This window comes from Vibrio sp. KUL70 (assembly GCF_059725515.1).
The window spans coordinates 115,343-230,685 of the sequence record NZ_AP045836.1 but is presented as its reverse complement, the minus strand read 5'-3'; the positions used below and the strand labels follow the sequence as shown (position 1 = coordinate 230,685).

General features: G+C 44.8%; 86 protein-coding genes and 4 pseudogenes (2 of these 90 running past the window's edge). 31 read left to right on the top strand and 59 right to left on the bottom strand.

Translation table 11 applies throughout. The annotated features are described in order from the left end of the window. The 12 genes from AC6I7V_RS20925 to AC6I7V_RS20870 all read right to left on the bottom strand — a co-directional run. Positions 1-1,348: the 5' portion of a hypothetical protein gene (locus AC6I7V_RS20925; RefSeq protein WP_498012429.1), read on the bottom strand. Its footprint begins 509 nt before the window's first position; 1,348 of the gene's 1,857 nt are visible here — the first part of the coding sequence; its start codon is at positions 1,346-1,348; its stop codon lies off the left edge, out of view. 641 nt (positions 1,349-1,989) lie between these two features. After that, the gene (locus AC6I7V_RS20920) at positions 1,990-3,156 is read right to left on the bottom strand and encodes a hypothetical protein (RefSeq protein ID WP_498012428.1); all 1,167 of its coding nucleotides are present in this window, start codon (positions 3,154-3,156) and stop codon (positions 1,990-1,992) included. 765 nt (positions 3,157-3,921) lie between these two features. Beyond that, entirely contained in the window at positions 3,922-4,158 is a 237-nt protein-coding gene (locus tag AC6I7V_RS20915) for a hypothetical protein (RefSeq protein ID WP_498012427.1), read from the bottom strand. A gap of 170 nt (positions 4,159-4,328) precedes the next feature. Continuing rightward, on the bottom strand, positions 4,329-4,544 hold the full coding sequence (locus AC6I7V_RS20910; RefSeq protein WP_498012426.1) for a hypothetical protein: 216 nt from the start codon (positions 4,542-4,544) through the stop codon (positions 4,329-4,331). A gap of 21 nt (positions 4,545-4,565) precedes the next feature. Next, complete coding sequence (locus tag AC6I7V_RS20905) at positions 4,566-5,009, bottom strand: serine dehydratase beta chain (protein ID WP_498012425.1); 444 nt, start codon at positions 5,007-5,009, stop codon at positions 4,566-4,568. Between the two features lie 16 nt (positions 5,010-5,025). After that, positions 5,026-5,892, bottom strand: a complete 867-nt coding sequence (gene purU / locus AC6I7V_RS20900) for a formyltetrahydrofolate deformylase (RefSeq protein WP_498012424.1) — start codon at positions 5,890-5,892, stop codon at positions 5,026-5,028. A 57-nt stretch (positions 5,893-5,949) separates the two neighbouring features. Beyond that, positions 5,950-6,618: a sarcosine oxidase subunit gamma gene (locus AC6I7V_RS20895; RefSeq protein WP_261884271.1), complete on the bottom strand. Its 669-nt coding sequence runs from the start codon at positions 6,616-6,618 to the stop codon at positions 5,950-5,952. Continuing rightward, entirely contained in the window at positions 6,611-9,628 is a 3,018-nt protein-coding gene (locus tag AC6I7V_RS20890; RefSeq protein ID WP_498012423.1) for a sarcosine oxidase subunit alpha, read from the bottom strand. The genes AC6I7V_RS20895 and AC6I7V_RS20890 overlap by 8 nt, the downstream gene beginning before the upstream one ends. 11 nt (positions 9,629-9,639) lie before the next feature. Beyond that, on the bottom strand, positions 9,640-9,924 hold the full coding sequence (locus AC6I7V_RS20885) for a sarcosine oxidase subunit delta (RefSeq protein ID WP_255232931.1): 285 nt from the start codon (positions 9,922-9,924) through the stop codon (positions 9,640-9,642). A gap of 14 nt (positions 9,925-9,938) precedes the next feature. Continuing rightward, positions 9,939-11,192 carry a sarcosine oxidase subunit beta family protein gene (locus AC6I7V_RS20880; protein WP_255232930.1) on the bottom strand — a complete coding sequence of 418 codons (1,254 nt, stop codon included), beginning with the start codon at positions 11,190-11,192 and terminating at the stop codon, positions 9,939-9,941. An 803-nt stretch (positions 11,193-11,995) separates the two neighbouring features. Then, complete coding sequence (locus AC6I7V_RS20875; protein WP_498012422.1) at positions 11,996-13,015, bottom strand: ester cyclase; 1,020 nt, start codon at positions 13,013-13,015, stop codon at positions 11,996-11,998. Positions 13,016-13,182: 167 nt separating this feature from the next. Continuing rightward, entirely contained in the window at positions 13,183-14,199 is a 1,017-nt protein-coding gene (locus tag AC6I7V_RS20870; RefSeq protein WP_498012421.1) for a nuclear transport factor 2 family protein, read from the bottom strand. 386 nt (positions 14,200-14,585) lie between these two features. Here AC6I7V_RS20870 and AC6I7V_RS20865 point away from each other — a divergent pair, with 386 nt between their 5' ends. From AC6I7V_RS20865 to AC6I7V_RS20835, 7 genes are all read left to right on the top strand, one after another. After that, the gene (locus AC6I7V_RS20865) at positions 14,586-15,713 is read left to right on the top strand and encodes an ABC transporter ATP-binding protein (protein ID WP_255232927.1); all 1,128 of its coding nucleotides are present in this window, start codon (positions 14,586-14,588) and stop codon (positions 15,711-15,713) included. Between the two features lie 108 nt (positions 15,714-15,821). Next, positions 15,822-17,036, top strand: coding sequence for an ABC transporter substrate-binding protein (locus AC6I7V_RS20860; protein WP_498012420.1), 1,215 nt, complete (start codon positions 15,822-15,824; stop codon positions 17,034-17,036). A 148-nt stretch (positions 17,037-17,184) separates the two neighbouring features. Continuing rightward, positions 17,185-18,210: a carbohydrate ABC transporter permease gene (locus tag AC6I7V_RS20855; RefSeq protein WP_255232925.1), complete on the top strand. Its 1,026-nt coding sequence runs from the start codon at positions 17,185-17,187 to the stop codon at positions 18,208-18,210. 24 nt (positions 18,211-18,234) lie between these two features. Further along, positions 18,235-19,467, top strand: coding sequence for a carbohydrate ABC transporter permease (locus tag AC6I7V_RS20850; RefSeq protein ID WP_498012419.1), 1,233 nt, complete (start codon positions 18,235-18,237; stop codon positions 19,465-19,467). Positions 19,468-19,485: 18 nt separating this feature from the next. Next, a complete protein-coding gene (locus AC6I7V_RS20845) occupies positions 19,486-20,460 on the top strand; it encodes a nuclear transport factor 2 family protein (RefSeq protein ID WP_498012607.1) in 975 nt (324 codons plus the stop codon). 157 nt (positions 20,461-20,617) lie between these two features. Next, on the top strand, positions 20,618-21,634 hold the full coding sequence (locus AC6I7V_RS20840; protein WP_498012418.1) for a nuclear transport factor 2 family protein: 1,017 nt from the start codon (positions 20,618-20,620) through the stop codon (positions 21,632-21,634). Between the two features lie 576 nt (positions 21,635-22,210). Next, positions 22,211-22,606, top strand: a complete 396-nt coding sequence (locus AC6I7V_RS20835) for a DUF2391 family protein (RefSeq protein WP_255232922.1) — start codon at positions 22,211-22,213, stop codon at positions 22,604-22,606. Between the two features lie 108 nt (positions 22,607-22,714). On the opposite strand, the gene fecE is transcribed toward AC6I7V_RS20835, so the two are convergent. The 6 genes from fecE to AC6I7V_RS20805 all read right to left on the bottom strand — a co-directional run bounded on the left by fecE (position 22,715) and on the right by AC6I7V_RS20805 (position 30,847). Next, complete coding sequence (fecE, locus tag AC6I7V_RS20830; protein WP_498012417.1) at positions 22,715-23,479, bottom strand: Fe(3+) dicitrate ABC transporter ATP-binding protein FecE; 765 nt, start codon at positions 23,477-23,479, stop codon at positions 22,715-22,717. A 2-nt stretch (positions 23,480-23,481) separates the two neighbouring features. Continuing rightward, on the bottom strand, positions 23,482-24,453 hold the full coding sequence (locus tag AC6I7V_RS20825; protein ID WP_498012416.1) for a FecCD family ABC transporter permease: 972 nt from the start codon (positions 24,451-24,453) through the stop codon (positions 23,482-23,484). Continuing rightward, a complete protein-coding gene (locus tag AC6I7V_RS20820) occupies positions 24,453-25,487 on the bottom strand; it encodes a FecCD family ABC transporter permease (protein WP_498012415.1) in 1,035 nt (344 codons plus the stop codon). Before AC6I7V_RS20820 ends, AC6I7V_RS20825 begins: the two co-directional genes overlap by 1 nt. Then, a complete protein-coding gene (locus AC6I7V_RS20815) occupies positions 25,484-26,422 on the bottom strand; it encodes a Fe(3+) dicitrate ABC transporter substrate-binding protein (protein WP_498012414.1) in 939 nt (312 codons plus the stop codon). The genes AC6I7V_RS20820 and AC6I7V_RS20815 overlap by 4 nt, the downstream gene beginning before the upstream one ends. 87 nt (positions 26,423-26,509) lie before the next feature. Next, a complete protein-coding gene (locus AC6I7V_RS20810; protein ID WP_498012413.1) occupies positions 26,510-28,666 on the bottom strand; it encodes a TonB-dependent receptor family protein in 2,157 nt (718 codons plus the stop codon). 144 nt (positions 28,667-28,810) lie between these two features. Further along, entirely contained in the window at positions 28,811-30,847 is a 2,037-nt protein-coding gene (locus tag AC6I7V_RS20805; RefSeq protein ID WP_498012412.1) for a TonB-dependent receptor, read from the bottom strand. A 1,037-nt stretch (positions 30,848-31,884) separates the two neighbouring features. Here AC6I7V_RS20805 and AC6I7V_RS20800 point away from each other — a divergent pair. Then, complete coding sequence (locus AC6I7V_RS20800) at positions 31,885-46,302, top strand: VCBS domain-containing protein (RefSeq protein WP_498012411.1); 14,418 nt, start codon at positions 31,885-31,887, stop codon at positions 46,300-46,302. 113 nt (positions 46,303-46,415) lie between these two features. Here the strand turns inward: AC6I7V_RS20800 and AC6I7V_RS20795 are convergent, their stop codons facing one another. From AC6I7V_RS20795 to AC6I7V_RS20705, 19 genes and pseudogenes are all read right to left on the bottom strand, one after another. Continuing rightward, the gene (locus AC6I7V_RS20795; protein WP_498012410.1) at positions 46,416-47,729 is read right to left on the bottom strand and encodes an HlyD family type I secretion periplasmic adaptor subunit; all 1,314 of its coding nucleotides are present in this window, start codon (positions 47,727-47,729) and stop codon (positions 46,416-46,418) included. Then, complete coding sequence (locus AC6I7V_RS20790) at positions 47,722-49,872, bottom strand: ABC transporter transmembrane domain-containing protein (protein ID WP_498012409.1); 2,151 nt, start codon at positions 49,870-49,872, stop codon at positions 47,722-47,724. Before AC6I7V_RS20790 ends, AC6I7V_RS20795 begins: the two co-directional genes overlap by 8 nt. Further along, positions 49,869-51,506 (bottom strand): ABC transporter transmembrane domain-containing protein, encoded by a 1,638-nt coding sequence (locus AC6I7V_RS20785; protein ID WP_498012408.1) that lies wholly within the window; start codon positions 51,504-51,506, stop codon positions 49,869-49,871. The genes AC6I7V_RS20790 and AC6I7V_RS20785 overlap by 4 nt, the downstream gene beginning before the upstream one ends. Before the next feature lie 360 nt (positions 51,507-51,866). After that, positions 51,867-52,283 (bottom strand): GNAT family N-acetyltransferase, encoded by a 417-nt coding sequence (locus AC6I7V_RS20780; protein WP_255233010.1) that lies wholly within the window; start codon positions 52,281-52,283, stop codon positions 51,867-51,869. A gap of 124 nt (positions 52,284-52,407) precedes the next feature. Beyond that, positions 52,408-53,373 (bottom strand): D-2-hydroxyacid dehydrogenase family protein, encoded by a 966-nt coding sequence (locus tag AC6I7V_RS20775; protein ID WP_498012407.1) that lies wholly within the window; start codon positions 53,371-53,373, stop codon positions 52,408-52,410. 171 nt (positions 53,374-53,544) lie between these two features. Further along, positions 53,545-54,042 (bottom strand): GNAT family N-acetyltransferase, encoded by a 498-nt coding sequence (locus AC6I7V_RS20770; RefSeq protein WP_498012406.1) that lies wholly within the window; start codon positions 54,040-54,042, stop codon positions 53,545-53,547. Positions 54,043-54,113: 71 nt separating this feature from the next. Beyond that, positions 54,114-54,482, bottom strand: a complete 369-nt coding sequence (locus tag AC6I7V_RS20765; protein ID WP_498012405.1) for a VOC family protein — start codon at positions 54,480-54,482, stop codon at positions 54,114-54,116. A gap of 81 nt (positions 54,483-54,563) precedes the next feature. Continuing rightward, positions 54,564-55,114: pseudogene (locus tag AC6I7V_RS20760) on the bottom strand (GNAT family N-acetyltransferase). After that, positions 55,107-55,670, bottom strand: a complete 564-nt coding sequence (locus AC6I7V_RS20755; protein WP_498012404.1) for a nucleotidyltransferase family protein — start codon at positions 55,668-55,670, stop codon at positions 55,107-55,109. Before AC6I7V_RS20755 ends, AC6I7V_RS20760 begins: the two are co-directional and overlap by 8 nt. Before the next feature lie 39 nt (positions 55,671-55,709). Next, positions 55,710-56,302: pseudogene (locus tag AC6I7V_RS20750) on the bottom strand (class I SAM-dependent methyltransferase). Between the two features lie 5 nt (positions 56,303-56,307). Then, positions 56,308-56,706: an ACT domain-containing protein gene (locus AC6I7V_RS20745; RefSeq protein ID WP_498012403.1), complete on the bottom strand. Its 399-nt coding sequence runs from the start codon at positions 56,704-56,706 to the stop codon at positions 56,308-56,310. 28 nt (positions 56,707-56,734) lie between these two features. Continuing rightward, positions 56,735-57,058, bottom strand: coding sequence for a divalent cation tolerance protein CutA (cutA, locus tag AC6I7V_RS20740; protein ID WP_032550672.1), 324 nt, complete (start codon positions 57,056-57,058; stop codon positions 56,735-56,737). A 64-nt stretch (positions 57,059-57,122) separates the two neighbouring features. Continuing rightward, entirely contained in the window at positions 57,123-57,638 is a 516-nt protein-coding gene (locus AC6I7V_RS20735; RefSeq protein ID WP_498012402.1) for a P-loop NTPase family protein, read from the bottom strand. A 241-nt stretch (positions 57,639-57,879) separates the two neighbouring features. Continuing rightward, positions 57,880-58,329, bottom strand: a complete 450-nt coding sequence (locus AC6I7V_RS20730; RefSeq protein WP_498012401.1) for a YHS domain-containing (seleno)protein — start codon at positions 58,327-58,329, stop codon at positions 57,880-57,882. A gap of 134 nt (positions 58,330-58,463) precedes the next feature. Then, complete coding sequence (locus AC6I7V_RS20725) at positions 58,464-58,880, bottom strand: VOC family protein (protein WP_498012400.1); 417 nt, start codon at positions 58,878-58,880, stop codon at positions 58,464-58,466. 111 nt (positions 58,881-58,991) lie between these two features. After that, positions 58,992-59,573, bottom strand: a complete 582-nt coding sequence (locus tag AC6I7V_RS20720; RefSeq protein ID WP_498012606.1) for an HD domain-containing protein — start codon at positions 59,571-59,573, stop codon at positions 58,992-58,994. A 72-nt stretch (positions 59,574-59,645) separates the two neighbouring features. After that, positions 59,646-60,149, bottom strand: a complete 504-nt coding sequence (locus AC6I7V_RS20715) for a YgjV family protein (protein WP_498012399.1) — start codon at positions 60,147-60,149, stop codon at positions 59,646-59,648. 265 nt (positions 60,150-60,414) lie between these two features. After that, positions 60,415-61,197, bottom strand: a pseudogene (locus AC6I7V_RS20710) (nucleotidyltransferase domain-containing protein). Positions 61,198-61,367: 170 nt separating this feature from the next. Then, the gene (locus tag AC6I7V_RS20705) at positions 61,368-63,191 is read right to left on the bottom strand and encodes an ABC transporter ATP-binding protein (protein WP_498012398.1); all 1,824 of its coding nucleotides are present in this window, start codon (positions 63,189-63,191) and stop codon (positions 61,368-61,370) included. 349 nt (positions 63,192-63,540) lie between these two features. Between AC6I7V_RS20705 and AC6I7V_RS20700 the strand changes: the two genes are divergently transcribed. The 8 genes from AC6I7V_RS20700 (at position 63,541) to AC6I7V_RS20665 (ending at position 73,633) form a co-directional block, all read left to right on the top strand. Next, entirely contained in the window at positions 63,541-65,637 is a 2,097-nt protein-coding gene (locus AC6I7V_RS20700) for a TonB-dependent siderophore receptor (RefSeq protein WP_498012397.1), read from the top strand. Between the two features lie 83 nt (positions 65,638-65,720). Further along, positions 65,721-66,506, top strand: a complete 786-nt coding sequence (locus tag AC6I7V_RS20695; protein WP_261884315.1) for an ABC transporter ATP-binding protein — start codon at positions 65,721-65,723, stop codon at positions 66,504-66,506. Next, positions 66,497-67,420, top strand: a complete 924-nt coding sequence (locus AC6I7V_RS20690; RefSeq protein ID WP_498012597.1) for an iron-siderophore ABC transporter substrate-binding protein — start codon at positions 66,497-66,499, stop codon at positions 67,418-67,420. The genes AC6I7V_RS20695 and AC6I7V_RS20690 overlap by 10 nt, the downstream gene beginning before the upstream one ends. Then, complete coding sequence (fhuB, locus tag AC6I7V_RS20685) at positions 67,417-69,384, top strand: Fe(3+)-hydroxamate ABC transporter permease FhuB (RefSeq protein ID WP_498012596.1); 1,968 nt, start codon at positions 67,417-67,419, stop codon at positions 69,382-69,384. Before AC6I7V_RS20690 ends, fhuB begins: the two co-directional genes overlap by 4 nt. 292 nt (positions 69,385-69,676) lie before the next feature. Further along, a complete protein-coding gene (locus AC6I7V_RS20680) occupies positions 69,677-70,705 on the top strand; it encodes a metal-dependent hydrolase (protein WP_498012595.1) in 1,029 nt (342 codons plus the stop codon). A gap of 310 nt (positions 70,706-71,015) precedes the next feature. Continuing rightward, positions 71,016-71,486 carry a Dps family protein gene (locus tag AC6I7V_RS20675; protein WP_150873190.1) on the top strand — a complete coding sequence of 157 codons (471 nt, stop codon included), beginning with the start codon at positions 71,016-71,018 and terminating at the stop codon, positions 71,484-71,486. A gap of 212 nt (positions 71,487-71,698) precedes the next feature. Next, complete coding sequence (locus tag AC6I7V_RS20670; RefSeq protein ID WP_498012594.1) at positions 71,699-72,964, top strand: flagellin N-terminal helical domain-containing protein; 1,266 nt, start codon at positions 71,699-71,701, stop codon at positions 72,962-72,964. 192 nt (positions 72,965-73,156) lie between these two features. Then, a complete protein-coding gene (locus tag AC6I7V_RS20665; RefSeq protein ID WP_261884333.1) occupies positions 73,157-73,633 on the top strand; it encodes a peroxiredoxin in 477 nt (158 codons plus the stop codon). Positions 73,634-73,861: 228 nt separating this feature from the next. On the opposite strand, the gene ahpC is transcribed toward AC6I7V_RS20665, so the two are convergent. Beyond that, the gene (ahpC, locus tag AC6I7V_RS20660) at positions 73,862-74,419 is read right to left on the bottom strand and encodes an alkyl hydroperoxide reductase subunit C (RefSeq protein WP_004413034.1); all 558 of its coding nucleotides are present in this window, start codon (positions 74,417-74,419) and stop codon (positions 73,862-73,864) included. Between the two features lie 557 nt (positions 74,420-74,976). On the opposite strand from ahpC, the gene kdgK reads away from it, so the two are divergent. Beyond that, positions 74,977-75,906: a 2-dehydro-3-deoxygluconokinase gene (gene kdgK / locus AC6I7V_RS20655; RefSeq protein WP_498012593.1), complete on the top strand. Its 930-nt coding sequence runs from the start codon at positions 74,977-74,979 to the stop codon at positions 75,904-75,906. A gap of 13 nt (positions 75,907-75,919) precedes the next feature. Beyond that, entirely contained in the window at positions 75,920-76,543 is a 624-nt protein-coding gene (locus tag AC6I7V_RS20650) for a bifunctional 4-hydroxy-2-oxoglutarate aldolase/2-dehydro-3-deoxy-phosphogluconate aldolase (protein ID WP_255232900.1), read from the top strand. Between the two features lie 311 nt (positions 76,544-76,854). On the opposite strand, the gene AC6I7V_RS20645 is transcribed toward AC6I7V_RS20650, so the two are convergent. From AC6I7V_RS20645 to kduD, 4 genes are all read right to left on the bottom strand, one after another. Then, positions 76,855-77,490 (bottom strand): RpiB/LacA/LacB family sugar-phosphate isomerase, encoded by a 636-nt coding sequence (locus AC6I7V_RS20645; RefSeq protein WP_255232899.1) that lies wholly within the window; start codon positions 77,488-77,490, stop codon positions 76,855-76,857. A gap of 63 nt (positions 77,491-77,553) precedes the next feature. Beyond that, positions 77,554-77,874 carry a cupin domain-containing protein gene (locus AC6I7V_RS20640; protein WP_255232898.1) on the bottom strand — a complete coding sequence of 107 codons (321 nt, stop codon included), beginning with the start codon at positions 77,872-77,874 and terminating at the stop codon, positions 77,554-77,556. Further along, positions 77,844-78,404: a YgjV family protein gene (locus tag AC6I7V_RS20635; protein ID WP_498012592.1), complete on the bottom strand. Its 561-nt coding sequence runs from the start codon at positions 78,402-78,404 to the stop codon at positions 77,844-77,846. The genes AC6I7V_RS20640 and AC6I7V_RS20635 overlap by 31 nt, the downstream gene beginning before the upstream one ends. 52 nt (positions 78,405-78,456) lie before the next feature. Continuing rightward, positions 78,457-79,218, bottom strand: coding sequence for a 2-dehydro-3-deoxy-D-gluconate 5-dehydrogenase KduD (kduD, locus tag AC6I7V_RS20630; protein ID WP_255232896.1), 762 nt, complete (start codon positions 79,216-79,218; stop codon positions 78,457-78,459). Between the two features lie 259 nt (positions 79,219-79,477). On the opposite strand from kduD, the gene kdgR reads away from it, so the two are divergent. From kdgR to AC6I7V_RS20615, 3 genes are all read left to right on the top strand, one after another. Beyond that, positions 79,478-80,260 carry a DNA-binding transcriptional regulator KdgR gene (gene kdgR / locus AC6I7V_RS20625; protein ID WP_255232895.1) on the top strand — a complete coding sequence of 261 codons (783 nt, stop codon included), beginning with the start codon at positions 79,478-79,480 and terminating at the stop codon, positions 80,258-80,260. Positions 80,261-80,345: 85 nt separating this feature from the next. Beyond that, positions 80,346-82,214, top strand: coding sequence for a DUF294 nucleotidyltransferase-like domain-containing protein (locus AC6I7V_RS20620; protein ID WP_255232894.1), 1,869 nt, complete (start codon positions 80,346-80,348; stop codon positions 82,212-82,214). A gap of 1 nt (position 82,215) precedes the next feature. Further along, positions 82,216-82,938: an exonuclease domain-containing protein gene (locus AC6I7V_RS20615; RefSeq protein WP_498012591.1), complete on the top strand. Its 723-nt coding sequence runs from the start codon at positions 82,216-82,218 to the stop codon at positions 82,936-82,938. A 28-nt stretch (positions 82,939-82,966) separates the two neighbouring features. Here the strand turns inward: AC6I7V_RS20615 and AC6I7V_RS20610 are convergent, their stop codons facing one another. The 5 genes from AC6I7V_RS20610 to AC6I7V_RS20590 all read right to left on the bottom strand — a co-directional run bounded on the left by AC6I7V_RS20610 (position 82,967) and on the right by AC6I7V_RS20590 (position 90,556). After that, the gene (locus tag AC6I7V_RS20610) at positions 82,967-84,538 is read right to left on the bottom strand and encodes a methyl-accepting chemotaxis protein (protein WP_498012590.1); all 1,572 of its coding nucleotides are present in this window, start codon (positions 84,536-84,538) and stop codon (positions 82,967-82,969) included. A gap of 72 nt (positions 84,539-84,610) precedes the next feature. Further along, positions 84,611-85,285, bottom strand: coding sequence for an oligogalacturonate-specific porin KdgM family protein (locus tag AC6I7V_RS20605; RefSeq protein ID WP_498012589.1), 675 nt, complete (start codon positions 85,283-85,285; stop codon positions 84,611-84,613). Positions 85,286-85,300: 15 nt separating this feature from the next. After that, positions 85,301-86,482: an alginate lyase family protein gene (locus tag AC6I7V_RS20600; RefSeq protein ID WP_498012588.1), complete on the bottom strand. Its 1,182-nt coding sequence runs from the start codon at positions 86,480-86,482 to the stop codon at positions 85,301-85,303. A gap of 204 nt (positions 86,483-86,686) precedes the next feature. Beyond that, on the bottom strand, positions 86,687-88,681 hold the full coding sequence (locus AC6I7V_RS20595) for a right-handed parallel beta-helix repeat-containing protein (RefSeq protein ID WP_498012605.1): 1,995 nt from the start codon (positions 88,679-88,681) through the stop codon (positions 86,687-86,689). Between the two features lie 108 nt (positions 88,682-88,789). Continuing rightward, positions 88,790-90,556, bottom strand: coding sequence for a sodium:solute symporter family protein (locus tag AC6I7V_RS20590; RefSeq protein ID WP_498012587.1), 1,767 nt, complete (start codon positions 90,554-90,556; stop codon positions 88,790-88,792). 514 nt (positions 90,557-91,070) lie between these two features. Between AC6I7V_RS20590 and AC6I7V_RS20585 the strand changes: the two genes are divergently transcribed. The 5 genes from AC6I7V_RS20585 to AC6I7V_RS20565 all read left to right on the top strand — a co-directional run bounded on the left by AC6I7V_RS20585 (position 91,071) and on the right by AC6I7V_RS20565 (position 98,285). After that, positions 91,071-92,837, top strand: coding sequence for a sodium:solute symporter family protein (locus AC6I7V_RS20585; protein ID WP_498012586.1), 1,767 nt, complete (start codon positions 91,071-91,073; stop codon positions 92,835-92,837). Positions 92,838-92,966: 129 nt separating this feature from the next. Next, positions 92,967-94,400 (top strand): glucuronate isomerase, encoded by a 1,434-nt coding sequence (uxaC, locus tag AC6I7V_RS20580; RefSeq protein ID WP_498012585.1) that lies wholly within the window; start codon positions 92,967-92,969, stop codon positions 94,398-94,400. Then, a complete protein-coding gene (locus AC6I7V_RS20575; RefSeq protein WP_498012584.1) occupies positions 94,397-96,433 on the top strand; it encodes a heparinase II/III domain-containing protein in 2,037 nt (678 codons plus the stop codon). The genes uxaC and AC6I7V_RS20575 overlap by 4 nt, the downstream gene beginning before the upstream one ends. Positions 96,434-96,758: 325 nt before the next feature. After that, the gene (locus AC6I7V_RS20570; RefSeq protein WP_498012604.1) at positions 96,759-97,457 is read left to right on the top strand and encodes an IclR family transcriptional regulator; all 699 of its coding nucleotides are present in this window, start codon (positions 96,759-96,761) and stop codon (positions 97,455-97,457) included. A 138-nt stretch (positions 97,458-97,595) separates the two neighbouring features. Continuing rightward, a complete protein-coding gene (locus tag AC6I7V_RS20565) occupies positions 97,596-98,285 on the top strand; it encodes an SDR family oxidoreductase (RefSeq protein WP_498012583.1) in 690 nt (229 codons plus the stop codon). A gap of 89 nt (positions 98,286-98,374) precedes the next feature. Here the strand turns inward: AC6I7V_RS20565 and AC6I7V_RS20560 are convergent, their stop codons facing one another. After that, positions 98,375-99,070, bottom strand: coding sequence for a pirin family protein (locus AC6I7V_RS20560; RefSeq protein ID WP_498012582.1), 696 nt, complete (start codon positions 99,068-99,070; stop codon positions 98,375-98,377). Between the two features lie 25 nt (positions 99,071-99,095). After that, positions 99,096-99,539 carry a DoxX family protein gene (locus AC6I7V_RS20555; protein WP_372068717.1) on the bottom strand — a complete coding sequence of 148 codons (444 nt, stop codon included), beginning with the start codon at positions 99,537-99,539 and terminating at the stop codon, positions 99,096-99,098. A gap of 299 nt (positions 99,540-99,838) precedes the next feature. Here AC6I7V_RS20555 and AC6I7V_RS20550 point away from each other — a divergent pair, with 299 nt between their 5' ends. Next, the gene (locus AC6I7V_RS20550) at positions 99,839-100,330 is read left to right on the top strand and encodes a VOC family protein (RefSeq protein ID WP_498012581.1); all 492 of its coding nucleotides are present in this window, start codon (positions 99,839-99,841) and stop codon (positions 100,328-100,330) included. Positions 100,331-100,524: 194 nt separating this feature from the next. Here AC6I7V_RS20550 and AC6I7V_RS20545 read toward each other — a convergent pair whose 3' ends face one another. The 3 genes from AC6I7V_RS20545 to AC6I7V_RS20535 form a co-directional block, all read right to left on the bottom strand. Beyond that, positions 100,525-101,574: a nickel/cobalt transporter gene (locus AC6I7V_RS20545; RefSeq protein ID WP_498012580.1), complete on the bottom strand. Its 1,050-nt coding sequence runs from the start codon at positions 101,572-101,574 to the stop codon at positions 100,525-100,527. Between the two features lie 40 nt (positions 101,575-101,614). Further along, the gene (locus AC6I7V_RS20540) at positions 101,615-102,274 is read right to left on the bottom strand and encodes a DUF1007 family protein (RefSeq protein ID WP_498012603.1); all 660 of its coding nucleotides are present in this window, start codon (positions 102,272-102,274) and stop codon (positions 101,615-101,617) included. Between the two features lie 253 nt (positions 102,275-102,527). Next, complete coding sequence (locus AC6I7V_RS20535) at positions 102,528-102,935, bottom strand: hypothetical protein (RefSeq protein WP_239842598.1); 408 nt, start codon at positions 102,933-102,935, stop codon at positions 102,528-102,530. Positions 102,936-103,259: 324 nt separating this feature from the next. On the opposite strand from AC6I7V_RS20535, the gene AC6I7V_RS20530 reads away from it, so the two are divergent. Together AC6I7V_RS20530 and katG are read left to right on the top strand one after the other, a co-directional pair. After that, positions 103,260-103,955, top strand: a complete 696-nt coding sequence (locus AC6I7V_RS20530; protein WP_032550739.1) for a VC0807 family protein — start codon at positions 103,260-103,262, stop codon at positions 103,953-103,955. A 322-nt stretch (positions 103,956-104,277) separates the two neighbouring features. Further along, positions 104,278-106,479, top strand: coding sequence for a catalase/peroxidase HPI (katG, locus tag AC6I7V_RS20525; RefSeq protein ID WP_498012579.1), 2,202 nt, complete (start codon positions 104,278-104,280; stop codon positions 106,477-106,479). 297 nt (positions 106,480-106,776) lie between these two features. Here the strand turns inward: katG and AC6I7V_RS20520 are convergent, their stop codons facing one another. From AC6I7V_RS20520 to AC6I7V_RS20495, 6 genes are all read right to left on the bottom strand, one after another. Further along, entirely contained in the window at positions 106,777-107,307 is a 531-nt protein-coding gene (locus AC6I7V_RS20520; RefSeq protein WP_255232880.1) for a chromate transporter, read from the bottom strand. A gap of 2 nt (positions 107,308-107,309) precedes the next feature. Then, the gene (locus tag AC6I7V_RS20515) at positions 107,310-107,879 is read right to left on the bottom strand and encodes a chromate transporter (RefSeq protein WP_498012578.1); all 570 of its coding nucleotides are present in this window, start codon (positions 107,877-107,879) and stop codon (positions 107,310-107,312) included. Positions 107,880-107,887: 8 nt separating this feature from the next. Continuing rightward, the gene (locus AC6I7V_RS20510; protein WP_498012577.1) at positions 107,888-109,501 is read right to left on the bottom strand and encodes a gamma-glutamyltransferase family protein; all 1,614 of its coding nucleotides are present in this window, start codon (positions 109,499-109,501) and stop codon (positions 107,888-107,890) included. After that, positions 109,494-111,161, bottom strand: coding sequence for a tripartite tricarboxylate transporter permease (locus AC6I7V_RS20505; protein WP_498012576.1), 1,668 nt, complete (start codon positions 111,159-111,161; stop codon positions 109,494-109,496). The genes AC6I7V_RS20510 and AC6I7V_RS20505 overlap by 8 nt, the downstream gene beginning before the upstream one ends. An 11-nt stretch (positions 111,162-111,172) precedes the next feature. After that, on the bottom strand, positions 111,173-111,655 hold the full coding sequence (locus AC6I7V_RS20500) for a tripartite tricarboxylate transporter TctB family protein (protein ID WP_498012575.1): 483 nt from the start codon (positions 111,653-111,655) through the stop codon (positions 111,173-111,175). A 64-nt stretch (positions 111,656-111,719) separates the two neighbouring features. Continuing rightward, positions 111,720-112,688, bottom strand: coding sequence for a Bug family tripartite tricarboxylate transporter substrate binding protein (locus tag AC6I7V_RS20495; protein ID WP_498012574.1), 969 nt, complete (start codon positions 112,686-112,688; stop codon positions 111,720-111,722). Between the two features lie 119 nt (positions 112,689-112,807). On the opposite strand from AC6I7V_RS20495, the pseudogene AC6I7V_RS20490 reads away from it, so the two are divergent. Both AC6I7V_RS20490 and AC6I7V_RS20485 read left to right on the top strand, forming a co-directional pair. Then, a pseudogene (locus AC6I7V_RS20490) lies at positions 112,808-112,948 on the top strand (GntR family transcriptional regulator); the annotation flags it as partial. Between the two features lie 27 nt (positions 112,949-112,975). Next, entirely contained in the window at positions 112,976-113,470 is a 495-nt protein-coding gene (locus AC6I7V_RS20485) for a GntR family transcriptional regulator (protein WP_498012602.1), read from the top strand. A gap of 163 nt (positions 113,471-113,633) precedes the next feature. Here the strand turns inward: AC6I7V_RS20485 and AC6I7V_RS20480 are convergent, their stop codons facing one another. Continuing rightward, positions 113,634-115,343, bottom strand: the 3' portion of a protein-coding gene (locus AC6I7V_RS20480) for a molybdopterin-dependent oxidoreductase (protein ID WP_498012573.1). The gene runs 600 nt beyond the window's last position; only the last 1,710 of its 2,310 coding nucleotides appear in the window; the start codon falls outside the window, past its right edge; its stop codon occupies positions 113,634-113,636.

Here is a 115,343-nt window from a genome sequence, read left to right as displayed (position 1 = left end):
CCTCTTGATACCAGCGGCTCCATGCGCCAAATTTACTTGGGCTAATTGATGTATTGCCAACTGTATGTATACGGTAATTGTTGGCCTCGCTGTCTATTGGTCGATTGCCGTATGGACCTGTTTCGACCGTCTCTGGTTTTATAGTGATAGTCGAACCCTGAACACCTGTTGACGTTGGCGTGCCAAGTGGTGATAGATTACCGGTGTCTAATACCTCTTGCCACGTCATATCAGTTCCGTTTTGACTATAGAACTGACTAATATCAACGGGGGCTTTTCCCTGCACAGTGGTAACAGACGATTGAATAGTACTAGAGTGATAACCACCTACACTGCCTCCAGTTAAATCTTGTCCACTACTATAGCTCTCAAAGTCATCAGAAAAGACCACTTTTTGCGAATCATTTGAGTACACCTCAAGATTGTCCACTAAAAGCTCGTAACGACTGGTTTTACTGACCGAACCTACACGCAGAGAAAAGCGATCTACAGGGCCAGAGATTACTGCGTAATCTACTGTTTCGTCAGCGATAACTTCACCACTTTGTATGATCTTAAATGTGAAGTAGTTCTCGTCCCAGCTTGTTTCGATGGACATAGGAACGCCAAATTCAAACTTACCCACCTCATCAGAAAAGCCAGGATTTCCCTCACGGTAGCGAATTCTCCCTTCTCCTCCGTCAGTAGGGTCATTATCCATAACGATGTCGCCGAAGTTTTTACCCGAAGTGAAACTACCATTAAAGAGACCCACATATGCGTAGTCGCTTTGATTATCACCAACCTTATCATCGGTGTTAAGACGCACAGTGGCATCTAACATTAATTTACCAGAGCTGACTTTATCTGACGGAACAGCAAATCGAAGCTCACCGGCGCTAGTGGTCAAAATATCTTCAATTTTGCCCACTTTGTTTTCAGTGGTATTATCAGCCTGCTTTACAGCATCGGTTACCGTTTCATCATCAGAGCGGTCTTCGCCGATTAAGTCACCTTGATTTCCAGTATTAATGGTAAGTAGATTACTCTCGACAGAATATGTCCCAGATACGACGGAAATAGCATCACCTTCGTAGTATGTAAATGAAATGGTTTTTTTATCCTCATCATGGTCATAATCAGAGTACTCGATTTGATAGTTTCCAGCTCCTGCACCATCATGATAGTACTTCAGATTTTCATCGGAGAATAGATAGATATTAGGTAGAGCTTCAGCTGTATTTGACAGTGAAGTTACACCTTGTGGTGCTAGCTCCCAAAGCACGCCTGATAGCTTATTACTGTCTCCTGGAGGTGCTGTCGGCCCTTCATTTATTTTATCGTCACTGTTACAGCCAGCCATTAGCATAGAGCTACACAGTATAGATAGTAAGATCCTGTTTTTCTTCATATGATGTTTCACCTAATGTTGGAATTAAGTCCTTTTTATATATCCGTGCACGCCTAATTTTGTGTTTTATTAAATAATCGACCTGATTTAAGTGGTTTACTTGCGTGCAAGTATTGATATACTGCTTAGGTTGCGCATCATAAACAATGTAAATAATTGGTAACTGTTACATCAAAGTTTGCATCGAAATGGAATACTATGTATTTAGTATTAGTTAACGATCTTATTTAGTAACTTTATCTATAATGACTTTATGTGTTGTTAATTGTTACCAGAATAGTTTGATTGACTTAATGTAATACAATAGAACTTTCAGTTGACGCTACATCTTTATGTATAGTTTTAACAAGATGTTTATTTTAAAGTCATTACCTAATCATGTTTAGTATTAGGTGAATATAAGATGTTTGCCATTCGAGCAGACGCCCTCACTCACTAACATCTTGTGAGGTTAGTTTCATTAAACAAACCCTTGCCACAGACGATATGACAAGGATGCACTACTTCAATACCAACTAGATACAAAAACGCCCGATACTCTATATCGGGCGCTCATATTCATAGTTCGTAGCTTAAAATATACTCAACATTGCTGACCATCACACCGCTGTTTCTTGGGCGAACGTTTCTTTTTTCTCAACCGAGAGTTTTTCCACCAGTTTAGATAGAGCTTCTACAAAGTAGTAGTCACCATATATAAGTGAGCAATTTACACCTAAGCCTTTAGGGCAGTTGAACGCCCCTCCTGTTAAGATTCCCTGCTGGGTGTCGTCACCTGATGTACAGTAGTTGTCGTACAGACTCTTGAGGATTCGATTGGCAGCATCAAAGTAATGTGCTTTCTTTGTTTCATCTTCAACAAACTCGGAGATGAGAAGCATACCGCTCGCAGCACATGCTGCGGCCGAGGTATCTCTTGGCGTATTTTCATCCCTTGGAGCTCTAAAGTCCCAGTGTGGGACTGAATCTTCTGGTAACTGATCAATAAAGAAGTCAGCGGTTCTCATGGCCGCTTCAAGATATCTTGGCTCTTTAGTATATTTATAACTTAGTGCACAACCATGAATTGCCCACGATGCGCCTCTACTCCAAGCTGAGCCCTCATTGTAGCCTTGACCGCCATAGTAGCTTTTCACATCGCCAGTCATATAGTCAAACTCAACCATATGTCTTACCGAACCATCTGGTCGAATAAACTCTTTGAGCACCGTATCAGCATGGGCCATGGCAATCAGTTTGAACCGCGGAGCATCGAGTTGATCGGCAGCCCAGTATAGAAGAGGCAAGTTCATCATGCTGTCGATAATACTCAAGCCTCTCGGGTCTGCAGCACTTACATCATTCTTGTTCCATGCAGTTAAGAAGCGCCCATTGATGTTAAATCGACTTGCTAAATGACTCGCGGCTCTAAGTGCGCGATTTTTAGAACGCTCGTTGCCAAGCAATTCATACTGTTTGATCGAAGTAAGTTGCCACATGAAGCCAACATCATGATGGATATTGACATATTCATCGAGTGGGCCATCCATAGTATTCTCACGTGCTATGGCAATGTCTTTAAATGGTTGGTAGAACTCTTTCTCATACAGTAACCACAACAGACCTGGCCAAAAGCCGACAACCCAAGCCCAAGGAGCATGGGTATCTTCATAACGCCCCTCCAATGTCATGGAAGGAAACTGTACTGAAATGTCTTCGCTGGTAAATTTGACTTTCTCAAACACACTTTTCCAAGCATCATTTGCCCACGTTTTCTCTGAATCCATTGCTATCCCTCTACTTCTTTCGGTGATAATTGCGTTAATTTTATAGGTCAAATATAGGGTAATTACCTTGGAAAAAACATGTCTGTTTTTGGTGTAATCAGGGGTGATTTTTGCGATGATCAGCGGGACTATTGCCTAGTTACAGCTCAAGCACAAACGCCAACTCGATAGTTCGTATTTTAAACCGTTCACTGAATTTCGTGCATACCAATCCACCTTTGCTTGTTAAGCACTTTGAGCATGGCTTAAACCTCACCAACTTGTTCGTTGTAAATTCGAAGCATGAATGAAGCAACTCGTAATTGTTTTACGCGATACATAATGGTCTCCCGCAATAAGCGCTTGTGGTGACCATATTTCCATATCCAACATTGTGTTCAAGCAACAGAGATTTGACACCCATCTGTCAGATTAAGTGGGTAACCTTGTTCCCGGAAAGTTGCCTCCGATCGGAAGGATTAAACGTATGGCTGTCTTAACCCTAATATTTCACCGTCGACTTTTTTGGTTGCAGAAGGGTGCTAAATTTCAACCACTACTGAACAGTGCTCTTGGTTTGCTTTAACATCCCATCGAACGCCTTTCTCGGTGCATGCTTTCATTACGTGCGTAATCCCATCTTTGCCACTTTCAGAAACCCCAAATAATCTAGACCCTAGACTATGCTTGTCGTTAATATCACTAATATCCACCTCAATGATAACAAGCGAGGTTTGCTGGCAATAGAAATATGCACAATGAAAGGTTAGAGCCTCCTGTGTGAGCTTATTCTTGTATATCAGGGAAGCGTTGTCCGGCTTTGGCATAGCCAAGCACTGTACCTTTGTGTACATAATCAGGAAGCTTAATGAGCTTCTTGATAACCTTTTCAAAAATTTGAAAGTTACCTGTAGGAACGACTACTTGCGAAGCCTCAGGACTATTTGGATCATCGCAATCACTGCGATTAATCGCCCAGTCTGTTCTTGTTCCGACTCTATTGCTGTTCAGTGACCAACTCATCTGCCTTAGCGACTGGAAAGTGGGTCAACACCTTCAACCACCAAACAGCTCGTTTAATTTACTAGAGTATAGTTGGCTGCTTCGTCCCCAGAGATATGGCGTGATGGCCTTCACATTTTAGATTGTTGTAGTTAGACATTAGGCCGTCACTTCTCAGTAATCGAAGATCGTTATCCACATAACGAGACTTTAGCTTTGCTAAGGTCGCTTTGGAGTGCTCGGATCATCAGATGAATGATCGACAACTCTTCGTTGAACACATCTTCGACTAACTTAAGGGTAATCACTTCTTTACCTGCAACCACTACTCTTGCTTGGCAAAGGTAAAGCAATGAAACAGCTACATGAGCGACGCTTTGAGTGAGCTCCCAAAACAAGTCCTTCATTGGTGTCGGTGATTGAAACTACTACAACTTCCACATTCTATTGAAAAATCGCTCCCATTCGATTTCACCAATGGCAATAATCTCCAGAGCATTAGGATGATAAGGGTGAACTTCATTGAGAAACTTCATATCATTTGGCCAATCAAAAGCAACTAACTTTTTACGCCCAAGCCATAAATTGCCGCCATTCTCGAGTTCTTTTTTTATGACGGGGATCGTTTCAGTGTCAACGCTGTCTGGAAGCTCTCCTATTAGACCAACTATAACGGCAGCGTCGGTACCATGACCAACGCCTGTTGCACTCAGCGACCCCATGAGTTTAACCACAACTCGGTTAGTCATATCCAGCAAATTTAATTCATCTAATTCGTTCGCGAAACGATTAGCGGCTACCATTGGCCCAACGGTGTGAGAACTGGAAGGCCCTACACCAACTTTAAATAGATCAAAAACACTGATGGACATCTATCACCTCTCTCCGCTAATGGCTTAAAACAATAGTACGAGACCCGGATAAAAATACCCGTTTTTCAATGTGATGCTTGACAGCATTAAACAAAGTAATACGTTCGATGTCCTGACCTTTGGCAATTAAATCCTCAGGGTAATGTGTGTGCCCCACTTCTTGAATACCTTGAGAGATGATTGGCCCTTCGTCCAAGTCATTATTGACATAGTGAGCGGTTGCTCCAACCATCTTGACCCCTTTTTCCCAAGCTTGGTGATACGGACGAGCGCCTTTAAAACCAGGCAACAATGAGTGGTGAATATTAATCGCACGGCCACTTAAACGTTCGCAGAGCCAGGGAGAAAGAATCTGCATATAGCGAGCTAACACAACGAGTTCGACATTGTAGTGATCGAGCAAGCGAACAATTTCAGCTTCCTGCTCTGGTTTCGTTTCTGGAGTGATAGGTAAATGGTGGTAAGGTATACCATGCCACTTTGCAAGCTCTTCAAGATCCGGGTGATTTGAAATGATCACTGGCACTTCAACATTCAATTGACCAGTACGATAGCGGTAAAGTAAATCGTTCAAGCAATGATCATACTTCGAGACCAAAATAGCCATGCGCATACGATGACCTGAAGCCGTAAGATTCCACTCCATTGAGAAATCTCTCGCTCTTACGCCAAACTCGGAGTCAAACGGCAGTGGATCAAAATCAGGCAGTGCTGGTGTAAACTCAATACGAATAAAGAACTGCCCTGTCGCTCTATCGTCAAACGATTGAATTTCGTTAATATAATGTCCTGCATTCGCTAAATAACGCGTTACGACGTCGACAGTGCCACTTTTACTCGGACAATGCGCAGTAAGAATCCAAGTTTGAATTGAATTATCCATAGTTTCCTCTACTGATATGAGAGCCGGTATATCCTATACCGGCTTTATGAGTTGACTTTATTTCGCAATGCGCAAGCCAAACTCTAGGCTTGCATCTTGAATCCACAACCATATGTAGTCAGCAAAACTACGTCGAACAACCAACTCAAACTTATTTACGTCAATTCGACGAATGATAGCGCCACTTTTTGCAAATACTGTTGATACAACTTTACCTACCGGGAACTCATCTAAATGAAGATCAATAGGGGTAGATTTCTTAAGAACATCGACAGCATGTAAACCAGATAGCTCTAGAATTGTTGACCCGCCACTGCCATTTACCAATGAGTAATGACCTTTGACTTGTTCCCGAAAAGCAGACTCAACGTCGAATGCCGCCAACCCTGGTACAGTAATTAACCATTCATCTGGAGATATCCAGCGTGCCGCATACTCCCCCTTTTCCGTTGAAGTTAATGGTTCAAACGGCAGTGGAAAACCAAGTATTGAAGAGACTGCTTCCACTATCTGTTTATCTTCAGGGTTACATCGTAACGTTAGGTGCCCAACGAGCTTTATCTCTTTTAGAATCACCCCTTCTCGATCTGCTGGCATACTCGCTAATTTTTCAAGCTCCACATGATGCAAAGGAGACTCACCAAAGATTTCACCGCTCGGAACCTGATTCATCAAGTCAACCAAAACCTCTTTTTTTTCTTCTCTTATCAGTGTCTTATCATGCATTCTGGCGCTCTCCTTTTGGATCCAAAAACACAGTACTACAAATTTCAGCTTCTATTACGCGACCATCCGCTTGTGGGTAATAGATCTTTTCTCCCATGCGATCAAATCCGCCTTTCACAAAGCCCATTGCGATACTCCTACTTAGGTTTTCGCTCCAGTAACTAGAAGTAACATGCCCAACCATAGGCACCGGAATCGGCGCATTTGGATCAAGTACACCTTGTGAGCCTTCAGGAATGACAACATTAGGGTCAATCGTTTTTAAGCCGACCAACTGTTTACGATTTGATTTGACACAATCTTCGCGTGCCATACCGCGTTTGCCGATAAAGCTAAATGGTTTTTTGTTTGCCACACACCATCCCATACCTAAATCATAAGGATGCACGCTTCCATCGGTATCTTGACCTGCAATAATAAAGCCTTTCTCTGCTCGTAATATATGCATCGTTTCGGTACCGTAAGGTGTGATGTCATATTTCGCGCCGTGCTCAATCAACTTTTTCCAAACGTATAGCCCATAGTTCGCCTGTACGTTAATTTCGAATGAAAGCTCGCCAGTAAATGAGATACGGAAAATACGTGCTGGTACGCCGGCTACTGTCGCTTGTTTCCAGTCCATGAACGCAAAATTTTCTTTGCTTAAGTCACAGTCCGTTAGCTCTTGAAGCAGCTTACGACTGTTCGGCCCCGAGATTGTTGCGGTTGCCCAGTGGTCAGTCACGGAAGTAAAATACACTTCCAGTTCTGGCCATTCTGTTTGATGGTATAGTTCTAACCACTCAAGTACATGAGCCGCACCACCGGTCGTCGTCGTCATTAGGAAGTGGTTTTCACCAAGACAAGACGTGACGCCATCATCAAACACCATACCATCTTCGCCACACATCAAACCGTAACGACATTTCCCGACTGGTAATTTTGCCCACGCATTACTGTAGATCCGCCCTAAAAATTCTCGAGCATCTTTACCCTGAATGTCTATCTTTCCAAGCGTCGAAGCATCAAGAATACCGACCGAATTACGAACAGCCAGACACTCACGGTTTAGAGTCTCTTGCATCGTTTCTGAGCCTCTTGGGAAGTACCACGGACGCTTCCACTGGCCAACATCTTCAAATTTTGCCCCATTTTCAAGATGCCACTGGTGCATAGCTGTATATCGTTTAGGGTCGAATAATTCTTTGCAATTGCGCCCTGCGATCGCACCAAAAGTAACAGGCGTGTAGTTAGGACGGAAAATTGTCGTTCCCGTTTCAGGAATTGACTTGTTAAGCGCTTTCGCTGCGATGGCCATTCCATTGATGTTACCTAGCTTACCTTGGTCAGTACCAAAGCCTAAAGCCGTATAACGTTTAACATGTTCTATAGACTCAAAACCCTCTCGACACGCAAGTTCAATACCCGCGGCCGTAACATCATTTTGAAAATCAACAAACTGCTTTGGTGCGCGTGAAGTTTTTTTAGGATGAGGGATGTGGAAAATGGCCATAGGTTTAGCAAACTGCACTTCATCCGTTTTTGGCAAATGCACATCGACAGCACTCAAACCTAATTCTTGAATCGCCTTGTTTCCGGCCTCAATACCTTCCTTAAGTGCGCCTTGAGTCGTGAACGTGCCATTAATGGCGCCTGCTACTAATTGTTTCTGCTTTGTGTTGCCCGGAACAAAGCCAATCACGCTTTCATCCCATACTGGGCGACTTCCCGTATGACAAGATAAGTGGACAGCCGGACTGAAGCCTCCAGAAGTGGCAATCGTATCGACTTGCAGAGTTTCGCCCGATTTATCTACTGCATTACCGCTTGCATCAAGCTTGTGAATTCGGACTCCGGTGACACGCTTATTGCCCATAGCTTCAACGACTGCTGAGCCTTTGATGATACGGATTCCTCTATCGGCAACTTGTTGAATCAAAGCACTATCTGCATTAGCACGAGTGTCAACAACTGCGCTGACTTTTCGACCTGAAGCGTGCCAATCGAGTGCCGTTTGATACCCACTGTCATTGGCCGTCATTACAACTAGGTTTTCACCTGGAACCACCGAGTAACGATTAATATAAGTGGATACTGCGCTGCAAAGCATACAGCCTGGCAGATCATTATTACCAAATACTAACGGACGCTCGTGAGCTCCCGTAGCAAGCACAACCCACTTAGCTCGCACTCGATGTAAACGTTGACGTGCAGTATTACTAGGCGCAATATCCATAAGATGATCCGTACAGCGCTCGTGTATGGTCAAGAAGTTGTGGTCGTGGTAGCCATTGACGGTTGAACGTGGCAATAACATTACGTTAGGGAAACTTTCTAGTTCTTTAACTACCTCAGCGACCCACTCTACCCCTTCACGACCATCAACCTGAGCTTTGGAGCTAAGTATGTCGCCGCCCATCTCACTTTGCTCATCCGCAAGAATCACACGAGCCCCACCACGTGCCGCGGTTAGCGCAGCCATTAAACCAGCGGGACCTGCACCTACTACAAGCACATCGCAGTGCTGATTAATATTTTCGTAGCGATCAGGATCGCTGTCCAATGGTGAACGCCCTAATCCAGCCGCGCGACGGATGAACTTTTCATAGGTTTCCCACATCGATTTTGGCTGCATGAAGGTCTTGTAATAGAAACCTGGAGGCATCACACCACTTCCGACCTTACCAACCAGCCCCATTACGTCTTTCTCTACGTTTGGCCAACCGTTTGTCGATTGACACACCAAACCGTCGTATAAATCTTGCTGTGTAGCTCGGATATTTGGTACCTGAGTCGCCTCAGTTGCTCCGAGTTGGAATATCGCGTTAGGCTCCTCTGCACCTGCGGCAATAATGCCGCGAGGACGGCTATACTTAAAGCTACGACCAATAACGTCTACTCCATTTGCCAGCAACGCAGAAGCCAAGGTGTCACCGGCATAACCCTTGTATGACTTGCCATTGAATTCAAAACTGATTGACTTTGATTGATCAACTCGGCTTTGCGATGAAATTCGATTTGTTTGTTTCACCTTAGGACTCCTTAACCTGCAACCAATGAAGGTTGCTCTCCAATCTTGTACACTTCCTTGATTTCGTACGTTTGAGTATCACGTGTCATGTTAAAAAACTTACGACAGCCCGCTGAGTGCACCCAAAGCTCATGATGAAGACCACGAGGGTTTTTACGAAAGAATAAGTATTCTCCCCACTCTTCATCAGTACAGTTATCCGGGTCTACCGGACGAGATATATGCGCCTGGCCTTTTGGTTGAAACTCTTCTTCTTCTCGAAACTCACGACAGTGAGGGCAATAAATCAAAAACATAAATTTTCTCCCTGTTAATGCGCTACGCCCGCAGCACCGTGTTCATCAATCAAAGCTCCAGAATTAAAGCGGAACATAGAAAATGGTTTTGCCAAATCATGCATTTCACCTTTAGCCAAACTTGCAGCGAAAACGTTGCCTGAACCAGGTGTTGCTTTGAAGCCACCAGTTCCCCAACCACAGTTAAAGAATAAGTTTTTCACTGGCGTTTTAGAGATGATTGGACATGCATCGGCAGTCGTATCCACTATGCCTCCCCACTGCCTGTTCATTCTGACGCGAGAAAATATTGGGAACATTTCGATGATGGCTTGTACTGTGTGCTCGATAGTAGAGTAAGAGCCACGTTGTCCGTAGCCATTGTAGCCATCAATACCCGCACCGATTACCAAGTCACCTTTATCTGACTGACTGATATAACCATGAACGTGATTCGACATAACTACCGTATCTAAGATCGGTTTGATCGGTTCCGATACTAGTGCCTGCAATGGGTGAGACTCTAATGGCAAATCGAATCCAGCCATCTTCGCTAATACACCAGAGTTACCCGCGACCACGCAGCCTACTTTGTCAGCCATGATATTACCGTAACGATTAGTCTTAACACCTACGACTGCTCCATCTTCGATTATCATATCGACAACTTCTGTTTGCTGAATGAGGTCCACACCCATGCTATCGGCGCCACGAGCGTAACCCCAAGCAACCGCATCGTGACGAGCTACACCTGCATTTTCTTGCCATGACGCGCCAAGGATCGGATATCGAGTGTTAGTAGAACAATCCAAATGGGGCACAAGCTCTTTTACTTGTTGTGTATCAAGTACTTCACCTTGAATACCGTTTAGACGGTTGGCTGCAACACGACGTTCAATGTCACGCATATCCTGTAGGGTATGTCCAAGGTTCAGACAACCGCGACGAGAAAACATTACGTTGTAATTTAGGTCTTGTGATAAGCCATCCCACAGCTTCAATGAATGTTCATACAAGAATGCTGCTTCGTCCCATAGGTAGTTAGAGCGTACGATTGTGGTGTTACGTGCTGTATTTCCCCCGCCTAAATAACCTTTTTCTATAACAGCGACGTTGGTAATACCGTGTTCTTTTGCTAGATAATATGCAGTAGCCAAACCATGGCCACCGCCACCGATAATAATTACATCATATTTCTTTTTTGGAGTAGGATTGCGCCAAACACTTTGCCAATTTTCATGATGTGAAAATGCGTGTTTAATTAGCCCAAAACCAGAATAATGCTGCATTTGTCTGTTCCTTCATTTCAGCTAAAATCAATGACCGTTTTAGAACTCTTGGTATGCAGGGAAGTCACGGCATAGTGCCTGTACTTTGCTTCCTACTTCTTCAATCGAGATCATCGTTCCCTATAGTACGTTTCGATATTTTGAGTAGCGTTGGCCATGTATTATCCTTTAAATTGGTTGCTACCATTATTATTTTGGCGTTAGGTTCTTTAATAATTATTAAACTAAGAGCCACAACGAAAAACCAAAATAAAACAACATTATTTTAACCGAATCGAAACTCTTGGCTTGCGTAATCACGACAAAGCCTTCTAATTTGCGACATCGTTTAAATGACCTCGTTAATACTATTGAGAACGTTAAAATAAAGATCATCAAAAAAGTAGTTCTGTAACTACGTTGAAACCAAAAAATAAAATAAAAACTTGATTACTACTGAACATATTTTACTAATCATGACAAATAATTAGTAATGTACTGAGAGATAAATAAGGCGCTAGATACTTTGCTCTTAAATAATAACGACTTTTAATTTCTATATGCGTTTGCTGAATTAGGTCGTACTATAGAAACAGTTAGCGGGACTGATTTAATTATTATGAAATCAGATAGAGGATGTAAGGCTCACCCTCCCTAAATGATCATCCCGTATAGGATAAAATTTGGGGTCGCTACGCTGGCTATCAAAATATCTCAGCTAATAGCTGAGCCGGGTAACCAGATTGATGACTCTATGAGACATCTACTGACAGTCGGTAGAAAGTGAACCGTACTCGAGGCTGATTACCCAACTTAGATAACGGTTATTGGGACAAATAACCGAAGCGAGATTGATTGAGTTCACGCATACGAGCGAATACGTCAACACCCAATTGATTGTAAACATCGAGAATATCAACCAGTACCCAGTTTTCTCGAATTAACGGGCCTTCACAACGCCAGAAGTCCAAACTACGCATCGTGATCTCTTTGTCACTTGGTGCAATACCAAGCCAGCCATCACCAGAAAGCGTCATACTCATACCTGGCCATGCAGTGAAGGCTACGTAGTTATTTTCCGCAAATAATACGCCATTTTCCCAGATGGTGGTTCTGTCTGGCATCGCATTTAAAAATGGGATCTGATGGTGTTTTCTAAAACCTTGAATGCCACGCGCCGTGCCAATGGTGGATGGTCCATACCAGCTACAACGTGGGTGCCAGTAGGATTCAAGTCCCATTGCTTTGGCACCACCTTCAGCATGTTTGAGTAAGCCATGAAGCATATTGTTGACGACGTGAAAGGTTTCTTGTGTCAATCCTTCATTTGGTTCACCTAGCATTACGCCATCATGAGTTGCTGGTGACGGGACATGCCACTCTCGGCCGAGGCTCGGAGAGAGTGGCCATGATTGAGATTGAATCATAAGCTCAGGAATGTCCCATAGTGCTTGAATTTCCACTACCTGTCCGCCTTCAATGCGATAAAATTCATGAAATCGCATCGATACTTGTTTACCGGTAGGGGGAATATCAAGCCAAGGCTGTTCAAATGTTCCGGTGTAATAGCCACCGGCACCAACCCACTCGTCACCGTTGGCTTCATTAGCCATCAAAATGTAAGTCCGCTTTTCAAGATCAGGAATCGCAGAAATAAGTGGAGCGAAAACTTGATGGTAGTATTCGTTTGGTCCCTGTAACGTTTCAAAAGGGAAACACATCTGCACAATGGCATCAGGCGCTAAAGTTTCGTTTAACAAACGAATAAAATGTTCTGGCTCATGATCATAAAGTGCTTCGTTAAGGGTGTGGATTAAAGCCTTATTCGATGAATACGTTGTCATTCGTTACTCCGTTATAAACTCTTACAGTTACGTGACATTAACAACCAATTATTATACCGGGGTGTTTGGCGCCCATTTCATAAACTATCGTTATTAATGCTGGATGTGATTTACAATATATTGAATCAATTGGAACTTATCTTAATTGGATTCGTAGTCAGTCTCTTTTAAATTTCTTCCACTAATTCATTCGTCGATTTGGGAAGTTTATCGAGTAAATTAACTCCACACTGTTGGCCAAACTCAATGAGGTCAATAAGCACCCAGTTTTCATGAAGTTTGTCATCTCTTCGAACGTAGAAGTCCATGATGTTCATACCTATTGCACCACCAGTAGGTTGAAAGCCTCTAAACGGTTTGCCTGTGAAGTGACCTTTCAAACTTGGCCAACCAGTAAAGGCTGCCGTTAAACCATCAGCGATACGAGCTCTGTGATAACCGCCGGTACGACCTGGGAAGCTTGCGACCGATGGCCCTTGAGCATACTTTTGAAACTCTTCAAATCCGTAACAAGACCCGACTCCCCACGGTCCATGCCATACCATGTCTTCATGCCAAAAATCAGCCATTCCCATGCTGGCAAGTTGGCTACCCTTTAGTCGATTACAGCCGCCTAGCATATCTTCGACAAGCTCAAGCGTTTTCCTTGATTCATCAGGATCTTGGTCTTCATAACACAAACCATTATCTAAAGCAGGCCCGGGTGCCACCTCACCTCTGCCTTCAAAGGGTGGTAACAACGGGAAACCGGCTTGTGCGGATAGTCCGAGAATGTCAAACAGGCAGCGTATTTCTACAATCTGCTGATCCACGACCTTATAAAACTCGCCAAAGCGAAACCGTACGGGTTGTTTAGCCGGTGGGATACCAACATAAGGCGCTTGCATTGTTCCAACGAACTCCCCTGCTGAAACCACCCAAGTCCCACCTTCAAACTCACCACCTAAAAACAGATAATCTTTGCGCTGTACTTGTGGAAATGTTCTCGCTAATGGCTGGTAAACGCTTTGAAAAACTGCTTCAACTCCGGAGAGTTGTCCAATCGGCTGTGGGCCGTAAAAGTCAACGTCGTTAGAGAAGGCTGCTTTGTTTGGCAGAAGATATTGTGATTCCGGATGAGCGAGATGTTTCCAAAGCTGCTTGATGAGCTTTTTGGCACTTTTTATTGATGGTGAAGTAGACATAGATTTCTCCGAATGGATGTTCGTCTATTGAGTAGAAAAGTTTAATGAAGAATTGATGGATACCTATCCACCGATAAGCTAAGTAATCTTTACTCACTGAACTGCAATTTGTAAACAACTTGTTTCACTGATTGTTGTTTTTATTTATCGGCCATTTCTTTAACTAAGTATCAATAAAAGTAACAAAATCAGCTTATAACCCCATAATTAAACCATGTTATAGACTTAATCTCTAAAAATTTGCTTTTTTCAAGACTGTAATTCAATGGCTATTTTTTGCTCAAAGTCTCATTATTCACAATGTGCCTATTTTTAAATTTGCATTCGTATTCATAATGTGAAAAGTTTTAATGAACTTGTTGCAAATATGTTACTTCGGAGGAAGTGTGGCTAGAATACAACTGAAATCCCTTACTAAGAAGTGGGGAAAAGTCTACGGTGTAAACGACGTCAATCTAGACATTAAAGACCAAGAGTTCGTGGTTTTTCTTGGGCCGTCAGGATGCGGTAAGACAACAACGATGCGCATGATTGCGGGCTTGGAAGACCCTTCAAGTGGGGAAATTCACATTGGAGATCGCGTGGTTAATGAACTTGATCCAAAAGACAGAGACGTCGCAATGGTATTCCAAAGCTATGGTCTGTACCCCAACCTCACCATCTACGAAAATATTCGTTTTCCACTTAAAGTTCGAAAAGTTGATGCTGCGACTCACGATGAAAGAGTTAAGCGTGCAGCAGAAATGGTGGAGTTAGGGGATCTTCTTGATCGTTATCCTAGAGAACTATCGGGTGGGCAACGACAACGTGTAGCCCTCGCACGAGCTGTTGTACGTGAACCTACCGTATTCCTGATGGACGAACCTTTATCCAACCTAGATGCCAAGCTTAGAGTATCAACACGCGCTCAATTGAAGCATCTTCAGCATGAGCTAAAAGTCACCACCATTTACGTTACCCACGATCAGATCGAAGCAATGACACTTGCTGACCGAGTAGTTGTAATGAATGGTGGAGAGATTCAACAAGTAGGTACTCCAACCGAAATTTATAACAACCCCGCCAACGTATTCGTGGCAAGTTTTATAGGCTCACCTGCTATGAACTTGGTCGAAGGCACCATTAAAGACGGTGTCTTTGAAGCAGAGAATATCCGTATCAGTGGCTTAAGCACAGAGGTGACGGGTGACGTTATCTTGGGTTATCGAGCAGAGGATGCGCAAGTTACAGAACATCAAGCACTCAACTCTGTACCGCTTTACAACAGCTACAGCGAACTTGGGTCAGCAGCTCGAAAACGCCAAGAGTTTGAGCCTCAGATTGCGGTCAGCGCACCGGTTTATAGTATGGAACTGTTGGGTGATGCCACAATGGTGACGGTTAAAACGGGAAGTGCACTGTTTGCGGCGAAAGCCGATAAGCATTTCAGAATTGATATCGACCAGCCGATTAGTTTTGAGCTCGATGTCTCGCATTGTCATCTATTCGACAAACAAACCGGTCAAAGAATCTAGTTCTAATCCAGATAAGTATCAGCTTGATGATGGACGCCTTCAACTGGATATATTGAGCTTTTACTTATCTAGATTGGCGGGACGAACAGAAAAATAAAGGATTTTATAATGTTTAAAAGAGTTTTAGCCGCGGTTGCTATTAGTTCATCTTTGCTAGCGACTTCCGCGTACGCTGACTGTGGTTTTACTAACGAGACAGAAGTTAAGTCACTCTCTGCGAGCTTTCAAGCGTGGAAAGTGATCACGAATGAGATGCAAAAATGCGGCAATGTATCTGCTGAATTAGATAATGAATTTAAGATTAAACAACCTGCAGCATTCGCAACTCAACCTTCACTTTATCATATTGCAGGGGTATCAAACGAAACGATTCAACCCCTACTCAATGAAAAAACGATTCGTCCATTAGACGATTTGGTAGCCAAATACGGACAGCATTTATCACCAAATCAATTAATTAAAGTCGATGGAAAAATCATGGCGATTGCGATGATGATTAATAGTCAGCACCTCATCTATCGCCAAGACATTTTGGATCAGCTGAAAATTCCCACTCCGACCACTTACGATGAAGTTCTAGCAGCAGCGAAAAAGATTCGTGACGCTGGGATTATGGAATACCCTTTAACAGGCACCTATAAAACAGGTTGGAACTTAGGGATGGAGTTTACCAATTTATACATGAGTTATGGTGGTCAGTTTTTTGATGAATCAAACCAACCAATGGTGAATAGTGAAGCTGGTAAGCAAACCCTGACTACTATGAAAGCGTTGACAGAATATATGGACCCGGAATATCTCATTGCCGACTCCACGCAGGTTCAAAAGAAGTTACAACAAGACAAAGCTGCCATAGCCAACCTCTGGGCATCACGCGCAAGTGCCGTCGATGATGAAGCCGAATCTTTAGTCGCGGGTAAAATTGCATTTGCCGCCGCACCATCAGCTGTCCCTGGAGGTAAACCCGCTGCTACCTTATGGTGGGATGGCATGACTATCGCCGCCAACATTAGTGATGAAGAAGCTGAAGCCGCATTTCGCACTGCCATATCGACGCTAACACCTGAGATGGCGAACACCAATAGCACAGTGGCGACATGGCTTGTTAAAGGTTACAAACCAAGTAAGTATTCAACGGGTTCAATTGCTAATGCCCAAAGTGGCACACCTGCTTATCCTGCGTCAGTACCTATGGGAATGATGCAAGCAGCCTTAGGTACAACAGTGTCTAACTACCTAGTTGGTGATACATCCCTTGAACAAACCTTGCAAGAAATTGAATCTAAATACCTGACGACCGCTAAGGAATCAGGACTACTGTAAGACTCAAACGCTACCTCGCCGTTTTTTAGAGGTAGCGATTCCATCCCCTGTTCGGTTCTAGAATGAACTTCCGTTTGCGCTTAACTAGCCGCACCGGAGCTAGTATACGCAGGTGATGTCAGGACGACGTACATTTCAGGAGAAAGTAATGCGACGCAGTACCTTTCTGGCATTTATTGCCCCTTCAATTTTTATGATGGTGTTTTTTATTGCCGCACCACTGGTGAGTGTTTTTTGGCAAAGTCTACATGTGACCAAGCCTGTTTTTGAAGAAGTGAAAATTGAAAAGTGCTCCCCAGGCTTTATGGAGCAAATCTGTACCACCGAAATCACAAGCCGACCAACATTTGATAGTGAAGGTAAACCAATTCAAGTTACCGAATTTGTTGGTCTCGATAGCTATCGAGAGATGCTACAGCCAGAACGTGTTGTGGCTGCATTAACCGGAGAAGGTGAAAGCATATCAAGTATATTTTCCATCGACTTCTACAAAGCACTACGCTTTACCCTAACTTTTACCCTCATCACCTTGCCGTTGGTACTTGGTTTAGGATTGGCATTGGCGATTGCGGTTCACAACACCGTTAAATCTTTACGTGGCCCAATTATCTTTATCTCGTTACTGCCGTTTATCATAACGCCTGTAATTGGTGCGCTATCAATCCGTTGGTTGTTTGTCAGCGATGGTATTTTGAGTGCAGGGATTAATCATTTGCTGGGTTATGAGTTTGCGATGTTTGCACAATCGTGGACCATTGAAATACTCATGATGTTTTATCGTGTATGGCATGTGGCTCCTTTTGCTTTCATCATTTTCTATGCCGGGTTGCAATCAGTCAATCAAGACACATTAGATGCTGCGATTGTTGACGGTGCTTCACGCTGGGAACGCACACGCTCCGTCATTATTCCCCACTTAATGCCGCTCATTATTTTCGTTTCGATGGTGCATTTAATGGATGCATACCGAGTGTTTGAAGAAGTGATCGGGTTTAGCAGTGAAGCTCATGTGATTTCATTGCAGTGGCTGACGTTTGACCTACTCACACCGGACAACACGGGTAACCGTTCGATCTCGCGTGCTTCAGCTTCTTCCATGCTGACTCTAGTAGGCATTGTATTGCTGCTGATTCCAGTACTACAACGTACTTGGCGCGATCACAAACGTAGTTAGTCTAGAAATTAAAGGATTTAATTCATGATTATTTCAGAAGTACCACGAGCGTTTCGTCAGCCTCTTAGCTTGAAATTGACCACGAATACACTTTTAGCAGCCTGGGTTTTAATTGCTTCCTTCCCATTGGTATGGATAGCAGTAATGTCGTTCAAACTACCAATGGATTCATTTGCCAATAATCCATTACAAGTATTGATGGGTTTCGAAACCTTGCAGAGTGTCGGTGGAATATCGACATTTCAAGTGATGCTTTGGGCAAGCTTTGCCTACCTTGTGTTCAAAGCGCCAGCCAAGTATGGTACCAAGTTAGTGGACTATTTATCGACCAGAAGTGACACACCACGTCCACAGTGGATAAGCTATTCACTTGCTTCAGCTGTGTACGTTCTAGCGATTGTAATCGGAGCATTTGTTGTGATTCCTGCTGTGAACTTTATGGCGACATTTACGCTCGGATCGATCCCTTTCATTGGTGGTCTAGTAGAACCGATCATTGGTTTTACTTGGCAACACTATCAAGCAGTATGGCTAGAAAATGGCTTTTACAATCAATTTACGAACTCAATGATTGTTACAGCGGGTGTCGTTTGTATATCGCTATCGATAGGTACACTAGCAGGCTATGCGTTGTCCCGTACCAATTCAAACTTGGCTTTCTGGCTTTTGATAATCGCCTTGATCTTACGCGCGCTGCCTCACTCAGTACTCGTTGCGGGCTACTTACCAGCATTTATCAATTCAAGCGAGATCTTAGCACCGCTATGGGAGAGCGCTTGGACAGGATGGTTCTTCGGACTGTTTAGCGACGCTGCGCCAACACTTTATGGTAAACCAATGGCGATTATTATTGTGCTTGTCGCCATCAACCAACCATTCACAATTTGGATGTTACGCTCATTTTTCCAAAATATCCCGCAAGATCTCGACGAGGCAGCAATGGTCGATGGTTGTACTCGCTTTGAAGCCTTCCGACGTGCTGTACTTCCGGTCGCCTGGCCTGGAATCATAACTGCAGGGCTATTCTCGTTCCTATTGGGGTACAACGATTTCCTTGTAACCTCGCTACTGTTGGACGCCCAGTCACAAACTATGGTGCCAGCAATCAGCCAATATTTTAATCGAGAAACCACAATGACAGACCAAGTAGAGGCGGTTGCCGCTGCGGTGTCAATTACAGCACCTCTCTTCTTGTTGGTTATCGTGTTCCAAAAACAGATTGTATCGGGCCTAACTCAAGGCGCAGTTAAAGGTTAATAATAACGGTGGAAAAATATTGAAATGAAAGGCTTTAATCCTAAATGGAAAGATTTTCCAGATTACATTATTGGTGTAACGAAAGAGATTTGGGAAGATCGTGGTGTGCATACACTAAAACACTATTATGCACCCGATATTATCGTTCGTTCACCAGCTTCAGTAGTACAAGGCAATGAGGGCGTCATTGCAGCGACAATGTCGACTTTAGCTGAATTACCCGATCGCCAACTCTTTGGAGAAGATGTCATTTGGACAGGTACTCCCGAGCAAGGCTTGCTTTCATCACACCGTTTGTTGTGTACCGCAACACATAGCCATGCGGGAGCTTATGGTGCACCTACGGGAAAATTAATTAAGTACAGAATTTTAGCGGATTGTCACGCTATTAACGATCAGATTAATGATGAATGGTTGGTGAGAGACCAAGGTGCTATAGCGCTTCAACTTGGGAAAAAGCCAATGGAGTACGCAAGCGAACTCATTGAATTGGAGGGTGGACTGGAGCGCTGTGTTCAGCCCTTTACACCTGAGATAGATGTTCAAGGACCATACCAAGGTGCCGGCAATAAAAGTGAATGGGGTGAGGCGTATCGAGATACGTTGACACGCCTCATGCACGCCGAGTTTTCGGTGATTCCAACGGTTTACGACCGAGCTTGTATCGGTGAATACGCTAGCAATCGAACCGCACTATCGCATGGCGAAATAGACCATTTCTGGTTGAGCTTGCGCTCGAGCCTACCCGACGCTGAGTTCAAGATTGAGCACGTGATGGGCAATGACGATCCGATGATGTCGCCAAGAGCAGCTATTCGTTGGTCGTTGCAAGGTACTCACAGCGGTTACGGTTTACTTGGTAAACCAACTCAGCAGCCAGTGTACATAATGGGGATCTCTCATGCCGAGTTTGGACCTTGGGGTATTCGCCGCGAGTACACCTTAATTGATGAGGTAGCGATTTCCAAACAGATTTTACTTGGGCTGGGTTAAAACGGCTCAATGTGAAAACAGCTTCAACTGGGAGAGGTAATACTCTCCCTGTCGCTGATGATTCGCACAAACGCTCACTTCCACAGAACTTTTACTCCCACAATCCATTAACTTCCACAAACTTAATACTTTCATAAACTTGAGACGAGAAAGGGATATGTCTAAATTTCAAAATGCAAAACGTATTGTTCGAGCCTACTTTGACGCTATTGAACAAGCAAGTCATGAAAACGTGGTCAATGTACTTAAGGAACATACCTCTGAAGACTATGTTTTTCGCGGCGTCTACCCATTCCGAGAGCAAGAGGGTGCGCAGGCAGCGGCAGAGGTATTTTGGTCGCCACTAATGAAATCAATAACGCGCATGCAGCGTCGCCAAGATATTTTCATTGCTGGCGAAAATGAAGTTGAGAGCGATGAAGTTTGGGTTATGAGTATGGGCCATTTTATGGGACTATTTGACGCCGAGTATTTAGGGATTCGCCCAACAGGGAAAATCATGAATATCCGCTATGCAGAATTTAGCTGCGTAGAAAATAACAAGATAACAAAAACAGGTCTGTTCATTGATTTATTGGGTGTAATGGATCAAGCCGGCTGTTATCCACTACCTCCATCTACAGGACGCCACTTTGTTTATCCGGGGCCAAGAAATCATGATGGTTTACTGTTTGAAGATGCTATACCGGAAGAAGGCGTTCAGACACTAGCGCTTGTGAACCAGATGGTAGATGACCTTTCAACACTGAATGAAAGTGGTTCTATGGGCTGCCCCCCTGAGGTTTTAGAGAAAACATGGTCTAAAGATATGCTCTGGTATGGACCTTGCGGAATTGGTGCAACTTATACAATTCCGCGTTATCAACAACAGCATCAACTGCCATTTCGACAAAACCTTAAAGATAAGACATTTAATGGGCACGTTTGTCGATTTGCCGAGGGGAAATTCGCCTGTTTCTTTGGTTGGCCTAACCTATCCAACACACCGATAGGTGGTTTTTTGGGTATGACGGGCGGCGAAACGCGAGCTCATATGCAAGTCGTGGATGTGTATTATCGAGAAGACGATAAGCTGTCAGAGAACTGGGTTCTGATCGATCTCCCATACTGGTTAAAACAGCAAGGGTTAGATGTACTCGAACGAACGGCTAGTATTATGAACCCTAGTTACTAAATAAAAGTGCTAAATAGAGAGTCAGAGCAACAAAAAGCTTGCTCTGAGCTTCACTATCACAGGCTTAAATGATTCACTAAGAACGTCGTTGTTTAAATGTATGTGCAATGACCGACCTAGAATTACGAAAGCCTGTGAAATCAGTCGCGTGAACGATGGTGAGATAAGTACGACAAGTTACTGACGTTTTCCAAATATGCTCAAGTGAAAAGCCAGGTCATCAATCGATAATAATTACCTTCACTAAAATACTCTCTTGAATAGTCAACTTAGAGTAAAGACATTTAGTTATAGTGCGTTAGTTCGCATTTATCGTCTCAGTTATTTATTCAATTTGATTATTTGTTAAGGCGTTTAGGTCATAGCCAGAGACTTATTAAGATACCTACCAAGCATAACCTATGAGTGTAACCGTTCATTCGTGGCTTTTTCTCAGTAGACTGATTGAAACATGCTTTTCCTCATTTATAACGAAAACTCATCTGTTTTAAAGAGTTACACGAGCAAGACCCAATTCCTACGGTATACTAATCATAGTAGTTTCACCAACAAACATGCCAATACATAGGAGGTTGCGTGTCAAAGAGTTTTAACCTTGAAGATGCCGGACAAATTTTTGTTGGCGCATTTGCTCTCGCTGTGCCTATCTCGTTTTCTGAGGAAGCCTGGCAGTTAGGAGAAAGTTTACCTACGACCAACCTAGCGTTACTTTCTCTCCTATCATGCCTGTTCTTATCAATTTATGCTTTTGAGAGTGTTTACCAAAGAAATATCAGCGGCAGAGTCATAGAATTTGTATTGCGTATCACGATTGCCTATATATTGACCATGATGGTCGTCGCTCTGGTACTACTGTGCATTGATAAACTTCCTGTACTTGATTCTCCTTTGGTCGCGTTAAAACGAGTCATCGTTATCACCATGCCAGCATCAATGGGCGCCATTATTGTTGATGGTTTTGATAAGGAATAAATGTGGTTTCAATGACCAACTTCCCAACCCAGAGCTTCGAGAGACAACGCAAACAAATCATCTGGTTTGGGAATGCCAGTCTTATAACAATGAAAAGTCGAACAACAGCTAGAGCGCCACGCACATTGGGGTATTTGAAATCGGATCGCGGAAAACTTTCGCATTCAAATCAAAAACATCGTCAAGCAACGCCTCCGTTATCACATGATCAGGTGCCCCTTCAGCCACAACACGGCCCTGCTTTAAGACCACTAAATGATCGCAGTAACGACACGCTTGATTCAGGTCGTGGAGCACGACAACCACCGTTTTACCTTTGTCATTCATTTTTTGCATTAAACTCATTAGCTCGACTTGATGGGACATATCTAAATATGTAGTAGGCTCATCAAGCATTACGATGTCCGTATCTTGTGCAATCACCATTGCGATCCATGCTCTCTGCCTTTGACCTCCGGACAATGATTCAACCGGCTGGTCAGCATACTCAAGTACACCTGTATCACGCATTGCTTGTTCGACAATGATTTGATCGTCTTTACCTAACTTTCCCCAATGTGAAACATAAGGTGAACGGCCATACTCCACCAATTTTCTAACGGTAATACCTTCTGGACTAACTAGAATTTGTGGCAAAAGTGACAAAGAACGCGCGAGCACTTTATCGCCATAACTTGATAGCGGTTTACCTTCAAACAGCACCTGCCCTGACATTGGTTTATTAATTCTTACCAAAGTTTTTAACAAGGTTGACTTACCACATCCATTGGGACCTATTAGCGCGGTAATCTTCCCTTTAGGGATTGAAACCGTGAGGTTTGGGATGATCGTTTTTTTGCCGTATGCAACCGAAAGATTTTGCGTTTTTAGCATGGTTACCAACCTCGATAACGATGAAGAAGAAAAATGAAATAAGGTGCACCAATCACTGACGTAAGCACGCCAGCTGGCAGCTCTATTGGAGGGTTCAAGCCCCTAGCTAACGCATCTGCAACAGTCACTAAAATGGCCCCAAGTAAAGCCGATGCCGGAATTAACAATTTATGATTATGCCCAAACAATAAGCGGGCTAAGTGCGGAGCCAATAATCCAACGAAACTGATCGTTCCTGCCACTGAAACGCTGACGCTCGCAAGTAAGACAGCAGCCAACAATGCAAGAATCTGAATCTGTTTCGGCTTAATGCCCAATGTAGTCGCACTTTCCTCACCCATCCCTAACACATCCAAACGCCAAGCAAGCCAAAGTGCCAATGGCAGTAGTAAAACCAACGCTCCCCAAATAAATGGGACTTGCTGCCAATTCCTCCCCCAAAGACTCCCTGTTAACCACACCATAGCGGTGTTGATCTCAATAGGGTTCGTGACGAGTAAGAAGTCAATACAACTTGCTAGAAACGCGCTCACTGCAATACCGATCAGTGCCAGTTTGGCCGGTGTTGGTTTAGACCACCACGCCAAAAAAGCAATCAATCCAGCTGCAACCACACCGCCGAACATCGCAAATATCGGAAGTAAACTCACTGATGCATTAGGTAACCACACCAAACTCGCGGTAGCGGCCAGGCCAGCTCCAGCGCTAATTCCCATCAGATCAGGAGACGCTAGGGGATTGCGTATTACCCCTTGTACTAACACGCCTGAAAGACCTAACCCTGCCCCCACACTGACCGCGAGTAACATACGTGGTAACCGATACTGCTGTATAACAAAATCATCACTAGAAAAAGCGATTAGGTTCTGTATCACTTGAATACTAGAGACTGATGCTGCCCCAACAAACAAACCAGAAAAGGCTATCAATATGAGTAACCCAAGCAACAACCATACTTTCGCGTTATGATGCATTAAGACTTCCTCGTCGCAATGAGAATAAAACAAGGCGTCCCGATCAAAGCGGTAATGACACCAACGGGCGTTTCAGTCGGAAAAGCAATCGCTCTTGATAAGGCATCTGACCAAGATACCAACGCAGCCCCCGCCATTGCGGAAACAGGTATCAACACATAGTAGTTGTACCCAAGCATAGGTCTGACTAGATGAGGAACTAGCAACCCGACAAAACCAATCGGTCCAGCAATAGCAACACTTGCACCAGCCAACAAAACGATGGTCACACTACAAATAAATCTAGTAAGACGGATATTGCTGCCCAGACCAACCGCTACTTCTTCACCAAGCGCAAGTAGATTGAGATTACGCGCCAGACTCATCGCTAACCCTAATCCGATCATTGCAGGCGGCCACAGCACTTGCCATTGATCATCGTCCACGGTAGATAACGAGCCGGTAAGCCAATGCAACACGCTATAAGCCATGTCGTCAGCAAGAATCAGAGCGGCTCGAGTCAACCCGATTAACAAGGCTGTAATGGCAATCCCCGCCAAAACCAAACGCAATGGATGGGAACGAGCAGAAAAAAAGCCGCCGAGAATCATCACAGCACCACCACTTAACGAAGCTCCGATAACGGCATTGAGAATTGGATTCAGCTCACTGATAATAGGCACACCTATCGCCGCTAAAGCCATAAAACAGGCCGCACCAGAATTAATCCCAAGAATAGAAGGAGATGCGAGAGGGTTTCGTGTTAACCCCTGCATCAGTAAGCCTGCGACGGCTAAACTCGCTCCAATTAATAACCCAGCGTAAGCTCTTGGTGCTCTTAGAGTCGCGAAGATTTGATGAGTCATGTTGCTCGTATCAAACGAAAACCAGTAACCTATTAAATCAGTCAAAGTTAGGGAAAAGTTAGACCATCCGAGCATTGAGGCCGCATAGCCAGATAGCATCAAACACAACACTAACAACGTAAATACAGCGGCTCGCCACGGCAACATTGGCAAATTGCGCTCACTTCTTGAGAACAACATTGCTCTCATGATCTATCCAGAATCTGTTCTAGATTTTTTGCCATCTGCTCAGCCGCTAACATGCCACGATTTAACGACCAAAGGGCTGGCGACACTTCAACAACTTGCTTGTCTTTTACTGAAGTAAGTAGGTCAAACAAAGGATTTTTCTGCCAATCATTGACTACATTAGGGTGTGAATAAGCCCCTAAAAGTAACCAGTCAGGGTTGGTCTTCAACAACAATTCAAAGCTAGTTGGCAAATATGCCTTTTCAGTGGACTCCTCAATTGGACTCGCAATACCTAATGTCGTCAGCACGCCTCCAGCATAAGACGCAGGGCTATGCAGCCACATTCCTTTATCTGACACGACAGCAAATTGTATGGTTTGCTTTAGAGAGAATCGGCTCTTGAAATCAAGCATAGATTGTTGATGCTGTTGAATTCTTTGCTCCATAACTGATTGCTTATCAAGAGCAACACCAATCTTGACCGCTGACTCTAAGTTTTCGTGATAAGTTTCACCTCGGCTTTTTAGTAGTAATGTCGGCGCAATTCGCTGTAGATCTTGATAAACAGTACGGTGACGTTCAGCATCTGCGATAATCAAATCAGGCTTTAGAATAGCGATAGCTTCTAAACTAGGTTGAGATCGCATACCAACAGACTGCCAAGGATCCACTAGCTCTCGTACCGCAGGAATCACACGTGTCGCGTCATTGTCATCAGCGACACCAACAGGGGAAACGCCTACCGCCGCTAATGCATCTACAAATGAGAACTCTAGTACAACGATTCGCTGTGGTGTAGCACTAATTTCGAACTGACCTTGTTCATCTTGAATCACCCTTGTTATTGCAAAGCTAGAGAATGAGATTAAGCACGCCAACAAAGCGAAACCTACCCATAAACTATTGATTGCGCATCGTGCGTTCGTCGAAACTGATTGAGAGTCATTTCTCATATTAAATTATCCTCTAACGCTAAAACTGTGAAAGCCGCCAAGGGTATTGGCGACTTTTATTTGTATTGAATTTCAATAAATTATCGATTAGAACTGGTAATTCAGATCCAAAGTGTAAGAGCGACCTGGGGCTGGGTAACGACCCACCGGACTCGTATCAATACCGCGGAAGTAATAATCCTCATCAAACAAATTATTGACCGCAAAGTTGACGCGCAGTTTGCTGTCCTCGTCCTTATATAAATCGGAGCCAAGATTCAAGTTCCATACCATGTAAGCTGGTACTTTTCCTCTTATACCAAGGGGATCTTCAGTACTGGTGTTAGCATTGTCAGAATATGATTCACTGAAGTAGTAACCAGACAAAGTCGTATCTAAGTTGCTAAATGCGTAAGTTGCATCCCAGCTAAATTGATGTTTAGAAGTATAAGGAAGTTGATTCCCCTTGTTGTCACCCTCCTCTTCAATCGTCGCATCTAAATAGTTATATCCTGCACCTAAGCTCAGAGCCTGAAGTGAACTTGGAGTGTAACGACCTGAAATCTCAACACCTTGGTGAAGCGTTTTTCCTATGTTTTCAAAAGTTCGAGTTGGGACTTGATACTGCAACTGATCTTCAAAATCGATTCGATAAAACGCGATATTGAAGCTTGTCGTATCCAAATTATAACGAGCACCTAGCTCATAATTCCATGCAAGCTCACTACCCTCTTCACCTTTACCGCGAACGTAAGCAATTTGCGGTGCTCGTAATGATTTCTGTGCATTGGTGTAACCCACCCATTGCTCTGACAGATGATAAGCCACCGTCAGTCCCGGCAACCACTCAGTCACTTTATTGTCTGTGTTCTGATCGGTACCCAGATCTTTAAATGCCATATCTATCGATTCATAGCGGATACCAGGTGTGACCTTTAAGGCATCATTAAACAAACCAACTTCGTTACTGACATACCCAGCGAATGCGTCTGTATCTAAGTGCCAATCACGTTTCGTTGCCGTCGCGCCACCAGTAATTGGTGTCTGCGTAAGTTTGTAATCAATGTCTTCATTGACATAGCGTGCGCCAACTATCCAATTTTGCGTTACCGTATTGCCATCAAAGTACATCGCTAGTTTAGGCTCAACACCAAAAACCTTGAATGCACGAGGTGATGTACGAATGTCAGTCGAAGGCTGAGTAGGATCAGACCATTGCTCCCCCAGAGTGCGAATGTAACCCCACTGGAATAAGCGTTCAGAACGATGCCCAAAGGTCAGTATTTCTAACTCTGCGCTATCAGCAATATTCAAATCATGTAAGTACTTTAGGCTCCAACGCGTCGACTCACCTTGGTATTCATCATACGGTCGCTTGGATTGGGTGCGGTCATCTTCATAATCATCAGGCGCTAAAGCACCAGGCATTTGGGTATCAGCGTCATAACGCTGCACGAAAGCTTGCAACTCTTGAGTATCGCTGAGTAACCACTGCAGTTTCGCTTGGAAGTTCTTAACGTCCGTGTCGGAATGTTCGCGGAAACTTTCGCCTTTTAAAAAGTTACCCTCTACTTGAAGCGCAAGAGTATCAGTAAGCCAACCGCCCGTACGCAGGTAAAAATCATTTAAAGGAGTATCCCCATCTTCGAAAACGGTCAAGCGATTGCTAACTTCCGTTTGCCATTTATGGGGTATAGGTTTGGTGACTAAGTTGATCACACCGCCTACGTTGTTTGGTCCATATTGAACAGCCGCACCGCCGCGCACAATATCGATACGATCAAGCATTGAAAGTGTCGCTGGGAAAATCGATTGTCCTGTATGACCATAAGGCGCAAGTGTGAGTGGTACGCCATCCATCAGAAATTGCGCATGACCACTGCGGCTCGCCTTTAAGCCACGCACTGAAATATTAGGTAGTACACCAGTGCCCGTTTCGTCCTGAACTTTAATTCCAGGAACACTTTGAAATGCCGAATCAATCGAAAGTGCCCCGGTTTTCTTAATTTGTTGTTGCGTAAGTACGGTACGAGCGCCTGGGTACTCTTTAACATCTTCTAAGTCAGAATTGCCGATGATACTGCCCATTACAACGACCCTTTCCATCGTCGTGGTTTGATCCTCAGTGGCGGCAAACGCGTTAGTCGCCGTTATAGAAGCAACGGCAACAGCCAGAATACTCAAATGCAATTTATGATGCGCTTGAGGTAGCGCACTCTGTTCTAATTTTTTATGTGGGTTACCATCCAAATTCTGGTAAAGCATGGAGATCTCCTAAGTACATAGGTTAGGGCCAAAGCTATATATTTCTTGAGCTTCTGCTCTGACCCTTGGGCTAAAACGACCTAAACTAAGGTCAACTATTCGCTAATTCGCGAAAATCAAAATAGCTATATAACGAGCTGGCTTTTAGAACTGGTAACCGTAGCTCAGCATGAATTCAGCTGGTGCACCATAACCGATCTGATTAGTCCCAGATGTACCGTTGGTTGCTCCCAAAATGTATTTCTCGTCAAAGACGTTGTAAGCGTTCGCCTGAACTTTATGACGGCCCGTAGTATATGCGGCCATTAGATCGACTGTGGTGTAGTCACCTAATGCGACGGCTTCGTTGTTACCTGCATAACGGTCGCCAACGTATTTAACACCGCCACCTAAGCGCCAGTTATCGTCTAGCTGGTAGGTACTCCAAAGTGAGAATAAATGGTCCGATACGTCATTGGGCTTTTTACCTGTATCTTTGTCTTCCGCATCAAGATAGCTATAACCAACCGATACATCCCACTGAGCTGTAATTTGGCCACGTGCTTCAAGTTCAATACCTTGGTGACGCGCTTCAATCTTATTAATCACATCGCCATTGGTGTCAGTTTGAGGTTGTTCTTGATCAATCTGGAAGATCGCGGCATTTAGCATCAACGCATCATCTAGCAAGTAAGCTTTCGCGCCGACTTCTTTAAGGTCTGTATGGAAAAATTCCGCTAACTTTGGATTGATGTAGATACCAGAATAAGGTAGCTGCCAAGAACGAGCTAAGCTCGCATACACAGACATATCGTCAGTCAGACGGTAGACCAAACCACCACGGTAGCTCACTTTGTTATCATCAAGGTTCTCTTTGGCAGAGCCCGCTTTTTGTTGCTCTAACTCCATAGCGTCGTAACGCACATTGCCTATTACCGAAAGGTCACCAAAGGTATAAACGTCTTGAATGTAAACCCCTGTAGTTGTAGTTGTATTGTCTCGGAAAGGCTTGAAGCCAGGATCGGGCGTAGGGCCCACTACAGGGTTGTAAATGTCTTGAGATGGAAGCGTTTTGTCACTGGCTAGGACAAGGTCAATATTAATCTGGTTGAAATCCGCGCCTATCATCATCTGATTAGAATCGGTTTCCCAAACGAGTTCCGATTGCAATGTAGTTGTGGTACGTGGGTCGTAGCCAAAATTATTCACGGTTTGAGAGACTTGATCGCCTGTCACCGTTCCTTGACGAGTACCCTTTTGTTCCAGCTCAATATGGTTGTATGCTGCACGGTTTGTCCATACCCAGTCACTGTTTAGACGCCATTCATAATTCACCGCAACTCGAAGACTATCTGACTTTTGATAATCATTGGTGCCGCCATAAAAAGTGCTTTCAGAAACGTCGACTGGTTTACCATTTTTGGATGGAACACCACGATAAGGAACTAACTCTTGATGAGCATATTCGACATCGAGATCAATAGTGTGCCCGTCAGACGGCATCAATCGAACGGTAGGTGCAATAAAGAAATCATTTGAATCAACATGATCGACATAAGAATCGGCTTGACGGTACTCTACGTTGATACGGCCATTTACCTTGTCAGAAATTGCCATAGAGCTATCGAGCTGGCCTACAAATTGGCTATTGCTACCAACATTACCTTTAACACTGGTGAAGTTATCACCATTGGCTCGTTTAGTGACTAAATTGATAATGCCTCCAGCAGAACCTCGACCATAAAGCGCACCGGCTGGACCTTTGACAACTTCAACACGCTCAATATTCGCTAGACTTCGATAAGACTGTAATGTGCCATCATCACGCATTCCATCACGATACGTATCATTAAGTGCATCAAAGCCTCGGATAACAAATTGGTCGCGACTCCCTTCACCAAGAGTGTTGTTTACGCCCGCGACACCATCAAGCGCATCGACCAAACGTACCGCGCCTCGGTCCTCCATTTCAGTCTTGGTAACCACTGATACGGCTTGTGGTACATCTAGCCATTCGACATCGGTTTTAGTGCCAGACTGAGGCATATGCTCGGCATACCCTTCGTATTGGTGTCCGATAACTTGAACGGTTTCGTCCACTTTAGCTTGTTCCGCTGCCATAACATTTGTCATACCAGCAGCCACAGTGAGTGCACCTCCAATCGCGATAGCAAGAGGAGATAGGCTCAATCTCTTATCCATTTTCTAATTCCGTTTTAATTTATAAATTCAAATCGGAGCGAATGAAAACAAATATCATTTATATTTGCAATATATATTTTATGATCTATGTAAGCGTTAGACATTCAACATATCTATTAATAATATTATAAATAAAACAATGAGATAGAGCATGCTTCCCCAAAGAACACCGGAAGCAGCGACTTAGAGACAAGTTGTGAGAGGAACGCGGCAAGATTTTATAAATTAGACAATTTCAATGAAATCGACCATGCCTATCGTAAGCTATATCGTGCGTGATGCTGTCGTTCATAGCTTTGCACGGACAACAATCGATACCTCTTCGCGTCAGTTCGATCACAGATGAACGGTTTTGAATATAGCGGTATCGCATACAAAAAGTAGCTAACCTATCAAATTGCTTAAGTTGCGTTGAGTCGGAATAGATACCGCTTTCATAGCCAATGAACAACATCGGAGAACCTTAAGCTTTGGCGTTTTGACGCTACATTCTTAAAAAACAATACACTTTCAAAAAAGTCGAATGTAGGAGTAGCGAAATCGTAATTCCTGTACTTTAATCAGTAAGATACAAGAACAGTTGGGTTAGTTTTATGAAAAAGAAAGAAGTTGGTATGAAGGCTATTAGAAGTAGACAATCTACTAATAGTCTAATCGATAACAAACGAAATGAGACTAAGAAAAAAAGCATTAAAATATTCTCAATTTCAAGAGTTAGAGTACCGCTGTCTAACAGTCCGATGCTAATTCTCCCTTCCTTACATTTTGAACAATCAGATGAACAAGCAAGTATAACGGAAATACTAGATACTCGATCTAAAGAAAACTCAAGCCAAGAAAATGATTCAGCTTTTCAACCGCTTGAAACGGAAAATTTATCGAAGCGAGAAGCCCGCTCTCTAGTGCTGCCAAAAGAAGATTCGCAAGTAAATTTGACCAAAGACACGAACAATACTCCACTCACTCCTTCGCATCATCTATCACCACATAACCAAACAACGAGTCACAATTTTAGGCATCCTACAACGCTGCCTACTATGGATGTAACTCACAGTTCTCAGACGACACCAACACACCATACAACAACCATCCCTTCTACTCCGAATAATGCACCGGCGAAAGTCAGCAGTGCGACGGTGGCTGTTGATGAGACAGACAAAGCAATCACCACCTCTGGCATACTAACCAGCACCGATGTCGATAACCCAGATAATGCCTTTACTGCTTCAACTCAGTACGGTACCAACGGTAATTTAACTATTGATGCCAACGGTCATTGGGTATTCACTGCTAACAGCACCTTTAACCAACTGAATGTCGGCGACAAGGTCGAAGAGACCTTTACGGTAACGTCTGTCGATGGCACTCCATCCACCATTAAAGTGACCATCAATGGTACTAATGATGCGGCTACAGTCAGCAGTGCGACGGTGACTGTTGATGAAACGGACTCCGCAATCACCACCTCTGGTACCCTAACCACCACCGATGTCGATAATCCGGATAACGCCTTTACTGCTTCAACTCAGCACGGTACCAACGGTGATTTGACCATTGATACCAACGGTCACTGGGTATTCACTGCCAACAGCGCATTCAACCAACTGAATGTCGGCGACAAGGTCGAAGAGACCTTTACGGTAACGTCTGTCGATGGCACTCCATCCACCATTAAAGTGACCATCAATGGTACTAATGATGCAGCTAGTGTAAGCAGTGCGACGGTGGCGGTTGATGAAACGGATAAAGCCGTCACCACCTCGGGCACTCTAACCAGTACCGACGTGGATAACCCTGACAACACCTTCACCCCAGATACGATCACAGGAACACACGGCGACCTAACCATTGATGCCAACGGTCATTGGACGTTTACGGCTAACAGTGCATTCAACCAACTGAATGTTGGCGACAAGGTCGAAGAAACATTTACGGTCACCTCTGTTGATGGCACTCGGTCAACCATCAAAGTCACCATCATCGGCACCAATGATGCAGCTACGGTAAGCAGCGCGACGGTGGCGGTTGATGAAACGGATAAAGCCGTCACCACCTCGGGCACCCTAACCAGCACCGATGTCGATAACCCAGATAATGCCTTTACCCCTGATTCGATCTCGGGCACACATGGCGACCTAACCATCGATGGCAATGGGCATTGGGTATTTACCGCCAACAGTGCATTCAACCAACTCAACGTTGGTGATAAAGTTGAAGAAACATTCACGGTGACGTCTGTCGATGGAACTCCATCTACCATCAAGGTCACCATTAATGGTACTAATGATGCGGCTACGGTAAGCAGTGCCACTGTGGCTGTCGATGAGACGGATAAAGCCGTCACAACATCTGGCACCTTAACCAGTACCGACGTGGATAATCCAGATAACGCCTTTACTGCTTCAACTCAGCACGGCACACATGGCGACCTAACCATCGATGGCAATGGGCATTGGGTATTTACCGCCAACAGTGCATTCAACCAACTCAACGTTGGCGACAAGGTTGAAGAGACGTTTACGGTAACGTCTGTCGATGGAACACCATCCACGATTAAAGTGACCATTAACGGTACGAACGATGCGGCTACAGTAAGTAGTGCAACAGTAGCCGTTGATGAAACAGACACAGCAATCACAACCTCTGGCACCTTAACCAGTACCGACGTGGATAACCCAGATAATGCCTTTACCCCTGATTCGATCTCGGGCACCCATGGCGACTTAACCATTAATGCCAATGGTCATTGGGTGTTCACCGCTAACAGCGCATTCAACCAACTGAATGTTGGCGACAAGGTCGAAGAGACCTTTACGGTAACGTCTGTCGATGGCACGCCATCCACGATCAAAGTGACCATCAATGGTACTAACGATGCCGCGACGGTTAGCAGTGCCACAGTGACTGTTGATGAAACGGACTCCGCAATCACCACCTCGGGCACCCTAACCAGCACCGATGTCGATAATCCGGATAACGCCTTTACTGCTTCAACTCAGCACGGTACCAACGGTGATTTAACCATTAATGCCAATGGTCACTGGGTGTTCACCGCTAACAGCGCATTCAACCAACTGAATGTTGGCGACAAGGTCGAAGAGACCTTTACGGTAACGTCTGTCGATGGCACGCCATCCACCATTAAAGTGACCATTAACGGCACTAACGATACCGCGACAGTGAGCAGTGCCACAGTGACTGTCGATGAAACTGACACGGCAATCACCACCTCGGGCATCCTAACCAGCACCGATGTCGATAATCCTGATAACACGTTTACGCCAGATACGATCGCAGGTACCCATGGCGACTTAACCATCGATGCCAACGGTCATTGGGTGTTCACCGCTAACAGCGCATTCAACCAACTGAATGTCGGCGACAAAGTCGAAGAGACCTTTACGGTAACGTCTGTCGATGGCACTCAGTCAACAATTAAAGTGACCATTAACGGTACTAATGATGCGGCTACGGTCAGCAGCGCGACGGTGGCGGTTGATGAAACTGACACGGCAATCACCACCTCGGGCACCCTAACCAGCACCGATGTCGATAACCCAGATAATGCCTTTACTGCTTCAACTCAGTACGGTACCAACGGTAATTTAACCATTGATGCCAACGGTCATTGGACGTTTACGGCTAACAGTGCATTCAACCAACTCAACGTTGGCGACAAGGTCGAAGAAACATTTACGGTCACCTCTGTTGATGGCACACCATCCACCATTAAAGTGACCATCAACGGCACCAATGATGCGGCTACGGTCAGCAGCGCGACGGTGGCGGTTGATGAAACGGATAAAGCCGTCACCACCTCGGGCACTCTAACCAGTACCGACGTGGATAACCCTGACAACACCTTCACCCCAGATACGATCACAGGAACACACGGCGACCTAACCATCGATGCCAACGGTCATTGGACGTTCACTGCCAACAGCGCATTCAACCAATTGAATGTCGGCGACAAAGTCGAAGAGACCTTTACGGTAACGTCTGTCGATGGCACACCATCCACTATTAAAGTGACCATTAACGGTACTAACGATGCCGCGACGGTTAGCAGTGCCACAGTGACTGTCGATGAAACTGACACAGCAATCACCACCTCTGGTACCCTAACCAGCACCGATGTCGATAACCCAGACAATGCCTTTACTGCTTCAACTCAGCACGGTACCAACGGTGATTTGACCATTGATGCCAACGGTCATTGGGTATTCACTGCCAACAGCGCATTCAACCAACTGAATGTCGGCGACAAGGTCGAAGAGACCTTTACGGTAACGTCTGTCGATGGTACACCTTCGACAATTAAAGTGACGATCAATGGTACCAATGACGCAGCTACCGTCAGCAGCGCAACTGTGGCTGTCGATGAAACTGACTCGGCAATTACAACCTCTGGCACCCTAACCAGCACCGACGTGGATAACCCTGACAACACCTTTACCCCAGATACGATCACAGGCGCTAATGGTGACCTAACCATAGATGCTAATGGTCACTGGGTATTTACCGCCAACAGTGCATTCAACCAACTCAACGTTGGCGACAAGGTTGAAGAGGCATTCACAGTAACGTCTGTCGATGGTACACCTTCGACAATTAAAGTGACGATCAATGGTACCAATGACGCAGCTACCGTCAGCAGCGCAACTGTAGCTGTCGACGAAACGGACTCAGCAATCACAACCTCTGGCACCCTAACCAGCACCGACGTGGATAACCCTGACAACACCTTTACCCCAGATACGATCACAGGCGCTAATGGTGACCTAACCATAGATGCTAATGGTCACTGGGTATTTACCGCCAACAGTGCATTCAACCAACTCAACGTTGGCGACAAGGTTGAAGAGGCATTCACAGTAACGTCTGTCGATGGTACACCTTCGACAATTAAAGTGACGATCAATGGTACCAATGACGCAGCTACCGTCAGCAGCGCAACTGTGGCTGTCGATGAAACTGACTCGGCAATTACAACCTCTGGCACTCTAACCAGTACCGACGTGGATAACCCTGACAACACCTTTACCCCAGATACGATCACAGGTACCCACGGCGACCTAACCATTGATGCCAATGGTCACTGGGTCTTCACGGCCAACAGTGCATTCAACCAACTCAACGTTGGCGACAAGGTTGAAGAGACGTTTACGGTAACGTCTGTCGATGGAACACCTTCGACGATTAAAGTGACCATTAACGGTACGAACGATGCGGCTACAGTAAGTAGTGCAACAGTAGCCGTTGATGAAACAGACACAGCAATCACAACCTCTGGCACCTTAACCAGTACCGACGTGGATAACCCTGACAACACCTTTACCCCAGATACGATCACAGGGACTAATGGTGACCTAACCATTGATGCCAACGGGCACTGGACGTTCACCGCCAACAGCGCATTCAACCAACTGAACGTTGGCGACAAAGTTGAAGAGACATTCACGGTTACGTCTGTCGATGGAACACCTTCGACGATTAAAGTGACCATCAATGGTACCAACGATGCCGCGACAGTAAGCAGCGCGACTATAGCTGTCAATGAAACAGACACTGCAATCACAACTTCAGGCACTCTAACCAGTACCGACGTTGATAACCCTGACAACACCTTCACACCAGATTCGATCACGGGCACCAACGGCGACCTAACCATTGACGCCAATGGTCACTGGGTATTTACCGCCAACAGCGTATTCAACCAACTCAACGTTGGCGACAAGGTTGAGGAGACGTTTACGGTAACGTCTGTCGATGGAACACCATCTACTATCAAGGTGACCATTAATGGTACCAACGACGCAGCTACGGTGAGTAGCGCAACGGTAGCCGTTGATGAAACTGACTCCGCAATCACAACTTCAGGCACTCTAACCAGCACCGATGTGGATAACCCAGATAACGCCTTCACTCCGGATTCAATTACAGGTATCCACGGCGACCTAACCATCGATGCCAATGGACACTGGGTATTTACGGCAAACAGTGCGTTCAACCAACTTAACGTTGGCGACAAAGTTGAAGAGACATTCACAATCACCTCTGTCGATGGTACCCCGTCAACTATCAAGGTCACCATCAACGGCACTAACGACGCAGCAACGGTGAGCAGTGCCACTGTTTCTGTTGATGAAACTGATTCAGCAATCACAACCTCTGGCACCTTAACCAGTACCGACGTTGATAACCCTGACAACGCCTTCACACCAGATTCAATCACCAGTACACACGGCAACCTAACCATTGATGCCAACGGGCACTGGACGTTCACCGCCAACAGCGCGTTCAACCAACTGAACGTTGGCGACAAAATTGAAGAGACATTCACAATCACCTCTGTCGATGGTACCCCGTCAACTATTAAGGTCACCATCAACGGTACCAACGATGCTGCTACCGTCCGCAGCGCTACCATGGCTGTCGATGAAACAGACACAGCAATAACAACCTCTGGAACCTTGACCAGTACCGATGTCGATAACCAAAATAACGCCTTTACGCCAGATTCAATTACAGGTACCCACGGCGACCTAACCATTGACGCCAATGGTCATTGGGTATTTACGGCCAACAGCGCATTCAACCAACTGAATGTCGGTGACAAAGTTGAAGAGACGTTTACGGTTGCCTCTGTTGATGGCACACCTTCGACGATTAAAGTGACTATTAACGGGACGAACGATGCAGCTACCGTCAGCAGTGCGACTGTAGCTGTCGACGAAACGGACTCCGCAATCACAACCTCTGGCACCCTAACCAGCACGGACGTCGATAACCCAGATAATGCCTTTACTGCTTCAACTCATCACGGTACCAACGGTGACTTAACTATTGGTGCTAATGGTCACTGGGTATTTACCGCCAACAGCGCATTCAACCAACTCAACGTTGGCGACAAGGTTGAAGAGGCATTCACAGTAACGTCTGTCGATGGTACACCTTCGACAATTAAAGTGACCATCAATGGTACCAACGATGCCGCGACAGTAAGCAGCGCGACTGTGGCCGTCAATGAAACTGACTCAGCAATCACAACCTCTGGCAACCTAACCAGTACCGATGTCGATAACCCGGACAATGCCTTTACCCCTGACTCCATCACAGGCACTCATGGAGACTTAACCATTGATTCCAATGGCCACTGGGTATTTACCGCCAACAGCGCGTTCAACCAACTGAATGCCGGTGACAAAGTTGAAGAGAGCTTTACCGTTACTTCTGTCGATGGGACCCAATCGACAATAAAAGTAACGATCAACGGCACCAATGACCGCCCTACTATCTCCGGTACCTCAAGTGGCGCAGTCATCGAACAGGGCTTAAACACTGCTGGAACGCCAGATGCGACAGGTTCTCTAACAGCAACCGATTTAGATAAATCTGACACCGTCACATGGGCAGTCAATCAACCTCAAGGCCAATGGGGAACACTATCGATTGATCAGAATGGTCATTGGCACTATCAGCTAGACAATTCGACCGGCGGTACCGCGGATAAACTCGCGGCTGGTGAGCATAAGTCTGAATCATTCTGGATCACCGCTACCGATTCAGCTGGAGCAACAGTTCCTCATAAAATCGTTATCGATGTGCAAGGTAGTAACGACAAACCGATTGTCAGTGCGTGGACTCAGCTTCCTGCGGGCAAAGAAGATCAACCTGTAACCATAAAAGCTTCTGATTTGCTAACGCATGCAAGCGATGTTGATAGTAGCGATGTTTTGCATGTGACGAATCTACATGCGACACACGGTAGCCTGACTGATAACAAAGACGGAACTTATACCTTCACTCCAGACAAAGATTTCAATGGTGAGATTCGACTCACCTATGATGTGGTTGACGGCCATGGTGGTAGCGTCAGCACTCAGGCTAAGTTTGACCTTACCGCAACTCCAGATAACGCGATTATTACCGACGCACAAACCAATGCAGACTTAAGGGGAGTGACTGAAGATCGTGGTTACATAGATACCCACTACCAATTGCATTACGACGGCAAATTAAACATCCAAGACCCTGATGCGGGAGAGGCTCAATTTGATCCAAATATTGGCCCACAAACCTATCAAGGTTATGGCTACGACACCAAACTGGGTGGGCACATACTGCTCATGCGCGACGGTCACTACACCTATACCCTCGACAACCGCAACATACAGAACTTAGCGCAAGGTGAAGTGAAACACGATTCAGCTGTTATACGCTCAGCAGATGGTACAACGCATACGATAGAGCTGACGGTTCATGGTACCAACGATGCTCCAACCATCAATGCACAGTCACACTCTGTGACTGAAGGTGGAAGCGTGCTAAATGGACAAATGGTTGGCCAAGATATAGATACCGGTGCGACCTTGACTTACAGCGCACCGCAGATTGATGGTTTAGTGGTTAATCCGGACGGCAGTTATAGTTTCAATCCTGCTCACTCTAGCTATCAATCGTTAGCATCAGGCATCACGAAGACGTTAACTGTTCCCGTAACAGTCACAGACGAACATAATGCGAGCATCACTCAAAACCTCTCAATTACGATTACAGGGGTTAATAACTCTGCCGTTATTGGCGGTGTCGACACAGGTGACGTAACCGAAGGGCAAGGTAGCTACGGAGATATGTCGCCAGATTATGCTCAACCCGGCATGGCTAAATTAGGGCAAGCAGCATTAACGGCTGACGGTAAGCTGGATATTTCTGATCCAGATAACGGCGAATCACAATTTGATCCTAAAGGTGGTGCTTGGAATAATTCGTACCATGGTCAGTACGGACACTTACTACTAAACACTGATGGAACTTGGCATTACCATGTTACGGTTGGTAGCGTTGATTGGGTTGGCAACAGAAAAACAACGGTTGGCACTGCCATAGACCAACTAGGCGAAGGACAAACTCTGACCGACACGATTACCGTATATTCTAAAGATGGCACGTCGCACGATATTGTCATTACGATTCACGGTAGTAATGACCGCCCTTACTGCGCTTCTGAAGTACAACTCAATAGTGGAAAAGAAGACCTCGCACAGACCATCACAACAGCCGAGTTATTGGCAAATACAGTTGACGTAGACGCCAACGATGCAGGCAAGCTCACTATCGCTAATTTGCATGCTGATCACGGTTCGATTCAAGACAACCAAGATGGAACCTATACTTTCACGCCAACCAAAGACTATAACGGCCAAGTTCATTTCACTTACGATGTGAAAGACGCTCATGGCGGTACAACACACACTGGCGCAAATACCACTCTTGCAGCGACCCCAGACAAAGCCATTATCTCTGAAGTGACTACCGGAAGGGTTATTGAGGATGGACCACATGCAACGCACAACAACGGCACTACGACTGAATTAGCTAATGGCCAACTTCAAGTCATCGACCCAGACAGCGGCGAAGATAAGTTCCAATACAGCCAATTTGGTGAGACTCGCATTCACGATCCATTTGGTGGCATGCTTCGAATTGATAGCGCGGGTAATTGGGGATATAGCGTCGACAATGCGGCGCTTCAACACCTAGCTCAAGGGCAAGTTGAAACGGTTACCTATCGAGTACACAGCTTCGATGGTACTGCCTACGACTTAAATATTGATGTCGTCGGAACTAACGACGCACCTACAGTTACCAAGGTAGTTCTAAGCAACGGCACGGAAGATATAAACTATCAAATGCAGGCGAGTCAGTTCGGATTCACCGACGTCGATACAGGCGATACGCTTCACTCTATAGCGATCACTGATCTGCCACCAGCAGCTCAAGGTAAGTTTTTACTCGATGGACACGACATCACCGCAGGTCAGAGTATTGCAGCCTCCGATATCGCTAAACTTCAGTTTGTCCCTACCCCGAACTTCAACGGTGATGTTCAATTCAAATTTACGGTGAATGATGGACATGTCGATTCACAAGAAGCAACCAACACTCTGCATATTGACGCGGTTAGCGATGCTGCACAGTTCACTGGCGGCGATACGGGAGATGTTCATGAAGGACATACCTATACAGCGCCAGACGGTTCTATGTCTGGCGGATACGTCGATGATCGTTCACCCGATCATATGCATGGAAACGTCGGTAAAATATGGAACGATGAAATACACACTGATGGCCACTTGAACATCGTTGATCCAGACTCTGGTGAAAGCCATGCTCAAACAGGCACTTACCAAGGTACACACGGACATGTGATACTCCAGAGTAACGGAGATTGGAGCTACTACGCTTCCATAGGTCAAGACGCGACGGGTAGAAAAATTGATCATCTCGGTCAAGGTGAATCGATAACCGATACTGTTACCGTCAAATCGGCTGATGGCACCACTCACGACATTCACATCACCATTCATGGCGACAATGACCGCCCGTACTGCTCTTCAGAAGTACAGCTTAACAGCGGAAAAGAAGATCTCGCACAAACCATCACAACAACTGAGTTGCTTGCAAATACTGTCGATGTGGATACTAACGATGCCGGGCAACTCTCTATCGCAAACGTGCATGCGGATCACGGCACTCTCGTCGACAACAAAGATGGTACATTTACCTTCACTCCAGACCATAATTTCAACGGTAAAGTGCATTTCACTTATGACGTCAAAGATGCTCATGGTGGGGTTACTCATACTGGCGCGTCTACCACGTTGTTACCGAGCAATGATGCTGCCGCACTACAACCGACACTCGCCTCCAACTTTGTAACTGAAGATCATCTCAAATCGGGGACAAGCACCAACGAGCTATGGTCAGGTTGGAAAAACCTCGATATTCAGGATATTGACTCGCCATCAGAAGCGAAAGTTACTCAAATAGAGGTCAACGGCGTTAAGCATACGGTACCAGCAAACTTCGCGATGAATCTTGCAGGCGTCCATGGTACCTTCAACTTCACTCATTCAACCGATGGCCACGATAAATGGAGCTACAGTGCGGACAATAGTCACGCTGAAGTTCAATCACTGAGTCATGGCGATTCTCTGACTGATACCATTATTCTTATTACCGCAGATGGAACACGAATCCCGCTGACAGCCAAAATCTTAGGCACTGATGATCATGTGATTATCGATACACCTGACGCATTAACGGCCGCATTGGGAACGGCAGTTGAAGACAAGGTTACCTCTATTTCAGGCACCCTACTCGCGCACGATTCCGACAGTAAAGATTCCGTAACATTCAGCGCTGGCGATTCTACTGGAGCCTACGGTACGCTCCATGTAGATAGCAATGGACAATGGCATTATGACCTAGACCACTCAAAGGCCAATGCACTACAACAAGGTGAGACTAAGGCAGAAGGTTTTGATATCACTGCGATATCTACTGATGGCTCAACCGCAACCAAACATATTGAAGTGCTAGTTCAAGGGAGTAATGACAAGGCAACGATATCCGTCACCTCAAACCCCGATGTACATGAAGATCGCTCTTCAACGCCTGTAGAGATCATATCAGGTAAGCTGAGTGCCCTCGATCCTGACCACGACCAATCTGCATTCTCAACGGATGTGGGCAAACGCCATGATCCATTTAACAGTGGCGTTCACGGTGGTCTTCATATTTCCAAAGATGGCTCTTGGACTTATACCGTTAACAACAGCCAAATTCAGCAATTAGCTGCTGGGCAAGAGGAGCATGTCCAATACAACGTGCATACTGTTGGCGGTGATTATCATGTTATTGATATTAAGATTGTAGGAAACAACGATATACCAACCGTATCGGCAACCACTCTTGCCCATGGCACGGAAGATACACACTATCAAATGCAGGCGAGTCAATTCGGTTTCACCGACGTCGACACTGGCGATACGTTACACTCTATCGCAATCACTGACCTGCCACCCGCGGCTCAAGGTAAGTTTGTACTCAATGGGCACGATATCACTGCTGGTCAAAGTATCGCGACTGCCGATATCGCCAAACTCCAGTTTGTCCCAGCCACTGACTTTAACGGTGATGTTCAGTTTAAATTTACCGTCAATGATGGACATGCTAGCTCTGCAGAAGCAACCAACACATTACATATCGACGCGGTTAACGATGCTGCACAAATTACGGGGAAAGACTTTGGCTCTGTCACCGAAGACCAAAATGTTCACTCTTCTGTACAAGGCAATTATTCATATAAATTAGAAGCTAAAGGCCACCTTACAGCCGTTGACCCAGATGCTGGAGAATCAGGCTTTGATTACCACACGCTGATCAGCGCTCCCTCACATCCTAACTGGGCACCCTACCGATCCGCACTTGGTGGTGAGTTAGAAATAGATCAACAAGGAAGATGGCACTATTACATCGATAACCGTAAGCCAGAAGTTCAAAGTCTAGGTGCAGGTGAAACGCTCACGGATACCGTCACTATCCAATCTAAAGATGGGACGCCACATGTGATTACTCTCACTATTAATGGCACCAATGATGCTCCCGTTTTATCAGTAACCCAAACAACTCCAACAACAGGTACACTGACCGAAACTGATGTTGACGTGAAAGACACTCACACCTTCTCTGTCGTCAATTCAACAGGTCAATTCGGTTCGCTATCGGTTGACCCGGATTCAGGCGCGTATGTGTATACAGCCAACGGTTCGGTTGCTGGGATGAGTTACAACGCAACTACGCACACATATCACGGCGCCGATGTGTTCGAAGTAAAAGTGTCTGACAATCACGGCGGGGAGTCATCGAAGTTCATCACTTTTGATGCCAACGGTCATGTTTCAGTTGTGCCAGGACAATCACCGACGATTTCAACCTCTGTGCCTTCCAATCCACTGGTAACGACAACGCAACCAAGTTTACCAGCAGGAACAAACACTCCGCCAAATAATGCAGTCACCGTCGACTTAGCGAAATCTAGCGATACTGGTACTTCCGATACCGATAACCTCACTAAAGACAGCACACCGACAGTCACCGGGCACACGGATATTCCTTACTCACAAGTCACTATTTATGATGGCTCAACACCTATTGGACATGCGGTATCTGATGGCTCGGGGCAGTATAGCGTGGCGGTAAGCAGCTTATCGAATGGCGATCATACTCTTTCTGCCAAAGCGTTAGCTCCCTCTTCAGTTTTACCAGCAACATCATCCATTCTTCCATTGCATGTTGATACTGTAGTGGCACCGCTTCAAGTCTCATTAACCCATGACACAGGAAGCAATTCGTCTGATTTGATTACTAGCGATGGTTCATTGACTATCACTGGACAAGAGACAGGCGCAACCGTTGAATACTCGACCGACAACGGACACAAATGGACATCAAGTTTCACCCCTCAACAAGGCTCAAATACGGTTAGCGTGAGACAAACTGACGCCGCAGGAAATGTATCCCCTGATACTTCGGTGACTTTCACACTCGATAATACGATTGCTGCACCAGCGGTCTCTCTGCGCAACGACACTGGGCGACACTCGGTTAACACCCCAGACTTAATCACTAAAGACTCTCAACTTACAATTCAAACGGAAGCAGGAGCAAAAGTAGAATACTCGAATGACGGCGGACACACTTGGACAGCTGTGTTCAATCCAGTTGAGGGGGTTAATGACCTACAGGTAAGACAGACTGATATCGCAGGCAACGTATCGCCAGTGACGCACTTTAGCTTCACCTTGGACACCACACCCGGCACAATCACAGTAAACCCGATATCGCAGGACAACGCATTAAATGCCGCAGAGAACAACCAACCATTAGTGATCACCGGCACGACATCCAACATAGCACCAGGGGATGTCGTCTATGTCGTCATCGGCAATAAACACTTTTATGATGCAACGGTAAAACCAGATGGTACGTGGTCATTAACTCTAGGTACTTCTATACATCAAAACATAATGGCGACCGATCGCGATTACTCAATACAAGTTGGTACCGTTGATACGGCAGGTAATTCGACGCCTCGCATTTCGACCCACCTGCTAGTTGATACGCAGAGTCCGATTCCACATATTGCAGTTGACTCAGTGACACAAGATAACGTGCTCAATGCTGTTGAATCTGGTCAAACTATCGCGATAACCGGAACAGTAACTGGCGATTACCAAGCAGGTGATATTGTCAGCTTGAAGATAAACGGTGCAACCATTTCATCACTCACAGGCTCAGTTGATTCGAGTGGACATTTTTCTATTCCAGTGGCTGGTAATGTATTGGAACATGCCAATATTCATACTAGCTATGCTAATGGTCAGTCTGGCTCGATACACTCAATAGAAGCCACCATTATAACCACCGATGCCGTAGGGAATGTGGGCAGTGCGACGACAGGTTCCCAGGTATTCAGCGTTGATACTCATGTTAGCCTGCCGACAATTACCTTTGAAAACCCTGGACCCGATGGGCTTTACAGCAAAGCAGAAATAGCCCACGGGCACCCCAATACAGTCACTGCGACAATTACCCCACCGGGTGATGCTAAGGTTGGCGAACATCTCGTTGTTAATGGACAAGATCACGTGCTGGATGCTCATACACTCCAGCATGGGTTACAAATTGAAGTAAACCCAGGCTTTCAAGTGCAAGTCACCATGACAGACGAACACGGAAATACAGCGGGTAGCCAAGGTGTTGCCGCCAGTGCAATCCCAGAGCCGATTGTTGTTAAACCACCATCAGGAAGTCATCAAGTGTCCGGTACACTTGGTGTTCCACCTCTTGTCCCATCTCAAACGCCTGTCCCATCGGCGCAAAACGGTTGGCGTATCCATCTACCTAATGGTCAGTATGTAACAAGCCATCATGGGCAATATGGAACGTTAACCATTGACCCTCAAACCGGTCATTTACATTACCAAGAGCAAGCACAAGTCCACACGGGACCACATGGCAGTGCTTCAGGGATTGGCCAGCATGAAGATAAGTTCGAAATCGCACTGCAAGGGACCAATCAGGATGAGGTAGTTGCCCACGTGAACGTTCAAATACTCAGTCATGGACCAGGGCATAGTGGCAAGCTTACGATTGGAACTGAGGTTGTTGATATGACGATCACACCTATTGTCCACGCATCTCATCCGGCTCCACCTCCACCACCGCCAGTTCAGCATGACGAGCCAGAGATCGCCTCTCACGAGGACTTCACGTTTACTGTAAGTGAAGACACTTCTCTAGATTTATCTCAGCATGCTCATCAGGAGCCAGACCAGAAAACTGACCACCATGGTGCTGCGGCTTACTTGGATGCCCTAGGTATTCAGCCAGATGCATCGCCTACCACAGGGCACGATCAGCCTGCTGACATGGACATCGTGCTTGCACAAGTCGACCAACAACATGCTGCAGATTACGATCAAACGCATTTGGATATGTCGGATGCACTTGAACACCATGATGCAGCCAATAACCACAACCAAGATGATGAACACCATCATCACAACGACGTAGATGGACTACCAGACATAGATCCAAATAACTAATGGTGGGTGATTAATCATTAGAGAAGAAAACAAAAGGGAGCACGCTATGTGCTCCCTTTTTAATAGTTTTGTCTTGTATCAATCATAACAAAGAACAGTTGTGACTATTCGAGTTACCTTTCCCCAAATGCAACACTGATATTGGTATAGATCGGCTTCCAAAGGTATTGGAATACTGACTTCTCGCCCGTCGTGATATCTACCTCTCCCGTCATCCCAGGAAGAATAGAAAAGCTTTCAGGGTTGTCACGGAAGTACGGCGTTTCCACAGAGACCACAACCTCATAATAGATCTCACCTCGTTCACTTTGGCTTGTCGTCGGTGAAATACTCTCAACCTCCCCTTTTAAAGCACCAAAACGGCTGTAATCAAACGCATCAATCTTGATTCGAGTAGGCTGACCCACGTTCACAAAACCAATATCCCTCGGAGATAAGCGAGCTTTAAAATCCGCTTTACCGCCGACAGGAACAATCTCAACCACAGTCCCGCCCGGTTGAATAACGCCACCGTTCTGAGTACTTGGCAGGCTTTGTACCAAGCCTTGTAGCGGTGACACTAACATGGTGTTCGTCAGTTTTGCTTGGCTTGAACGCACTCGTGCATTAAGAGCCGACAAATCTGATACCGCTTTGGAGCGATCTTCACTTACTTTTGCTTTGGCTTCAGCAAGAAGTTGTTCGATTTTTTGCTCATTGCTGTCTGCCTGCTTAATAAGAACCGACTTCTTACCGCGGGCTTCTTCAATTTTCTGCTCTATGCTGGCCAACTTTTGACGCATTTCAAGCACGCGTAAACGAGAGATGTTCCCGGCTTTATAACCTTTTTCCAAGATGTTCAGTTCTTGCTTAGTGGCACTTAGCTCTTTATCGTAGCTAGGTAGAGATTTTTCTACGACACGAAGCTGCTCTGCTATTTGCTCACTGTCCTTTTCCAAAACAATGCGTTTTTGATAGTAGAGCCCTTTTTGAGCGTTTAACTGCGCCTTTTGTTGGCTAACGATCTCCGGAAAATCAATTTCAAATTCCCCAAAGTTCGGCTCACGGTTATCCAGTAACGCGTTCATACGTTCGATACTCGCAAGTAAGGTTACTTGTTGTGATTTCAACTCTTCGAGAGCCGTGCGCTGGAAGGTAGCGTCAAATTCAACAAGTGGCTGACCTTTCTCTACCAATTGCCCTTCTTTAACAAGAATTTGCTTTAACTTACCGCCAATGGCACTTTGTAATACTTGCTTTTCCCCTTCAGGAATCACCGCACCCTTTGCCTTTGCGATCTCATCCACTTGGGTGACCACAGACCAAGTGACAAAAGCAATAACACACAAGGCAACTGACCATGTCGCCAGCGCCAATGTTCGAGCTGTATTTTGTGATTCAACAAGCTCGCCGTAACGCTTGCCAGTCTCGATAGGTTTTTTAGCCATTAGCGACTCCTTGCTTTGACTCTACTTTTTGCTTTGGTAACTCTTGTGTGTCAGATAACTGCTGCTCTTGAGACTCTGATGGCTGCTCCAAAGGACCAGCATAAACCACGGCACCCTCATCTAACACCACGACTTTATCAGCGAGCTTAATCAAGTCAGGATCATGCGATGTATAGATCACCGTTGCTTTTCCTTTCTTCATCGCCAAGAATTCACCGAATACGCGTTTAGCATTGGGATGGCCATCAGGCACCGGGTTATCCATTAGGAACATCGGGTAGTCATACACCAAAGCTTTCGCGTCAATAAGGATCTGAGCGACAGTGCCTGACAACATGTCAAACAGGCTATCCGGTTGGATGCTACTGATAGAGGTATCAAGTCCATCAGGTAATGTGGAGAACCAGCGCTTGCCACCAACCATTTCAATGGCTGATATCATTTTCTGCTCTTCAACTTTATGCCCATCGCTCAGCCACTCTCGAATACTTAAAGTGAGTAAGTCAGGGTAAGCAGCGCGAATGAAACACCAGTGTCGATAGAGCTGCGGATCGTACTGAGCAAGGTTTACCCCTTTCAGCTCAACCATTCCGTTTTGAATAGGCTGTAAACCGGACAAGACTTCAATTAATGTCGACTTACCACTGCCTGAAGGGCCAGTAATCGCCACAATATCGCCCGCTTCAACATCAAAACTTACACCATTCAATGCTGGGCGACTCTGTTTAGGATATCGGAGAGTCACTTGATCCAACTTCAAGCTCGGAGCGACCATTGGCAATGGATGATGCTGGTAACTGAATTCACGTTCAGACGGCTGAGACAGGATACGATTTACCTGCAGTTTGGATTGATTAAAGCTATTAAAACGCATCGCGCTGTTGGCCAACACCTGCGCAGGCCCAGTCACTTTGGAAATCAACATCATTGATGCAATCAAACCACCAGGCGTCATCACTTGCTCGAAAATAAGTCCAATACCTAAGCCCATAACAGCCAGTGTTGAACCCACTCCAATAAAGTAATAAATCGAGGTGTATCGACTTTGCAGCACCGATTGATTAAATGTCACCGTAGAGGCAAGCAAATTGGCCTTTTGGAAACGTTGAATCCAGTGTTCTGAAAACCCAGCACTACGAATAAAGGCAAGCTTAGACGTCAACTCATTAGTCATGTTTTGACGATTCGTGCCGGCTACCGTCGATTGCATTGAGCGCTTACTACTCGAACGTATCGAACGCTTAGCTAATAGGTAATACAGAACCAAAGAGACGATTGGAACCAGTACTAGCCATCCACCTAGCACTCCTATCGCAAGGACAAAAATGGCAATGAAAGGTAAATCAAACAACGCATTACCGAGTGGTCCTGACAACACACCTGAAATGCGCTCAGATAACATCACTTGGTTTTGTTGACTAGACGAGGCAGTTTGCTGATTTTGAGCATAGCTATTTCTTAATAGTCGCTGCACAAGGGACTGAGATATCTCTCGGCTGACTCGGTTGGACACAGAAGCAAACACTCGACTGCGCAATGTTCTTAACCAGCCCATCATCACAAACAACAAGGCGGCACCAATGGCAATTCCTTGCAGTTCGTGCCCAGCATCGCCACCGATTACATGGTCATAGATCGACATCGTGATGAATGGCACTGCGAGAGCAAATAAATTGGTGATAAAGCTGACCAAGAGCAATTTGGGAATGATAGGACGAAAAGCATGTAACCGTTCACCAACCCAATCCGGAGAAGCCTTCTCCAATGGCGCCCCTTCGATCACAATGCAAAATTGAGGAACCTCTGAAACGTCTTCATTGCCATCAACAGCCACAAACTGTTTTGACTCCAAGTGACCAGAAACCAATTCACTTTCACTAAGAACTAGGAGAACTAATTTGTGATCGCCCACCTCATCTAGGTTAGCAACCAAGCGATATGGCAATGCAAGCCTATCAAACAGGGCAAACATATCATCTATTGATTCAATGCCGTTCTCATCAACCCATTGGCGAGCGAACAGTTGGATATTCGCATTTACTTCCAACACCTTGAGCACAGAAAGGCTTTCAGTTTCCAGCCGGTTCATCAGCTCATGTTGACCGTCTGTTTCACCATGGCGATTAGCATCTAAACGATTCATGCAATGACCTCCTGCTGATTAGAACTATCTTCGGCAATCGAACCGTTTTCTACTGTAATTGTTCGACTCGCTATTTCGCGAAGTTTTGCATGATAGCTCACCATCAATATGGTGCGCCCTGCCAATACTTCTTCTTCCAGCACCTTGACCAGATTACCGAGAGCATTGAGATCTAACGAGGAATCCGGCCTTTCTAGCATGATAACGGGCTTACCACTCGCTAATTGAGCCGCAATATTGAGCATTTTAATATTGCCCATACTCAACAAAGATGCACTTGTATGGCCAATTTGTGTTTCTAACCCATCAGGTAAACGCGTAATTTCTTTGGTTAATCCTAAGCGCACAGCGTAATCATTGGCGCTTTGTGTTCTCTCAGGGTCAAAGCCACACAAATTGTCCAGAATCGTACCTGAGACTAGCTGCCCTTTAACCCCGCAGTAAGCTGTAACTTGAGCGATAGATGCAATGGAAACGGCTTTGCCATTAATGAAGCACTCACCCGCGGCTAAATCATCAACCCCTGCGATCGAAGACAGCAAGTGACTATTAATGTGGCGATCTTCACTCTCTAACAGCACCAGTTCGCCTTTATTCAGCGTCACATCCGCACTGGCGAGTTCACCATACCGTTCAACGGTGGCTTGCTTGATTTCTAAAGTCTCAAAGTCAGAGAAGTTAAGCTCAGAACCAGCGGACTCAGCCAGTGATAAGTCCCCTAACTTTTCTATTGCCTGATTGGCACTATGGATTGAATTAAGCTTGATTCGAACCCCAACCAGAGCGCTCAGAGGCGCCACAGCTCTACCCGATAAGATGGAGCATGCTGCTAACCCACCCGTTGTTAATTGGCCATCCAATACCCACAAGCTCCCGGTAATGACCAACAACACAGAAGTCGCAAGCGCAGCAAGCTGAATACATTCTTGAGCGAAAGCGTTCTGTTCTTCTTCTTTGGCTTTGGATTGAGAGCGGATATTATTGAGCGATTTAAACTGATTAAAAATTCGAGATTCTACAGCCTGACGTTTAATACCCTGAATGGTTTGGCTAAGAAGAATTAAGAAGGCTTTTCTCTCCTGCTCATCTTTAGACGCTTCTTCACTTAAACTTTTCACGCGGATAGAAGACAGCCAAACAATACCAAGCGTAATGAGCCAAACTGCCAAAGGTATCGCCACTAGCTCACCGCCGATATAAGCCACCAGCCCAAGAAAGATCAATGCAAAAGGCAAGTCGATAAAGCCAGAGATTATTCCACCAGAATACCAATCCTTAACTTTGGATACCGATCCTAGTCCCTCTTCGACACCGCCCACACCGAGCTTACGAAGGTGTCCTGATGATGCAGTCGTGACCCTTTCAACCAAAGTTTGGTAAGTGGCTTTTTCGGTATTGCTGGCCGCGGCAGACAAAAGCCAAGTGCGAACAAAACGTATTAGAGCTTCCATGCCTACAGCTAATGTCGCCCCCGCTAGAAGCAATGTAGCCGTACCATAGCTTTGATTGGGAAGAATGCGATCGTAGATCTGGAGAACCGTTAATGGAACGGCTAATGACAAGAGGTTAATAAGTAAAGAAGGCAGTAAGACTTTCCTTACTACCCCTTTGTTTTTTACTGACGTTACAGGCATACACAATCCTTATCCATGCTTATGAAATAAGATTGGTACATAGTTTCATTTTATGCAAGGTAACAATCTGAATTTAAATAAAAAACTAGATTCACTACCTGACTATTATTGAACTTATCTCACAGCATCAATTTGACTAGCGGCCAGGAATTCATCAGCAAATATTTTGAACACTCCAGACGTAAGGAATAGCTCAAATCGATGTCTATATAAATGCTTATCTACCACCCTAAAGCTCAAGATTAGAATCAATTCCGACAATGGCATGAGAAGACTTGGAACGTATGTTTGCGATTGCTTGTTCAATTAAACCTTCGGTCATAACACCTCTAAATTGTCCTAGTCTCTGCCAACTCGCACCTAGATGTTGCCTACGTTTGATGCGTTAAATGAAAACATGCGTATTTCATCACGTGGATGCCAACCAATATTTTCATAAAACGCTTGTGCATTCAGGTTGTCGTTGATGACAAACAAGTGGGTTTTAGCAATCCCTATAGATGATAAAGCGTCCACTGCGTTTGATATCAGCTTTGCGCCTAAGCCCTGCCCACGGCAAGCCTTCGATACCGCTAAATGTTGGATATAACCACGACGACCGTCTGTTCCCACCAATATCGCCCCTACGATCTGCTCCCCTTCCACAGCAACAAAACTCAGGTTTGGGTTACGCTCGAGATACTTTCCGATGTTTTCTTCGGAGTCTGCTTCTCGTAATTGCATACCTTCCGTTTCAGACCAAAGGCTCATCACCTGCTGATAGTCTGAGATGTCCATTTCTCGTAACACGACTTGTTTCCTTACTTCAACCTAAACACCTTAAAAAGTGCCAAATATAATGAATCTATTAACGCTCGATTTATTCATGGTTAAGTTATTCATACTTAACCATACCGACCCGTTAATCACATGCTTCTCCAAGCGCTTCGTTCTCAGAAATGTACGCCACAAGATTTTCGAACGCTATTTTAAAATAAAGCTCGTAGCTTCCTTGCTCTACATATCCTAAATGAGGGGTCGCTGTAACGTTAGGTAGAGAAAGCAAAGGCTCTGTACTTTTAGTTGCGGGCTCACAATCAAAAACATCGACAGCCGCTCGTTTGCTCGGATTGGATTTGAGTTCATTGAACAGCGCATCAGTCTCGACAAGCTCTGAACGGCTGGTATTCACAAACAAGGAATCTGACTTCATTGATCTTAGATCTTCAGCCGTAACACACCCTCGCGTTACCTCATTCAAACGAAGATGGAGAGACAGAACATCCACTTGCTGAAAGAAGGCGCGTTTGGATTCAGAGGCCTCAAAGCCGTGTGATTTTGCCAAGTCTCGCGAAGCTTGGCGTCCCCATACTACGACTGACATTTCAAACGCTTTTGCATATTGAGCGATTCTTTGCCCTATCTTCCCATAACCCCAAATACCCAGTTTCAACCCTTTCAAGGTTCGCCCTAGCCCTAAGCTACCTGAACTTTGCCACTGGTCATTTGCAAGATTCGAAGTGTAGCTAGGTATATTTCGGCTTGCTGCCATTATTAGAGCCCAACAGAGTTCTGAAGGGGCAACTGGCGAGCCTCTCCCCTCTAGTACCTTAACTCCGTATTTTTCGCAAAGCTGCACATCGATATGATTACTCACCTTGCCCGTTTGACTGATCACTTCAAGGTTCGGGAGTTTAGATAAGAGCGATTCCGTTATCTGGGTACGTTCTCGAATCAGTACTAGAGCTTGGACATTCGTCAACTTCTCAATCAATTCTTGTTCTGAGTAGGTCTCATTAAAGACTGTGACATCTTGCCCTTCTAACAAACCAAAACAATCAAGATCTCGAACTGCGTTTTGGTAATCATCCAATACTGCTATTTTCACGGTTATCTCCTTATCGTTATAATTCTTTTTCTACTAGCGCTAGTCACTGAGGGATGTGGTCTTGATACCACTGTATATATTTTGATGCTTGAGCACTGCTTCTAGAGGTTGGACTGGTTGTAATTAACATCTCGACTTAACCTTTTTGACCTACTTCGAATCGACTTCGAATTATTCGTTAAATATCTTTTCTAACCACATCGAGCTTATGTACTCACAGTTTTTCTTAGCATATTCATTAAAGATGCCCACTTCTCTAAAGCCAAAACGCTTATGTAGCGCTATTGAAGCATCATTCGGCAAGGCAACACCTGATAAAACTCGATGAACACCATGAGCTTGGATGGCGCTGAATAACTTCTCATAAAGCTTGGAACCAACCCCTTTTCCTTGAATAAACGGATCCAGATAAACTGTCACCTCTACAGTCTCATCAAAGGCAGCCATTGCTCTGTATGGCTGGGAGCAAGCGAACCCTATAAGTTTACCGTTATCGATCGCTACATAGATTTGATACCTACTATCAGGCTTAAACTGGGAGAACCACTCCAGTCGATTGTCTAATGACAGCGGAGACTCCTCAAAGCGAGCATTAGAATGTTCAATGTAATAATTGAAAATATCCGTAATGCTCGAAACATCAGCTAACTTCCCTGTTCTAATTTCCATTGTCGCGACTCTTACTTTCTAGTTTATGGTGCTTATTTTGAAACTATGTCCATGGCGAAGTTTCTTTATTACTACATGAATACAGCCTCTAACTTGTTCCCATCAGGATCTCGGACAAATGCAGCATAGTAAGTTTCACCATATTCAGGTCTAGGGCCAGGCTGTCCTTCACATTGCCCTCCTAGCTCAAGAGCAGTTTTATAGAAGCGCATGACTGCGTCTTTGGATGGTGCATTCAATGCGACATGCACACCATTACCCGACGTCGCCTTACCTTCAATTGGATACCCTATCCAAAACTCAAAACGTTCACCGTAAGCGGCAGCGGCATTCTCAATATAATGCGTTCGATTTATAGAGAGAGTCTCAAGAACAGCGTCATAAAAAGAAACGGCTTTTTCGAGGTCTGAAATACCGATAGAAATATGATTTAAGATCATCGTGTACTACTCCTTTTTTAGGATAGGATACATAATAATACTGTATATAAAAACAGTGTTGATGAATTATCTGAACTTTGATTAAAAATTACACCACTCACTGTGCAGTACAGCCATAATGACAGTGTCCCACCACTGCCCTTTCACCACTGCCCTTTAAAGAAGCGATGCTCTTTTAAATGCGCTTCTTTCCGCATGCCTAAACGACGGCAAAGGTTTATCGCAGCCAAGTTTCGGCTGATAGTCTCAGCATAAATACGATGAACACCCAATTTCTCAAAACCGAAATCAGCGAGCTTAAATGCCGCTTCTTGAGCGAACTGACTTCCTTGTGAAGCTCGAGAGAAAGCACAACCCATAGACGCTTGTCGATTTTGTTCTAATCGCAAACAAACCGTACCGATAAACTCATTGGTACTCTTAAGTTCAACAGCGAGTTGATAAGCTTGCCTTGGGCTTTCCGTTGACTGCGCCACAAATAGTTCAGTGAGCTGCCTATATTTGTTTGCATCACAATCACCTTCATCATAGAAACGTTGATACTTGGCGTCTTGAGACATAGCAATAAAAGCATCTTGATCATCGAGTGTCATGTCTCTCAAAATCAGTCGCTCAGTTTCCAATTTAAACATCTTGCGAATCCTTTTCGTTGTCATAAATCACTTTGAGCGATGGCCATAAGACCAGCCAGTTCTTTGCGTATACACGTTGATCAAACAGCGAACGCGGCCTTTTCCGGTTATAACTAATGTGTCCGTTGAATAGAGATTCAAAACCAAAAGCGGAAACACACTCGTAATCGCTGTTTGCCGTGACTCTAACACCAACAGCCGTTTCTTTTTCAGGCCAATAGCTCATCGCGTCCAGCGTGCTTTTATAAGGTTGGTCGTTGTTTCTGTGATGCATAAGAGCTTGGTTGCGAACCTGCCAATTAAACTGTGGCATTTGTGTATTGAGCCAGGCCTCATACTTGAAACAGGCATTAGGGTCCACTTCATCATCGTCGAAATAGACAACGTCAATATCATTCAAAGGCGTTGGCTTAGTCTTGTTATGCAGGGCGTCCCAAACCAAATTCCGTAGAAATCCAGCGGCAATGTAGCACTGAGGCAGTTCTAGCCTCTTAACACAGTGCAAAGCTTCTACTCGCATTGGATCTTGTTTCAAAAGGTGAACGATTTTATTCATATCTTTTAAGTTATTTAGACTCATAAACCTATGTTTAAATTAGCGTTTCACCGCGACAACTGAATAGGTGTGCCAGTGTTTCATTCGTCCCAATGCAGTTTTTGCCATCTCATCCCTTTCATGAAACCTCAGAACTTCAAAACCGGAGAATAGGTCGCGCACTTCGGATTCTGTAAAAGAAGACGTGGGGCTTCGGTAGTGGGTTGCCCAAATATCTTTAACGCCCATGAAATCGCCGGCAAAAACACCTCCAATTTCAATACACGCGACGATCTTATGCCACACAGATTCAAACTGAGAAGGGTCAGCGAAAAACAAGCTAGAGTTCGCGAGTACAATCCCAGCTTTCGGATATTGGAATTGTTCGAATGAAACGTTAGTAACCTCGACTAAAGGGTTATCAGCAAACCGTTCTTCACATATCTCAATCGAGTCTGAATTAATATCAAAGCCGTGTACTCGGTAGCCATGCTGACTCAAAAATCCATATCACTACCCACGCCACAACCGCAATCAATTGCTAACTTTGATGTCGATTGATTAAGTGAACAGACAAATTCAGTCCGTTTTGAGTGTGGCTTAGCAAGCGCTTTCTCATAGTAATTGCGCCAAATCTCAGTGTTAGTGTCCATGTTCATCACTCAGCGGAAAACTCTTCTAGTGCCAATAACGCAGCGGGGGCTTTGTCCTGTTGTACAAAAATATGGTCGTGATAATACGCTGCAATAACGTTAGCGCTGATTCCTTTAGACGCGAGCTTGGATGCGACAGCCGCAGTAAGCCCAACTGCATCCAGACTAGAATGAACGGTTAAGGTGATCTGCTGGTAGATACCTTCAAATGCCAAGCCTGCTTTCTCGGCTCGAGACTTTTCAAGGACCAGAGTGAGTCCTTCTGATTCGATAAATGAAGCTACAGGCTCTAAGTAGACATAATTCCTTAGGGCACCAGAAGTCGTGCAGAACACAAACTCCGTTGGCATTAACTTAGGGCGCATAGAGCACAAAAGTTCATCTAGATCGGTAATTCCTGACATAAATACAGTCCTTGTTTCAGTATCGAGTCTAATTAAATTCGTGATTGTAGAGAGGGAGAATATTAATAGCGGGCTCTTCATAAGGGTGCACCGCTCGCACAGCATCGAGTGCCGCTTGAACGCGCTCCTTTTTACAGCGAACGTCTATACGAACCTCTTCGCCAAAGTTGATTTCACCTTTTGAGCCCGTGACTGGCTGAGCTTTTGAATTTGGGCGCCAAAATCCCGATATTTTCACAATCGAGATAACACTGTCATAGTTGCCCACAACGCCAGCGCCCGCAGAGTTCAGAGCATCACGAATTGCAATAACCTCTGATTCTGGGGCGTATATTTCTAGTTTGAATTCCATCTTTACTCCATTGACAGACAGTTCAAAGTATCAATCTATTCAATCAATTAACAGCAGCCCATTGTTATTGTGAGAGTCGAGTAAGTAGATTATTGAGTTCGGTTGTGCTCTTAACAACATGCAGTTGTTTACCTTCTGAAATCTGAGACAGTCGAGACATCAACTCATCATTCCAAAACCCAGGGCAGAGTCTAAGCATCTTGTAGCTATTGAGCGTACCTTTGATGACTGAACTGCCATCTGGCCACCCTTCTGGCTTTACGAACAACCCTTTCAGGCAGCGCTTAGCAACGAACCAGTAACTGACGAAATAAGGCAAATCGATGTAGATAAGGGTATCTGCAGATTCTAAGCGCTGATGGAATGCACCAAGAGGGCCAAGTCCATCGATTATCCACGCGTCTTCACGCAAGATCTTGTCATGAGCTTGGTTAAAAACGTCTTTGGAAACTGGCTCGCCATTCGCTTGATAGACGATAGAATCCAGTTGATGCAACGGTAAACCTGCCGATCGGCTTAATGCTTTACTGAAGGTAGATTTGCCACTACCGGGCTTACCAAAAACGGCGACTTTTTTCATGTGAGTTCCTCCAAGAACACGGCCCGGAAGATAGAAAAAGAAAACCCACCTTACCGGGTGGGTTAGCTTTTCTCAGTACAACAAAATCCCCACCATTCTTATAGAATGATAATAATTCGTTGGTTGAGTGTTGTTCGATTACATTTCATACAGCCAATGTCATATAAATCTGAGTAAGTGTCAATTGAATTTATAAACTCAGATAATGATTAGTTGTTTCAGAAATTGATATTGGGTTAATTTACTCATTCAGCAATCTTGGCCAGTTGGCGTCTGCGTTTGCAATGTTTCCAGCGATATCACCCTGCCAAGTTTGCTGTACCGATTTACTGTAATTTAGGTAAAGCTTGCCATCGACAATATTCCAAGCTCGCGGGTCTATTTTGGCGGTATAGCCTTTACTCACCGCCCAAGCACAGTATCCACCATATTGAGGGGCGTATTGTTCCGGGTCCGCTTTGAATAAATCGAGATGTCGTTGTGAAGAAAATCGCCATTCAGCACCATTCCATTCGTAGCGGTAATTATCGCTTCCTTCCACGGCTTGGCTTTGAGTGAAGTACGCTACGGGATCGTAACCTCTGATCGCTTTGCCGAAAAAGTCACTGTATACCGGATCAAGAGCAAAAGAAGGGGCGGCAATCCCCAACCAAAAGACAAGTGTTAGAACAATTTTGGCAAGGCACTTCATAACGTTTCTCCTCATGTTATTTATAAAGAGAGGATAAACGCGGCAAAAATTTCAAGGTGCAAAGACCAAGAATGCACTAATCCTTGCTAATCTTTGGCTCTGGTAAAACGGGCGGTGTTAACACTTTGAAGAGTTCAACATAATACGCTTCGATTTAGCTGCAGCAAATCCCACTTATTTCCGTACAGATCCTGAAACACAACCACAGTTCCATACTCTTCAACTCTAGGCTCTTCGTTAAACATCACACCCTTGGCTTTCATGGATTCATAATCACGCCAAAAGTCGTTGGTTTGAAGAAACAAAAACACGCGACCACCCGTTTGGTTACCGATGGCTTGTGTTTGAGATTCGGTACTCGCTTGAGCAAGCAAAAGGTTGGTGCCGTTAGAATTGGGCGGAGCGACCTGTACCCAGCGTTTACCACCGCCTAAATCGGTATCTTCAACTAGCGTAAATTGAAGTTTCTGCGTATAGAACTCAATTGCATCGTCATAGTTTTCAACAACAAGGGCGATGTTTCCGATTTGCTGTTGTACTGGTTTCGTCATGGCGGCCTCTAAACTTAAAACACCGATTTGACATGACTCAACCCCTTACGAAAGCTCACAATGACATTCATAGGAGAATGATTGTGCTCTATCGAAGAGCTAACTGGATGACTAGGTTAGAATCCCATCGGAGATAGCTTGTAGTAGTTTCGCTTCGACGCCTTGCCATATCTTCTCTCCACCAGCTGATATTCTTTGCTGGTTGAAGTTGAGAACCTTCTCTTTGGGAATATTATGCTTCTTCCAACCATAGCCTTCGTCATCGATGTTGTGGAGAAGCGGAGGGATACGGTCGATCGCTTTTGCATATTTTGCATCGGCACTTTCACCAAGTTCAAACTCTTCCCACAGTGCCAAATATTCTTCACCTTGTCGGTTTGGCAGCATGTCGAGCACCCGTTTGACGCCATTCCACTCTTTATTCTTTTGCTCTGCGGTTTCTGATTCATAAACGATTTTGTCGCCGGCGTCGATCTCGCCTAGATCATGAATCAATAGCATTTTGATCACGCGATCGATGTTAATGGCCTCGTCAGCGTAGTCTTTTAACATCAGAGCACTAATACACACATGCCAACTGTGTTCGCCGGAGTTCTCATGCCGCTTCAAGCCAACCGGTCTCGACTTTCTCAATACACCTTTTAGTTTTTCAATTTCGACCATGAAATCGAGGATCTGAGTAACTTCTTTCAACATCTGACTCCTATCTTGTAGAGAACAAGCCCTATATTCAAAAATGGATGCGTACCTGTACCTTGCTGACAATTACGCTAATGCCGCACCCTTAATGTAGTAACGATAATATCCAATTAAATTACTTGAGATAAAAAGGACTTCCATGATGACCGCCGTTGGTGATCCAACCATGTAGTTATGAATAAGCCAAAGCGCGGTGCCGATGATCATCAGCTCCCTTAATCGACGGTCATCTTTATTGAAAGCAGCAACCGTTTGAAACAGAGAAGCAACACAACTCACAATACTGACTAGGCCGGTATAAGTGACCGAAGTAGAAAAGATTGAAGCCCCACAAAATAGGTACTTCAATTTTGCCGAAGTAGAGAACACACTCGCTAAATAGCGGACAGTGGCGATGAGCATAAGGCTGGCTGCGGTCCACTGCTCAAGCAAGATAAAATGGCTTGAAATGAGAGTCCCGGCAAAAAAGAGACAAGTAACGATCTTTTTCCTCTCTTTGAATTGAAAGGACATCAGATCAAAACAGATCGCGATTGCGACCAGTATTTGAGACAAAAGAAATGGTGTCACGTTACACTCCTTGTAAATAAAAAACTGCTGCGTAATTCACGCCCCCAGAACCAAGACGCAATTCACCTGCATACGGCGTCCGACACTACTAGCTATTGGTATATATCTCAAATATTTATTGCGCTACACGAGCTTCGATGTGTCCGCCGTCAAACGAGCACAAAACCAAGCACTCCTCTTTGCTGTTCGACAAGGTTACTTAGCAGCACATGGACGTTGTTTTTTGGAGCGATATCGCCACACAGACAACGGTCGCTGTTAATCGTTATCTAGTTTGATCTTCAGACGTCACTTCATTAATCTTGCCACTTAATCGCTGGTAGAGTTCTAACGCATCTACTTTTGATGTGAGCTTTCCACGTGCAAATAAGTACGCGAGTTCAATATCGTCTTGTTGACCAGGGTAATACTTTTTCGCAGCTTGGGCGCATTGAGCTAAATCGATATACCAACTCCCGTCTTTTTCTGCGATAAAATAGTACGCTGCCCTTACTAACTTCTTGCCGATGATCTTCGCAATCGCTTTGTCGTCCATTTTAGAGAAACTATCTGCCATTTGGTTCAGGAACGCGTTTAGATCTCCATTGAGTGCAAGAGCTATCTCTAACTTGGGCTGATGCTTAACGAATGAAACCGCTCTGTCATTACCCCATACACAGCAACAACAGTGTTTGAGCCAAAACTGCCAATGGTAAAACTCTTCTGGTTTTTGAATGGTATTGAGATAACCCGGATCGATATCTATCTTACTGATCTCTGGGTGAATATCGGGAATTGCATTACTTATCTCTTGAAATACTCGCTTTTCTAATTCCGTGATTGGCGTGTTGAGGATAATAGATATATCAAGATCTGAGCGACCTAACACGGCCTCTCCTCTTGGTACACTACCATACAAATAAATCCCATCAATTTGCTCTGGGAGTCGTAGTGTCAGTTACTACACCACGCTATCGACGATAGGTTTAAACTCTGGCTGAATCTTATCAACCGAATAATCATTGCGAATAAATCCATGTTGATCAAGGCCATTACTTTTCTGTTCTATAGCGATTTACCCCGCTCCCTAATTTATCGTTGTAGCAAGTAGCATTATCTCAATGATAAAACAACACATTGATATTAATGTACCTAGCTTTAGATGTCTTCCTCAGAAAAACCTGGCTAGTCTAGCGAAGGTGAAATAAAAAGGGAGTTCACATGAACTCCCTCTATGACTTAACCCAAGAAACCGCCCGTTTGGTGCTTCCACAACTGGGCATATACACCATTTAATTCGAGCAACTCTTTGTGTGAACCTTGCTCAATGACCTTCCCTTGGTCCATTACGATCAAGCGGTCTAACGCTGCAATCGTAGAAAGACGGTGGGCAATCGCGATAACAGTCTTACCTTCCATTAAAGCTTCTAGATTTTCTTGAATCGCCGATTCCACTTCCGAGTCTAGAGCCGATGTGGCTTCATCCATAATGAGAATTGGTGCATCCTTGAGCAGAACACGGGCAATGGCTATACGTTGGCGTTGACCACCAGATAGCTTCACACCGCGCTCCCCGACCTCTACATCGTAAGCTATATTGCCACTCTCGTCTTTAAGCTCTTGAATAAACTCATGAGCATGGGCTTGTTTTGCCGCAGCAATCAAATCATCCATCGACGCGTCTGGATCACCGTATAAGATGTTTTCTTTAATTGAACGGTGAAGCAATGAAGTATCTTGCGTAATCATACCGATATGCTGTCGCAGAGACTCTTGTTCCACTTTAGAGATATCTTGACCATCGATACGAATCGTCCCGCTATTCACATCAAAGAAACGCAGTAACAAGTTGACCAGCGTTGATTTACCTGCACCAGAGCGGCCTACAATACCAACTTTTTCTCCCGGTTTTATATTCAAATCAAGATTGTTGAATACGGATTTCTCGTCACTGTAATTAAACTGTACGTTGTCGAACTCAATCGCGCCTTGTTTAATTTCAAGCTGTTTTGCGTTTGGTACGTCTTTGACTTCAACATCATTTGAGATGGTATTCATACCATCAACCACGGTGCCGATGTTTTCAAACAGGGAACTGACTTCCCACATGATCCATTTCGACATACCTTGCACACGCAGCGCAATACTAATGCCAACAGCAATAGCACCAATGGTTACACTCGCATCTAACCAAAGCATGACAGAAGTCGCCGCAATCGAAAGAAGTAATAGATAGTTAATGGCATCAACACTCAAAAGCAAGCAGGTTACCATTCGCATCTGGCGATAGACCGTTTTTAGGAATCCCTTCATACTGCTTTCTGCGTAATCTAATTCACGCTGAGAATGTGCGAATAACTTTACGGTTGAAATATTGGTGTAAGAATCAACGATTCGGCCCGTCATAATAGAGCGAGCGTCGGCTTGATCGGTCGCAACCTGCTTCATTCGTGGGATAAAGTACAGCTGAATAAAAATGTAAAGCACTAACCAAATTAAAATTGGCAGCATCAAGATAAGATCCGATTCACCCATCATCCAAATCATCGAGACAAAGTAGACAGAGATATAAACCAACACATCCAAAAGCTTCATCACGGTTTCACGTACGGCAAGTGCACTCTGCATGACTTTCGTCGCAACACGTCCAGCAAAATCTCGTTGGAAAAAGCCTACCGCTTGCTTTAAAAGATAGCGGTGGATCAACCAACGAATAGACATAGGGTAATTCCCCAGTAACGTCTGGTGCATGATCATTGAGTGGAAAAAACCCAAGATCGGCATGATCACTACAACCAAAATCAACATGTTTTCAATGCGGTCACCCTGATCTTGCCAAAATGTTGCTCTATCTTGATTCGCTAGAATATCAACCAGTTCTCCAAGGTATCGTAACAATGTCACTTCTGAAATGGCTATTAAGGCACTTAAAATCGCCATAGCAACAAGAGGAAATTCAAAACCCTTTGTATAAAATCGGCAAAAGCCTACGAGAGTTTTTGGCGGTTTTCCTGATTCATGCTCGGGAAATGCTTTCGTTAATCGTTCAAACCAATTAAACATGGAAATTACAGCCTACTTTAGAAGATAAATTGGGACGGGCTATTATCAGGATTCTGCATCAAATATAAACCGCTTTCTCATGAATGATTCACCTATATTTACAACTTTATAAATATGCAACAAATTGCAATAAAAGTACAAAATAATCAATAAAATCCCCCTAACCTTAAAAACAAACACAAAAACCAGATCTATATCACACCATATATTTAGCACCTGATACCTCTAGTGTGATCAAAATCAAATAAAAACAGCATTAATGACTGTAGAATCCCGATCTAAATAATACTAATTATCGTTTCTCTTTTCATTAATCATGAAAGAGGTTCGAGAAGATCACGAGATTTACATGAACAACATGAACTTAGGGAAACTTGCTCTCTCGATTAAATACGGGCTAACAATGGGATCGTTAGTACTCGTCCAAACGCAACTTGCTCACGCTGACGAATCAAACAGCACAAGCCAAATGGAAACGATTACTGTTACCGCTCAAGCGCTGAAAGTAGAAACGCCGGCACAAGAGACGCCAAAGTCTGTTGCAATTGTTGGCGAGTCAGAAATCAAAGAAAAGCACGTGCAAAAACTGGATGAGGCATTTCGATACACAGCTGGTTTTACATCTCCTTATGGACCAGACAATGACGCAGAGTGGATGTTTGTTCGAGGCTTGGAGCCGAGTGTATATCTCGATGGCAACCGACTCTATAAAGAAGGTTTCTGGGCATTCACGTCTGAAATGTACGGTTTAGAGCAAATAGAGTTGATCAAAGGCCCTGCTGGTGTGATGTACGGTGAAACATACCCAGGTGGTGTTATTAACTTAGTACAAAAAAAACCAACTGATATTCCTCAGAAAAGCATTTCTTTTTCTGGTGGCTCTGACAACTACCTTCAGCTTGGTGTAGATATTGCTGATTGGGCCAACAGCGATGGAAGCCAGCGCTACCGTTTCGTTGCAATGATAAATCAACAAGATGAGATGCTAGACGGTACAGAGAACAAAAGAATCTACATTGCGCCAAGTTACGCTATTGACTTTTCTGATTCGACAACCCTCACACTCTTGGCATCATTTCTTCAAGATGATGGAGTACCACAAAACAACTTTAAGCCAATTGATGGTACTTTAAGAGCGTTACCTGGTGGCGAGTACATTGACCCAAAAACTAACTACGGCCAACCTAATCACGACAAGTTTGAGAAAACTCAAATCACAGCTGGCTACCAACTTGATCATCAAATAAATGATACTTGGGCGTATAAACAGAATTTTAATTACACCTATATAGATTTATATCTGCGCAGCACTTCAGCATATCAAGATTGGCAAAATAATGATGGTGACCTTTATTCTCTAGATCGCTATACGTTAATCAACGATGGCGACAGCAATAGCTACACGTTTGATAATCACGTTGCTGGCGACTGGTACTCACAAAATATCGAACATCAATTAGTGACTGGTTTTGATTATCAATACCACAGAAACAAATGGTTAGGGAATGGAACAGGGTCATTTGTAGGTAAAGTTGATTCAGTAAATCCGGAATATGGAAGCGCGCCAGATCTCACTGCTGACCTATTTGATAACGATATTAATAAAAAGCAATTGGGTCTATACAGCCAATACCAAGCTCGTATCGCACAACAATGGATTTTTAATGTTGGTGCAAGATACGACGATATTAAAGTCGAAAGCGAAGGTAAGTTTAAAGATAAGCTAGATGACAGCCAGTTATCATTTGATACAGGTTTGATGTTTGTTGCGGACAATGGTCTATCACCGTACGTTAGCTACTCTCAATCATTCTATGTGATCAGTAGCTTAGATTTTACGACCAACAAACTGTACGACCCTATTGAGAGTGAACAAAAAGAAGTGGGTGTTAAATACACGCCTGACTTCTTAGATGGCTACATTAACGTTGCTTGGTTTGATATTGACCAAGAAAACTCTTTAATCACAGATTTAGATGGCAACGGTAACCCTACAACATCACAATCTGGTACTCAGACAAATATCAAAGGTTTAGAAATTGAAGGTAAAGTTGCGGTCAGTGAAAACACCGTTGTCACTGCGGCATATACATATATGGATGCTACATCAGGAGAAGGAAGTGCGAAGCAACGTAAATCTCTCATTCCTGAACACATGGCAAATACTTGGATAACCTATGACTTTACTGGCGTTGGCATTGAAGGTTTGACCGCTGGTATTGGTGCTCGTTACACTGGCACAACCATTGATGCCACTGAAAATGCCTCAGTACCTGCATACCTACTTTGGGATGCAATGGCGAACTATAAAGTCAACAAACAGTGGGACATGCAGCTGAACGTTACCAATCTTACGGATGAGGAATATATCGCTGGTTGTGACTTTGGAATTTGCTACTACGGTGAAGAGGCTCGCGTCACAGCAACAGCAAACTACAAGTGGTAACTCACTAACAATTTATTAAGTATTACTCCCCCTCTCCTGAGGGGGATTTTTCGTATCTGTAGCAAAAAATAGTAGCCAAATCTATGTATCAACTTTCAGACATCAAGATTCATCGCGGTGGTCGCACTATTCTTCAAGTCGATGATCTGCAAATTCCAACCAATGAGCTGACTATCGTACTCGGTCACAATGGATCAGGTAAGTCGACATTGGTAAACCTCCTTTCTGGTCAGATGGCACCTGATGAAGGGAGTATATCGCTCAACTCGAATCACCTTAAAGATTACAAAACCAAAGAGTTGGCCAAGCAAATTGCTTACCTACCACAGAAGCTACCCACTTCGGCAGGACTCACCGTTCGCGAACTAGTGAAACTGGGTCGATTTCCTTGGCGTGGTGCACTCGGCCGATGGAACGATGAAGACCACACAATTATTGAAGCGGCTATGGCGCGTACAGGCGTAACGCGTTTCGCAGATACTCTGGCAGATCAACTTTCTGGCGGTGAGCGACAACGCGCTTGGGTGTCGATGCTACTTGCGCAACAATCACCGATTCTAATCCTTGATGAACCCACTTCTGCGCTCGATGTACACCATCAATTTCAACTAATGCAGTTGTTATCCGAACTAAACAAAACGGAAAATGTCGGTATCATTGTGATTCTTCACGATCTTAATTTAGCACTCCGCTATGCCACACATATTGTTGCATTGAAAAAAGGTCGAATCGCTTTCGAAGGCTCTGCAGATATTTTACTGGATGAGCAACGTCTGTCGGATCTTTATGAGTCGCCTATCAAGCTGATTGATCACCCAACCCCAAGCGAAACGGAAACCAGCAAGAAGGTAGCGGTGGTATGCGCTTAGTTAGCCAGTCAATTGGTCTGCTTTGGCTTGCATTCACCTTACTGAGTTCAAGTTTGGCTCACTGTGCAATCATTGTGCATGACTCAGCAGGCTCACATCAGTTTGAACAAGCACCCAAAAGGGTTGTTGTACTTAATTGGGATTTACTCGAGCAAGTTATTGCCCTTGGTGTAACGCCAGTGGGTGGGCCAGAGCTTGAGAGTTACCGATCATGGGTGGTAAACCCAAAAGCCCCAACTGACATTACCGACATTGGCTCACGTTCAGAGCCAAACCTCGAGCTGATCGCAAAACTAAAGCCAGATCTGATTCTAGCGGCCTCACCACAGCAAGATCTATTGCCTATTCTTAAACAGATTGCTCCTGTGATTTTTCTACCCAACTTCACTGAGAATGAGAACGCAGCAGAAAGTGCTATCGCTCATTTCAAAACCATCGCCAAAGTGCTTGACCGAGAACATCAAGCTCAGGCGCAATTGGATCATATTGAACAACGTTTTACAGAGCTGAAAGAAAAACTTGCTCCGTACTATGCTCCCAATTCCGATTTAGTGGTGATGCGCTTTTCTACGCTCAACTCAATATTCCTCTATTCTGATAATTCATCAACTCAGTACGTTGTATCTAAATTGGGCTTTCATAACCCAATTCAAGTAGAGCCTCGAGCTTGGGGTATAAAGCAAACACGAGTTAACACGCTACAAAAGATTGATGATGGCTACGTGCTTTATGTTTTGCCGTTTCCACAAGAAGATAAGCTGAAAGACTCTCGTCTATGGCAAGCCCTTCCGTTTGTAGAAAAAGATCATGTAAATTCTGTACGTTCTGTTTGGAACTACGGCGGCGCTATGTCACTGCTTTATCTAGCAGAAGCCATTGCTGACAGCTTGCTTGAACTGAAGAAGACACCATGAACATTAAACTAATATCCCCTTCCCTTATAGCGGTTTTCTGCTTCGCGCTATTGAGTTTGCAAATCGACACCTCGCTCTCACTTTCTGCACAAATTGAGCTCCTACTTACACCGAGTTCTGCCGCCAGCTTCGCCGAGATTTTCTTTGTTGACTCACAGCTACCTCGTTTAGCGATGGCTATTTTAGTTGGTGCAATGCTTGGTTTGGTCGGTAGTTTGATGCAACAACTGACACAAAATAACCTCACCTCGCCACTCACTTTGGGCAGCTCGTCAGGTGCATGGTTAGCATTGGTTGTCATGAACGTTTGGTTTATTGATTACGTTGCAGAGTATTCTGCACTTGCCGCAATGGTGGGCGCTCTGGTCGCGTTTGGTTTGATTGTCGCAATAGCAGGCATCAAGAACATGACAGGGCTGCCTTTGGTTGTGTCCGGTATGGTGATAAATATCTTACTTGGGTCCATTGCCGCAGCGATCGTAGTGCTTAATTCTCAGTTTGCACAAAACGTATTTATGTGGGGCGCAGGGGATTTAACCCAATACAATTGGGATTGGTTTGAGTGGTTGCTGCCGAAAACTGTCGTCGCTTTGATTATTTTATTGATCGCACCACGTATCCTTACTCTACTTCGCTTGGGGCAAGAAGGGGCAACCGCGCGCGGTCTTCCAGTTTTACCTGCCTTTGGTTTATTAATGGCAATGGGCATTTGGTTAGTTTCTGCGTCCATTACCGCTGTCGGGATCATCAGTTTTATCGGATTACTGACCCCAAACATTGCACGTGCATTAGGAGCGAGAACGCCAAGACAAGAACTCATTTTAAGTGCGGTTCTGGGAGCGAGCTTACTGATTCTCACAGACACACTTGCGATGGTGCTCTCCTTCTGGTTAGGCGAAACAATCCCAAGTGGCGTTACCGTTGCTGCTATCGGTGCGCCTGCTTTGATCTGGTTTAGCCGTAGGTCACTTACCGCTCAAGACCAACTCAATCTTTCAATGGGTGATGGTAAAAGCAAAGTCTCTTTACCTATTGTCAGCCTAATTGCTCTGACTTGTTTAGCTGGTAGCCTGTTGTACATTTTGTCCACGATGAGCAGCGATGGTTTGGCGTTCGCAATACCAGGTGAATATCAATGGCAATTACGCCTTCCAAGACTGGTTACGGTAGTTTCTGTTGGTTTGGCGTTGTCTGTTGCGGGCGTAATTTTACAACGTTTGGTTTATAACCCACTCGCGAGCCCAGATATCTTAGGGGTATCATCCGGTGCAACATTTGCGATAGTCACAACCAGCATCGCGGCAGGCAGTGCCTTTGCAGGTTTTGAATGGAGTGTCGCTTTTGTCGGAAGTATCACGGTATTAATCGCTTTGCTTCTGCTTGGTAAGAAGCACAATTTTAACCCTTCGAACTTTATTCTGTCGGGTATCGCATTTACCGCAATGCTGGAGGCTTTTATCCAGTTCTCCCTCGCGAAAGGAACGGGCGATAGCTACAAAACATTGCTTTGGTTAACAGGTTCAAGTTACCGTGTCACTCAACAGCAGTCATTTGTGATGTTTATCGCAAGCCTAATTTTAGTCACGACGGTACTTCTACTATCTCGTTGGTTAACCGTGATTGCCATTGGTCGACAATTTGCTAATGCTCGTGGTTTAAATGCCAACCTAGTTAATATCGTCGGGCTTTCTTTAGTCGCACTACTATGTGCCTTCTCAACCGCGACAATGGGACCAGTGGCCTTTGTTGGCTTAGTTGCCCCTCATATGGCAATGATGCTTGGTGCAAAACGAGCAAAATCTCAAATTCTGGTTGGGGGATTGGTCGGTGTCACGCTGATGGTATGGGCTGATTGGTTTGGCCAAGTACTGATTTATCCATTTAACATCGCAGCGGGCACATTGGTTGCCATTATGGGCAGTGGCTATTTCTTATTGCTAATGATGAGAAGCCGTTTTAACTAGAAACAAACTAATGAGGCTACTCTTGAATGTGCCCCTTTGCCCTATTTCTAATCGGCATTTGCCAATCACGCACAGTCCCCTATTCATCTTCCTTAATATACCCAACCCTCCAAGGGTATATTAAGGTGGTCTGCTTCAATGTGAGTTAGCCGGCAGAACAACTTACTAGCTAACTCTTTTGTAAAAGTAAGTAAATTTAGGGCTGTAGAGCAGTTGAGATATTTGACTCTCATGCGTCTTCAATTTACTTTCTGAGTCAACGTCACCTTTCAACAACATTAATACGGACGATATGGATTCTGTTACTCAAGCTGCGCTAGGCGCAACGGTCGCTGGTGCTATTGCTGGAAAGCACTGTAACGCAAAGGTTCTACTCGCAGGTGCGGCCTTGGGCACATTACCTGACTTGGATGTCATATTAGATTACGGTGACGCAGTTCAAAACACCATTAAGCACAGAGGGTTTAGTCACTCGTTGCTCGTGCTTCCACCTTTCGCTCTGCTGATTTCATGGCTGTATTGCCGCCGATACACTGACTCTTTCTGGACATTGCCGAGAGTATTTTTTCTCACCGTTAGCGTGTTAGTGACACATACGCTACTCGACGCAATGACTACCTATGGAACCCAGCTCATTTGGCCATTTGATGGGTATTTTGAGCTTCGCAACGTATTCATCATCGACCCTTTGTACACCTTGCCTCTCCTACTAGCGATTGGTGTTGCTTTGATATCTAAGCAAAAAGGGGGGCGATGGTGCCAAAATGTTGTTCTACTATCGACTCTCTATTTAGGCTGGGGTTATGTGTCACAACAAGTGATTGCTGAACGTGTCGAACAGAACTTGATCACTCAAAAACTACCGAGCCAACAAGTACTGATTACTCCAACAGCTTTTAACACTTTCCTGTGGCGCGTAGTTGTGATGGACGATGGACAATACTGGGAAGGACTAGCGTCAGTTTTAGATAAAGACCAAAGAATTGATTTTATCCCCCGTCCACTTGGACAATGGCCTTTAGAAGAGAAACCAAACACATTAAAAGGACTCAACGCATTTTCTCACGGTTATCTGAATTACAGAGTGGAGGACGACGCTTTAATTGTCTCTGATTTACGTCTAGGGATGGCGAACAACTTATCATTTGAGTTCGTATTTGCCGAGAAAGACACCAATGGTGAGTGGAAGCTACTTGAAGCGACTCAACGCTACCCAAGTGAACGAGGACTGGATTTGCTCACTCCTCTTTGGCAACGCTTAAAAGGCGATCAAAGCATCGATGCGAATTTGCAGACGATGGAAGTGAGCCTTACCCCTTAGTACGCCATTTAACTCGCAGCTCTGACACTCACTCGACTCATAGAACTGCGGGTTAAACATACCATCACGAAATTCGTCCTTTCAAAAACAACCGGTAAACCTCTAAATCAATATTAGTTTCGTTTCTTTTTCACTCCATAACTCAGTGCTTCAAGGTTACACTCTACCTGATCACAACATTTTAAAACCCAAAACTCACGATAGCTTTTACCTATCAAAAACATAGAAATAGTCCATTTTCCTTAGTCATAGGGACAGCATAAACTGTATCCAACAAAGCAAAATAATCTAACAAGACAAGGTATACAAAATGACTAAGAATTTTATTGGACTCGATAACCAACAATCACAACAACTTGCACATGAACTAAACTCACTACTTGCTCACTACCAAGTGCTGTACATGAATGCTCGTGGATACCACTGGAACATCAAAGGCGAATCTTTCTTTGAACTACACGTAAAATTTGAAGAGATTTACACTGACCTTCAAACCAAGATTGATGAGATCGCAGAGCGAATCCTTACGCTAGGCCACACTCCCGATCACGCTTTCAGCCGCTATCTTGAAGTAAGTTCGATCAATGAACATCAAAATGCCACGCAAGGTAAAGACTGCGTAACTGGTCTTGTAAATGGTTTCAGCGAGCTACTGGTCAAACAGCGCGACATTCTCGAACAGGCAGGCGATGCATCTGATGAAGGTACAGCTGCACTTATGGGTGACTACATCCGCGAACAAGAGAAGTTAATGTGGATGCTAAATGCGTACCTACAGTAATCTACTCTAGCGTTTTAGCCACAACTTAAACAAAGAGCTTAAAGTGACTGCTTTAAGCTCTTTTCATATGGCCGGCAAAATTTTGCCGACAATCAATAATATAGCAGCAAAAAAATCAATCAAGCCGCTCAACACCCACACATAAGCAACTACAAGCATGGCACTTAAGTTGCATATAAGTTTGTAAAATAACCTATGAATCTATAAATGCCATGGCTTTAACCGTCCTAAGTAATCATATCGCAGCAGAGGCGCGAAACAGGCTCAGAACCTCTGAGCAGGGTTTGGCATCCTCCTTTGAGAAGCTGAGCTCCGGGAAAAAGATCAATCAAGCCAAAGATGACTCCGCAGGATTGCAGATATCCAATCGCCTGAGTACACAAAGCCGTGGGCTAGATGTTTCAATGCGCAATGCAAATGACGCAATATCGATATTACAAGTGACCGAAGGCGCTATCTCAGAGTACACATCAAGTATTCAGCAAATCAGAGATTTGGCTCTGCAATCCGTCAATGGTACAAACACCCCCGAAGACATTGAAGCAATAGAGAAAGAGATTCGAGCCCTGGGTGACGAGCTACACCGTATAACTCAAACTGGTAATTATGGGGGTTTAAACCTGCTCAATGGCTCAAAAGAAAGTTTACGCTTTCAAATAGGATCTCAAACCGGTGAGGCAATGCTTTTCGGTCTACCTAATCTAGAAGCTCTAAACGAAGAACGTATCATTCGGACCACACCTTCATCTTATACCGGTGATCCTGTCCCTTTAGATTGGCGCACCGAAAAAGGAGACTACATTGACTTTCTTTTTATTAAAAATAATGGGGAGAAAAAAACGCGAATAGAACTCCCAGAAGGTCAAAACATTGAAGGTGTGGTCAATTACCTCAACAATCAATTCGACGAAAAAGTGAGATTTTTTCTAACTGATCGTGAAGGTGAAGATGGTGTAGAACAAAGCACCTTAGCCTATGCGTATGAGAAAGGCTCAGATTATTCAAATGGGGAGATATTTGGAATATCAGGAGAGCACTTTGCTAATTTAACCAAAGCAGATGGCTCAAGAAGTTATCTGCTTAAGGGCGGAAATCCTTTTGTCGCTTTTGGCTTAGATCGCAGCCTGACTGAGTTGATTCATCATGACTTCGAACACATTGAGCATTATAAGCCCAATGAAACAGACTACATTAATGACCGTAATGCTCTGATTTATACATGTGACCTTATCCTTCACCAAGTTAATAAGCTTCAAGGAGACATCGGGAGCACACAAAACCGGTTAGATAAGGCAATTAACAATTTATCAAATCAAGAAATCAATATTAATGAAAGTAACAGTCGCATAAAAGACACCGATTTCGCCAAGGAAACGACGAATATGCTCCAAGAAAAAATGCGTTCAACGTCAACAACTAGCATGCTTGCTCAGGCAAACAACATACCTAAAAGTATCACGTCATTGCTAACCAACTGACGCTAGCTTCGTGATTGAAAAAAGTGACTGATTTTCAAGTGCTAAATCTATGTCATCACCAAGATATCGCGCGTGAGGCTGATAGTCTATAACTCACTTTTAGTAATACTCTCAATCCCTTACTTTCTATCGGTGGTTCCATTCGCTATTGATCGCTACACTGTTTAAAACAAACACAACAAGGAAAGCAACATGATCCAGCAAGGCCAAACATTACCGAGTGCAACTCTTAGTGAACTAACTGATGAAGGGATGCAGAATCACTCAACTGAAGAGCTCTTTGCAAACAAGAAAGTCGTACTTTTCGCAGTGCCTGGGGCATTTACGCCAACATGTTCTGAGGCTCACCTACCTGGCTATGTCGTTTTAGCCGATCAAATCAAAGCCGCGGGCGTTGATACGATTGCATGTGTGTCTGTTAACGATGCATTTGTGATGAACGCATGGGGTAAAACGCACAACGCATCTGAAATTCTTATGCTAGGAGATGGCGACGCGAGTTTTACCAAGGCACTTGGATTAGATATGGATACTGCGACATTTGGCGGCGTTCGCTCTCAAAGATACGCGATGATCGTGGAAAATGGCGTAGTGACTCAACTCAATGTTGAGGAGCCAAAACAATTTGAAGCAAGCAAAGCCGAAACTATCTTAGCTGCTTTACAATAACAGCAAAAAAGCCACTCCTAAATCCATAGGAGTGGTGTCGAATTTGCGACAAGTTTCTAACAAGAACGTGTTGGACAGAGGGAGAGCCTGCGCCCCACCATGTAATCTACTTTCCATAACCAAACAGGCTAGCTCAGTATCATGACACGGCGTTAGGATTTAGGGTGGCGTACCTAAGCCCTTTAGGAGGCAGGCTAAGGTACGCCTGTAGAACGGGTTTGCAGATGCTTAGATCTTACCTACTAGGTCTAGAGATGGTGCTAGTGTCTCTTCGCCTTCTTTCCACTTCGCTGGGCAAACTTCACCTGGGTTGTTTGCAACGTACTGAGCCGCTTTAACTTTGCGTAGTAGGTCTTCAGCGTCACGACCGATGCCTTCAGCAGTGATTTCCATTGCTTGGATAACACCTTGTGGGTCGATTAGGAATGTAGCACGGTCTGCTAGGCCTTGACCTTCACGCATTACGTTGAAGTTGTTTGTGATAGTGCCAGTTTGGTCGCCTACCATGAAGTACTCGATAGTACCGATCTTGTCAGAAGTGTCGTGCCACGCTTTGTGAGAGAAGTGTGTGTCAGTTGATACTGAGTAAACTTCCACGCCGCGAGACTGAAGTTCTGCGTATTTCTCTTGTAGGTCTACAAGTTCAGTAGGGCATACGAAAGTAAAATCTGCTGGGTAGAAGAAGAATACTGCCCATTTACCTTTCACGTCTTGCTCTGTGATTTCTACGAACTCGCCGTTTTTGAATGCCGTTGCGTTGAATGGTTTGATTTCTGTGTTGATCATGATTTTACTCTCTCAATAATTCGGTTATGTTCGCGCTCTCTTGCGCTGTTGGGTTTATATTGCATTGAATCATCAGAAGGGTAAATTTGGAGTTTTCTATCAATTCAGTAGGTAAAACCTATCAAAGGAAACCTGAACAGAAACAGCACAGTGAGTGTCAATAAAAAAGGTCTATCGTGTAAACAGTGTCATTAAAGCAATCGCTTCCACCATCCACCATCCACCATCCACCATCCACCACTATTCGTTTCACACTCGACCTATCAGTGACAACCCTCCCAAGCAAGTTACCGACAACAATAACAATGAGTTTCGTCTTTCATACAGAAGTTAGTGGGCCCAACACTGAAAATCGACCTAAATCACATTTAGTACTCAAAAGTAGAAATATTACTACCTTAAATTCAAGTCGCATTGGTAATGTTTGATTTTATTAAAACGTCATTTTAAATTTAATGACTTAGCTGTCCATTTAAAATTAAAGACGGACAATTAACAAAGAAATTGAACATAGTGAACATGACAAAACTGGTCACTCTCAAACTGGAAATTTGACTATGAGCCAATACAGAATAGCGATCATCGGTGAATGCATGGTGGAGCTACAACGCAAGAAAGACTTACTAAAGCAAAGTTTCGGCGGTGACACGTTGAACACGGCGCTCTACCTTTCTAGACTGACGAAAAATTACGACATTTCAGTGAGCTATATTACTGCTCTGGGCAATGATCCTTTCTCTTCCGAAATGTTACAAACCTGGTCTAAAGAGGGCATTAATACCGACAAGGTACTACGTCTAAGTGACAAAATGCCCGGTCTTTATCACATAGAGACCGACGAAATCGGTGAGCGATCCTTCTTTTATTGGCGCAATGATGCCGCGGCTAAATTCGTATTCGATCAGCCTGAGAGTGCTCTCCTCGTCGATTCATTGATGGATTACGATGCGGTTTACCTAAGTGGTATCACCTTAGCTATTCTGACTAATGCAGGACGTAACGTCTTATTTAGCTTCTTAACGAAGTTCAAAGCAAAAGGTGGCAGCATCTTCTTTGACAACAATTATCGTCCGAAACTGTGGGAAAGCCGAAAAACCGCTCAAGACACGTACCTCAAAATGCTAGGTTTCACGGATACTGCATTGCTCACCTTCGAAGATGATCAAGACCTGTTTGGTGACGTATGCCTAGAAGAGTGCATTGGACGTACTCAGCAAGCAGGCGTCTCTGAAATAGCAATTAAACGTGGTGCGAAAGAGTGTCTGGTTCTTAGTGAGGGTCGTGCTGAATACATCGCTCCTAAACCGGTTAACACTGTAATTGATACCACAGCCGCAGGTGACTCATTCAGCGCCGGCTATCTAGCCAAGCGCCTAACAGGTGGAGACGCATTTAGCTCTGCCGCAATGGGCCACAAAGTTGCGGGTACCGTAATTCAATATCGCGGTGCAATCATTCCAGATACTGCAACGCCAACTCTTGATTAATAGGACAACATAAATGACTACTCTAAATGAACAACTAGCAAGCCTTAAAGTAATTCCTGTAATTGCCATTAACAAAGTTGAAGATGCTATTCCTCTAGGTAAAGCACTCGTAGACAACGGCATGCCTTGCGCAGAAATCACGTTCCGTACCGAGTGTGCAGCTGACGCGATTGCAGCAATGCGTCAAGCTTACCCAGAGATGCTAATTGGTGCAGGTACCGTTCTTACTAACGATCAAGTCGATCAAGCGATTGAAGCTGGTGTTGATTTTATCGTTAGCCCTGGGTTCAACCCACGCACAGTTCAATACTGTATCGACAAAAACGTTCCAATCGTACCGGGTGTTAACAACCCAAGCCTTGTTGAGCAAGCTATGGAAATGGGTCTGCGTACATTGAAGTTCTTCCCTGCAGAACCATCTGGTGGTGTAGGCATGCTAAAGGCACTAACCGCTGTTTACCCAGTAAAGTTCATGCCAACAGGTGGTGTAAGCCTTAAGAATGTTGATGACTACCTATCTATCAAATCGGTATTGGCTTGTGGCGGTACTTGGATGGTTCCAACCAACCTTATCGACGAAGGTCGCTGGGATGAGCTTGGCCAACTGGTTAAAGACGCGGTTGCTCACGTTAACTAATTCGATCTTCGATTAAAAAAGTCAGCCCCAACAGCTTTTGCCGTGGGGCTGAATGCGTTTTAGAGGATCAACATTAATTGGGTTATTAAGGAGCCAGAAACATCTACTCAAGCTGCTATTTTTTTACTGTAAAATAATGAGCATAAGCCTTTGACTAAAAATAAAAAAATGCCAGTGACAACACTGGCTGGAAAATCCCGATATGGATAGCAAAATAAAGAATAAAACAGTCAATAAGTAGTGTTACGTTTAATTAAGCAGTGACCTCAAAGGTTAGGGTTTAACAAATTCTGAAGCCACAGCAAATTAAATTAGTCAATCAGACTGCGAACGTACTCTGCAATCTCAGTAACTTGACAGTTAGCAAAGAAACACTCTTGGAACTGGGCGCTGCCAACAGCTTGCTTAACTAAGTCTTGATCAATCGCTTTTAGTGAATCAACAACGTCTTTACATACTGCTGCTTTCACGTTGTTTAGGATGGCAGCGTTTGCTTGCTGAGGTGCAGCACGCTCGATTGGGTAACCTTCGCCACGAGCGCCAGTGAACGCTTTTTCGAAGATGTAACGAACGTTCAGTTCACCAGCCCAACCAAAACCTTTTGCGAACGCTAGAGCAATCGCGTTACCGTTGTTGATTTGGTTGAATAGGAACGCATCAGATGGCTCTAGGCAGTAACCACAAACGACACCTGGGTGTAGGTTGCTTGCCATTAGTGCGCCTTGACCTGTACCACAACCAGTTACGATGAAATCCACTGCCTTAGAGTTCAGTAAGATGCTCGCTTGGATACCTAGGTGGATGTACGTTAGGTGATGATCGTTTTCGTCAGTCATACCTACATTGAATACTTCGTGACCTAGACCACCAGCAACCGTGTTTAGCTCAGCAGCAACCATAGCGTTTTTAGGTGCTTGGCTGTTTTCCATAGTTAGTGCAATTTTCATTGAATTCTCCTGCGGCGAACCGCGTAACTAATTTTAAAACTTATACGAAATCTTTTTTAAAACTTATACAAAATCTTTGCGCATTGGCGTGAAGTTATCGATTAACACTCCTGCTTCTAGACACACACAGCCGTGCTCAATATTTGGCTCTTTGTACATGGTGTCGCCCGCTTCAACAATTTTCTTCTCATCGCCGATAGTGAATTCGAACTTACCAGACAGTACGTAAGTCAACTGCTCATGTGGGTGGTTGTGCATAGAACCAATGGCACCTTTTTCAAAGTGCACTTCAACGGCCATCATGTTGTCACTGTGCGCAAGCACTTTACGTGAGATACCGTCGCCTAAGTCTTCTAGTTTGATGTCTTTGTTGTATACAAACATGGGTCTTCTTTCTCTTCGTTATCGACGAGCTTCACTTTCTTTTGCTCTCTGAGCAATTTTGCTGTGGTCATTAAGTTAACGCTTATTAGCGTCATCTCCAGCAGCGTTCCACCAATCGATCCTATGATGAAATTATTGGTCAGCCAGCATAACGCCCCGACCAAAAAACCGATTCTCATCGCAACGCCTTTTAGAACAAACACCGAGAACGTCCCGATGACAGTGCCCAATATTGGCCAGATGTCCTGTGGCGATTCCATAATATAGAAGCCACTGGCTATACTGATGACGATGAATATTGCTGCGACTCTTTTCGATGAAATATAAATCGCGGTAGCAGTTCGAAGTGCTGAAAGCCCTGAACTGACTACCGACACTAAAGAACCTAGCAAGAAAAAATGCAGTAGATGGTTTAGATGAAAAACCAACATCAAAATCTTCAGCTTCTTATCGTCTTTTTGATAAAAGGTGCACACACCTAAAAAGAAACTCAAGAATCCGAGGATTTGTGCAATTGTAGTTTTTTCCACACCATTTACTCTTTTGTCAGCGCCCAACCAAGGTTAAACGCTAGATTCCAAATTAGCGCGCCAACCAGCCACCATCTACAGCAACAGTGTAACCATTGATGTAAGACGCAGCGTCAGACGCTAGGAATACACATGGGCCAGCAACATCTTCTGGAGTACCCCAGCGGTCAGCAGGAATACGCTCTAGGATAGCTGCGTTACGATCTTCATCTGCACGCAGTGCCGCAGTGTTGTTGGTTGCCATGTAGCCAGGTGCAATTGCGTTGACATTGATGTTATGACGAGCCCACTCGTTTGCCATTGCACGAGTGATGCCCATAACCGCACTCTTAGATGCAGTGTAAGAAGGTACACGGATGCCGCCTTGGAAAGAAAGCATAGAAGCGATGTTGATGATCTTACCGCCAGTGCCTTGAGCAATAAACTGACGTGCTACTGCTTGAGACATGAAGTAAACGGTTTTCGAATTGATGTTCATCACGTCATCCCAGTTTTGCTCTGAGAAATCGATCGCATCTTCACGACGAATGATACCTGCGTTGTTTACTAGGATATCCACTTTACCGAATTCAGTCACAGTGCTGTCGATGATATGAGGGATATCGTCTTGTTTGAGTAGGTTAGCGCGAACATCTAGGAACGTGTAGCCTGCAGCATTCATTTTTTCGATGGTTTCAGTTGGTTCAACGTAGTTGACACCAACAACTTTACAACCTGCCGCTGCAAGACCTAATGCCATACCTTGACCTAGACCAGTATCGCAACCAGTTACCACTGCTACCTTTCCTTCAAGGCTAAATGAATCAAGAATCATAGTCTGTTCCTTTGTAGTGAATGTGTGGTGAACAAATAAAAGGCGCTGCTCACTCTGTTAAAACCAACATTACACAAAAAATGACACCACTTAAAGTTATTTTTGAAATTGCGTTTTATTTTTTTGGGTTCGCCATCTCAAATGTGATTGATATCTCAAATATTGGTTTTAAATAAATGAAATGGCTTTTCGAAACTACTGACTCGTCCAAGTATGTCAGGTATAATTTGGCGTTATCAACAATGACTCAGAGCGTGAAATGGAAAAATCAACTCAACCGGAAGCTGTATCGTCAGTATTAAAAGTGTTCAACATTCTCTCAGCGCTAGCTGACCAAAAAGAGATTGGTGTATCAGAACTTTCTCAACGCTTGATGATGTCAAAGGCGACGACTTATCGTTTTTTGCAAACCATGAAGACACTCGGGTTTGTTGAGCAAGAAGGGGAAGCCGATAAATACTCCCTAACTCTAAAACTGTTTGAGCTGGGCTCAAAAGCTCTAGAGCATGTCGATCTGGTTGATCTCGCCAATGCTGAAATGGCGAAAATCTCAAAGATCATCAATGAAACTGTTCACTTAGGCTCCATTGACGAAGACTCTATCATCTATCTGCACAAGATAGACTCCAGTTACCATCTACGTATGCACTCACGCATTGGGCGTCGAAACCCGCTCTACAGCACAGCAATTGGTAAGGTATTGATGTCTCATATGGAAGACCAAGACGTTCGAGATCTTTTGGCTAATGTTGAATTTAAAAAGCACACACAGCGCACGCATGAGAATGTAGACCAACTACTTGAAGAGTTAGACCTTGTTCGTGAGCAGCACTTTGGTGAAGACAATGAAGAGCAAGAACCAGGTTTGCGTTGTATCGCCGTACCAATTTACGATCGTTTTGGTGATCCTATTGCAGCCATCTCCGTTTCGTTTCCTACTATTCGATTTGAAGAGAGCCGCAAGCGCGAGTACATCGCTCTTCTCCACACAGCTGGTCGCAATGTATCGGAGCACCTGGGCTACCACAATTACCCTGTCTAAAAGTAATAAAGAAAAAAGCAGCATTCGTGCTGCTTTTTTTACCACTCAATAATTTAATGAAACGCCGTTTCAAACAAGGATTTATATGGGCACTTCAGCTTCAAATAATATTTTCGACTTTTTGATTCACCTTGATCCCTTCGACCTTCTTCCAAGACAGGTAGTCAAATCACTGGCAAGCTCCGTAACGGTCAAATATCTCGCTAAGGGAGAATGTATTGAATTTCACTCGATGTGCCAAAAAAGGTATCTATATGTAATCCGAAAAGGTGCAATCGAACAGCGAACCCAAATTAATAAACTAAGGGCTCGTCTTGGAGAAGAGGATCAATTTGGGTTTACTTTTCTGGAACCACTCAAAGAAGCAGAAGATGGCTATCGAGCAGAAGCTATTGAAGACTCACTACTTTACTTAATCCCCCACGCAAATATCCAAGAAACATGCGAACTGCATCCCGAGTTCAAAGATTACTTTGCCGCAACCGCAAAAACGAGATTGAACTCTGCAATACGTTCGATCGTCAATAAAGAAGAGAAAAGCCTGTTCTTTCGAACGGTTGGCGAAGTTGCCAGCGAAAACATCACTGTTTCTGACTATTGCGAATCCATCATGGACGTCGCTAAAGCCATGTGTGGCAAACGGCGCAGTTCGTGTGCCGTCGTACTAAAAGGGCGAGAAATCGTCGGCTTGGTTACCGATCGAGATATGACACAACACGTCGTCGCTCGAGGGGTAGACACCCAGCGCCCTATTCATGAAGTCATGACGCGCAATCCCATCTTGATTAACAGCGAAGATAAGGTAATTCAAGCGATTTCACTGATGCTGCAATACAACATTCGCTGCCTACCAGTCATTGCCAAGCACGAAGTAAAGGGCTTATTGACCACCACTCACCTAGTTCACAATCATCGAACGCAGTCGTTATTTTTAATTGAAAAGATCAAGTATGCGAACTCGATAAGTGATCTCGCGAATCTTCGAGACGAAAAGGAAACCATTTTCCAGGCCTTAGTCGAGAGTGGCGTGAGTGCCGAGATTCATGGCCAAGTGATGTCGATGATCATGGATGCGTTCAATAGACGAATAATTCAACTAACCGAAGAGGTGCTCGGTCCGCCGCCTTGTGACTATGCATGGATGGTAGCTGGTTCACATGCGCGGAACGAAGTGCACATGCTATCGGATCAAGACAATGCTCTGGTTCTCGCGGAAGATGCCACTGAGGATGACCGATTCTACTTCGCCTACTTTGCGATGCGCGTTTGTAATGGATTAGCGGCCGTGGGCTACCCTTTATGCAGCGGTAAATACATGGCCGCGACAGCCAAATGGAATCAGAATGTCGGTCGCTGGAAGGACTACTACACGAAATGGGTGGCGAGTCCTGAGTACAACAAACTGCTTAGTATCAGTGTCTTTATGGAGATACGCTGCGTCTACGGAAACGCCGAGCTTGTCGATACGCTTCAAAACCACCTGCACGAAACCATTCATGCAAATCCTCGCTTTATCCCAGCACTGACACGCGATGCCATCGAAACGTCCCCCCCACTTGGCATTTTCAACAGTCTGGTTCTTGAGAAAAGCGGAGACAATACCAAATCACTCAATATCAAAAAGTTTGCTTTGAACCTAATTATCGACCTCGCTCGCATATACAGTTTATCAGCTGGAGGCTCTTTAACAGGCACGGAAGAGCGTTTTCGATATGCCGTCGAGCAAGGTACCTTATCTCAAGACAGCTGCGATAACATTATTGGCGCTTACCGTTTTCTTATGCAGGTGCGATTTAGACACCAACTCAACGCGCAGCTTCGTGGTGATTCTCCTGACAACAATATACGTCCGGACGAGTTCAGCAGTTTTGAACGCAAACACCTTAAAGAAGCCTTCAAGATCATTAGCGAACTGCAAGACGTCGCTAAACTCAAGTTCATGAGTGGGTTCTAACATGCTGACCAAAACGTTACATAAGCTATTTTCTAATGGCGACAACATCGAAGATTTGCACCAGTCCATGAGGGCCAAGCGTTGGCCATCTCGTGCACTAGAGCACTACTTTGCCCACCCGCTTCCCAATGCAGAGCGCCCAGTTTCCGAGCAACAGTTCGTCGCCCTCGATTTTGAAACAACGGGGCTGGAACCAGACTCAGATAGAATCCTGTCTATTGGAACGGTGGAGTTGAGCTACGAAGAGATAGAACTAACCAGTGTCAGCGAAGTGATTTTGCGCCAAGATGTCACTATCCGACCGGAAAGCGCGGTCGTTCATGAAATTATGCCAATGCAAGTTCAAGAACAAGGAGTTGAGGCTGAGCTTGCGCTCGATAGCTTGATCGAACATCTTGCAGGTAAAGTTATCATCGCTCATAGTGCATGCATTGAATATAGCTTTTTATCGTCGTATCTAAAAAGGCACTACCAACTGCAAAAACTGCCGTGCTATATGATAGACACTCTATTGCTTGAGAAGCGATTTAGCTACTTGGGTAAGAATCGCGGCCATGCCAGCTTCCAACTTGATGATCTGCGCCAACACTACAACCTTCCCGATTATCAAGCTCATTCAGCAGCCAGTGATGCACTCGGTTGCGCTGAGCTCTTTTTGGCACAAGTAAAAAGACTTAAACTCTGCCATCGCCCACTCACCGACGTGATATATAAGCCTTGTTAAGTGTGGCAGTTTGAACTGCCACATGCTGTTATTTTTCAAAGCCATGGCTATTGGATTGTAGATCTTCCGATAGCTGTTTAAGCTCACTTGAGCTCAAAGAAAACTGTTCTATTCGACTCAAGTTTGCCTCTTGAATCTTGAGAAGTTGCTCAATAGAAAGATAAACCTGCTCAGAAATAGCCAGCTCAGTCTTTGTTGACCGTTTTAAGTCAGAAACAATGCTCTGAACGTCACTCGCACCTTGCTTAACTTGACTAAAAATCACACTTACTTGTTCCGATTTCTCTTCGCTTTGAGAGATTTTTTCGAGAAGCGATCTCAATTCATTGGAAACATGTTCAGACTCCGACAAGATATACGCGCTCATGTTAGATATTTCTACCGTTGCATCGGACGTTCTGGCGGCAAGACTTCGAACTTCATCAGCAACGACAGCAAAGCCACGCCCCTGTTCGCCAGCTCTCGCGGCTTCGATCGCAGCGTTTAGGGCAAGCAAGTTTGTCTGTTCAGCGATGCCTTGGATCACCTCAACAACCCCGGTTATCTGTTCATACTTTGCTGCCAACAGGCCAAAGCTTTGTAGTGAACTATCAAGGCTAGTGCGAATGTCCTCGACAGAACCCTCCATCAGTTGAATAGCCTCTACTCCTTCTTCAGACAATGATTGAGACTGCAAACTATTCGATTGTGCTTTATCAATGCCTGTATTGATTTCCTCTATACTCAGTTCAAGCGCTTTCATAGAATTGAGCGTATCATCCGAAATCGAGCGTATTTGCCCTAGGCTTTGCGTCGTCGCAACAACATTTCGATCTAGACTGTCTGTAGACTGATTAACCATTGATGAAACCGAGGCGATTTTATCAACAAACTGTTTGAGGGACGTTTGCATCTGGCCTACGGATTCTAAAATACTTCCCTGCGGAGCGGATTTCGTCACAGAGTGAGTTAACTGCCCATTTGCAATACGCTTCGTCAAAGAAACAACAACGCTTGGCTCTCCACCCACCGAGCGAAAAATACTGCGCGCAATAAGACTGCTAATCAGCAATATTACCGCTAGAATCCCACCACTGTAGATTAGAAGGCGCATCACGAGTTGTTGATAACTCTCGTCAACATCGTCCATGTAGATCCCAAGCCCCATAACCCATTTAAGCTCGGGAATCATGGTGATCGCACTCACCTTGGTCACCTTTTCCGACGAGTTAGGCTTACTCACTTCACCGATTACGTAATTGAACTCATTATCTTTAAGCAGATTTACATGGCGAGCGTAGGAGCTTTGAAACGTTCCCAGTTTTTCGCTACGTACATGCACGCGAGCAATGGCATTGTGATCATTCGCCCAAATGTAAGCATTTCCCAGACGATAGGTAGACAACACAGTTATTACACGCTGCTCAGCTTCTTCCGGAGAACGACTTTGTAAAATAGCATCTGATGCTTGTTTCTTTGCAAATGAAAGTAACGAAGCAACTTCATGCTTTTTAGTCTCAACCAATGACGTCTTGATTGAGTCCAAGCTTACAAAAACAATCAGCGCGATACCCAACATGGCTGTTACTAACAGCAGTGCACCTCTTTTTATTAGTGTCATAATCCCTCACTATAAAAATGGCCACACTAACAACCTAGTGTGGCCAAACGGACAGTCAATTACAGTAAACGCCTAGAAGCTATAAGTAATGCCGATACGGCTTCGAAGTTGACGATCGCTTGAAGAGCTCGAAACTGAAACATTGGCGAACTCCACATATGGACGCCAGCTCCAGTCTTCGCCTTTGTAGCCAAGTTTGAAAAGTGCATCCCAATTGGTGTCGCCGTTATCAAAGAATACTTGGTCATCCAAACCTTTCTCGTAGTTCGCCTCTAGACCAAACTGAAAACCGTTGTATTTGTAATCGACGTTGGCCGTGACTTTGCTCTTTTGCTCGGCAGAGCGATCATCAGAGAAGTTACGGAACTCATGGCGGTAGCGAAGCTTAGTAACAACCCCTGAATCAAAAGAGTACTGAGCGCGAAGCTGAGGTTTATAGGTCACGTGACCAGGGAAGAAGGTAATTGGCATACCTGGAATCAGCATCCAATTATCATCAATTTTATATTTATAGCCGAAGTCAAATTCATTGCCTTTCGATTCCCATTCTGAAAACGGCTTACCTTGCTGCATTGCTTCAACACCAAAGTACATATTTCCTACGCCCGCACCAAGTTTAACGCGGCTCGCATAAGTTTCACTTTCGTGTTTGTATTCTTGACGGAAATCAAGAGATGCAGCAGAAACAGAGGCACTCGAAACTAATGCCAAAACCGTAATTGAAGCTATTTTATAAAACTTAGACACAGTATAAATCCTTTTTTATTTAAACAATAGATTAGCTACTTTTTTGCTATTTACCTTCTCTTTACTTAATTCAGAGATCGCATCGGTAAATAACGGCTCACCGTATGCTTTTTGCGCATAAAGTAAATTTACGAAAGCTTTAGAACCATCAAATCCTTTTAGTTCTTTGTATTGCCATTTATCAGGTTGATTGGCATGCTTTGCAATATATTGATAACCTTTCGCTAGAGAATGTTTATCAATTTCATAATTCCAAACATCAACACCGAGCTTATCTCCGAAGTGCCCTAGGTGATTGTAGGCTTCAAGATTGAAGTTTGAATAATGCCAAGGACGCGTGCGTTCTAGCTCTCCATGCTGACGACCATTCATATCAAACTGACTACCAATTCGGCGCATTTGTGTTATTCTCAGACGCTGCTTAGCAATATCTTCGTTACCCACAAAGATGGCAAAGGCAGCGACTTGTGCGTCATACCATGTGCCATGATTGTTATGCCAATTGTCCTCTTCAAAACCATGATTACTGGTTAGCAACCAGTGATTAAAATCACTAAACCAATCAACCATAGCCTGATAATCTTGTGGGGTAAGCTGTTGTTTTAAAATATTGATACTATCTAAAACTGGTATCAGCAAGCGGCTATCAATAATGCCGATACCACGCCCATCAACAATTCCAGGTATCGCTTGTGCATGGTTTAAGTTTGGATTCATTCGTGTATTCGGGTCGACAAACCAGGCGATAAGCTGAGCTTTCGCTTTGTCAGCGTAAGCTTGATTATCAGTGAAGTAATAAGCAAGGCTCAAGTCTGTCACGTCTTTGGTAAAACGGATAAAGCGCTGTTTGTCCGTTGCTGCACTTTTGGTCGCCATATTATATTCACCGTCGCGGCGGACATAAGGTAGACCATCTTTGGTATCAGGGTTCGGCCACCAATAAGGTCCGAAGCTGAAATAGTCATGCTTGTCGCCACTCGCCGGTAATAACGTTTTATTAGTCACTGGATCTATTGATGCATCCAGTGCTTTTTCAGCCTTTGCGATTAACTCGTCAATTGAATCTTGCTTCACCGTTACATTTTGCTTGTTATATTCAAGTGCGACTTCATCGTATGAGATGAAATCTATATTCCCAGCTATTGCCCCCCAAGAAAGAACAAGAGAAACAGCAATCATACTTTTCTTGATAATCATAAAAACTCCTTAATGAAATTAAATTCAATATTAATTGAAACAACGGTTCAAAAACAAGATCAAGATCATTTAATTACATAGATGTTATATGCACTCTAGTAATTGTGATTTTTATCAAACTTTTTAAATCTTATGAGTGAGGGTTATTAAATAAAAAAGGAGCTCTCGATGAGCTCCTTTTTTATATTTAATACCCATTTAAGATCAATAGGACCTAAACTTAACATACTGACAATTATTATGTTCTGTCATTTTAATCAGCTTACCTGTAAGAGCATTGCTGCTCACATAGTTTGACGTCACGCTAATTGAGCCAGTACCATCCACACTGGATAACGTACCTCTGAAGTCACAACTGCTGTTTGCATCACTATCCCAAACTTGTACCGTTTTCCCAGAGAGATCTCTATCAATCGCTATACAATTGGCTTGAGAAAGGTCTATTTCCATTTGCTGCTTCCAACTATATTGGGTCACCGAATCACACCCCTCAGAAACCGGCGGATCGACCGGATCAACAGGCTCTTCCGGATCCACACCTTCTGGTGGCCATGATCCGCCTGCAACAGTAACACCAGACTGCGGGATCTGCTGATAAACGCCCTCTGCCAATGTTTGATTCCAAGTCGCTATTGGCTCCCCGTTGATATTCAGGTGTTTATATTGGCTACCATCCCAGTTGAGCGCGTACTCGACATCCGGTTCATCAAACAGCCCCCATCGAGTAATGCTGTCACCCGAGTTCTTTGCTTTCTTCAGCGTGTTATTAACTAGGACGTTATTTGGTCCAGTTGGTCCTGACCACTTGCTTGCATGATCGCCAGAACCGACCCAAATAGGTTGCCACGTTGCTCCAGATTCTGGCGCTCCATTTGACCAACTTCGATGCTCAAACGGCACTGCAATATGATTAGAACGAACCAAATTGTTACGTTCCCAGCCACCGTGGAAGTTCATATCAACATTCAGTGTATTGTTCTCAACGATATTTCCTGTTGCTGACCACTGTAGAGCAAGGTGTCGAATGTTTCGAATATCGTTATTGTGGATCCAGCTATTGTATAACTTTGAACCACGTACATAACCATTACCACCAGCACCCTTGTTCCATGAACCGTCGATAGTATTGTTGGAAATGGTGACTGCTTTAGCAAACTCACTAACAATAGGGTGCGAGCCAATCATGTCGATACGGACATTATCGACCCAGCCGTTATACGCCCACTTGAGTATGATGCCGTGAATCGCATCTTGTGCGCATACGTTCTCATAACGATACAAGACACCATTAGGGTTACTCTCCGAGAATTGGTTGCGGTTGTACCCTTCACAGTGACTACCTTCTATGTCCATAGTTAGAAAGAAATCTTGCAAACCAAAATTTTCTATTGCACGCACTGGCATAACACGGCTGTTATAACCACCCTCATTGTTTAGCGGAATATCAAATTCAAGCGCGCCATCAAGGGTGACTGTATTACTGCTGGTATTTACCTCCGTTACTTTAAAAATCTGTGTGCGCATGTGGCCAGTTTTAATGTGACTAGCACTTCTTCTCGATTCCGGCACTTGTCCTTCATCCAAAAACGCTCGGTCAGTAGCGGCGCCAACATATATAAGATCACCCTGACTAAATTCGCCAGCTTTTCCTGATTCTAAGACAATTTTTGTATCACCCATTTTCGCCGGCTGTGCAAACTCAATGCTATGTTTCCAATGAAAGTTAACACTCCCCTCGTAAGCAGGCTCTTTGGCATGTTTTTCTCGAGTCTCGACACGGAATACGCCAAAACCAGGCCAATATTTCTTATCAAAATCAGGCGCATTGCTGGCATCCACTCCGTAAGGGGACCAAGATTTGACGACAATTTGCGTACCCGTATCGGGATCGCTGCCCGCCCCTTTGATTACCACCCCTGACTTGTCGATATGGATTTCATCGCTCAGGTTGATAGTGCCCTTTGGCAGTACAATCAAAGTATTGTTACTCGTCGAGGCAGTAACTTCATTATCAATGATGGCTTGCAGTGCTGCAGAATCATCGATCCCGTCATCTGCGATAATTCCATGATCAACAGCATAAATAGTGTTTGGAAATGTCGTAGGTAACGTTGCACCTTGTTTATAACCTGGAGCAGAAAGACCAGGGGCACTATATAGAGTAAGTGGTATAAGTATGGCGAGTGTGTTCACGTTCATTTTCACGTTTGGATCTCCCTTCCGTGTTTAAGGTGTACTTCGTTTCATTACTGGTTAAAAAAAGGAGCTACTGTGAACTGCGTAGCTCCTCAATCGGGGTTAATCAGGCTATGTGGCACTACTTGCTGTTAGCTTATCCGCCTGTTTGGCACTCTTAAGAAGCAAACTACCTACGGTCACAATGACCGCACCACAGAAGACAAAGGCCATTCGTCCCCAGAATGGATTAGGGATAAGTACCATTAGTGTCACTAGAAGGCCAAATACAAGAATCAATTTACCTAGCATATTGCGTTGTTGACGATCTAGCTCGTCTTGACCAGCTTCTTCTACAACTGGAGTCGCAACATCATTCCAGAACTCCGTCAGTTCAGACTTACGCTCACCCACTGGCTCTTTGTAGAATCGAGTTGTGAGGCAGAAGAAACCACCAGTGATGAATAGGTGACCCATAATGCCTAGTAGCACCTTAAGATCTTTCGCTTCACGACCGGTAAATGGTGTATCTAGGTTCAGCCAGTTTGCCACCACATCAGCCGTAATCACAAAGCTAACTAGGTAAGAGACCACGATACCGACGGCCAGTGTCGCCCATGCAGCCCAATCTGGTGTCTTCTTAATGAAGATACCGAAAAATAGTGGTACGAGAATTGGCATCTGCAGCAATGTACTCACGTACATCATGGCATCAAATAGACTCAATCCACGAAGCGAGTTGATAAACAGTGCGACGAGAATAATGAGACCACCAAAACACATAGTGACAATTTGGCTTACGCGCATTAGTTTTTTGTCGTCAGCCTTTTTATCAAGGATTGGCGCATAGAAGTTGCGAACAAAGATGCCAGAGTTACGGTTAAGACCTGAATCCATTGACGACATAGTCGCTGCAAATACCGCAGACATAAGCAGGCCAACCATACCAACAGGCATTGCGTTCTCTACGAACACTAGATATACCGCATCCGCAGCTTTTTTACCCAGTTCTGCAGCATGAACAGTAGCTGCATCTGGGTACATGACTGCCGTTACCCAAGGTGGTAGGAACCAAATTGCAGGACCTATTAGCATAAGAACAAACGCCAGTAGTGCGGCTTTACGCGCATTGGTCGAGTCTTTCGCAGTTAGGAAACGATATGAGTCTTGCATGTTGTTGATGTTTTGAAGCTGTTTAACAAACATGAAGATGAACCATGCCACGAACAGTAATGGATAATTCATATCTGATCCCATAATTGAATCAGCGGGAAACTGCTCAATAAGGTTTGTTGGACCGCCAATCTTAACTAAAGCAGCAACGGCACACACGACGGTGACCGCCATAATGACGACCATTTGCACAAAGTCGGACGCAACCACACCCCAAGCACCGCCAATTACAGAAATGAATAGAACGATAAGGCCGGTCACAACAATGGTTGTCTCGATGTCCACTTTAAATACCGCGCTTACGAAAAGTGCTAGACCGTTGAGCCAAATACCCGTGTAAACGATGCTGGTTGGCATGGTTGCCCAAGTAAATACCTGTTCATTGGTGCCACCGAAGCGACGACGGACCCCCTCTATAGGGGTTACAACGCGCATTTGACGGAAACGGTAGGAGAAAAACAACCAAGAAAGTAGGAAGCCAAATGCGTTGGCCATGAAAACAACCATGATAGGAAAACCATCGGTAAAGGCTTTGCCTGCTGCTCCAGTGAACGTCCATGCACTGAATTGGGTCATAAAGGCTGTGGAGCCCACCATCCACCACAGCATTTTACCGCCGCCTCGGAAATAGTCGCTGGTGGAACTACCCGCAAAGCGCTTAAAGATGACGCCTATCGCTATCATGAAGATAAAGTAAACGCCCACGACGAGCATATCGACATTCATTCTGAACTCCTTTTACATTTCTTTACTTTTCAAGATTAATTTTCAAAACTCCGTTTCATTATTTGGTAAATGGTGTTTTTATAAAGCTCATTTAGGTCATTATGTGACTTATGTAACTAATTATTTCTGGGCGTGTTGTTTTATGTTAACGCGGTCAAAGAATGCGCAACATGCACAACCAGGCGTTACTGATACAGTTGTAAAAAGGTCAAATAGGCGTCCACAAATGAGTCCGTACTGTGTAGTTAACGAGCAACATAAAAGAAAAGTACGAGTCTATTACTGCCTGTGTAATAACCACACCCAAGACTCATTGAAGGCAAAATTGGGGGAGCTCTTTAAGTTAGATATAAACCATGAAAGAAAAAGCATCAATCCGAATAAAAAAATGAAAAACCGTTTCATTCATCACAAAAGCGCACAGTTTTTTTGGTAATTAACACCTACCTAAAGCAATATTGAACCATCGTTTTATTTTTTCGAATTAATCAATTTAACTTTAGAGGTAAGTGTTATGAATATTGACATTGTTGTTGTCGGTGTCTACTTCGTCTTCATGATCGCTGTAGGTGTCATATTCAAGCGTCTAGCGGGCAACTCAACCAGCGATTACTTTCGTGGGGGAGGCAAAATGCTGTGGTGGATGGTGGGCTCCACAGCCTTTATGACCCAATTCAGTGCATGGACGTTCACTGGAGCAGCAGGCAAAGCCTTTACCGATGGTTTCCCTATCATGGTCATTTTCATGGCCAACGCATTCGGCTTCCTACTTTCTTGGTTGTTTTTCTCCTACCGTTTCCGTCAAATGCGCGTTGTAACCCCAGTAGAAGGTGTACGACGTCGATTTGGCACGACAAACGAGCAAGTCTTTACTTGGGCAACCATGCCAACCAGCATCGTTTACACGGGTATTTGGCTCAACGGTCTAGCGCTATTCGTTAGTGCAGTATTCAAAATCGATATTGAGACAACCATTGTTGTGACCGGTCTGATTGTTCTGTTTATTTCCGTTATAGGCGGCTCTTGGGGTGTGGTTGCGTCCGACTTTGTGCAAATGGTCGTCATTATGGCGGTCACCGTCGTGTGTGCCGTTGCAGCCCTTATAAAAATTGGAGGCCCGAGTAATCTAATTGAACAGTTCCCAGCAGACTCAATTATGGGTGCGAACATGAACTACCCGTTACTGTTCGTGGCATGGTTCATTTTCATGTTTGTTAAACAGCTTCAAAACATCAACAACATGCAAGACTCATACAGATTCTTGACGGCCAAAGACTCGACCAATGCGCGTAAAGCGGCACTGCTAGCCTTTGTTCTTATGCTAATAGGTCCTGCGATTTGGTTCATGCCGCCATGGGTGACTGCGGTTCTTTACCCTGATGCTGCACTAGCCCACGCAGACGCGCTTGGCGGCAAAGCAGCGGATGCGGTTTATCTGGTATTCGTTGAACGTGTGATGCCTGTCGGTATGGTCGGTCTGCTTATGTCAGCGGTATTTGCGGCAACCATGTCGTCAATGGACTCAGGCCTCAATCGTAACGCGGGTGTTTTTGTTCGTAACTTCTACAGTCCAATCATCAACAAGAAAGCATCTGAGAAAAAACTGATGCGTGTCAGCCAGGGCGTCACCATGGTGTTTGGCGCTCTGATTATCGCGGTAGCTCTATTCATCAACTCGCTTCGTGGATTGAGCCTATTTGATGCCATGATGTACGTAAGTACATTGCTACAAATGCCTATCCTAGTTCCTCTGTTCTTCGGCATGTTCATTAAGAAGACACCAGATTGGGCAGCTTGGGCAACGCTAGCTGTCGGTATGGTGGTCTCTTACATGGTGAGCTTTGTTATCACACCAGATGTCATCGCGAACCTACTCGGTATCAAGGGCGGCTTCACCAGTCGCGAGGCATCAGACCTAACGGTAATGAATGGCATCATTGGTCACCTTGTGTTCACTGGCGGTTTCTTCTGCCTAACCACTAAGTTCTATAAAGAGCCACAAGGCGAACGTAAAACAGAACTTAACGAGTTTTGGACGGATGTGGCAACCCCTGTTATCGAGGAAGAGGGACAAGATGCGGTCGACCGCCAGCAGCGCAGCATGCTTGGTAAGCTCATCTTAATCTTCGGTGTTTTGGTTGTCGCTATGGTACTGATACCAAATCCATTCTGGGGTCGCATGGCATTCTTGTTCTGTGGCGGCGTGGTACTAACCGTAGGCGCTTTACTGTTAAAAAGCGCCAAAGAGACCAAAGTACTCAAGGTGCAAACTCAAAGTTAACGTAACGACAAGGGGCTGGCCACCAGCCCCTATTTTGCGTTTAGCAAACCGTTAGCGACCAGTGACCTATTTCATCATTGTAACCAATGTCACTGTTGAGTTTTCAAAAAATATTTCGAGATGAAACCCATGAACCAATACATCCATGACGATTTTCTTCTAACCTCAGATTTGGCTCGCCGCTTGTTTCATGACTATGCCAAAGCCATGCCGATTATTGATTATCACAATCACCTAGATGCAAAGCAGATCTGGGAAAACCACCGTCCGAGTAACATCGCTGAATGCTGGCTGCATAGTGATCATTATTTATGGCGAGCGATGCGCAGCAATGGAATTGAAGAACACTATATAACTGGCGACGCTTCCGATATGGAAAAGTTCGCAAAGTGGTGTCAAACGGCCCCTTACCTACTCGGCAACCCGCTTTACCAGTGGTCTCACCTAGAGCTAGAGCGATTCTTCAATTGTTCACTAATATTGAACCCAGACAATTGCGATGCTATTTGGTCACACTGTGAAGCCGAGCTTTCTACATCCAGACTCACAACTCAGAATGTATTAAAGCAGTGCAACGTCACTGCCCTTTGCACGACAGACTCACCGCTCTCCGATCTTCGCTATCACCAACTGATTTCCGAGTCCGACTTTGACGTTGAGGTGCTTCCTACATTTAGAGCAGACGAACTCTTTGCGTTTGACTCGCCAACTGCATTTCGCAATATGATTGATACATTGAGCACAATCACTACTCTTCATATTGCCTCCATCAATGACTTCCTCAACGCGATTTCAAAGCGAGTCGAAGCATTTCATGACGCTGGCTGCCGCTTGTCCGATCTTGGGCTCACTCAGGTGAATTTTGCTCCTTGCTCAGACAATACGGCTCAGAAACTGTTTGAGAAACTGCTATCCGGGCAAGTCCTCAAAGATACCGAAAGCACACAGCTTAGCTCTTATCTATTCAACCAATTAGGTCAACACTATCACAGCCGTGGCTGGGCAATGCAGCTCCATATAGGCGTTCTGGTTAATGTCAACGAACGCAGAAAACAAGAGCTTGGCGGTGGCACCGGATTTAGCGTGATGAATGATCGCCTCATTGCCGAAAATCTAACCAAACTTCTCAGTCAATTAGATTTAACCAACCAGCTACCGAAGACGGTACTGTACAGCATCAATCCGAATCACAATGCGTTACTCAGTTGTATTGCCGGAGCTTTTCAAGACAGCGACTCCGCCGCTGGAAAAATCCAATTTGGCGCAGCATGGTGGTTTAACGACCACAAAGACGGCATGGAAGCGCAGCTCACCACATTAAAGAACTTAGGAGCTCTAGGGCAATTCATCGGTATGTTGACCGATTCTCGCAATGTATTTTCCATGAGTCGTCACGAATATTTCCGCCGTGTACTCTGCAACCAACTCGCCTCATGGGTTGAGAATGGCGAGCTTCCAAATAATGACGCTCTGCTCAAAGAAACCATCGAAAACATCTGTTATTACAACGCAGAGCGCTACTTTAATTTTCCTCAATCCGAACTCACAGGGGATGCTCAATGATCCAGTTTAGCGAACAACAAATCCAATCCATCAAACAGCGCGCTTCTGAGCAAACCATCGCCCAACTAATAGAAGACAATCGTGTTGTGCTTAATAGCGACACCTTGGTTCCCCCTGATAGTCGTGCGACTTGGAACCTCTATTACTTTTGCCCTGAACATGGCGTCCGCCTAACGTGGGATCGTGAAAAGCCCCTCTCGCACTGCTGTCCTGTTGACGGCAAAGAGTTTACAGGTGAACCTTATGACGGCGCTTGGTGGCGATGGCTAAATGGCCTGAATGCAAAAGCGTGCTACGATCTTGGCTTGTTGTGGAATCTAACCGGTGAGCAACGTTTCTTCGATAAGGTAAAAGACATCCTACTCCAATCCGCTAAATACTATCCGGATTACGAAGTTCATGGCGGTATCCCTTACAACGGCCCCGGTAAAGCCAATGCACAAACCTTATGCGAGGCAAACTGTCACCTAGATCTTGCTCGCGGTTATGACTTCATTCGTGAGCAACTGACTTCGGACGAGCAGTCGTACATCGAACAGCGCCTGCTTCGTGAAGGGGCTGAGTTCTTGATGGAGTACCGAACTGACCAGCTCCACAACCATGAGATGAAAATCAACGCCACGATTGGTGTAATCGGGCTTATCTTAGAAGAGAGCCGCTACATCGATTTTGCTCTGAATACTGACTACGGTATCCACTATCAACTCAACCACGGCTGCTCAGAAGAGGGGATGTGGTTTGAAGGCTCAATTCACTATCACTACTACGCCTTACAAGCGCTGTTGAACTTTGAAAAGATCGCCTACTCGACGCCTCATTCAGCAAGCTCAAACCCTAACTTTCTGAAGATGCTCAAGTTCCCTCTCAACTTAGTACTGAATACCGGTGACTTCCCGCGTCTCAATGACTGCATTGCCGGCCAAGAGCGTATTACTCATTCACACCTGTTTGAGTTTGCCTACGCGCAGTACCCTTGTGATGAATTTGCGAGTGTTCTAACCAACGTCTATCAAAACATCTCTAGAGATAACATCGACGCATTACTTTACGGTGTCGATGAACTGCCAAAGGCGGAGCCACTGCAATGTCAATCTATCCATACCGCTCAAGCAGGCGTGACGATTCATTACGACCAGAGCAATGATCATTCGCTACTTCTCAAGCACAGTCCGTATGGCGGTGAACACGATCACTACGATCGATTGGGCTTGATCATTGTTCGCAATGGCAAGGAGATCCTGCCCGATCTCGGCACCACCGGGTATGGCGCAGAGCTGCACTACGGCTACTACAAGAATACCGCTACGCATAACACTCTCGTCGTGAATCAACAGAATCAATCGCCAATCGACCCTATACTGCTTCACTTCTCTGACTCACCGATTTGCAAAGTCATTGATACGCTTGCCGATTGGAACCAACCACCAGCGGAAGTCGATAGTCACACCATTGAGCAATGGGATAGTCAGGCATATCAGAACGTTATGTTCAGACGTATCTTGTTCTGTGTTGGCGAAGCCTATGTTGAAACCAACCTGATCGCCAATCCACATAAACAACAGTTGGATTTGACCTACCACGTTCGCGGTGAGCATACCGACACGGATAACTTTGAGAACTGCTCTAACCCGTTGCGGGGCGCACTCAACCGGATGACAAATACACGTCAGTTAAGCTCGGTTTCAGCACACTCCCATCGCTATACCATTGAAGGACAAACACCATTTAGCCAGAGAATGGTATTCAGTTCGCCATGTGATGTCTTGATTGGTGAAGCGCCAGATAACCCTGCGACTTCAAACCTTGCATACACCTTGATTCGCTCTAATGCGACCGCGTTAAACACCTTGGTGCTACACGACCTATCGGAAAGCGCTGAGCTTCTACTTGAAGACGTCTCTTGGAGCGACACTGAAATCACATTCAGTATCAATCAAGATGGTAACAAAACGACCATCACCTATAACTTGCGTTCGCATTCTTTGCGAACTCGCAATTGGCACCCTGAACACGAGAAACTGACATTCAGTTAATTGATAAAGCCAGCTCTTTCCACAGAGAGCTGGCTTCAGTTCTATGAAAACCTTATGTAACTTGGAACTCCAATCGAGAGTTGGAGTCTATTGGGATGATTTCAAACATATAAAATTACTGCGACCTCAGTTATTACAATGAGAGAATCTTCAGAAAAACATTAGTTATAAAGGAGCTAAAACTCTTAGGATATCTACGAAAGCGGACAAACTCCCTTACATTCGTTTAGTGTTATAACCTCTATTCTAAAGCCTCTAAGCTAAAGTCAGATATAATCGCAGCGATAACGCAAGTCGCGAAGAGTTGTTTAAAAGGACAAATCATATCGTGAGTAATACACGCAACATTCAGTCAGTAGAGCGCACTTTCTTAATACTCGAGACTCTATCTCTAAGCTCAACAGAGTTATCCCTTCAAGAGATCAGTGTAAATGTCGGACTCAACAAAACCACAGCTCATGGCTTACTCGCGACACTGCACTCGCTCGGTTATGTCACAAAAAACAAAGCGGGGTATGGTTTAGGTTTACGCTTTAGAGAGCTTTCAAAGCCATTGGAACAAAAAGACGAAGCGATCCGTTCACACTTCTATCCTTTAATTGAACGTATGGCACAAATGACAGACAACACTGCTTATCTCGCTGTCCAAAGCGGCGCGCAAGAGTATCTGTACATCGATGCAGTTGAGAAGAACAACCCGTTAACCATTCGCAGCCCCCGTGGTAAACGAGAGGGGCTCATATCATCAGCAATAGGAAAGGTATTCCTGTCGTTCGACGACTCTCTACTGCGTCACTTAAGACTCAAAGGGCAGGTGTCGTCGCAACTCGAAAAAGAGCTAGCAAAAGTCAAAAAACGAGGCTTCGCACTCGACTTGGAGCAAGCTGAACCAAATCTACACTGTCTTGCAATTCCTTTGTACCAAGAAGGTGAACTTGTTGCTGTCGCGGGTGTCAGTGGCGATGCCAAAGAACTCACTCAAGCTCGGTTGGAGCACTTCGCTAACCTGTTTCTAAGTAAATGATCAAGGCAAGATTGTTCGCTCGCTTACCTCTCCGTTCGACATTATCGAATATATAGGCGTTAATTGTTACCTTGACGCCTGTTGGTATCGACGTCCAATAGAATAATCGACATCAAAGCAATAAATTGAGGATAAGAAATGTCGACTGTTTTAATTACCGGCGCAAATCGTGGGCTAGGACTGGAATTTGTACAACAGTATCTAAACAAAGGGTGGGATGTTATTGCCACCTGTCGTTCGCCAGAGAGTGCTGAGAATTTAGTAGAGCTGTCACACACGGCCAACGTTGAATTGATAAAGCTCGATGTGACTATAGAGGAAGATATCAATCAGTTGGGCAAGTCCCTCCAAAATAGAGCCATTGACCACCTAATTCTGAATGCAGGCGTATTGGGAGAAAACTGCTCAACACTTGGCGAGATGACACAATCTAATTGGTTAGAAGTGTTGAACATTAACACCGTCGCCCCTGCATTGATCATTCAAGCATTGAGAAACAATGTCGCTTCAAGCGAGCTAAAAACTATCGTTGGGATTTCTAGCCGAGTGGCCAGTATTGGCGACAATGGTTCTGGTAACATGTATAGCTACAGAACGTCTAAAGCTGCGCTCAACCAGATCCTAGTCTCTGCAGCGAGAAACCTTGCAGAGTACGGAGTAAAAACACTCGCGGTCCACCCAGGCTGGGTTCAAACAGACATGGGTGGAACAGACGCTACTTTTACCGCTCAAGAGAGCGTCTCAGGGATTATCGCTGTTGCGGAATCCCTGCCGTTCGAAGAGTCTGGTAGTTTCAAAGTATTCGATGGTTCAGAGGTTGAATGGTAATCCTCTAGCTTTGAAATACGAAAATCGCCCCAAATTGTTGAGTTGCGGGGCGGTTTCTTTTTGACTTGACGATCGAGGTGAGTACTTCACTACGGCAGATCAAACACCAATGCCGTTACTGACTCGCTTGATTGGTTAGCAAAATTCACCTGATTCTGAGCTTCCACTTTAGCGCCGTCTCCTACGTCGAGAAGTACGTCATCAACCGATAGCTGCCCTGTTACTTGATGAACATACACCTTCCGGTCATTGGCAATCGGCAGTTCAATACTCTGTCCCGGTTCAAGGATAAGTTGGAACAGTGAAGCATCTTGTTTTATATGTAAGGTACCATCGCGACCATCGGGGGTTACTATAGCCGTAAGGCCAGTGTTCTTACCAAAATATTTCTGTTGGTAACCCGGCTTGTTACCAGAGGTATTTGGTTGAATCCAAATTTGTAGGAATTTTAAGTCCTCACTCTGTGAACCGTTGTATTCACTGTGATAAATACCACTGCCGGCAGACATGAGTTGGAACTCTCCAGCAGGTAGCGTTTGTACATTACCTTCGCTGTCTTTATGCTCAATCACACCCTCAAGGACATAACTAATGATTTCCATATCACGGTGACCATGAGTATCAAAGCCCGCCCCCGGTTTGACTAGGTCATCATTAATCACACGCAGCGCCGAAAACCCCATGTGTTTTGGATCGTAGTAGTGACCAAATGAGAATGTATGTTTGCTATCTAACCAACCGAAGTTTGCTGTTCCTCGATCGTTTGCATGACGTAATGTGATCATAATGATTTCCCCTTCAGCTTCCGGCTTAAGCCAATTTTTTAGCTAATATTTCGTCAATTGCTGCTTTCCCTGCGCCCGAGAACGCCAAAGAGACACTTGCGGCAAGCAGTGCTAAGCCAAACTCGTAACCATTGTTTGACATGAACAGACCGTTTTCAAAATGGACCGAGAAAATAGCCACTAACATGGTTACCGCTAGTACCGCCGCAGCCGGACGTGTAAGCAACCCTAAAAGAATAAATAGGCCACCGAAGAACTCTGCGCTGCCTGCCAAGAAGGCCATCAACATCCCAGGGCCAAGTCCAATTGATGCCATCCATTGTCCTGTGCCCTCAAGGCCATAACCACCAAACCAGCCAAATAGTTTCTGAGCGCCGTGTGCCATAAAGATAACACCAACGGGTACTCGAAGTGCCAGTGCACCAAAGCCAGCGTTAGATTGTGCGAGTTTTTGAATAAGTGCTTTCATAGTTGTGTCCTTAAAGTTATTCGATCAATGTGAGGTCGCTTAACTGCTCTCCCTCAGCTGTTGATGAACAGTCTAGGCGGCACGGCTAACAGAAAGAATCCGGTAGTTTTGATGCATTAATTCAAATTTTTCGAACAAGATTCATTGAACTATTTCTCGAATCAAACTGATAACATAAAATTATTATTAATATAAATTATGATAATTTCATTTAATTAAAGTAAACCCCTATTATTCTCTCCATCGAAGCGAAATGCTGAAGAAAAGACAATTTATCTAGACAGATTTTGGAGCAGAATATGAAAATGAATCACGTTGGTATCATGGTTGGCGATATGGACAAAGCGGTAGAGTTCTACACGAAAGCGCTAGGTCTTCGCATTGTAATGAACAACACCAAAGTGATGGAAGAGCGTGAATCAGCAATTGGTCGTATGTGTATTGCTGTGTTTGGTGAAGGTTTCAAAGGTTTCAACATTGCTCACCTAGTAACATCAGATGGTATTGGCGTAGAGCTGTTCGAAATGGTTGACCGTGAAGAGCGTCATAACGTTGACTTCTCTCGTCTAGGCATCTTCCACTTCTGCCTACAACTACCAAAAGAGCAGTTTGAATCAGCAATCCAACGTGTTGAAGAGTATGGCGGTAAAGTACGTATGGACATCATGCGCTACCACCCAGAAGACGACGCTAAGCAAGCACAAATGGTTTACCTAGAAGACCCGTTTGGTAACTTATTTGAGTTCTACTCACACTCTTACGAAGACACCTACGCTTCAGATTACGAGTAATTTCCTAACTCAGAAATGAACGACTTTTCAATGCCCATTAGCGACTATTGCTAATGGGCATTTTCGATCTTTTGGTGACACTTTAAGTCATCAATGGGTTCGTCGTATTTAAGCGCAATAGATTGATAGTTATCACGTCACTTCCTCGCCCAAGGTGGCATCCCGCAACAATGCCATTGACATAGAATCCAAAATCACATCGTAAAGACAGGCGACATGCCACTCTGTTGTCCATTTAGAAGCAGAGTTCCGATAACGATTAGTAGCATTCCACCAAACAGCTGCAAGTAATGGCCGGCAACTTTCCATGTTTCGCTACCGTTTTTATTACCTGCCGATAGATAACGTTTTACTAAATGTTTTCCAGTAAGCGTCATTATGGCGATCAGCGAAGTGGTCAACGCGGTGCCGACAGCCATCGCCAACGCACTCAATACGCCCATCCAATACATACCAACAACATTGGCAAACAGCAGTACCATAACCGCACCAGTACACGGTCTTACGCCAATGGTCACGATAATCCCAGCATATTCTCGTAAGGTTGAAGCTTTATTAATTGCTTCTGCGTCAGCGACATGCTGGTGGCCACATCCACAGTCTGCATGATGCGTATGAGCAGCTGGCTTTTGAATGCTTATCGAGTTTTGGGTTGGCGCTTGCATTGTTAGCGGTGACTGTCCACTCGTCGCGAAGCCAGTAATGGCTTTCACTTTAAGTTTAGGTTTTCGCATAGTTTGATAGATGTTGCGCAGCGCTTTCCAACAGATCAAAGCACCAACAGCAGCAACCAAACCAAAACTCAATAAAACAAACATATTTGCTTTATCATTCACCACGCGCATTGATGCGTTGAAGCCCCAGATCAAAACACTAACCAGCATTATCGCAACCAATGCCTGCAATAATGCGGAAACGACAGTAAGCACCAAACTCGCTTTAGCCTTTGTGGGATGCGTTGCTAAGTAAGTCGAAACAATCACTTTGCCGTGTCCAGGTCCCAGTGAATGAAGCATACCGTAAACAAAACTAAAACCAATTAAGTAACTCCCTGCAGCCCAAGGTGAAGAATTTGCTTCATAGAGTAAATCAGCAAGTTGAGCGTTTACTTCTCTTTGCCACTGAATACTTGATAAAACCAAAGACGGCCACATTGTCCAAAGCTGGTAGAGACCAACAATCACAAGCAGCGCTGCGCCGGCCCCGATCAGGCAGTGGTTTGTTTTAAATTGACTTTTCTGCATTGGATTAGAACCTATAATTCTTCATTTGTTACCAACAGCATCACTGAGAATCGGTGACTGTTGCACAGTTAAGTTCGATGGATTGAGTAAATAGCTGACCTAACGTGTTATCAGGGTCAGCATCAACCGACAACGACATCGCATAACTCATCTGCTCTGGCGTCGGGTTAGGTTCAACCAACTTAAGTGAGCACTGCCTTTCCAAATCAGGTGATAAACTGACGTCGCTCCTAGAGTTCCACGACATATCAACAAAATAGCTTGGATCAAAAATAAGTAATCGTAGGGCATCTCTCTTCACCGCCTTAGGCATAGAGAGGGGCAGATCGAAAGTCATCACGAGTTTCGCTTTATCTCGCTCAAACTTAGCATTCTCGGCTATGGCGTATTTTATTGGCGTTTCACCATCATAGAAGTAAGTGAAGTAGTGCTCATACATCATGTTGTCTATCACAGATGACGCAAGCTTCTTAAAAGTCTCTTCTTCACTCTCTGCGGCTATGTCTTCACCATCGAGCATATACATAGAGGTCATGGCATCAAACGACCACTCCATCGATAGGCCAGTGATCATCCCATTCTCCCCTTCTATATGGGTTTTCATTTCAATCCAGGAGTGAGGGTGAGCTTGCAAACTAGGCGCCCACAAGAGCAGTGCAAGAGAAGAGAAAGCCAATCTGTTAGGGCGCAGCTGCACCATACAATCGATGAGGCGAGACACAACGTGCAAAAAGGAATGGATAAATAGAAGTTGAGGTTTCATGGTGAACATTTACGGCTTTTAGATGATGTTATAATATAACAATTATCGTGATGTTCACACCACTCATTCTCATACGAAACTTAAAGCTATATAGCAAAGCTGTCTTTAATAGAAAGACCAAAACTAAAAAAGCCACCGATTTATCGTAATGTCAGATAAATCGGTGGCTTTTCGAATAACCTAAACGAAACTATCGCTTCTTACCCTGTTGTACTAATTTCTCATGCCAAGCCGTACTTCCATCTCGCTTGCTCACTTCATATTCGGCGCAGAACTGAGAGATGGTCATATTGTTGTCTCCCGTCGCTAACTTGAGCGCCAGTTGAACTTGCTGCAGTTTACTCTGCAAACGCAAAATTTGCCCTGCATTTGGGCTCTTTTCTTTTGCATACTTTAGTGCTGCGTGCTTACGTTCTGCCGCACCTGCTCTTCGGTCTGCTTCGCCTAACAGAAACTTTAGCTGACCAATCGTTTTACCTTTCTTAAAAGCAGGTTCAAGCAGCTCTGCACATTCGTCGAAAGTTGGGTTTTCAACGTATGGGTCGATTTTATGAGCTTGTTGGCGCATCCACTCTAGCGCTAATTCTTCGTCTGACATCGTGAAACCTTGGCGAACAAAAGAGGCATATGATATCGCTCATTAAGGACAGGCTGCAACAGCAGATTCATACCAGACCAGTAACCTCACGGACAGTTTCTGAGTTTCATCTATGAAGTATGCTGACCACGTTTCTTTATCCGCCTCTCTTTACAACTTTTAACCCAGTATCCTTGCCTGACTCTTCAGTTTATGGCTCAATGGCCGCAAATATTTCATAACTCGTTACACAACGCGACGCATGAACACTTTACATCTGCTGCCATGCAATCGAAACTTCTAATGAAGTAACTAGCAGCGATATAACCGAGTCAATACAGCATTATGAACAACACGACCGAAAAAAAGTCGAATCCCCTATTCGAGATCCTTTTTAACGTATTTATTCCATCTTTCATCTTGATGAAGTTTAGTGGCGAAGAACACTTAGGCACCGCAATGGCGCTAGTTGTTGCCTTGCTATTCCCTGTCATTTACGGTGGTATGGATCTTATCCGTAACAAGAAATTCAATTTCATCGCAGCGCTTGGTTTCATTAGCGTTTTATTAACGGGGGGGATTGGCCTACTTGAGCTAGACACTCGTTGGTTAGCACTTAAAGAAGCCTTGATCCCGGGGCTTATCGGCTTAGCAGTCTTGGGCTCAACATTTACTCGTTACCCATTGATGCAAAAAATGCTTCTTAACGACAGCGTGCTTAACCTACCGCTCATCAATGAACGTCTTGAAGCCAACGGCAAAAAAGAAGCCTTTGATCGGTGCTTAATGTCTTCAAACTACCTATTCGCAAGTACGTTCGCTTTCTCTTCAGCAATGAACTACTTCTTAGCAACGTGGATTGTAACTAGCCCTGCTGGCACAGCAGCGTTTAATGAAGAGCTAGGCAAACTCACTCTTTACAGCTACCCAGCGATTGCAATCCCAAGCATGCTGATGATGTTTGGTATTTTTTACTACATCTGGCGTCAAGTGCGCGCAATGACTCACTTAGAGACCGAGCAAATTTTTCACACTAAGTAACGGTTTAATTTAAACAACATAACGCCTCAAACGGAACAATTCGTTTGAGGCGTTTTTTTATCTTAGTTAAACACCCCAACTCACCTGCCCACCACCCTTCACAACAGATCAATAGGATTTTTCTATCAAAGAAATAGAAATAAGTGATCTGCTTTTTTGCCGTTTTGATGCCATTCTTAATGTATAGACATATAACCATAATTATTTTATGGTTATGTTTAATTAATAATACAAATAACTCAAACTGGATAGATAACCCCCCTTTCACGAATCGAGTTTAAGGTTGGTTATTTATTAACTTCGTCGCATTCAGGAGATAGATATGCACGGTGAGCAAAATGGTAATGCGGGCAAATGCCCAGTTATGCATGGCGGTAATACAACCCTTGGTGGTAAAGCAACAAAAAACGTCGATTGGTGGCCTAACCAATTGAACCTAAAAATCCTCCACCAAAACGACACCAAGTCGAACCCGCTTGATGAAAACTTTAATTACGCTGAAGCGTTTAAAGCTCTGAACCTAAAAGCTGTAAAGGCCGATCTTGAAGCGCTGATGACAGACTCGCAAGATTGGTGGCCAGCGGATTATGGTCACTACGGCCCATTCATGATCCGTATGGCATGGCATGCAGCAGGAACCTACCGAACGTCAGATGGACGCGGGGGCGGCAATACGGGCAACCAACGCTTTGCACCACTCAACAGTTGGCCAGATAACGGTAACCTAGACAAAGCTCGTCGCCTTCTGTGGCCTATTAAGAAAAAATACGGCAATAGCCTTTCGTGGGCAGACTTATTTATTCTTGCGGGTAACGTTGCAATCGAGTCAATGGGTCTACCTACCTTCGGTTTTTCTGGCGGTCGTCAGGACATTTGGGAACCAGAAGAAGACATCTATTGGGGTGCTGAGAGTGAATGGCTAGGTGATGAGCGCTATTCCGGTGACCGCGAGCTTGAAAAACCGCTTGCTGCGGTACAGATGGGTCTAATCTACGTAAACCCTGAAGGTCCAAACGGTGAGCCTACGATCCTCGCATCAGGAAGAGACATTCGCGATACATTCGCTCGAATGGGTATGAATGATGAAGAGACTGTTGCACTAGTCGCAGGTGGTCATACCTTCGGTAAAACGCACGGTGCTGGCCCTGAATCCGCTATGGGACCAGAGCCAGAAGCAGCACCACTTGAAGAGATGGGCTTTGGCTGGAAAAACAGCTTCGGCAGCGGGAAAGGTGACGACACAACCACCAGCGGCATTGAAGGTGCTTGGACGCCAAACCCAATTCAATGGGACAACGGCTACTTCGACATGCTATTTGGCTATGATTGGGACTTAGTGAAAAGCCCGACAGGTGCGTGGCAATGGGAACCGATTGGCGTGACTGAAGAACACATGGCACCGAAAGCGCATGATGCTTCTGTGAAAGTGAAAACCATCATGACCACTGCGGATATGGCGATGCGTATGGACCCAATCTACGGTCCGATTTCGAAGCGATTCCACCAGAATCCTGAAGAATTTGCTGACGCATTTGCTCGTGCTTGGTTCAAATTAACGCACCGTGACATGGGTCCTAAGAGCCGCTACTTGGGTGAAGAATCTCCAGCAGAAGATTTGATCTGGCAAGACCCACTGCCAGCAGCAAGCTTTGGTGCACTGTCAGACAGCGATATCGCAGAGCTGAAACAAGCGATTCTAGCAACTGACCTAACGATATCCGAACTGGTTTACACAGCATGGTCTAGTGCATCGACATACCGAGGTTCAGACTACCGAGGTGGTGCAAATGGCGCTCGTATCCGTTTGGCTCCTCAAAAAGATTGGGAAGCAAACCAACCAGAACAGCTCGACAAGGTACTGACCCAACTCGAGTCTGTTCGTTCGGCATTCAACACCAACGACCGTGGTATTTCTATTGCTGACCTGATCATTTTGGCGGGTAACACTGCGATTGAGAAAGCAGCTCAAGATGGTGGTTTTAATGTCGATGTACCATTCTCAGGTGGCCGCGTTGATGCCTCAGATGAGCACACTGACGCTGAGTCTTTTGCTGTTCTTGAGCCAGAGGCAGATGGTTTCCGTAACTTTGCGAAGAAGCTTTTTAGCGTACCAGCAGAAGAGATGCTGCTAGATAAGGCGCAACTACTTGGTCTATCAGCACCAGAAATGACGGTTCTTATCGGAGGGCTGCGAGTACTGGGCGCGAACCACAACAATACGCCTCACGGTGTACTAACCGATAAGGTTGGCGTATTAAGCAATGATTTCTTCGTAAACCTAGTTGATATGGCGACTGAGTGGAAACCTGTTTGTCCAAACAATAGCGCTTACTTAGGCACAGACAGAGCAACGGGTGAGAAGAAGTGGACAGCAACACGTGTAGACCTAGTCTTCGGCTCTAACTCTCAGTTGAGAGCGCTCGCTGAGCTATACGCATGTGACGATGCAAAAGAGAAGTTTGTAAAAGACTTTATCGCTGCATGGACGAAAGTGATGAACGCAGACCGTTTTGACCTGAACTAAGGTTTAGGCTCAGAAAGAATAAGGGCAGTGAAACACCTGCCCCTATCGTAAACAAACCCCTACACAACAGTAAACTGCCCCCAATAGTTGGGCATCAACTATTGGGGGGCTTTTTATGTCCAAATATAGCCGAGCATTTAACAAATTTTATGATGTATGAGCGGATCATCGAAGCAATGAAAAGGGAGATTATTGAGCAGTAAATACTTCTCGCATTAAAAAAGGCCAACCTAGCTAGTTGTTGGCCTACTGGAAGTTACCCACCTATTTTAGGGCGGGATAATGTGGATCGTGGCATCAACCTAAAACTAACGCTCCATATACTAAACCCGCACTGATTACCCAAGTTGGATGAAGCTTTAGTTTCTCTAAGGCAACGGCTGCAAACACAAACAACAAAACAAAATGACCAATCCCGGCCTCTACGCCAGACATCACAAGCTTGTAGCTAAGAATAACCATTAGTGCTGCGATAACAGGTAGTACCCACGCACTCAAGGCTTTAACTTTTGGAGAATTACGATACTTAAACAAAATACTCATAGCAACGACCATAATAAGAATGGTTGGCGCTGCTGTGGCAAATACCGCAATAAACGCACCCAAAGATCCGCCAACTTCATAGCCAATATAACCTGCCATCTTAGTCGCAATTGGGCTTGGCAGCGCATTACCTAACGCCAACACTTCTGCGAAACGCGTTGCATCCATCCACCCATAGTGACCCACTACTTGGGCCTCAATCAAAGGGATGATCGCAGGACCACCACCATAGCCGACAATGTTTGGAATAAAGAAAGCCAGAAAGATATCAATATAAACCTGCATAATTATCCCTTCTGCTTAGTAGTTTCTAGTTCGGCCTTCTTTTCTGGCTTCACCAAGACAGCAATCAAGACTGCCGCCACAATAAGACCAGGGTGAACACCCAAGCCTAGAATAAGCCCCAATGAACCTAGCGCTAATGTACCCGTTGCCAAAGCACCAACGGCTTTATGTCCTTTAATAAAAAAGTCGTAACACAGCTTTGTCATCATCCAAGCTACGATTGGCACCACACCTTGTGCCATACCCGCAACCCAAGGAGTGTCACGATATTCGTTTAGTAAGCCAAGCCCCGCAATCATCACGATTATCAACGGAACAATAGTCGCCACAACGGCATTGATACAGCCAACAACCCCACCGACTTTGTAGCCTATGTAGCCGGCCATCTTGGTCGCGATAGGACCAGGGAGTGTATTGCCAATCGCGAGCACGTTGGAAAACTCATCGTCTTCCATCCATTTGTAGTTATCAACCACTTCTTTGTGGACCAACGGAATCATGGTCGGGCCGCCACCAAAGCCAAATACGCCAATGCGGAAAAAGGCATTAAACAAATCAATTTGTGTTTTCATGATTGCCTCTAGAATGCTGCAATTGAGCCGTCAGTACGTGCTTCTGTGCCACCGCACAATACGCCCGTCTGAGGGTCTTTTACGATAATCTGACCACGTCCGTAAGTGGTGTAATCCGACGCTACTTGAACCTTGTGGCCTTTACGCAGCATGCCTGTCACGATATGACTTGGCATCGCTTGCTCAAGGCCTATGTTCATGTCGCCCATCCATTGCCAGCGTGGCGCATCCAGTGCAGCTTGTGGGTTAAGGCCAAAGTCGATCATATTCATCACAACCTGCATATGGCCTTGAGGCTGCATGAAGCCTCCCATCACACCAAATAGCCCTACAGGTTGATCGCCCTTAGTAATGAAGCCAGGGATAATGGTGTGGTAGGTCTTCTTGTTTGGCTGTAAGTAATTGTCATGAGCCGGATCAAGTGAGAAATTCTCACCACGGTTTTGTAGCGCGATGCCCGTCCCTGGAACCACAACACCAGAACCGAATCCGTGGTAGTTGCTTTGAATAAATGACACCATATTGCCTTCGTTATCTGCAGCCGCTAGATATACCGTTCCGCCTGCAGAAGGTTTGCCAATGGTAGGTCTAATGGCTTTACCACCAATCAGGTTACGACGCGTCTGTGCGTATTCATCCGACAGCAGTCCTTCAACAGATACCGACATCTTGTCACGCTGTGTGATGTACGCCTGACCATCAACATAGGCAAGCTTCATCGCTTCACACTGTTTATGGATAGTTTCTAAATCATCCCGGCTCTTGAATTCTTCATTCTTCAGCATGTTAAGAGCTATCAGCGCCACCATACCCTGACCATTCGGCGGGATTTCCCAGACGTCATAGCCCTTATAGTTGACCTTAATTGGGTTCACCCACTCAACCTCATAACGCTCAAGATCCGACTTACGGATTAGACCACCTGTCTTTTGTGAGAAAGCATCAATCTTATCTGCGATTTCACCGTGATAGAAACAGTTCGCTTTAGTCTTACCAATCGCGCGCAAGGTGTTTGCATGACCTGGGCTTGTGAAGAGCTCACCAGGTGTCGGCGCTTTACCGTCCTTAGTAAACATCTCAAACCACGCTTGTTTGACTTCACCCTCTAATTTAGATTCGAAAGTTTGCGCAGCTTTATCCCATAAAAAACTGATAGTAGGAGACACAGGGAAGCCTTCTTCAGCAAGCTTTGCTGCTGGCTCCATTAGATCCGAGAATGGCAGCTTACCAAAACGTTCACTCAACGCAGCCCACGAAGCAGGAATACCGGGAACGGTCACAGGCGTCCAGCCATAGAGTGGCACCTTACTGTGGCCTTGTTGAGTCAATAGCTCTGGCGTCAAAGCATCAGGTGCAAAACTCGAACCATTCAGGCCATAAAGCTTGTCTTTCACCCATACAATGGCAAACGCATCACCACCAATACCACAACCTGTTGGCTCTACAACTGTCAGCGCGGCAGCAGTTGCAATTGCTGCGTCAATGGCATTACCACCTTGTTTTAAGATGTCTGCGCCTATCTGAGCAGCGAGTGGCTGAGAGGTAGCGACCATGCCGTTCTTGGCATAAGTTGCCATACGCTGTGATGCGTATGGGTAAGATAATCCATCATTACTAAGCATTGTTAATTTCCTTTTTTACAACTTTTAAACTATTCACGTGTTGATAAAGGTTATAAAGACCTGATGCAACGATAACCGCCGCGATAACCGAACGAACAACACCGTCCATCATGAAAAGTGGAATAGAAAGAGAGAACATCATAATTGGCATGAAATAACCTGCCCATGGTGCATTGCTGCGTTTACCTTTTTGATAGGCAGGGAAGCATGATGAAAACAGAGCCAATACAATAAAAAATGCTGACCAAGGGCGAGTTAAGAACACCATCAGATCTGAATCTGTTGATAAAGCTCGAGAGAAGTTCACTTCTGCGATATGGCCAAGAACAACACCTAGAATCATTGGAGCTAATGGGAAGCCCAAGCCTTTCAAGACGAAACCAACCACACCGAAAATGAATAGTGTCCAGATATCCGCTTCTAGATTGTTTAATGAGAACACGCCTACAGAACAGTAAAGCAGGATCACCGATGCTAGTGTGTACATTGGAACACGAGTCACCTGAACGAATGCTTTAAGACATAATGACTGCAAGCCAACCATGAAGAAGTGAGCAATGAAGAAGGCAATAAAGATACCGTTGGCTAAAACAGGCTGCTCACTAATGAAGCCTGGACTTGGCACAATGTTATGCACCATCAACGCACCCAGCATTACTGCAGTAACAACATCACCCGGAATCCCCAGTGCCATCATTGAAATTAGAGACCCACCAGCCGTTGCGTTGTTCGACGCCTCTGGCGCGATGATTCCGTCTGGGTGCCCCTTACCGAACTCTTCTTTCTCTTGGGACGATTTCTTGGCTTGGTCGTACGCGAGTACGTTTGAGATTGAACTGCCCGCTGCTGGAAGAATTCCGGTAAATACACCAATCGCGCTTGAACGACAGAGGTTCACCCAACTTGAAAGTACTTGTTTGATAGCGGCAAAGTGGTTGATCTTAGTCGCTTGACCAGTTTCTTTCATTAATGGCTCTTTGGCCTTATTTCTATCGGAAATATCACCAAGCAATTGAGAAAAAGCAAACAATCCAATTAGAACCGGCAGGAATGAAAAGCCATCAACAAGGAAATCAGTTCCAAAAGTAAAGCGTTCAACACCATTCAAGTCGTCAGTTCCGATACAAGCAACTAATAGACCCAATGCGCCAGCGATTAGGCCTTTTACGAGACTGTCATTTGACAGGCTTGCTGTGATTGTTAAGGCAAAAAGCACCAAAGAAAAGTAATCCCAAGGACCAAACTCCAGGCCGATATTTGCTAATTGAGGCGCTAATACCACCAGCACTATTGCTGAAAATATACCACCAAAAAATGAAGCCCAAACACCCAATCCTAATGCTAAACCCGGCTTACCTTTTCGTACCAACGGAAAACCGTCAAACGTCGTCGCAATTGAAGATGGCGTTCCAGGTATACCTGTCAGCATCCCCGACATCAAACCACCTGATAGACCACCCACCATGACAGAGATCATAGTGGCCAAGCCTTGAATTGGAGTCATACCGAAGGTGAACGGCAGAGTAAGGACAATCGCCATCGTAATGGTAAAACCTGGTATGGAGCCAGCTAATAAGCCCCCGAAAGTACCAGCTGCCATCAACAACATGGTATCGAATGTGAACAGCTGACTCGCTGCTTCTAATACGTCTACAAACATGAATCCTTTCCTTAATACATGAGTGAGTACATGAGTTCGCCTTCAGGCAGCATTACACTCAATCCATAAGTGAATACGCCATACATTACCGCAACACTACCGACTGCAATTCCTAGGTGAATTAACACGTACTTCATGGTTTTATGACCAATCGACGTCAATACAAGGAATACAAATGCACTTCCGCCGATAAGCATGCCAAGGTAGGGTAATGAGTAAACAAAGCCAGCAAAAAGAGTGAATACGATCACGACATTACGTGGAAAGAAAGTTCTCCAATTGAAAGACTCTTGCTCTTCTTGGGTCGGTTTTAAAGACATCAGAAAATAGATGGCACATAAGGCGGTGAGTACCGAAAGTACGATCGTAGGCCAAACATTTGAGGTGATAGTACCGTAGTTAGTGCGCTCAATATCGTCGAGTGCATCAATAAACCGGCCGCAGCCTAACAGCAGCGTTAAACCAACAACACTGTCCTTGTTAATTAAATTCATAACCTGCTCTCCCTAACAAGTAACGAAATAAGAGAGGGCTTTGTAACTCGCCCTCGAAACAGATTTACTTTACGTTGTAAATACCAACTTGCTTCGCTAGCGCTTCCCAGACACCAAATTCATTAGCTAGCGCAGCCGAGTAATCGCTCGAGGCTAGGAACTTCACTTCAGTACCTTTAACGCGCAACGTTTCTTGTACTTTCGGGCTATTCACAGCGTTTTGAAATACCTCCTCATAATGCGCAATAATCTTTCCATCAGTCCCTTTAGGTAATGCGGTACCGCGACGAACACCAAACTCAACATTGAAGCCTTGTTCAATTGCCGATGGAACTTCAGGAAGTTGACTTTGGCGACCTTCAGAGGTTGTTGCTAACAGCTTAATTGCGCCCGTTTCGACATTTTTTCGGGAAGAAGTGAGATTGGACAGACCAATGTGAGCATTACCGGACAACAGTGCCGTGGTGCGCTCTCGAGTACCGTCGTAAGACACATGACGGAATTTAACGCCAAGCGCTTCTTCAAGCATCAGCATAGTGTAGTGAGAGGTAGAGCCCAGTGAACCCGCTGCAACAACAGAGTTAGGATTCTCTTTTGCGTAAGCCTGAAGTTCCGCTAGCGTAGAGTAAGGTTGTTGACCATTCACACCGATGTACTCTGCTGTTTCTGTAAGCTGAACGACAGGCTGATAACCGTCCCAGTTGACCTTTGCCTGGCCGCCTAAGTAGCTCGTCATTAGTGATTGGTGAATGGCTAAAAGTTCACAACCATTCTTACGTGATTTAAGAAATTTTGCCGAACCTTTATTGCCGCTGCGCCCTGGCATGTTAACCACTTGTAATTTTGGTTTAGCGCCTTGCGCGTTTGCTTCCTCTACAATTGTACGAAAAATAATGTCGGTACCACCGCCAGCACCCCATGGAACTATAAGTTTAGCTGTACTACATGGCAGCTTTACGTCATCCTGAGCGAATGCTCCAGCAGAAGCAGAACCTAGTAAAATGGCAAGTGTGAGCGATTTAGTAACGTTCATAAAAATTCATCCTTGTATTTATGTACTTTTTTAAAATAATCGATTATTTTAACATTGTGCAACAAATTAATCACACACCAATAATTTAGTCAATAACAAATGTTAAAAGGGACTTACCATTGACACAGACTAAAAGTTCGATAATTTATCAGAAAATAAAACAAGATCTCTCAGAGGGTCGGCTACCCTCAGGTGAAAAGCTAAAAATATCTAAGCTTAAAGAAGATTATGATGTTAGTTTAACTCCCTTAAGGGAAGCATTAAGTCAATTAGCAGCGCAGGGGTTATTGGATCAAGAGACGAATAAAGGCTTTTCAGTCCCTAAGTTGAGCTATAGCGATATTCTCGATATCAAACAAACTCGTATATTGATTGAGACGGCTGCATTGGAGTTATCTCTAAAGAATGGTGACATGGAATGGGAAGCGAGCTTGGTTGCTGCACACCATAAACTTGAGCGATTAAGTCTTTCAGTAAAAGATCTAGAGGCGTGGAGCCAAGCTCACGAAAATTTTCATTCAATTTTGCTCTCAGGCAGTGATTCCAAGTATCTGATTCAATTTTCAACACGGCTGAACCTAGCACTCGACAAATATCGTTGTATTGCGGAACCTAACCCAGAGATCCGCCAAAAGCTTGATGAGCAGCACAGTGAGCTATTACAACTTGCGCTTGATCGAAATATCAGCCAAGCGATTGAAACTCTCACCTCGCATATCGACCTCTCTTGCCAATCCGCTATCGAGTTATTAAAAAATAGAGATAAAGATAACATTCTTTAAACATCTAAAATTTAATAGCTAGAAGTCGCTATCTCTTAACCACCAGCCTGACAGTTCTAAGGGCTTGGTAAGTTCATAGGCTTCAAGGATGGTTTATAAACTAAACCATCCTCGCTATTACGTTTTTATTAAACTCTTTTATTTTTATCTCTAATACCGCTAACTAATCAAAAGACATCTCCGGCGAGCCAAATACCGTTATCTCCGGCAAGTCGCCTTCAAATTTCTCTATATTGACCAACGCGCTGTGAGCGGCAGTACTTTGTGACAGCTTCGATGTGCGTTTATCGTGAGTGAGGACATTCGGGTTACCATGCTTATCAAGGCTGCCTTTTTCACTTGGATTCATCGGGTCATACCATGAACCAGTACACAGATAGATGGTTCTTTCTCGAATATCTTCAGTCACAACCGCACCCGCTAGGCACGCACCTCGTTCATTGAAGACTTTAACGATATCGCCGTCTTCAATTCCTCGAGCCTTCGCATCAACCGGATTGATCATCACTGGCTCACGCCCTTTAATCTTAGCATTTCGGCTGTAACTACCTGAGTCGAGCTGGCTATGCAGCTTAGTTTTCGGCTGTCCTGAAATCATATGAAGCGGGAAAGTTTCCACTTGTTTGGATTTCAACCATTCTGTCGGAGGTAGCCAGGTAAACTGCCCTGGACAATCATCATATCCAAACGAAGCAATACGTTCGCTGTAAAGTTCGATCTTACCGCTTGGTGTCGTCAATGGATGCAAATCTGGATCTTGCCTAAAGTCTGCAAGCAATACAGTGTCTGGGTTCGGATCCGCGAATTCGATAACGTCCCCATTCAAAAACGTTTCAAAATCGGGAAGTTCAACGCCTAAGTTTTTCGATTCAGGGATAAGCTTTTGCCACATGCTCTCAAGCCATTGACGTGAGGTCTTGTTTTGCGTGAAGTCCTCTTCAATATCTAAGCGCTTTGCTATCTCTGTGAAAATATCAAACTCGTCACGAGCTTCTCCAACCGGCTCAACGACTCTAGGCATAGGGATCAAGCTATTGTCACGAGAGCCAGCACCGATATCTTCTCGTTCGAGCGTTGTCGTTACCGGTAATACAATGTCGGCAAATCTTGCTGTTGATGTCCAGTTGATTTCATTAACAATGATAGTTTCTGGCTGTTGGAATGCCTCTATCAAGCGGTTAATGTCTTGATGGTGGTGGAACGGATTGCCACCGGCCCACCAAACCATACGAATGTCCGGATAAGTCAGGTCCATACCGTTGTATTGGTATTCAGCCCCAGGGTTGAGCAACATGTCAGAGACACACGCCACCGGAATAAACGCGTCAACGTCGTTTTTGCGTTGTGGAAATGCTGGCCAGCGAATAGGACGATGCATCAGTCCAATCCCACCATCAGAACCGTATGCAATAGCGTAGCCACCGCCAGGTAAGCCAATTTGACCAAGCATAGAAGCTAGAGTGATCGTTCCCCAAAGCGTCTGTTCGCCATGCTCCGTTCTTTGAACCCCTGCTGCGGTACAGATAAAGGTGCGTGACTTTGCCATCTGGCGAGCAAGCTGTTTAATGCGTTCAGCTGGAATCTCCGATAAAGCACTCGCCCACTCTGCTGTCTTAGCAACACCGTCTTTCTCACCAAGCAGGTACGCCTTAACTTCATCAAACCCAACCGTGTATTTGTCGAGGAATGCGCTGTCATGAAGGTCTTCAACAAGTAAGGTATGTGCAAGTCCAAGCATGATCGCGGAATCAGATCCCGGTACTGCAGCCAGCCATTCTGCTTCAATTTCTGCCGGAGAATCTGAACGACACGGATTGATGTCGATAAACTCCACACCTGCTTTGCGACATGCCAGTAGCTCGTCTTTCAATCG

Coding starts and splice junctions, on each gene's coding strand:
- AC6I7V_RS20920 (WP_498012428.1), bottom strand. CDS start 3,156: ATGGATTCAGAGAAAACGTGGGCAAATGATGCTTGGAAAAGTGTGTTT.
- AC6I7V_RS20915 (WP_498012427.1), bottom strand. CDS start 4,158: ATGAGTTGGTCACTGAACAGCAATAGAGTCGGAACAAGAACAGACTGG.
- AC6I7V_RS20910 (WP_498012426.1), bottom strand. CDS start 4,544: ATGAAGGACTTGTTTTGGGAGCTCACTCAAAGCGTCGCTCATGTAGCT.
- AC6I7V_RS20905 (WP_498012425.1), bottom strand. CDS start 5,009: ATGTCCATCAGTGTTTTTGATCTATTTAAAGTTGGTGTAGGGCCTTCC.
- purU (WP_498012424.1), bottom strand. CDS start 5,892: ATGGATAATTCAATTCAAACTTGGATTCTTACTGCGCATTGTCCGAGT.
- AC6I7V_RS20895 (WP_261884271.1), bottom strand. CDS start 6,618: ATGCATGATAAGACACTGATAAGAGAAGAAAAAAAAGAGGTTTTGGTT.
- AC6I7V_RS20885 (WP_255232931.1), bottom strand. CDS start 9,924: ATGTTTTTGATTTATTGCCCTCACTGTCGTGAGTTTCGAGAAGAAGAA.
- AC6I7V_RS20880 (WP_255232930.1), bottom strand. CDS start 11,192: ATGCAGCATTATTCTGGTTTTGGGCTAATTAAACACGCATTTTCACAT.
- AC6I7V_RS20875 (WP_498012422.1), bottom strand. CDS start 13,015: ATGACAACGTATTCATCGAATAAGGCTTTAATCCACACCCTTAACGAA.
- AC6I7V_RS20870 (WP_498012421.1), bottom strand. CDS start 14,199: ATGTCTACTTCACCATCAATAAAAAGTGCCAAAAAGCTCATCAAGCAG.
- AC6I7V_RS20860 (WP_498012420.1), top strand. CDS start 15,822: ATGTTTAAAAGAGTTTTAGCCGCGGTTGCTATTAGTTCATCTTTGCTA.
- AC6I7V_RS20855 (WP_255232925.1), top strand. CDS start 17,185: ATGCGACGCAGTACCTTTCTGGCATTTATTGCCCCTTCAATTTTTATG.
- AC6I7V_RS20850 (WP_498012419.1), top strand. CDS start 18,235: ATGATTATTTCAGAAGTACCACGAGCGTTTCGTCAGCCTCTTAGCTTG.
- AC6I7V_RS20840 (WP_498012418.1), top strand. CDS start 20,618: ATGTCTAAATTTCAAAATGCAAAACGTATTGTTCGAGCCTACTTTGAC.
- fecE (WP_498012417.1), bottom strand. CDS start 23,479: ATGCTAAAAACGCAAAATCTTTCGGTTGCATACGGCAAAAAAACGATC.
- AC6I7V_RS20825 (WP_498012416.1), bottom strand. CDS start 24,453: ATGCATCATAACGCGAAAGTATGGTTGTTGCTTGGGTTACTCATATTG.
- AC6I7V_RS20820 (WP_498012415.1), bottom strand. CDS start 25,487: ATGAGAGCAATGTTGTTCTCAAGAAGTGAGCGCAATTTGCCAATGTTG.
- AC6I7V_RS20815 (WP_498012414.1), bottom strand. CDS start 26,422: ATGAGAAATGACTCTCAATCAGTTTCGACGAACGCACGATGCGCAATC.
- AC6I7V_RS20810 (WP_498012413.1), bottom strand. CDS start 28,666: ATGCTTTACCAGAATTTGGATGGTAACCCACATAAAAAATTAGAACAG.
- AC6I7V_RS20805 (WP_498012412.1), bottom strand. CDS start 30,847: ATGGATAAGAGATTGAGCCTATCTCCTCTTGCTATCGCGATTGGAGGT.
- AC6I7V_RS20800 (WP_498012411.1), top strand. CDS start 31,885: ATGGATGTAACTCACAGTTCTCAGACGACACCAACACACCATACAACA.
- AC6I7V_RS20795 (WP_498012410.1), bottom strand. CDS start 47,729: ATGGCTAAAAAACCTATCGAGACTGGCAAGCGTTACGGCGAGCTTGTT.
- AC6I7V_RS20790 (WP_498012409.1), bottom strand. CDS start 49,872: ATGAATCGTTTAGATGCTAATCGCCATGGTGAAACAGACGGTCAACAT.
- AC6I7V_RS20785 (WP_498012408.1), bottom strand. CDS start 51,506: ATGCCTGTAACGTCAGTAAAAAACAAAGGGGTAGTAAGGAAAGTCTTA.
- AC6I7V_RS20780 (WP_255233010.1), bottom strand. CDS start 52,283: ATGGACATCTCAGACTATCAGCAGGTGATGAGCCTTTGGTCTGAAACG.
- AC6I7V_RS20770 (WP_498012406.1), bottom strand. CDS start 54,042: ATGGAAATTAGAACAGGGAAGTTAGCTGATGTTTCGAGCATTACGGAT.
- AC6I7V_RS20765 (WP_498012405.1), bottom strand. CDS start 54,482: ATGATCTTAAATCATATTTCTATCGGTATTTCAGACCTCGAAAAAGCC.
- AC6I7V_RS20755 (WP_498012404.1), bottom strand. CDS start 55,670: ATGAATAAAATCGTTCACCTTTTGAAACAAGATCCAATGCGAGTAGAA.
- AC6I7V_RS20745 (WP_498012403.1), bottom strand. CDS start 56,706: ATGTCAGGAATTACCGATCTAGATGAACTTTTGTGCTCTATGCGCCCT.
- cutA (WP_032550672.1), bottom strand. CDS start 57,058: ATGGAATTCAAACTAGAAATATACGCCCCAGAATCAGAGGTTATTGCA.
- AC6I7V_RS20735 (WP_498012402.1), bottom strand. CDS start 57,638: ATGAAAAAAGTCGCCGTTTTTGGTAAGCCCGGTAGTGGCAAATCTACC.
- AC6I7V_RS20730 (WP_498012401.1), bottom strand. CDS start 58,329: ATGAAGTGCCTTGCCAAAATTGTTCTAACACTTGTCTTTTGGTTGGGG.
- AC6I7V_RS20725 (WP_498012400.1), bottom strand. CDS start 58,880: ATGACGAAACCAGTACAACAGCAAATCGGAAACATCGCCCTTGTTGTT.
- AC6I7V_RS20705 (WP_498012398.1), bottom strand. CDS start 63,191: ATGTTTAATTGGTTTGAACGATTAACGAAAGCATTTCCCGAGCATGAA.
- AC6I7V_RS20700 (WP_498012397.1), top strand. CDS start 63,541: ATGAACAACATGAACTTAGGGAAACTTGCTCTCTCGATTAAATACGGG.
- AC6I7V_RS20695 (WP_261884315.1), top strand. CDS start 65,721: ATGTATCAACTTTCAGACATCAAGATTCATCGCGGTGGTCGCACTATT.
- AC6I7V_RS20690 (WP_498012597.1), top strand. CDS start 66,497: ATGCGCTTAGTTAGCCAGTCAATTGGTCTGCTTTGGCTTGCATTCACC.
- fhuB (WP_498012596.1), top strand. CDS start 67,417: ATGAACATTAAACTAATATCCCCTTCCCTTATAGCGGTTTTCTGCTTC.
- AC6I7V_RS20680 (WP_498012595.1), top strand. CDS start 69,677: ATGGATTCTGTTACTCAAGCTGCGCTAGGCGCAACGGTCGCTGGTGCT.
- AC6I7V_RS20675 (WP_150873190.1), top strand. CDS start 71,016: ATGACTAAGAATTTTATTGGACTCGATAACCAACAATCACAACAACTT.
- AC6I7V_RS20670 (WP_498012594.1), top strand. CDS start 71,699: ATGGCTTTAACCGTCCTAAGTAATCATATCGCAGCAGAGGCGCGAAAC.
- AC6I7V_RS20665 (WP_261884333.1), top strand. CDS start 73,157: ATGATCCAGCAAGGCCAAACATTACCGAGTGCAACTCTTAGTGAACTA.
- ahpC (WP_004413034.1), bottom strand. CDS start 74,419: ATGATCAACACAGAAATCAAACCATTCAACGCAACGGCATTCAAAAAC.
- kdgK (WP_498012593.1), top strand. CDS start 74,977: ATGAGCCAATACAGAATAGCGATCATCGGTGAATGCATGGTGGAGCTA.
- AC6I7V_RS20650 (WP_255232900.1), top strand. CDS start 75,920: ATGACTACTCTAAATGAACAACTAGCAAGCCTTAAAGTAATTCCTGTA.
- AC6I7V_RS20645 (WP_255232899.1), bottom strand. CDS start 77,490: ATGAAAATTGCACTAACTATGGAAAACAGCCAAGCACCTAAAAACGCT.
- AC6I7V_RS20640 (WP_255232898.1), bottom strand. CDS start 77,874: ATGTTTGTATACAACAAAGACATCAAACTAGAAGACTTAGGCGACGGT.
- kduD (WP_255232896.1), bottom strand. CDS start 79,218: ATGATTCTTGATTCATTTAGCCTTGAAGGAAAGGTAGCAGTGGTAACT.
- kdgR (WP_255232895.1), top strand. CDS start 79,478: ATGGAAAAATCAACTCAACCGGAAGCTGTATCGTCAGTATTAAAAGTG.
- AC6I7V_RS20620 (WP_255232894.1), top strand. CDS start 80,346: ATGGGCACTTCAGCTTCAAATAATATTTTCGACTTTTTGATTCACCTT.
- AC6I7V_RS20615 (WP_498012591.1), top strand. CDS start 82,216: ATGCTGACCAAAACGTTACATAAGCTATTTTCTAATGGCGACAACATC.
- AC6I7V_RS20610 (WP_498012590.1), bottom strand. CDS start 84,538: ATGACACTAATAAAAAGAGGTGCACTGCTGTTAGTAACAGCCATGTTG.
- AC6I7V_RS20600 (WP_498012588.1), bottom strand. CDS start 86,482: ATGATTATCAAGAAAAGTATGATTGCTGTTTCTCTTGTTCTTTCTTGG.
- AC6I7V_RS20595 (WP_498012605.1), bottom strand. CDS start 88,681: ATGAACGTGAACACACTCGCCATACTTATACCACTTACTCTATATAGT.
- AC6I7V_RS20590 (WP_498012587.1), bottom strand. CDS start 90,556: ATGAATGTCGATATGCTCGTCGTGGGCGTTTACTTTATCTTCATGATA.
- AC6I7V_RS20585 (WP_498012586.1), top strand. CDS start 91,071: ATGAATATTGACATTGTTGTTGTCGGTGTCTACTTCGTCTTCATGATC.
- uxaC (WP_498012585.1), top strand. CDS start 92,967: ATGAACCAATACATCCATGACGATTTTCTTCTAACCTCAGATTTGGCT.
- AC6I7V_RS20575 (WP_498012584.1), top strand. CDS start 94,397: ATGATCCAGTTTAGCGAACAACAAATCCAATCCATCAAACAGCGCGCT.
- AC6I7V_RS20565 (WP_498012583.1), top strand. CDS start 97,596: ATGTCGACTGTTTTAATTACCGGCGCAAATCGTGGGCTAGGACTGGAA.
- AC6I7V_RS20560 (WP_498012582.1), bottom strand. CDS start 99,070: ATGATCACATTACGTCATGCAAACGATCGAGGAACAGCAAACTTCGGT.
- AC6I7V_RS20555 (WP_372068717.1), bottom strand. CDS start 99,539: ATGAAAGCACTTATTCAAAAACTCGCACAATCTAACGCTGGCTTTGGT.
- AC6I7V_RS20550 (WP_498012581.1), top strand. CDS start 99,839: ATGAAAATGAATCACGTTGGTATCATGGTTGGCGATATGGACAAAGCG.
- AC6I7V_RS20545 (WP_498012580.1), bottom strand. CDS start 101,574: ATGCAGAAAAGTCAATTTAAAACAAACCACTGCCTGATCGGGGCCGGC.
- AC6I7V_RS20540 (WP_498012603.1), bottom strand. CDS start 102,274: ATGGTGCAGCTGCGCCCTAACAGATTGGCTTTCTCTTCTCTTGCACTG.
- AC6I7V_RS20535 (WP_239842598.1), bottom strand. CDS start 102,935: ATGTCAGACGAAGAATTAGCGCTAGAGTGGATGCGCCAACAAGCTCAT.
- AC6I7V_RS20530 (WP_032550739.1), top strand. CDS start 103,260: ATGAACAACACGACCGAAAAAAAGTCGAATCCCCTATTCGAGATCCTT.
- katG (WP_498012579.1), top strand. CDS start 104,278: ATGCACGGTGAGCAAAATGGTAATGCGGGCAAATGCCCAGTTATGCAT.
- AC6I7V_RS20520 (WP_255232880.1), bottom strand. CDS start 107,307: ATGCAGGTTTATATTGATATCTTTCTGGCTTTCTTTATTCCAAACATT.
- AC6I7V_RS20515 (WP_498012578.1), bottom strand. CDS start 107,879: ATGAAAACACAAATTGATTTGTTTAATGCCTTTTTCCGCATTGGCGTA.
- AC6I7V_RS20510 (WP_498012577.1), bottom strand. CDS start 109,501: ATGCTTAGTAATGATGGATTATCTTACCCATACGCATCACAGCGTATG.
- AC6I7V_RS20505 (WP_498012576.1), bottom strand. CDS start 111,161: ATGTTTGTAGACGTATTAGAAGCAGCGAGTCAGCTGTTCACATTCGAT.
- AC6I7V_RS20500 (WP_498012575.1), bottom strand. CDS start 111,655: ATGAATTTAATTAACAAGGACAGTGTTGTTGGTTTAACGCTGCTGTTA.
- AC6I7V_RS20495 (WP_498012574.1), bottom strand. CDS start 112,688: ATGAACGTTACTAAATCGCTCACACTTGCCATTTTACTAGGTTCTGCT.